Here is a 106,287-nt window from a genome sequence, read left to right as displayed (position 1 = left end):
AAGGCCGTCTGAAAGTTTCAGACGGCCTTTGTATTTTACAGTTTAACCGAATGCTCGCGCGTTTCGTGGAACACGATGTCCGGCCAGCGTTCCTGCGTCAGATTTAAGTTGACGCGGTTAGGCGCAAGGTAGGCGAGGTTGCCGCCTGCGTCTATCGACAGATTGCCTGCGTTGGCTTTTTCAAATTCTGCCAGTTTTTTCTTGTCTTCACACGATACCCAGCGCGCCGACCAGATGGATGCGTTGTCGAACACGGCTTCTACGCCGTATTCGTTGGCGAGGCGCGAGGTAACGACTTCAAACTGCAACACGCCGACCGCGCCCAAAATCAAATCCGCGCCGCTCATCGGTTTGAAGACTTGTACCGCGCCTTCTTCGCCGAGCTGTTGCAAGCCTTTTTGCAGTTGCTTGATTTTCAGCGGGTTTTTGATGCGTACGCTGCGGAAGAGTTCGGGTGCGAAGAAGGGGATGCCGGTGAACGCCAGTTGTTCGCCTTCGGAGAAGCTGTCGCCGATTTGGATGTTGCCGTGGTTCGGGATGCCGATGATGTCGCCGGCGTAGGCTTCTTCCACTAATTCGCGGTCGTGCGACATGAAGGTTACCACGCTGGAGGCGGCGATTTCGCGGTTGATGCGTAGGTGTTTCATCTTCATGCCGCGCTCGAATTTACCGGAGCAGACGCGCAAGAAGGCAATACGGTCGCGGTGTTTCGGGTCCATATTGGCTTGGATTTTAAAGATAAATCCGGAAAACTTCGGCTCGTCCGGCTCGACCATGCGCACGGTCGCATCGCGCGGTTTCGGCGCGGGCGCCCATTCAATCAATGAATTGAGGATTTCCTGAATACCGAAGTTGTTAATCGCCGAGCCGAAGAACACGGGCGTGAGTTCGCCGGCGAGAAATTCGTCGAGATTGAACTCGTTGGAAGCGGCCTGCACCAATTCGATTTCGTCGCGCAACTGTTGGATTTCCAACGGAAAGCGTTGTTCCAATTCGGGATTGTCGATGCCTTTGATGATGTCGAACTCGTGCGGCAGGCGCTCGCCGCCCGCTTCAAAGAGATAGATTTCATCGTTCAGGATGTGGTACACGCCTTTGAAGTTTTTGCCCATGCCGATCGGCCAGGTTACGGGCGCGCAGCGGATTTGCAGGATGTTTTCCGCTTCGTCCAGCAATTCCAAAGAATCGCGCACTTCGCGGTCGTATTTGTTCATGAAGGTAACAATCGGCGTATTGCGCAGGCGGCAGACGTTCAAGAGTTTGATGGTTTGCGCTTCCACGCCTTTTGCCGCGTCAATGACCATCAAGGCGCTGTCGACGGCGGTCAATACGCGGTAGGTATCTTCGGAGAAGTCTTGGTGTCCCGGCGTGTCCAAGAGGTTGACGGTGTGGTCTTTGTAGTCGAACTGCATCACGCTTGATGCCACGGAAATGCCGCGCTGCTTCTCGATTTCCATCCAGTCGGAGGTGGCGAATTTGCCGGTTTTTTTGCCTTTTACCGTACCCGCGCTTTGAATTGCACCTGAAAACAGCAGCAGTTTTTCGGTCAACGTGGTTTTACCCGCGTCAGGGTGGGAGATGATGGCAAACGTGCGGCGGCGGCGCACTTGGTCGAGGATTTCTTGGGACATGGTTTTCTTTGCAAAAAGGTTCAGGCCGTTTTTTCAGACGGCCTGAAGGATATGGGTGTTGGAAAACAGGCTAAAATAAGGGCGTGTGCAACACGCCCTGCAATAGATTGAAAGATGCGGAATTGTACAAAAAAATGCTTGATAATTCAATGTTTGCACCAAAACAAAGGCCGTCTGAAAAGTTTCAGACGGCCTTTGTTTATGAATCGATGATTAAATATCCATCGGTTTCCATTCTGCGCCTTTTACCGGCGGCAGCCATGATTGCGTACCGCTGGAGGTAGAGCTCCACAAGGTGTCGGGGAAGCCGTAATGGTCGGTGCGCGTCGAGTCGAGTTGCGTTTCGATTTCATCTTCGCGGCCTTCACGGATTTGCGTGGCGATGTGCGGATTAATCATCACGGTTTTGCCCAATGCGATAAATTCTGCCCAGCCGGTTTCATAGGCGGCCAAAATTTGGTCGGCGGTAAACAGGTTGCCCACGCCGATAAGCGGCAGTTTGCCGTTGATGCGTTCATGGATGAACTGCATACGGGTTTGGGCGGTATCGCCGCCGCGACGGATTTTTTTATCAAATTCCCACAGGGAAACGTGCAGATATTGCAGCGGTTTTTGTACTAATGCGTCAATCAGTGCGCCGGTTTCAGTCATGGTCAAGCCGTCATCGCCCGGCTCTTCGGGGGAGAAGCGGTAGCCGATAATGAAGTCGTCGCGCTGGTGTTTTTCACGGACGGCAACCACGGCATCGATAATGGCCAGCGGGAAGCGCATTCTGTTTTCCAAGCTGCCGCCCCATTGGTCGTTGCGGCGGTTGCTTTGGGCAGAGTAAAACTGTTGGATTAAATAGCCGTTCGCGCCGTGGATTTCCACGCCGTCAAAACCGGCACGAAGCGCCAAATCGGCGGCTTGCGCATAAGAGGCGATGAGTGCTTCGACTTCTTTTGCGGTCGCTTCGCGCGTGTGTTCGGCTTCGCTGGCGGAAGCGCTGATTTTGTCGAGACCGTCCAAAAGGTCATCAATGGCTTTGGAGCCGCCGTGATGGATTTGCAAAATCGCTTTTGCGCCTTGTTGTTGCAGGATTTGTGCGGTTTCTTTCAGGCTGTCGAGGCAGTGTTCGCCTGTGGCTTCAGGTTGGCCGTGAAAGGCTTTGCCGTCTTTTTGAACCAAAGTGGCGGCAGTGATAAACAAGCCCATATCGCCTGCGCGGTTGCTGAGGAAGGTACGCTCTTGGTCGCTGATCAAACCGTCGGCTTGTGAGCCGTAATGGGTCATGGGGGCGACGACAAGGCGGTTTTTGATGGTTACACCGTTATTGAGGGTGTATGTTTGAAAGAGTGGGGCATATTTTGGATTCATGGAGTTTTACTCTTGATAAGTGAATGGTTGGTATAGAATTGGGCCATTCGGGAATTTATCAAGTACACAGGCCGTCTGAAAAGTTTCAGACGGCCTGTTTATTCTTTAAACCTTAGGATTAAAGATTGGGATTAACAATGATTTTTACTGCGGATTCATTGTTGTGGATCAAGCGCTCGAAGCCTTCGGAAATCAATTCGTCCAGTTTGATGCGTTGGGTGATGAAAGGCTCAAGGTTGATTTTGCCTTCTTCAACCAATTTGATGGTTTCGGCGTGGTCGTTGCAGTAGGCGATGGTGCCGCGCACGTCCAGCTCTTTCATCACAACGCTGTGGACGTTGATGGTGGCGGGGTGGCTCCAAATAGATACGATAACGACTTTTGCAGTCGGACGGCAGGCTTCGACCATGGTGTCCAGTACTTTGTTAACGCTGGTGCATTCGAATGCGACGTCCACGCCCTCGCCGTTGGTCAGTTTTTTCACTTCTTCGACGACATCGACTTCGGATGGGTCAAGGATGTAGTCGGCCACACCGGCTTCGCGTGCTTTGTCTTTACGCGCTTTGCTCAATTCGGTAATGATGACTTTGATGCCTTTGGCTTTCAGTACGGCAGCCAACAGCAAACCGATTGGGCCTGCGCCGCCGACCAATGCGACGTCGCCTTCTTTCGCGCCACTGCGTACATAAGCATGGTGGCCGACAGACAGAGGCTCAATCAAAGCGGCTTGGTCCAATGGGATTTTGTCGGAAATAGGGTGTACCCAACGGCGTTTAACGGCGATTTTTTCAGACAAGCCGCCACCGTAGCCGCCCAAGCCGATGAAGTTCATGTCTTTGGAGAGGTGGTAGTTGCTGCCTTCGCCGGTCGGTACGTCGTCGCGGATGATGTAGGGCTCAACGACAACGTGTTGGCCGACTTTGATGTCGTCCACGCCTTCACCTACGGCATAAACCACGCCGGAGAACTCGTGACCCATAGTTACTGGCGCTGACTCGCCGGAGATTGGGTGCGGATGGCCGCAAGGCGGAATGAAAATCGGGCCTTCCATGAATTCGTGCAGGTCGGTACCGCAGATACCGCACCACGCAACATTGATGCCGACAGTACCCGGAGCGACGGTTGGCTCGGGAATGTCTTCGATGCGGATGTCGCCTTTGTTGTAAAAACGTGCTGCTTTCATTGTAACGCTCCTTTTTTAAAGTGGAGGCCGTCTGAAAAAGACGGTCAATTAGGGAAAGGGTAGCAGTGTGGCGTGTGAAGTGTTTTTATTGATATGTTTTATGTTTGTTATTTTACTACTGATAATATGAAAATGGTTTGTCTTTGCTCAAATTAAAGTTTGTAAATGAAAAAAAGGCCGTCTGAAATGGATAATCTGTTTTCAGACGGCCTGGGGTCAATAGTTTGAATGCGTTATGGTGTAGGATTGTTACTTTTGCCACGCTTCAGATGTTTTTGGTAGGCGATGACGTAGTCGGCCTTGCTTAAGCCCGCCAATACACGAATGTGGGCGGCGGCGGATTTAGACATGGATTCCAAGGTATAGCCGCCTTCCAGTACGGAAACGACACGTCCCTGACAGCTTGCCGTTGCTTGGACGATTTTGTGCGTCAACCAGGCAAAATCGGCTTCATGCAGGTTCAGACGGCCTGTTTCGTCTTGTTTGTGCCCGTCAAAACCGGCCGAAAGCAACACCAACTCGGGGCGGAAGGCCGTGAGCTTGGGCAGCCATTGTTCGCGGATGGTCGTGCGGAAGATACGGCTGCCTGTGCCCGGTTTGAGGGGCGTATGCAGCATATTCTTATTGCCGGCGTATTGTTCCGCCTGAGGGAAGGGGAAGATGTCGGTTTCAAACAGGTTGAAAAACATCACGCGCGGATCGTCTTGGAGAATCTCCGCCGTACCATCGCCGAAGTGGACGTCGAAATCGATGACGGCGATGCGTTGCAAGCGGTATTGGGCAATGGCGTGCATCACGCCGGCGGCAACGTTGTTGATCAGGCAAAATCCGCCGGCGCTGTTGCTGTGGGCATGGTGGCCTGGCGGGCGGATGGCGCAAAAAGCATGCCAGGCCTTTTTGTTCATCACCATATCGACTGCCTTGACGACGGCGCCGGCCGCAAAACGGGCGGCTTGAAGGGAGTCGTGGCAGATGACGGTATCGTCGTCGATACGGTGGATTTTACCGGGGAGCGGCTGGGCGGCCTCCAATTCGTGCAGATAGTTGCGCGAGTGGACCAATGCCAGCTGCGCATCTTTGATTTCCGGTGCTTCGGCGGTTTGCAGGCGACGCCAAATGCCTTCTTGTTTTAAGGCGGTTTGAATGGCGCTGATGCGTTCGGGCCTGTCGGGATGGTTGGGCCCTGGCTGGTGCTGTAGGAATATCGGATGCGAAATCCATACGGTGCGGGCGTTTTTGCCAAACAAACGGCGCAGGCGGGTGCTGATGCGCCAAAGGATTTTTTTGAACATGGAACGGTATGTGTCGGACAAGTCGTAAAGACTGCTAAATATGGTTAATAAATACGGAAATACTTGGAAATTTTTCAGACGGCCTTTAGAATAGCTCAATTTTGCAGTCCAACCAATGTGTTTGATTGCAGTGTGCAGTTTTTTACTTAATCTAAAACTTGAAAGAACGGATATATTATGAATCAAGCAGTGGCTCAATTTGCCCCTTTAGTGCTGATCATGGTGGTGTTTTACTTCCTGATTATGCGTCCTCAACAAAAGAAATTCAAAGCGCACCAAGCGATGTTGGCCGCATTGAAAGTCGGCGATAAAGTCGTTTTGGCGGCAGGTTTCAAAGGCCGCGTGACCAAAGTCGGCGAGCAATTCTACACTGTCGACATCGGTCAAGGTGCGAAAATCGAAGTGGAAGTTGAGCGCAACGCGATTGCCGCGAAAGCCGAATAATCCGTTTTTTTGCAAAAAGCCGCCTCATTTTCCGAGCGCGGCTGTTTGCCTTTATAAATAAAGCAAAGGTTTACCATGAACCGTTATCCTTTATGGAAATACCTGCTGATTGCGTTCACGATTGTGGTTGCGGCTGTTTACTCGCTGCCCAACCTTTTCGGTGAAACGCCTGCCGTACAGGTATCGACCAACCGACAAGCCATCGTGATCAACGATCAAACCCAGTCTAAAGTGGATGCTGCGCTGAAACAGGCAGGTATTCAGACTGATGGTATGTTCATCGTCGACAACTCGCTGAAAGTGCGTTTCAAAGATACCGAAACGCAATTGAAAGCACGCGACGTCATCGAAAATACTTTGGGCGAGGGCTATATTACCGCGCTCAACCTGTTGGCAGACAGCCCTGAGTGGATGGCGAAAATCAAAGCCAATCCGATGTTCCTGGGTCTGGACTTGCGCGGCGGCGTGCATTTCACCATGCAGGTGGACATGAAAGCCGCGATGCAGAAAACGTTTGAACGTTATTCCGGCGACATCCGCCGCGAACTGCGCCGCGAAAAAATCCGTACCGGCACGGTGCATCAGACTGAAAACGGTCTGACCGTGCCTTTGCAAGATGCTGCCGATGTACAAAAAGCCTTGCCTCAGTTGCAAAAATTGTTCCCTGAAGCCACGCTGCTGCCGGACGGTAACAATATCGTGCTGACTTTGTCTGAAGAGGCAATCAATAAAGTACGTTCTGATGCGGTTAAACAAAACATCAATACGTTGCACAACCGTGTGAACGAATTGGGCGTAGCCGAACCGGTTATCCAACAATCCGGCCTTGACCGCATTGTCGTACAGTTGCCGGGCGTGCAAGATACTGCCAAAGCCAAAGACATTATCGGCCGTACCGCGACTTTGGAAGTGCGCATGGTGGAAGACGATCCGATCAAACTGCAAGAAGCTTTGAACGGCAATGTGCCGACCGGTTACGAATTGCTGTCAAGCGGTGGCGATCATCCGGAAACTATTTTGGTCAACAAACAAGTTGAATTGACCGGCGACAACATCAACGATGCGCAACCTAGCTTTGACCAAATGGGCGCGCCTGCCGTGAGCCTGAGCCTAGATAGTGCGGGCGGTAGCATTTTTGGCGAATTGACTTCAGCCAATGTGGGTAAACGTATGGCTATGGTGTTGATCGACCAAGGTAAATCCGAAGTCGTTACCGCGCCTGTCATCCGTGCCGCCATTACCGGCGGCCGCGTGGAGATTTCCGGCAGCATGACGACAGCCGAAGCCAACGATACTTCATTGTTACTGCGCGCCGGTTCGCTGGCCGCACCGATGCAGATTGTTGAAGAACGTACCATCGGCCCGTCTTTGGGTAAAGAAAACATTGAAAAAGGTTTCCACTCTACCTTGTGGGGCTTCGCTGCTGTTGCTGCATTCATGGTGATTTACTACCGCTTGATGGGTTTCTTCTCTACCATTGCCTTGAGTACCAATATCTTGTTTTTGGTGGGTATTTTGTCTGCCATGCAGGCAACGCTGACCTTGCCGGGTATTGCCGCCTTGGCCTTGACCTTGGGTATGGCGATTGACTCCAACGTGTTGATTAATGAACGTATCCGTGAGGAATTGCGTGCCGGTGTCGCACCGCAGCAGGCCATCAACCTCGGTTTCCAACACGCTTGGGCAACCATTGTCGACTCCAACTTGACCTCCCTGATTGCCGGTATCGCTTTGTTGGTATTCGGTTCCGGCCCGGTACGCGGTTTTGCGGTTGTACACTGTATCGGTATTCTGACTTCGATGTATTCATCCGTGGTCGTGTTCCGTGCTTTGGTCAACCTGTGGTACGGCCGTCGTCGCAAATTGCAAAATATTTCCATCGGTTCGGTATGGAAGCCGAAAGCTGAAATGGCAGAAGGCAAGGAGTAAAACATGGAATTATTTAAAATCAAACGCGATATTCCGTTTATGAGCTACGGCAAACTGACGACTTTTATTTCGTTGGTTACGTTTATCGCCGCCGTGTTCTTTTTGGTAACCAAAGGCTTGAATTTCTCCGTCGAATTTACCGGCGGTACGGTAATGGAAGTCCAATATCAGCAGGGCGTTGATGTGAATAAAACACGCGAACGCCTCGATACGCTGAAAATGGGCGATGTACAGGTTCAGGCATTGGGTACGAACAAGCACATCATGATCCGCCTGCCGAACAAAGAAGGCGTAACCTCCGCCCAATTGTCCAACCAAGTAATGGATTTGCTGAAAAAAGACAATCCTGACGTTACCTTGCGCCAAGTCGAATTCATCGGCCCTCAAGTCGGCGAAGAATTGGTCACCAATGGTTTGATGGCATTAGGCTTCGTGGTGGCAGGTATTATTATTTACTTGTCCATGCGTTTTGAGTGGCGTTTTGCAGTATCGGCGATTATTGCGAATATGCACGATATTGTGATTATTCTCGGCTGTTTCGCTTTCTTCCAATGGGAATTTTCATTGACTGTCTTGGCAGGTATTTTGGCAGTTTTGGGTTATTCCGTGAACGAATCCGTGGTGGTGTTTGACCGTATTCGTGAAAACTTCCGCAAACCGCATATGCGCGGCCATACTGTTCCGGAGGTTATCGACAACGCGATTACCGCTACCATGAGCCGTACCATCATTACCCACGGTTCGACCGAGGCAATGGTTGTTTCTATGCTGGTGTTCGGCGGTGCGGCCTTGCATGGCTTCTCTATGGCGCTGACCATCGGTATCGTGTTCGGTATTTACTCTTCCGTATTGGTTGCCAGCCCGCTTTTGCTGATGTTCGGTTTGAGCCGTGAGAACATTGCCAAAGAAGTGAAGAAAAAAGAAGAGGTTGTAGTCTAAACACTGCAATAATTCAGTAAAGGCCGTCTGAAAATTGATTGAATCAGTTTTCAGACGGCCTTTTGTATTTAAATTTCAGAATGTTTTGTTTTAATGAAATCAGAGGGGATAAATGTGAAAGAAAAAGAAAAAATATGGACGATATAATTTTGTGATGAATCAAGTTTATTGTCTGATATGCCCTTAATTGCTTGTCAGTCCCAATATTTTAAAACATAATACTTTTGCCCCCGATGCTGGAGTTTTACTACAAGTACATGATTTGCAAAAAATCTGTCGGGTGTGCAGACCCTGCCAATCAACCTCAAATAAGGAAGGTTAAGAATGAAAGTAACCAGTTTCGGCGAAGTGCTGTGGGACGATTTTCCAAACGGAAAGGTATTGGGTGGCGCCCCCTTGAATGTTGCTGTCCGTTTGCAGTCTTTGGGTATCGATGCTGCCATCATCAGCCGTCGCGGTGATGATGCCGACGGCGAGGAATTGCTGCGCCAGGTCCAAAGCAAAAACGTCAATACTGATTATTTGCAGGTTTGCCAAGAATGCGCGACCAGTTTGGTAAAAGTACACTTGGACAAGTCTGGCAGCGCGTCTTATGAGATTGTTTATCCTTGTGCGTGGGACAGAATTGCGAATAATAATGCGGCAATCAAGCGAGTGGCAGAATCCGATGCGTTCGTTTTCGGCAGCTTGGCAACCCGTGATGAGGTTTCGCGTAAAAGCTTGGATGCTTTATTGAAAGAAGCCAAATTCAAAATTTTTGACGTTAATCTGCGCAAGCCGCATTACGATATTGACCGCTTGTTGGAGACCATGAAACAGTCCGATATGGTCAAACTCAATGACGATGAGTTGTATGAATTGGCCGCGGCTTACGGCTCTCCTTATCACAGTATCGAACAAAATATCAGCTACCTTGTTAAGCTGACGGGTGTCAAAATCTTGTGTGTGACTTTGGGCAGCCATGGCGCGGTTTTGTATAAGGACGGCGAGGTGTACCGCCATTGCGGTTTCCGCGTTAAAGTGGTGGATACTGTCGGCTCTGGCGACAGCTTTCTTGGCGGTTTGACTTACAAGCTGCTCAATAATGCGCCTCCTCAAGAAGCCATTACTTTTGCTTGTGCGTTGGGCGCGTTGGTTGCTTCGCGTCATGGTGCAACGGCGGATATTTCTTTGGAAGAAGTTGAAGCGTTTATGAATCCTGCTTGATATTTTGACAAGAGACGTAAAAAGGCCGTCTGAAAACCATTAAATCAGGTTTTCAGACGGCCTGAGTATTTTCAGGCTTTACCAATAAGTGGTAAAGCATTCCAGGTTGGTATTTTTCGGGCCGCCGCCTTCTTCTGTCGGCGAGCCAATCATCATCAGGCCGATGATTTTGTCTTTGTCGGTACACTCAAATGCTTCGCGCAACAATGGACTGTTGACCCACATGCCCGTAATCCAAACATTGTCGAAGCCCTGGGCTGATGCGGCCAGTTGCAACGCGTAGGCGGCGCATCCGGCGGTCAGCATTTGCTCCCATTCGGGTTTAGGTTTTGCCACTTCACGGTTCGGCGCAAATGTAACGCCGATAATCATAGGCGCCATGTTGCCGACGCGTTCGGCCTTTTTCATGGCATCATCGCCGAAGTTGAGTTCGGTAACGGTCTTGCTCAAAAGCTCGCGGAAACGTTGCAAACCGGCCTCGCTTTGAATAACGGTAAAGCGGTAAGGGCGCATATTGCCGTGATCGGGCACTTGGGTTGCCGCTTGCAGCATTTGTTCCAGTTGCTCGGCATTGGGTGCCGGAACCGTCAGTTTTTTGGAAGAGCGACGTGTGGTCAGGAGATTTAAGGCATCCATGTTTTATTCTTTCTTGTGAACTTGAATGAGAATAATTATATAGCGGAAAGATAAATAAATCAGCAAAAGACTGAGGCCGTCTGAATTCAGGTTTCAGACGGCCTTTGGGTTTTACAGGATACCGTTGTTTTGCATATTTTCAGTAATCAGTGCTTTGCTGATTTCGTCGGCGGTGTAGCTCTTACCGCTTTCAAATACAAAGCTGTCGATATTATTGTTGGCAATATCATGGATGGTCAGGGTGTCGCCTGTATCTTTGATGGTTAAGACCCAATCATCGCCGGTTTTTAACTGTAAATCTTTCAGCGTCAGCCCTTCTTTGAAACGGACTTGGGTATCGCTGCCTCCGTATGGGTTGAAGGTGTCGTTGCCGCTGTTTCTGCCAAACATGATGACGGTGTTGTCGGCACCCGGATCGGTAATGGTGTCGTTGCCGCCGGCCGTATCGACGATGTTGATGCCGCGGCCCAAAGTAATGGTTTCATCACTGCGGTTGCCCCTGTATTCGACAACAGAAGTATAACGCGACAAATCTAAATCGCTGTTGTCGCTATCGGCATGGATGGTGTGGTTGAAGTTGTTGTACACATCCCGGTTGAGTTCTTCAACGGGTTGGCCGGTGTATTGGACGATGTTTTTGTTGCCGATCATGTGCGGGATAGACAGTTTGAAGTGGTTGATCAGTTCGCCCGTGCTGTATGAGGCATTGCCGTCAAACTGAAATTCAGAAATCGCCCCATAAATGCCGCTTTGGTTTTTGATGGTCAAAACATCGTCTGTACCTTTGATGCGGATATGCCAAGTATCGCCATCCAGCAGGGGTGGAGATACAAATTGGTTGCTGTCGGGCAGGTCGGCAATCCCGGTTTTGTCGTAACCTTTTTCAACGGTAATTTCAAGGTCGTCAAGGGTAATGCCGCCGATAAATTTCACGGTGTTGGCGTTGAGCGTGTGCAGGCCGGCCTCGTTGTCGAAACCGAAGTTGTAGTCGAAAATGGTGTCGTGTCCGTAACCTTTTCCGAAAATATAGGTGTCGTTGTGTTCGCCGCCTTCCAGATAATCATTGCCTGCGCCGCCGTCGAGTAAGTCTGCGCCTACATGGGCATAGAGTTTGTCGTTACCATTGCCGCCGTAGAGTTTATCGTCGGAAGCGGGTTCGTTGCCGTAATAGGTTTCGCTGTGTTCGCGCAAGATGTCATCGCCGTCGTGGCCATAGAGGATGTCTCGGCCGTCGTTGCCGCCGTCGATTTCATTGTTGCCTGCATCGCCATGAAAGGTATCGTCGCCGTTTGTACCGACAAATTTGATGGTTTCGGCTTTCAGGGCTTGGAAGGCTTGTTGGAACTGCGCGGCAGTGTAGGTTTGGTCGCTGAACTGGAAACGGTCGATGGAAATGCTGCCATCTGCGCCGATTTGGTTTTGAATCAGGGCTGAACCTTGCTCCGACGTAATTTCCCAGCTTTGGCTGCCGTCGTTGTTATGAATGGTCTTCAGGTTGAGCTTGGCAGTGTTCAGGCCGTCTGAAAACTTGAGGGTATTGATGCCTTGGTTGTCGATAATGGTATCGTTGTCGCCATAGATATAGGTATCGTTTCCGGCGCCGCCTTTCAGAATGTCTTTGCCGTTGCCGCCCACCAAAACATCGTCGCCAGCATCGCCATTGATGGCATCATTGCCGTCGCCGCCATCCAGATAATCGTTGCCGTCGCCGCCGTTGAGGTTGTCGTTGCCGCCCATGCCGTAAACGGTATCATCACCGCGTCCGCTGTTGAGGCGGTTGCGGCCTTCGTTGCCGGTCAGGATGTTATTGCTGTTGTTGCCGGCGGCAAAAATATTGGCCGAGCCGGTCAAGGTAACATTTTCAACGTGGGTGGCGGCAGTATATGAAATGCTGCTGAATACGGTGTCTTCGCCGCCGCCAGCTTGTTCAATCACCACGTCTTTTACATCATCAACGTAGTAAGTGTCATTGCCGTCTCCGCCTTCCATAATGTCGGCACCGGCTTTGCCGTCGATAATATCGTCGCCGGATGTGCCGATCAGATGGTCATTGCCGTCGCTACCATCGATGGTCCGGCCGCTTTCAGTATGACCTGTCAGGGAAAGGTCAAAATATTTGGCAAAGCTGTTTACATTCAGTTTTTGTGTGCCGATGATGAATTGGGAGACTGCCGGCGTTGTGCCGTTTTGCGTGTATTGGTTTTGGATGGTTAAAACGGCATTGCTGTTTTTCACGGCAATCAGCCAGTCTTGACCGCCGGTTTCGTTGTTTCGGACTTCGACGGTTAAATCGTTAAGGCTCAGGTCGGTATGGAAGCGGATGCTGTTGTGGCCTTGGTTGTCGATGATGGTGTCTTGTTCGCTTTGGGCAGAGAAAAGGTAGGTATCGTCGCCTTCGCCACCTTCAAGCACATCGTTGCCTGCTTCGCCGTTGAGGGTGTCATTGCCTGTTTCGCCGAAAAGACGGTCGTTGCCTTCGCCGCCGTTAATGAAATCGTTGCCGCCACCGCCGTAAACGATGTCGTCACCACGCCCGCTGTTGAGGCGGTTGCGGCCTTCATTGCCGATGAGGATGTTGTTGCTGTTGTTGCCTGCGCCGAAGATGTTGGCCGTACCGGTCAAAACAAGGTTTTCAACGTAGTTGGGGAGGGTATAGCTGACGCTGCTGTAAACCGTATCATCGCCGCCGTTTGGGTCTTCAATGATTGTATCGTCGCTGCGGGTGACATAATAAACGTCATCCCCGGGCGTGCCTGTGGTTGTTTGGGCAAGGGAGGGAGGTTGTAATTGCTCTGCATGTCGTAATTCAAATTGCGCATTGCGGATGCGGGTTGCTTTTTCGGTTGTCATGATATTTTCTTTAGATATTGATGAGAGTAACAAGGAAGTAAACGTATCCGGCATATGGCCGGTATTGCTTAATTTGTATTGTGTTTAGGCTATATATACTAGTGCCGAAATTTGATAAAAACAACAAAAACATTAAGATATGACAATAATTAGAGAGCCTTGTCGGGCCGTGTTTGCCGTCCCTTCTTTTACTAAATGGTTTTGCCTTGTTTGATTGTTTTGTGCCTTCTATACCACACATTGATTTCTATAGTTTCAAACTATGAAGAGTGTAAAAATGCCGTCTGAAAAAAGAAGCAGGTTTCGCATTGCAAAACCTGCTTCTGATTTTTCAGACGGCCTGTCTGATTACAGCGTACGGGCAACTTCGACGATGTCGAAACATTCGAGTTGGTCGCCTTCCATAATCTCGTTGTAGCCTTTGATCATCAGACCACATTCGAAGCCCATGCGGACTTCTTTGACGTCGTCTTTGTAGCGTTTCAAAGAAGACAGTTCGCCGGTATGGATGACCACGTTGTTGCGGATGAGGCGGACATGGGAATCGCGTTTGACCACGCCGTCGGTAACCATACAGCCTGCAATATTGCCGACTTTGGAAACAGAGATAACCTGACGGATTTCGACCGTACCGGTGACTTGCTCTTTCTCTTCCGGAGAGAGCATGCCGCTCATGGCGGCTTTCACGTCGTCGATGGCATCGTAAATAATGTTGTAGTAACGGATTTCCACGTTTTCATTTTCAGCCAGTTTGCGTGCGGAAGCATCTGCACGGACGTTAAAGCCGATGATGAATGCGCCGGAAGCGATGGCCAAGTTGACATCCGATTCGGTAATGCCGCCCACGCCGCTGTGCAACACGTTCACTTTCACTTCGTCGGTGGACAGTTTTTTCAGGCTGCCCGCCAAAGCTTCGTAAGAACCTTGTACGTCTGCTTTGATGATGACGGACAAGGATTGGGCTTGGTTTTCGCCCATGTTGTTGAACATGTTTTCCAGTTTCGCGGCCTGTTGTTTGGCCAAGCGCACGTCGCGGTATTTGCCTTGACGGAAGAGGGCGATTTCGCGTGCTTTTTTCTCGTCGGCCAACACCATTGCATCTTCGCCTGCATTCGGTACGTCAGACAAGCCGAGGATTTCGACAGGGATAGACGGTCCGGCTTCATTGATGGCTTTGCCGTTTTCGTCAACCATTGCACGGATTTTACCGAACGCAGTACCGGCCAGCAGCATATCGCCTTTTTTCAGCGTACCGCTTTGCACCAAGAGGGTGGCAACCGCGCCGCGTCCTTTGTCCAGACGGGCTTCGACAATGATGCCTTTGGCAGGTGCATCGACAGGGGCGGTCAGTTCCAATACCTCGGCTTCGAGCAAGACGGCTTCGAGCAAGGCGTCGATATTGATGCCTTTTTTGGCGGAAACGTCGATAAATTGTACATCGCCGCCCCATTCGTCCGGCACGACTTCGTGCGCGGTCAACTCTTGGCGGATACGCTCTGGGTTGGCGGCTTCTTTATCGATTTTGTTGACGGCAACTACTATCGGCACGCCTGCGGCTTTGGCGTGGGCAATCGCCTCGATGGTTTGCGGCATCACACCGTCGTCGGCTGCGACCACGAGAATCACGATATCGGTTGCTTTCGCACCGCGCGCACGCATGGCGGTAAACGCTTCGTGACCCGGAGTATCCAAGAAGGTAATCACGCCGCGTGGGGTTTCAACGTGGTATGCACCGATGTGCTGGGTAATACCGCCCGCTTCGCCTTGTACCACTTTGGCGCGGCGGATGTAGTCCAGCAGGGAAGTTTTACCGTGGTCAACGTGACCCATGACGGTAACCACCGGCGGACGCGGCAATGCTTCGGCTTCCACGGCTTCCACGCCTTCATCCAAGAATGCTTCAGGATCGTCGGCGGCGGCAGGTTTGCCGATGTGGCCGAGTTCTTCCACCACAATCAGGGCGGTGTCTTGGTCAATGGATTGGTTGATGGTGACCATCATGCCCATTTTCATCAGGGCTTTGACCACTTCCACGCCTTTAACGGCCATTTTGTGCGCCAAATCGGCAACGGTAATGGTTTCGGGAACCAAGACTTCGTGTACGACAGGTTCGGTCGGTGCTTGGAAGGCGTGTTGGTTCGGCTCGAGTTTGAGTTTCTTGCCTTTTTTACCGCTGCGTACACGCTCGTCGTCGCCGTTGCGCGCATTGTTGCGGTCGCGACCGCCTTTGCCGCCTTTGCCTTTGGCGTTGCGGCCTTGGTTCTCTTCGTCACGATCGCGGCGGTCGTCTTTTTTATTGCGCGCGTTGTGTTCGGATTTGCCTTCGCCGGCTGAGGCTTTGGTTTTATCGGCAGGTTTGTTGCGTTCGCCTGATTTGGATTTGGCTTCTTTGGCAGATTTTGCTTCTTGCTCGGCCTGTTGTTTCATGGCTTCGCGGCGTGCTTGACGCTCTTGTTTTTCTTTCAACAAAGCTTCTTGATGCGCACGCAGGGCGGCAGCACGACGGGCTTCTTCATCGCGTTGAGCCTGTTCTTCCTCGCTGACGACAGGTTGCGGTACGGCAGGCGCGGCAGGTTTGGCTGCCTTTTTCGCTTCTTTGCCTTTACCGCCTTTGTCTTGTTTGGCTTTGGCAGGTTTTTTGGCTTCGGCCGGTTTTTCAGCTTCAACGGATTTTTCAGACGGCTTGGTGTCTGCTTTGGCTTCTACTTTAGCTTCTGCGGCTTCAACCGGTTTGGCTTCTTCTTTTTTGGCTTCGGCAGGCTTACTTTCTGCTTTTGGTGCGGCTTTGGCTGCTTTCAGTCTGGCTGCTTCGGCCTCTGCTTTGGCGCGGGCTTCGGCTTTTGCGGCTGCTTCTGCTTCAGCTTTGGCTTTTTCTTCGGCAGCTTTTGCGGCTGCTTTTTCTGCTTCGGCTTTTTGGTTTTCAGCCGCTACTTTGGCTTTGGCCTCCGCGGCCAATTCTTCGGAAGAAGGAATGGTAACGGCACGGCTGCGGCGGCGTGTTTCCACTTTTACGCCGTCAACGGTGCTGACTTCGGTTTTTTTGCGGCGGATGCTGATGGTGCCGCTGTTGCTGCCGTTTTTCTTTTGCAGGTAAGCGGTCAGCAATTGTTTGTCGTCAGTGGTCAGGCTGTCATTACCGCTGTTTTTGTTGACGCCGGCTTCTTTCAATTGTTTAAGCAAATCATCGACGGGGCGGTTTAGTTCGGCGGCAAATTGTGCTACGGTTGTATTACTCATTCAGTACCCCCTTAGTTGTTTTCTTCAGTAAACCAGTGTTCGCGTGCAGCCAAAATCACTTTTTTGGCTTCTTCTTCGTCAACACCGGTAATTTCGACCAATTCGTCAACAGACAATTCGGCCAGATCGTCGCGTTGGGTAACGCCTGCTTCGGCAAGCTTGCGCAACATATCGGAATCTACGCCGTCCAGATTGCGCATGTCTTCAGATACTTCGCCCAGTTTTTCTTCTGCCGCGATGGTCATGGTCAGGATCGCGTCGCGTGCGCGGTTGCGCAGGGTTTCAACAATTTCTTCGTCAAAGCCTTCGATGGCGAGCAATTCTGCCGCCGGAACGTAAGCCACTTCTTCCAATGTGGCAAAACCTTCTTCAACCAAAATATCGGCGGTTTCGTCGTCGATGTTCAAGTGGGTAGTGAAGAGGTTGCGGATAACGGCGTCTTCGGCGGCATTACGCTCGTCGGCTTCTTCAACGGTCATGATGTTCAGCTGCCAGCCGGTCAGGATGGAAGCCAAACGGACGTTTTGACCGCCGCGGCCGATGGCCAGCGCCAGTTGATTTTCATCAACGATCACGTCAACGGCGTGTTTGTCTTCGTCAATCACGATGCGGCTTACTTCGGCAGGAGACAGCGCGTTCATCACGAATTGGGCTGGCTCGGGAGACCACAATACGATGTCGATGCGTTCGCCGGACAATTCGTTGCTCACGGCGTTGACACGGGAACCGCGCACGCCAATACAAGTACCTTGCGGGTCGATGCGTTGGTCGTTGGCTTTAACAGCAACTTTGGCGCGTTGGCCGGGGTCGCGTGCTACTTCGCGGATTTCCAACAGGCCGTCTGCAATTTCAGGCACTTCGTTGGCGTAAAGTTTGGCCAAGAAGTCGCCGCTGGTACGGCTCAAAATGACTTGTTTGCGACCGGTATTGCCGATTTCGTCCACACGCAGGAAGAGGGCGCGGATGCGGTCGCCGCTGCGGAAGTTCTCGCGCGGAATCATTTCTTCGCGCGGAATCAGGGCGTCAAGTTTGCCCGCGACGACTTCAACGATAATACCGTGGCGCTCGACGCGTTTTACGGTGCCGGAAACAATGTCTTCTTTAGAAGCGAGGAACTCGTTCAAGTTTTGCTCGCGCTCCGCATCACGGATGCGTTGCAGGATGATTTGTTTGGCGGTTTGCGCGGCTTGGCGGCCGAAGCCTTCGTTTGGCAGCTGCTCTTCGTAGTATTCGCCGATTTGGATGGTGGTGCCGGGGATTTCTTCTTGGATTTCCTCGATGGTTTTTTCTACGTCGGGGTAGGTGTAGTCTTCATCGGCAACAATCAGCCAGCGGCGGAAGGTTTGGTATTCGCCGGTATCGCGGTCGATTTCGACGCGCACGTCCATGTGCTCGCGGTCGGCTTTTTTCTTAGCGGCAGTAGAGAGGGCGAATTCAAGGGCTTTGAATACGACTTCCGTTTCAACGTTTTTTTCACTTGCCAGCGCTTCGGCCAGCTGTAACATTTCGCGACTCATTTTCTAGAATCTCCAAGTAATCGGTTTTTAAAATTTAAATTCGGGGCGCAAACGGGCTTTGTCGATGTTGCTCAATTCGATTTGGGCGGTTTTGCCGTCGAAAGAGACGGTAACGATGTCGTTTTCGCAAGATTCGATGCGGCCGATGAAGTTTTTCTGACCATCAATCGGCAGGCGTGTTTTGATTTTGGCGTTCTGGCCGGCAAAGCGCACGAAATCGGCGGCTTTTTTCAACGGTCGGTCAAGGCCCGGGCTGGAGATTTCCAAGCGTTTGTAGTCGATGTCTTCAACCATAAACACGCGGCTCAGATGGTTGCTGACAGTGGCGCAGTCTTCGACGGTGATGCCGCCTTCTTTATCAATAAAAATGCGCAAATCGCCTTGCGCGGTCAGTTCGAAATCGACCAGCTCGTAGCCCAAGCCGGGCAGGGTTTTATCAAGAATGCTTTGAATATCCATGCTTCTCCAGAAGTACATAAACAAAAAAATGGCCGCGCGGCCATTTTTCGTGTGATTTGAAAAATTGGCCTATTATAACTGTTTTCAAGATAAAAGAAAAGTGTTGATTTGGCGTGGATTTTTTGAAGTGATTGCGTAAATGGAAGGATAGGAGTGAGGCCGTCTGAAAAGGAAATTGTTGACAAGTTTTGATATGGTGTTTCTGAAATTATTTTGGAAAACAAAGAATTGGTATTGCTTTGTTTTCAGACGGCCTTGGATTTCCTGATTTTTCGTGCTTGCACAATGTGCAAGGCGGTTCTACAATTTCTTCATACCCTCCGAATAAGAAAGATGGCCGCTATGTCCGCACACCCGATTTATAATTTTTCCGCAGGTCCTGCCGTATTGCCGGAAGCCGTATTGCGTACCGCGCAACAGGAAATGCTCGACTACAACGGTACGGGTTTTCCCGTGATGGCGATGAGCCACCGTTCGGATATGTTTTTGAGTATTCTGCATCATGCCGAACAAGACTTACGCCAGCTTTTGAATATTCCGTCCAACTATAAAATCCTGTTTTTGCAGGGCGGTGCGACCACGCAATTCAATATGGTGGCCATGAATTTGGCACACGGTTTTGCGACTGCCGACGCGGTGGTAACGGGCAACTGGAGCCGTATTGCCTATGAACAGATGAGCCGTTTGAGCAATGCCGAAATCCGTTTGGCCGCGCATGGCGGCGAGCAATATGCCTATAAAAATCTGCCTGCGGTTGAGGATTGGGATGTCAACCCGAATTCCGCGTTTGTTCATTTTGCGATTAATGAAACCGTAAACGGCTTGCAGTATCAAAACGTCCCCAAACTTTCAGACGGCCTGCCGCCGCTGGTGTGCGATATGTCGAGCGAGATTTTGTCGCGTGAGTTTAATGTATCCGATTACGGCCTGATTTATGCCGGCGCACAAAAAAATATCGGCCCTGCCGGTGCGACCGTGGTCATTATCCGCGAGGATTTGCTGGAGCGTTGTCCGAACGATATTCCCGATGTGTTCAACTACCGTTCGCACATCAACCGCGACGGTATGTACAACACGCCGTCCACCTATGCGATTTATATGTCGGGCTTGGTGTTCCGCTGGCTGCAAACGCAGGGCGGTGTGAAAAAAATTGAAGCGGTCAATCGAATGAAGGCGCAAACCTTGTATGAGGCGATAGACGGCAGCGGCGGTTTTTACATCAACGATATTCATCCTGATGCGCGTTCCAAAATGAACGTGGTCTTCAAAACCGCAAGCGAGGATTTGGACCGCCGTTTTGTGTTGGAAGCCGAGTTGCAGGACTTGTGCCTGCTTAAGGGCTATAAAACCGTCGGCGGTATGCGCGCCAGCATTTACAATGCGATGCCACTTGAAGGTGTGAACGCGTTGGCCGAATTTATGAAAGATTTCCAACGACGTTACGGTTAAGACTTAAGATAAAAAGGCCGTCTGAAACTGGGTTTCAGACGGCCTTTTTATTTGAACAAGCCTTATTCGGTCACTTCTTCAGTAATGCTGTCGCGGTAGATGGTGCTGTCGTAAGTCGGCACGGGAGGCGGCAGCAGGTTGTTGAGTGTCAGTGCGGACGGGTTCAGCGTCGGGTAGCCGCTGAAGGTTACGGAATAACCACCGTTGCCGGTACTGCGGACTTTGGCATGCGCGCCCAACGGGAAAGTGGTTTTGTTGGTGATGTGGCCGAATGGGAAACCGGTCAACACAGGAATCTTGGCGGTGCGCGAAATGTGGTTGACGACGGCGGAGAAGTCGTAGCTGGAATCGTACGCGTCACGGATGGTGCCCATGCGGAAGTCGCCGAAGATGATGGCGCGTTGTTTTTGTAAAACACCTGACAGATAAAGCGTATTGAGCATGCGCTCGATGCGGTAGGGTTGCTCGCTGACATCTTCGATAAAGAGGATGCCGCCTTGAATATCGGGCATGTAAGGCGTACCGGCGAGGGAAGCGAGAACGCTGAGGTTGCCGCCCCATAATGTGCCTTCGACGTTGACATCGGCGCGTTGGATGGTTGGGACATCAACGATGTTGACGTTGTTGGTCGTGCCGCGGATGAACGAATCCATGGTAAAGACGCTGGGGTCTGCTTTGCCGAATTCGCTGTACACCATCGGGCCGGCAAAGCTCATCATATTGCCTTTGGCCAATAGGGCGAGTTGGACGGCGCACACGTCGCTGAAGCCGAAGAACAATGTGCCGCGTTCGCGCATTCTGGCGCCGAGTGAGGCAAAGTCGATTTGCGGCAGGATGCGTGCCGCGCCATAGCCGCCGCGTAGGCCCATCAAAACTTTAGGCGTTTCGACGCGGCCGCCGGCAACGTCTTGGAAGTCGGCGGCGCGTTGGGCGTCACTGCCGGCAAAGCGTTGGTAACGGCGGCTGCCTGCTTGTTGGTTAGTCACGGTAAAGCCTGCATTGTAGAGGCGGGTCAGGCCGGTGGTTACGCGGTTGGGGTCTTCGGCGAAGCCTGACGGCGCAACAACGCGCAGGAGGTTGTCGCCGGAACGTGGCGGATGGGGTTGCTTAGGTTGCACGGTTTGGGCTTTCGCGGTGGTGGAAGTGGTTTTGGTTTGCGGCGTGGTGGTTGTGCCTGTACCACAGGCTTGCAATAACCCTGCGCCTGCCGCGGCAGAGCAGGTGCGCAGGAAATGGCGGCGCGTGGTGGAAGTCATTGAGGTTTTCCTTTCGTTATATGTTCAGACGGCCTGAACTGAGCGTATCGAGCCTTGCAGGCCGTCTGAAAGTTTAAGCGATTAAGTTTTTGATTTGTTGCGGCCAATTTTCGGGCAGGGTCATACCGTGTTCGCGTACGGGCGCGGCCCAAATCGGTGCAGGGAAGTTGGCGTCGTTTTCAAAGCGGGCGATGACGTGCCAATGCAGATGGGGCACAACATTGCCGAGGCTGGCCAGATTGATTTTGGCCGGGCGGAAGACTTGGCGCATTGCGGCTTCAACCTGATACACCATTTCCATGATTTCGTTGCGTTCGGCAGGGGAAAGGTCGGTCATCTCGGAAACATGGTTATTCCAAATCACGCGGCAGAATGCCGGTGCGCCGGCTTCGTTGTGGACGGCGATGACGCGCAGGTTTGGCGTTTGCAGCAAAATATCTTCGTTGTCGGCAGTGCAGATGGGGCAGGTCATGGTTTTTTCTTTCTCAGTCTGAATAGGAATCGGATGATTTCAATCAGGATTTTTAGAACGAGGTAAATGGCAGTCAGAGATATGAATGCGAAAAGCCACGGTTCAGGTATAAACCACCAAAATAAATAGGAGGGCGTGATTAAGTCGGCACATTCTTCGGCATTCTTAACGTGATCGCACAAGCCAAAGCGAAAAAAATCATCGACATCATGAAAGGGCGAATAGGCGAACATAAGCGCGATGGGCGTCACACAAATCAATGCAATGATAGCAATCCAAAAGAATGGTTTGAGATGTTTGAGTGCAGTCATGGGTGAAATGTTATAAAAATTTTGCCGCACCTCGGTTGGCGAGCTCGTCGGCTTTTTCGTTTTCAGGGTGTCCGGCGTGGCCTTTTACCCATGTCCAGCGGACATCGTGTTGTTGAACCAAACTATCCAGCTCTTTCCATAAATCATCGTTTTTAACCGGTTTTTTGGCGGCGGTTTTCCAGCCGTTTTTTTTCCAACCGTGTATCCAGCTTTCCATGCCGTTTTTGACGTATTGCGAGTCGGTGCAGATGACGACTTGGCAGCGGCGCTTTAAGGATTTCAGTCCTTCGATGACTGCGGTCAGCTCCATGCGGTTGTTGGTGGTTTCGGCTTCGCCGCCGAACAGTTCTTTTTCGTGTGTGCCGTAGCGCATAAATACCCCCCAGCCGCCTGCGCCGGGGTTGCCTTTGCATGCGCCGTCTGTGTAGAGGTAAACGGGTTTATCCATGGGCATGTCTTTGTCGAATAAGGCGGTATCATAACATAAGGCCGTCTGAAATATCGGCAAATACGGTTTGCGCGTGTAAAATACCCTGCACTTTATCACTCGTATAGAAAGCAGGCAGATATGGGATTGTTCAGCGGCCTTTTGGGCAATGCTTCGCAAAAAGACGCCGATGCGGTAGAACGCGATTTGGCGAATATCCTGATTGATGGCGAACAGGTAAGAATGGCATTCAGCCTGGTGCGCGATTTGATTGTGTTTACCGAGTATCGGCTGGTGTTGGTGGACAAGCAGGGTTTGACCGGCAAGAAAGTGTCTTACCGTTCGATTCCGTATCGTTCCGTATCGCGCTTTTCGGTGGAAACCTCGGGCCATTTCGATTTGGATGCCGAGCTGAAGATTTGGATTTCTTCTAGCGAGGCACCGACCGAAACCTTGCAGTTTAAAAGCGACAAGAGTGTGATTGCCATTCAGAAAGCCTTGGCAGAAGCTGTGTTGAAACCGTCAAAATAGAAAGGAAACATGATGAACGAACAGCAAGAATTGTTTTGTTACAAACAGATGCCAGTATGGACGGCGGACGAGATTCCCGAAGCCTTGTTGTCCAAACATAATACCGCCGCCGGTACTTGGGGCTGCCTCAATGTCCTCCAAGGCCGTCTGAACTTCAACGAAGTGGACGAAGCGGGCAATATTACGGCTACGCACGAGTTGACGCCTGAAAGCGATGATTGGATTATCCATCCGCAAGCATGGCACTTTATCGCGCCGCAAACGCAAGACACGGAAATCCAACTGTCGTTTTACTGCGAGGCGGCGGACTATTTCAATAAGAAATACGGCATGAGCGCGACACATTCGGCCGTCCGCGCCGCCGAAGGCATTGTGCCCGTCGGCAAGGTTTTGGATATGGGCTGCGGTCAGGGCCGCAATGCGCTGTATCTGGGTTTGAAAGGTTTTGACGTTACCGCTGTCGATAATAATCCCCATGCGGTTCAAAACGTGGAAGAGCTGGCGCGTATTGAAGAGTTGAATGTCCGCGCGTTTGAATACGACCTCAACGCCGCCAATATTCAGGAAAACTTTGATTATATGGTGGCGACCGTGGTGTTTATGTTCCTGATGCCGCGTTACGTTCCTGACGTGATTGCCAATATGAAGGAACACACCAACCCCGGCGGCTACAATCTGATCGTGTCTGCGATGGATACGGAAGATTTCCCTTGCCCGATGCCGTTCCCGTTCAAGTTTGGCGAGGGCGAGCTGCGCGAATACTATAAGGATTGGGAATTGGTGGAATACAAGGAAGAGCTGGGTTCGATGCACGCGAAAGACGAATTCGGCAATCCGATTCAGTTTAAATTCGTTACCATGCTGGCGAAGAAACCGCAATAAAGGTTTTGCCGTCAAAAGGCCGTCTGAATTCAGTTTTCAGACGGCCTTTGCCGTAATCAATCCACAATCCTTTTTCCCAAAATCACGACGTCCGCCAACATGGTTTCCAAATCGCAGACTTGCGGCAGCCGCCCCCATTCTTCAAAACCGAAACGGTGAAACAGGTTCAGGCTCGGATAGTTGTGGCCGAACACAAGCGCGATGACGTTGCGGATGCCTAAGGACGGCGCGCGTTCGAGCATATGGCGCAACAGGATTTTGCCCACGCCTGCTCCGCGCATATCGTGGCGGACATAAACGCTGACTTCCGCGCTGATGTGGTAGGCGTAGCGCGGATGGTAGTCGCTGAAACTGCCCCAGGCCAATACGGTGCCGTCGGCATCGTAAAGGGCGTAGATCGGGCGTTTGTCTGTGTGCGCGGCAAACCACATTTCGCGTTCGGCAACCGTGGTCGGCGACAAATCGGCCGTGGATTGGCGCGTGGCCACGGTGCTGTTGTAAATATCGACGATGGCGGGCAAGTCTTGGCGCAGGGCAGGGCGGATGGTGTATTGCATTTCAGACGGCCTGTTATTGAATCAGTTTGGAGATAGTCTTAAAGGCCGGATGTTTGGCATCGCCGAGTAGTTGGAACAAAATACTTTCGACATTGGAAACGGTAATGCCCTGACGGCTCAGTTGCGCCAAACCATTGTCGCGGTTGGCTGTTGTGCGCGAGGCGGTGCATTCAAAAGGCAGGGATACGGCGTAACCTTGCGCTTTCAAATCCAAGGCCGTCTGAAGCATACAGATATGCGCTTCTGCGCCCACTAAAATAACGTTTTTGATATCATTTTTGCGTAAGATTTCCTGAATTTCGGGTAAAAACGCCGAAAATCGGGTTTTCTCGACAACAGGCGTGCCTTCGGGCAACAGCAGCGATACGGCGGATACAGTGTTGCCCAAACCTTTCGGATATTGTTCGGTTACGGCAAAGGGTACGTCCAAAGCCGTCAAGCCTTGAATCAGCAGGCGGCAGCGTTCCAACATTTCGTCCGCGCCGGAAAGGGCGGGCAGCAGGCGTTCTTGAATATCGACAATCAGACAAAGCGTATTTTTGGGGTTCATGGCTTTTCCTTTCAGACGGCCTTTACAGCAAAATCGTTGAATCAGAATGCAATCATATAACAAGCCGCTGGAAAAGTATTGCAGCTTGCCCTGTTTTAAAGCCCGAAATTCTTTTAAAATACCGCCTGATTTGAATTGATAGAGACCGACAACATGAATTTATACCAAACCGTCGAACGCGAAGCCGCCGCCGCCTTTGCCGCCGCAGGCATCGCCGACAGCCCCGTTGTTTTGCAGCCGACCAAAAACGCCGAACACGGCGATTTCCAAATCAACGGCGTGATGGGTGCAGCGAAAAAAGCCAAACAAAATCTGCGCGAGTTGGCGCAAAAAGTGGCCGAAACATTGGCCGACAACGCCGTGATTGAAAGCGCGGAAGTCGCCGGCCCCGGCTTTATCAACCTGCGCCTGTGTCCCGAATTTCTCGCCCAAAACATTCAGACGGCCTTGAACGACGCGCGTTTCGGCATAGCGAAAACCGACAAACCGCAAACCGTCGTTATCGACTATTCTTCGCCTAATCTAGCCAAAGAAATGCACGTCGGCCACCTGCGTTCCAGCATCATCGGCGACAGCATTTCACGCGTGTTGGAATTTATGGGCAACACCGTCATCCGCCAAAACCACGTCGGCGACTGGGGTACGCAGTTCGGCATGTTGGTCGCTTATTTGGTCGAGCAGCAAAAAGACAATGCCGCATTTGAACTGGCGGATTTGGAGCAGTTTTACCGCGCCGCCAAAGTGCGCTTTGACGAAGACCCTGCCTTCGCCGACACTGCGCGCGAATACGTTGTGAAGCTGCAAGGCGGCGATGAAACCGTGTTGGCATTGTGGAAACAGTTTGTCGATATTTCACTCTCGCACGCCCAAGCCGTTTACGACACGCTGGGTTTGAAACTGCGCCCCGAAGACGTAGCAGGCGAATCGACGTACAACGACAATTTGCAGCCTGTGGTCGATGATTTGGTCAAAAAAGGTCTAGCAGTCGAAGACGACGGCGCGAAAGTCGTGTTTTTGGACGAGTTTAAAAACAAAGAGGGCGAACCTGCCGCATTTATCGTGCAAAAACAAGGTGGTGGCTTCCTTTATGCTTCCACCGACTTGGCATGCCTGCGCTACCGCATAGGCTGTCTGAAAGCCGACCGCCTGCTGTACGTCGTCGATCACCGCCAAGCCCTGCACTTTGAACAACTCTTTACCACTTCCCGCAAAGCAGGCTATCTGCCGGAAGATGTAAAAGCCGAGTTTATCGGTTTCGGCACGATGATGGGCAAAGACGGCAAACCGTTCAAAACGCGCAGTGGCGACACCGTGAAACTGGTTGATCTACTGACTGAAGCTGTTGAACGTGCCACCGCTTTGGTGAAAGAGAAAAATCCTGAATTGGGTGCAGACGAAGCTGGTAAAATCGGTAAAACCGTCGGCATCGGCGCGGTCAAATATGCCGATTTGAGCAAAAACCGCACCAGCGATTATGTGTTCGACTGGGATGCCATGCTCTCGTTTGAAGGCAATACCGCCCCTTACCTGCAATACGCCTATACCCGCGTACAAAGCGTATTCCGCAAAGCAGGCGAATGGGACGCAACCGCGCCAACCGTTTTGACTGAACCTTTGGAAAAACAACTGGCCGCCGAGCTGCTGAAATTCGAAGACGTACTGCAAAGCGTGGCAGATACCGCGTATCCGCACTACCTCGCCGCCTACCTCTATCAAATCGCCACCCTGTTCAGCCGCTTCTACGAAGCCTGCCCGATTCTGAAATCAGAAGGCGCAACCCGCAACAGCCGCCTGCAACTGGCGAAGCTGACCGGCGATACGCTGAAACAAGGCTTGGAATTGTTGGGTATTGATGTATTGGATGTGATGTAAGTTTTTGAATAAAAACGATGAAAGGCCGTCTGAAACGTTGCAGGTTGCAAGGTTTCAGACGGCCTTTTTGATACTTTGAAAAATATTGTGATACCGTTGATTTTGAGCCTAAGCGGTTTTGAATTTGCTCAAGTAATGCGTTCAGACGGCCTTGTCTTTATTTCAAATTGCTTGCCAACAGCCAAGCCTGTGCTTCGGCAGCGTCGCTGAAATATTTGGGATGTTGGTTGGTCAAGAGGCTGGAAAGGCGCGCGCCGAGTTTGATCCAAATGTCGTCGGTAATGACGGCAACGCGGCCGAAGTCGGTTTCGTGTTGGTTGAGGAATTTGATTTGCTCGACCGCCATATCGATGGTGAAGTCTTTCAGCATGGACAAGTCCAACAGGATGTCGGGCAGATGAACTTTTTGTTTTGCGGCCAACAAGGCTTCTTCCAATTGGCGGAAATCGTCCAAAGTGAACTCGTTGTACAGCGCTACGTTTAAGCCGTAAGATTGTTCGCGGATGGAAATCATGGTGTTCTCCTTGTTAAATTATTGCTTCATCAGAAATTTTTTGATTGAGGCCGGAGTAAAACTGCTGAACACGCCGCCTGCAACAATGATAACCATGCCGGCGGCTTCCTGCCAAGTGATTTTATCGCCGAAAAGCAGTACGCCGGACAGGGCGGAGAAAACGACAGCCAGGTAGGAAAGCGAGGCAACGGTAAATTTCTTGCCGACCTTATAGGCGCGGGTCATGGCAAGTTGGGCAATCATGGCGGAGATGCCGATGCCGGCCAGATAGGGCAGGGAAGACACGGTCAGCGGATGCCAGCCGGTAAAGCAATTCCAAATGGCAGACATAATCAGGCCGGTAAGCGACAGATAAAACACCACGCGCCAGCCCGGCTCGCCCAAAAGCGAGAGTTCGCGCACCTTCAAATACGCCCAGCCCGACATGGCGCCGCCTGCTAAGCTGACCAGCGCGGCAAATTCCTGTCCGCCTTGAAAAGATGGGTTGAGCAACAGGATAACGCCGATAAAGCCCATAACCAAAATGGCTTGGGTATAAAGCGTAATTCTTTCTTTTAAAATGAAAAATGAAAAGATGGCAAGCCAGATGGAGGACGTGTAGTTGAGTGTGACGCCTGTTGCCAGCGGCAGATGCATGACGGAATAAATCGTGCACATCATAGCAAGCGTGCCGATGACGCTACGGTTAAGATGGGTTTTCCAATGCGGCGTGGAAAATGTGTTGCCTTGCGCTTTGGCCATGGCGCCTAAGAACAGGGTGGAGACCAGCATGCGCCAAAAGACCAGCTCGCTGCTGGAAAAGCCGAAATGTGTAGAGGCGGCTTTGACGGAGAGGTTCATGACGGTAAAGCTGAGTGCGGCAATAACCACCCATGCCGAGCCGAGCGGATCTTTTCTGACGGTTTCCATTTGATGGGTATGTAAAGCGATTTTCTTAATAAGAAAATATTATACAGGTCAATCAGGCCGTCTGAACAATATCGTTGGGTTTCAGACGGCCTTTTTATTAGAAAATAAGAATTATTATTGAATAATAAAGTGGGTTTTTATAGAATGGAAGCCCTGTTTTTAAGAAAGGCTTGCCATGAAAGTTGCCAATATTGCTGCCGTATTGCTGTCCGCTTTGTTTTCCGTTGCCGTTTCTGCCGCGCCTTTGGGAGAGGTTTCTTCTGAAAACGGTAAGATTTTCAGCGGCGAAAATTACATGGTCGTTAAGAAAGACATGAAAAAAGGGGAGCAGATTAAGCCGCACGATCATCCGGGTTTTAAAACGTTGATTTTTGCCGTTGGAAAAGGAAGCTTTGACGTAACCTTGAATCAGAAGGAAAAACATACGGTCGGCGCAGGCTCGGTGTTGCGGTTTGGCGGCGATGTCGTGATTGAGGCCGTTGCAACAGAAGATGCGGATGTGGCGATTACTTTAATTAAGTAAGCCGATTAATCATCAAAGGCCGTCTGAAAGATAATGTTTCAGACGGCCTTGTTTATTCAGTCAACCGTTGCCATTAAGCGCAAATCAAATAGATGAAGCCGGAGCCGAAGATATCTGCCAAGGCATGAATCAGGAAAAACGGCAGCAGGTTTTTGACTTTGTATTTGTAGAAGAAGTAGTACATCAAGCCGAAAATGACGCCGATAACGGTTGCCCAAAGCATGCCTTGGTAAGTATGGAAGGAGATGCGCACCAAGGTCGAATAGGCCAATGCCTGCCATTTGTATTTGTCTTTCACGCAGGTCAAGAGGCCGAGAAAACAGAATTCCTCATAAAAGCCGTTTAAAAGGCCGTAGAGGATGGCCATCGGCGCAAGGGCGGCGAATTTATCGAAGATGGATAATGGTTTGATGTATTGGAAGATTTCAGTGGTAAAGTAATTGTAGCCGCCGCTTAATGAAGTTACCGCATCGGCGGTTAGGCCCATCAGGATAAAAATCACAGGCGTCCAAAACAACACGCCTAAATTAAAACGAATCGGCAATTGTTTGAAGTCGAAACGGCGGATAATGAGGTAAATCAGAGCAATAGCAAGCAGCGTCAACTGCAGGCTCATGTTTTCCGAATAAGCCACGCCGGTTACCGCAGTATCGCGCGCCTCTTCGGCAACGGCGGCCGTTTCCACTTGCGGCATCAGGCTGGCGATATAAAGTTGGGTGGAGCGGTAGGCAAATTGACCGAACAGGATAGTGGTTACAATCAGCATATCAAACCAGCGCAAATGGCGCAAAGGCTCTTTGGGGCGGATGGCGGCGAGTATGCTCATATTCTCCTCTTTGATCTAATAAATAGCGGTGCGCAATAGTTACATAAATATACAAAAATCGTCAACAATTATCACAATAAAACATGAATTAAAAATCAGGCTGTTTCAGACGGCCTGAAGTGCTCCCAAAATGCCGTATTTTCTAAAGGGTTTATCTTCAAAAGTATGGCATAATCACTTTATTGCAAACCAAGGAATCTTATCGTGAGTATTTCTCTGTCCCAATATCTGCTCTACCTGCAATATATGTTGGCAGGTATCGCCATGACTGTTGTTTTTGCCGCCGTATATCTGCGGATTACACCTGTTGAGGAATTGCGCCTGATTAAAAACGGCAATCTTGCCTGCGCCTTATCATTTGGTGGAGCGTTGGTCGGTTTCTGTCTGACACTGGCTTCAAGTATTGCCCACAGCGTCAGCTTCATCGATTTTATCCTGTGGGCCCTTGCCGCAGCCGTGATTCAGATTTTTGTCTATTTCGCCGCTACCATGATGATTAAAGGCGCTACCGCAGAACTCATCGGCAACAATGTCGCTGTCGGCGCGTTGTTTGGCGCAGTGTCCATTTCGATTGGCATTTTGAACGCTGCTTGCTTGACTTGATGTTGATGGTCGGTTGGATAGCAAAAGATGTGCTGATCCTGACTCCTACCTAGAAAAATTATCGGTAGATTTTTTTGACTGATAAGGTCTTATGTCTGATGGTATTGGCGTTATAGTGAAATTCTGAAAGCATCAAAAAATTCAGACGGCCTGTTATATACAAGGCCGTCTGAAACGTTTTAACTACTTCGTTAAATTAGAATGAGTATTGCAATCTTACACCTGTTTCTCGGGTGCGGTTTTTAGGTTCGATCGCGCCCAATTGAACGAAGCCATAGTCTTCTGTAACAGTGAAGTTTGAATCTTTGACTTTCCAGCCGCGATAGAACGGGGTTAGGGTGATTTTAGAACCGTTAGCGAATTTTTTAGATACTGGTACTTCAACCTCAATACCTTGTCCGCCACCTTGTTTCATTCTGGTTTCTTCTCGATCTGGCTCGTAAGAATACTGGCGGCCCTTAACGGCACGATTGTAGGCAATACGAGGAGAAATCTCAAAGTTTGCAGGAAGGGCAACATTCACACCGGCATTGATTTGCGCATATGTAGTTCGGTTTTTGCGGTCATAATCATCAGGATCGACACGTCGGCTCAAATCTCTCAGAACACGGTGTCCCAAGCCTGCACCGGCAGTCAGGCTAAAGCGATCGTTAATCGGATGTGTATATTCATATAAGGCACGGATATCGTATGCACGACGTGGGGCGTCTTTGAGTGTGGCAGAACCATAACCTGTGGATTCACCAAATCCATTTTGGAAACTTCCTGTGTAATCTGATTTACCACGGGAATAACGGCCTTCCAATTTTGCCGCATGGCGATCGTTGAAACGGTATTTAACCCCCGCATTAATAGACCACAGGTTGCCTTTTTGTTGCATTATTCGGCTACCATCTTGTTCATATTCGCGATAGGTTTCGTTGTAATATTCGCTGCCAACGGTAAACTCAACAGGGCGGGCAGCCTGTGCGCCTACTGCAGCAGACAGTGCCAACACAGCAAGACAAAAATGAGCAGAATTTTTCATGTAAATTCCTTTTAGTTTGGAAAAATCAGTGTGATAATTTAGTACCATTGCATGGCAAAGTTTATAATATTTAATGAATATTAACAATGTCGATGGGTAATATATTTACTTTTATTAATTTCTTTAATGATTTATCGCAAATATTTGTCTTTTTTATGAGACAGTATGGATAAAAAAACCTGGAAAACGTGTAAAACTGAGTCGTAAGAGGTTTAATTTTGAATTTTCAATAAGTTAATATTTCCATAGTTATTATTTAGTTTGCGATAAAAGTATATACAGCCGCCCACTCTATTCACATACATTAAAGACATTTTAAATGTTAATATCGTATAACGTTTTATCTATTTAAAATAAGCGATATAACCGACCAGGCAAATTGACCTGGCTGCCCATAAGTTATCCCTTCTTCTTAAAATAAGGAACTGCGATGTTCAACTTTATCAAGAAACAGTTTATCGACGTCATCCAATGGCCGAATCCTGACGACAGCCTGCTGATGTGGCGTTTCCCGATTGCCGATGAGGAGATCCAAAACGGTGCGAGCCTGACTGTGCGTGAGGCGCAGATGGCGATGTTTGTCGATGAAGGCGTAACCGCCGACGTGTTCGGTCCGGGGCGTTACACGCTTAATACGCAAACGCTGCCGGTGCTGACCAACTTGAAAAACTGGGACAAGCTCTTTGAATCTCCGTTTAAATCGGATGTTTACTTTTTCAATACCAAACAGCAGCTCGCACGAAAATGGGGTACGTCCCAACCTGTTACCGTGCGCGATGCCGAGTTTGGTGCGGTGCAACTGCGTTCGTTCGGTATGTATTCTTACCGCATCAGCGATCCAGCAAAATTCTTCAAAGAAGTCAGCGGTGTGGCGGCGCAATACAGCGGCGTAGATTTGGAAAACCAGCTGCGCAATATTGCAGTCACTCAACTGGCTGCCGCGTTTGGCAGCTCCGGTATTCCGTTTTTGGATATGGCTGCGAACCAAGTTTTGTTGTCGCAAAAAATCGGCGAATTGCTCGGCGCAGAATTTGCCAAGCTGGGTTTGGCGCTGGAAAATTTCACTGTTGAAAGCATTACCTTGCCCGCGTCTATTCAGGCTGCGTTGGATAAGAAAATTTCGATGGGCGTTATCGGCGATTTGGGACGTTACACCCAATATCAAACCGCCGAATCTATCCCGCTTGCGGCACAAAATGAAGGCGGACTTGCCGGAATCGGTGCCGGTTTGGGCGTGGGTGCCGGTATTGGTCAGGCGATGGCGGGTGCCATGTCTGGCATGATGCAGCCGAATGCGCAACAGGCTCAACAAAATGTTCAGCCGGCTGCCGAAGATCCGCAGGCTAAATTGGTGAAACTTAAGTCTTTGCTGGATGGCGGTTTGATTTCGCAAGAAGATTTTGACAAAGCCAAGGCTGAAGTGTTGAAACAGCTGATTGGTTGATCAATTGAAGGCCGTCTGAAAAATATCATTCAAAAGAAGCGTTGAGCTGCTTCTGTGAAGTGAAAAAGTTTTCAGACGGCCTTTCAAATGATTTGATTAAGCCTGTCCGACTTCAAAAACGTTAAGGCCGTCTGAAACATTCCAACCCATTCTGGAAAAGCAAATCCATGTCTCAAACTCCTTTCTTCAAAACCGACTGCCCAAGCTGCGGCGCACCCGTCGAAGCGCATTCTGCTTCTGCCGTGACGCTGGTGTGCGGCTATTGCAACAGCATGCTGGTGCGGCAAGATAACGGTGTTGTCGACTCCGGCCGCGATTCCGCATTGCTGGAAGATTTTAGTCCGCTGCAAATCGGAACCAGCGGCACATTTGTCGCACAACGCTTTACCTTGGTCGGACGGCTTCAGGTGCAATACGACGATGGCGCGTGGAATGAATGGTATGCGCTATTTGACGACGGCAGGGCCGGGTGGCTTTCTGAGGCGGGCGATTTGTATGTGATGACCATGCCGGTCGAAATCGATAATCCGCCGAAATTTGAAGACACGCGAGCCGGATTTAGCGAGCTGACTTTTCAAGATAAGCACTATATTGCCTCCGATGTCCGCAAAATCAGTTTGAAACGTGCCGCCGCGCAGGGCGAATTGCCGTTTGTTTTGAAAGAGGATACAGAAAATCGGGTTTCTGACTGGCGTTGCGAAAACCTTTTCATCACGCTCGATTACAACAATAAAACTCCCGAAGCCTTCTTCGGGCGGATGGTAAACCTAGATGATTTGAAGCTGGAAAACACGCGCCACGAAGATGAAATTAAAGAAAGCGCAGGCCGTCTGAAAGGCAGTATTACTTCAGAAAACTGTCCTAACTGCGGCTCTTCCATTCATTGGGTAAATGGTCTGACTTCCCATCTGAACTGTCAAAGTTGCGGCAGCGAATTGGCAGTCGGCAAAGATAAAGCGGAACTTATTACCGCCAATAATCTGCGTTTGTCCCAAAATACGCTGTTTACTCTGCCTATCGGCTCGACAGGCCGTCTGAAAAAACGCGAATTTTACGTTATGGGAGCGATCAGATACGCCGAAACTGACGCACAGGAAACATTCGATAACCTGTTCAACGGCGCCAACCGCGTGCTCACACCCGAAGGCCAATGGTCGGAATATCTGCTTTACAACCCAACTCAGGGCTTCTTATGGCTGGTTGAAGCTGATGAAGGTTGGAATATTTCCGAAACCTTGAGCGATTGGCCGCGCCTCGACCGCAATCGTCAACCGCAAGGCTATGGCAAACTTTATGACTATGGCGGACGGGTCAGGATTGCCAGCGGAGCGTTTTATTGGCGTGTCCGAAACGGTGATTTGAATTATTACAGCGATTACCGAGACGGACAAAGCCGTAAGCTTGGCGCAGAACTAAACAGTCACGAAATGGCATGGAGCAGAAGTACACCCATTGCTTATCGGGAAATTGCAGATGCATTTAATTTGACCAGCCGCGCTCCGCATTACACTGCAAACATGGCGGCAGACGGTATTGATAAATCATTAAGAATCATAATGACCGCCATCTTGGTTGTCGTCAACCTCCCTGCGCTTCTGACCGGCGACAGCTCTGCCGCACTTACCGTCATCTTTATAGGATGCTGGTTGTTGTGGACCATGGGCAAAAAAGACGAGGACGAGGATTAACATGTCGAGAATCACTTACATCATTTTCAGCACCATCATCATCGTCATCTCCATGATCATCAGCTACGGCTCTTCCGATTCCGATAGCTCGCGTATGCACTCCGGCGGCTATTACGGCGGCAGTGGTTATTCCGGAGGCCATAAATGACCCATGTCCCCGGTAATCATGGCCTATTGGACTTATATGGCTGCGATGAAGCCATCTTAAAAGATGAAGGCCGTCTGAAAACCGCTTTAGCAGCTGCCGCACAGGCTGCAGAAGCCACCATATTGACCGAACATTTCCACACATTCGGTGGCGCAGGCGGCGTAACCGGCGTTTTACTGCTTGCCGAGTCCCACATCAGCATCCACACTTGGCCGGAACACCATTTCGCCGCCATTGACGCATTTATTTGCGGCGGTATGAAATTGGAAAAAGTGAAGGAAATCTTGTGCAGGGAATTGGCGGCAGAAAGGGCTGTTTGGACGGTTGAGCAACGTGGCGAAGGTATACTGGGCGATATACAGCTCTTGGTTGAATAATAAAATCTGTCAGGCCGTCTGAAAGCATATTCAATCCGTTTTCAGACGGCCTTAAACCTTGTGCTGATTAAACTGAAATATTGACGTTATATGGAAAAAACGCTTTTTTTAAAACCGATTGCCCAAGCTGTGGCGCGCCTGTGGAGGCATATTCCGCTACTGCCGTGACGCTGGTGTGTGGTCATTGCTACAGTATGCTGGTAGTTAGAAAAGGAAAGAAAAAAAGCGGGAGCATTGTCTCATATTCGGAGCGGGATTCTGCGCTCTTGGAGGATTTCAGTCCGTTGCAAATCGGTACGAGGGGTGTTTTTGCGCATCGGAATTTTACGTTGATCGGAAGATTGCAGGTGCATTACGATGTCGGCGTATGGAACGAATGGTATGCTTTGTTCGATGATGGTCTGACCGGTTGGCTGTCTGAAGTTGGTGATTTATATGCTATGACCTGTGAGGCTTCAGGCAAGGCAAAAGGGTTGCCGACAACTTTTGAGTCAGTTCGCCTTGGGCAGAGCTCTTTCGAGTTGGACGGTAAAACTTTTGTCGTTTCAGACGCACGCACCATCCATTACTGCAATACTGATGCACAAGGAGAGTTACCGTTTAACCTGACCGCAAAAAAGGCGACAGGTAAGATTTGTGATTTTCGTTGTGGCAAGCTGTTTCTGACCATAGATTTTACAGTATCGCCACTCACTATTTATCTTGGCCGCGTTGTCAGTTTGAATAGCCTGAAGCTGGAAAACTTACGCAGCGATGATGAAATCCAGGCAAGTGCAGGTCATCTGAAAGGAGAAATTCACGCCGAAGCCTGCCCTAATTGTGGTGCATCGGTTCATTGGCCAAGTGGCGTAACTTCTTTTCTTCTTTGTTCCTCTTGCGGCAGCAGTCTGAATACGACGAAAGATACTGTCGAATTGATGAAAGAAAATACGGCACGGCAGGCACAGCAAAACCTGTTTACGCTGGATATTGGCACGATAGGCCGTCTGAACGATACGGAATATCGGGTGATTGGCGCCGTACAATATGCCGAAATCCCTTTCGGCAGTATTACCCGTAACTATGTTGTCAAGGAAGAGCGGTTTGGGAAGTGGACGGAATACCTGCTTTACAATACACAGCAGGGCTTTGCTTGGTTGGTAGAATCGGGAAATAGCTGGCGGTTTTCGGAAACTTTGCAAGCATGGCCGGAGTTTGATGTCAACGGCAACCCTATCGATGAGAAGGTGGTTGATCGTTACGGCGGGCGGGTTGAAACAGCAGCGGGAGCGTTTTATTGGTGTGTCAAAAGCGGGGATGTGATTGACTATACCGAATACCGCTCAGCAACAGATTATTCTGACAATTCCAGATTGTGTGCCGAACAGGGCAAGGATGAAACGGTTTGGAGCAGAAGCAAACCTATTCCTTACAGCCAAATGAGAAAGGCATTCGACCTGCCGCGTGATTCGGTAGGTGCGTTTGGCTTATGGCTGACAAACGAAGAGAGGCGTCCTGAAGATCGTGATGACAGAATCCGTGCTTTTGCTACGTTGATTCTCATCGTTATCAATCTTCCGGCGTGGTTGTCTCCGGATTTGTTGAGCTTTGAAGGCATTGGGGTTAGTTTGTTTGCATTGGTGTGGATATGGATAGCGGAGAGATTTAAAGATGATGACGATTACGAAGAAGAGAGGGGTGTTATGATACTTGGCTTCTTCTTTATGATTTTTATTGCTACCTTATTCAACTATGTTAGCGTAGATGAAGGTGATTCGTCTTATTCGGGCAGCGGCTACAGTGGTTATTCTGGTGGACATAAATAGTACGAGGTGCACTCAAACTAAAGCAACCGCTATCTCATTTTTTTTTCAGATGATCTTTTTATAAAACATGCTAACCCGCCGTCAATTTCTCAGCTATACCGCCGCGCTTGGCGCTGCGTCCACTTTCTCTTGGCAGACTTACCAATACCTCAACCGCAAACCGCCGGTTTCTATTAACCGTGTCGGCTTGCCGTTGGGGCATTTGTTGCGTGACGGGGAATTGCTCAGCCCGCCGACCAGTTGTTATGAATGCAATACGTTGATACTCGGCGGCGGTGCGGCGGGTTTGGGGGCGTTGTGGTATTTGGCGAAGCATAATCACCGCGATGTATTGTTGGCAGAAGGATTTGAACGCAATGGCAACAATGCTGCCTATACGTCTTCAGACGGCCTGAAAGCGCCGAGCGGTGCGCATTATTTGGCTTTGCCGTCGAAAGAAAGCGTGTATGTGCGCGAGATGTTGGCGGATTTCGGTATTTTGCAGTCGGACGGCAGCTTTAGGGAAACCGATTTGGTCTATGCGCCCGAGTCGCGCCTCTTGTATCAGGATAAATGGGTGGAACATTTATTGCCGAAAGAAGATGCGGATTCTAAACGGTTTTTTGATTTAATCGGCCGTCTGAAACAGGCTTACGGCAATGACGGTAAGAAAATTTTTGCCATTCCGATTGCGTTGTCATCGGTAGATGAAACATGGCGAAAACTTGATAGCTTGACGTTCAAACAATGGCTTGCGCAAGAGGGCTACACCTCACCCGAGCTTTTGTGGTATCTCGATTATTGTTGCCGCGACGATTACGGACAAGGCATCGGGCAAGTATCCGCCTTTGCCGGACTGCATTATTTTGCCGCCCGCAACAGCGCGGAAACCGTCCTCACTTGGCCCGAAGGTTTGGCACATCTTTCTGAAAACCTGCGCCGTCATGCCGGTTTGCAGGAAGGTTGGCAATGGCCGTCTGAAAACCGCATCCGCCTCGACAAACCCGCTTCCATCAACGCTTCCGCCGTCAAAATCAAACCGCTTTCAGACGGCTGGATTGAAGTGTGGCTGCGTGATAATGCAAAAGGAGAAACCGTTGCCGTCACCGCGCAACACCTTATCTCCGCCATGCCGCTGATGGTTGCCGCCCGCATTATTGAATCTCCCGAACAATTTGGTCTGGACATTCCTGAATACGCGCCATGGCTGATTTCCAATTTTGAACTGCACAGTTTCCCGAAAGAAAAAAACAACAGCGAACTTGCGTGGGACAATGTGGTTTACGGCAGCCAAGGGTTGGGCTATGTTGTTGCGACCAACCAGCTTATCCGGGTTGCCCGTCCCGAACGCACGATTTTTACCGCCTACGCCGCGCTCAACCACGATGCGCCGCAAGCCGTCCGCCGCCAACTGCTTGAAGCAAGCGATGAAGAGCTGCTCCGGCTTGCCGCACAAGATTTGCTTACCGCTTACGGCGAAGGCTTTTGGCGGCATGTTTCCCATGTTGACATTACCGTTCGCGGACATGGCATGAGCGTGCCGAAACCCGGCTATTTAAGCGATAAGGCTTTATTAAAAATCAGAAATCGAAATACTGGATTATTGTTTGCACACAGTGACTTAAGCGGCTATTCGGTATTTGAAGAGGCTTTGTATTGGGGCGTGGAGGCGGCACGGAAAGTGTTGGAACAGGGATAATTAAAATGAGGCGGATATTTGGCTAAATTTCTGTTTACATTCAAATTTCAATTTTAAAAGGAAACTATATGAAATATTTGAGTTTTTCTCTGATTTTTGCCTTAGGGTTAGGGAGCGCGGCATTTGCCTCTGCTGAAAAAATGCTGCCTCTGAACGAAACAGGCTGCATTGACCAACCCTTACAGGTTAAACGTGGCCAAGTGTATGGCTTTAATAGCTCGGCAGATGCCGGTTTAGTGCTTTCATTCGCGCCTGTCAGTCCCGGTGTCGTTGTAAAAGACCCGAAAGGCAAACGGATTGCTTTGGAAGTGGGGGCTGATGGTGATACGCCTGAAAACCGCTTCAGCTTTGCCGAAATCGATCAGAAAGGACATTACACTATCCGCTTCCCGAGGGCAGGTAAGATTGAATCTTTGTGTGTCAATGCCGCCAGTTAGGATAAATATCAAGCTGAATAATGCTTGATTCAGTATGCTTGCAGTAAAGAAAAGGCCGTCTGAAATCATATTCAGACGGCCTTTACTCTTTTAACCTATAACCTGATTAGGCTTTGGGTTTCAAAGCGGCAGCTTCGCGAGCCAGACGGGTGATGGTGTTCCAGTCTTTGTTTTTGATGGCTTCTTTCGGGGTCAGCCATGAGCCACCGACGCACAAGACATTAGGCAGTGCCAAGTATTCGGGTGCAGTTGCCAGGCTGATGCCGCCGGTCGGGCAGAAGCGCACGTCGGCGTAAGGGCCGTAGAGGGCTTTGAGCATGGCTTTGCCGCCAACGACTTCGGCAGGGAAGAGTTTGAGGGTGTCGATGCCGTGTTCCAAAGCCAGTTGGACTTCGCCCGGAGTGGCAACGCCGGGAATCAGGGGGATGCCGCTGTTGTGGCTGGCTTTGGCGAGGGATTCATGCAAACCCGGGCTGATGGCAAAAACCGCGCCTGCGTCTTCGATGGCTTTGAGCTGTTCGGGATTGGTTACCGTACCTGCGCCGACGATGGCATTGGGCACTTCTTTGGCAATCAGGCGGATGGCGTCGAGGCCGACGGGGGTGCGCAGGGTGATTTCGAGGGTAGGGATGCCGCCTTCGACAAGGGCGTGGGACAAATCGACGGCGGTGCTTAAGTCGTCAATCGCCATCACAGGCACAACTGCGCCGGCGGTCAGGATTTCGCGTGGGGTCAGTTTGGACATTTCGGTTCTCCAAGTGGGATAGGGGCATTTTTGTTGAGGTCAAACGGGAAGGGGCTAAGTTTTCAGACGGCCTTTTTGAAAAATGGGGGAGAAGTTGCTTATTCGCGGGCAAAGCCCACGCTGCGTCTGATCCGTTTAAACAGCTTCAATAATTTTTCAGACGACCTTCTGTTTTAAAAGGCCGTCTGAAACGGACATCAGGCAAATTCGCCGCCGAAGCTCATGGCACCGGTTTCTGCGCTGCTGGTCATGCTGCGGAAGTTGGCGAAGAGTTCGCGGCCGCAGCCTTGTTGGTTCGCGCTCAAGTCGATGTGTTCGACTTCGCGCGCGTTCCATTCGGCTTCGTCAATCAGGACGTTGAGTTCGCCGGTAACGGAGTCGAAGCGGATCAGGTCGCCGGTACGGATTTTGGCGATGTTACCACCCATCAGGGCTTCGGGCGTCATGTGGATGGACGCAGGCACTTTGCCGGATGCGCCGGACATGCGGCCGTCGGTCAGCAGCGCCACTTTGAAGCCGCGGTCTTGCAGGATGCCCAAAGGCGGAGTCAATTTGTGCAATTCGGGCATACCGTTGGCGCGCGGGCCTTGGTAGCGGACAACACACACAAAATCGCGTTCCAACTCGCCGCGTTCAAATGCAGCCAAAACTTCGCGTTGGTCGTTGAACACGATGGCGGGCGCTTCGATGATGCGGCAGCCTTCGCGCACGGCAGATACTTTAATCACGCCGCGACCGATGTTGCCTTTCATCAGGCGCAGGCCGCCGTCCGGGGAGAACGGGTTGTCGGCTTTGCGCAGGATGTCGTCGTTGCCGCTGGTTTCGGGGGCTTCGCGCCATTCGAGTTTGCCGTCGATGAGGAAAGGCTCTTTGGTGTAGTGGCGCATGCCGTGTCCGACGACGGTATCGACATCGTCGTGCAACAGGCCTGCGTCCAGCAATTCGCGGATAACGAAAGGCAGGCCGCCAGCAGCGGTAAAGTGGTTCACGTCGGCTTTGCCGTTGGGGTACACGCGGATGAGCAGCGGGATGATGGAGGAAATTTCGTCAAAGTCGTCCCAGTTCAAGATCACGCCTGCGGCACGCGCCATGGCGACGAGGTGCATGGTGTGGTTGGTCGAGCCGCCGGTCGCCATCAGGCCGATCAGGGCGTTGATGAAGGATTTTTCGGTCAACATTTCGCCCAATGGTTTGATGGTACCGTTTTTAATGCCGCGCGCGAGGTGTCCGGCAGCGTAGCGGGTCAGGGCTTCGCGCAGGTCGGTGTAAGGGTGGACGAAGGCGGCGGCAGGCAGGTGTACGCCCATCATTTCCATCATCATTTGGTTGGAGTTGGCGGTGCCGTAGAAGGTACAAGTACCCGGGCTGTGGTAAGAGCCCATTTCGCTTTCAAGCAGGGCATCGCGGCCGACTTTGCCTTCGGCAAAAAGTTGGCGGGTACGGGCTTTTTCCTTATTGCCGATACCGCTGGACATCGGGCCTGCAGGGACGAAGATGCCTGGGATATGGCCGAAGGACAATGCACCGATCATTAAGCCGGGAACGATTTTGTCGCATACGCCCATAAACAGGCCGCCGTCAAACATTTGGTGCGACAGACCGATGGCGGTACTCATGGCAATCACGTCGCGGGAAAACAGCGACAATTCCATGCCGGCGTAGCCTTGCGTGATGCCGTCGCACATGGCGGGCGTGCCGCCGGCAACTTGGGCGGTCGCACCGTTTTTCTGTGCTTCGTCTTTGATTTGGTCAGGGAAGTCTTTAAACGGCTGGTGTGCGGAAACCATGTCGTTATAGGCGGTGATGATGCCTAAGTTAGGGACGGTTTCCTGAAGCATTTCGATTTTGATGCTCTTAGGCATGGAGGCGTAGCCGTGTGCCAAGTTGCTGCAGCCGAGCTGGTTGCGCTCTAAGCGTCCCATCTGTTTGGCGCTGCGGATTTTCGCCAGATATTTTTCACGCGTCGGGCGGCTGCGCTCGATGATGCGCTCGGTAATTTCGGCGAGTTTCGGGTGAATAGGAGTGGGGTTCATGTGCGGTCTCCTGGCTAAACGATATGATAGGGATTTTGTTTGCGCGTTTCTGATTTTTGTATTGGGTATGTTTCAGACGGCCTTGAGCTGTGGGAACAAATAATAAGGGCCGTCTGAATATTTGAAGATTTCTCTTCGAAGCGTCCGCATATTATAGTACAAAATCTGTAATTTTGTTACAAAATAATTTGCTAAATGTAAGAAATTTGATTTAAATCGAGGTATGGTCAATTCGTAAAACGATGGGCTGCAAAAGTCATCAAACTTTTATGTTAAATCAAACAATTTGTAAAAATGAGAATGGACAAAATGTGTAGCCATGTGTAGTATTGCTACTCATTAGCCCGCTTGTTTGAAATTTTGGTGCAGGCGATTGGTTTTTTACTGCTTATTGCTTAAAGGCTTTTGATTCTAATCGATTTTTATGGATGACGACAGTCCAAAAGTTTTGAAGCAAGCTTCCTCAACGAGAGATGAAACAATGAGTACACAGACAAATTTTGATTTGGTGTTGTTTGGCGCGACCGGCGATTTGGCAATGCGTAAACTTTTGCCTTGCCTGTATCAGGCGCATGTAGCCGGTTTGCTTCATCCCGAAGGTCGTATTTTGGGCGTAAGCCGCAGCGAATTGGATACCGCCGGCTTTTTGGCCAAAGTGGAAACGAATTCTAAAATCCATGTCAAACAAAACTTCTCAGAAGAAGCGTGGGCATCGTTTATCCAACGTCTCGAGTATTTGAAAGTCGATGTGACAAAGAAAGACGACTTTATTGCTTTGGGCGACTTGGTAAAAGCGCGCAAGAATACTGAAAATGTCGTGATCTACCTCTCAACTGCACCGAAATTCTTTGCGCAAGCCTGTGAAAACCTTGCCGAAATCGGTTTGAATGCCGATAACGTGCGCGTGGTTCTGGAAAAACCGCTGGGTACAGACCTGGCTTCTTCCCGGCAAATCAATACAGATGTGGCCCGTTATTTCAAAGAAGAACAAATCTACCGTATCGACCATTATTTGGGCAAAGAAAGTCTGCAAAACCTGCTGGCCCTGCGTTTTGCCAATGTGATGTTCGAGCCTTTGTGGAACAACAAATACATTGAAAGCGTACAGCTGACCATTGCCGAGCAGTTGGGCGTGGAAGAGCGCGGCGAGTTCTACGATATTACCGGCGCATTGCGCGATATGGTGCAAAACCACTTGATGCAAATGCTTTGTATGACCGCCATGGAAGCGCCCGCCAGCTTGGATGCCGATGCCGTGCGTGATGAAAAAGTGAAAGTCATCAAGGCTTTGAAACCGCTGACCATCGAATCCGTCAATGAAAATGTTATTCGCGGCCAATATGTTGCGTCAAACGGCATGAACGGCTATCTGGAAGAAGTCGATGTGCCGAAAGACAGTTTCACTGAAACTTATGTCGCCATCAAAGCCGAAATCGAAAACGAACGTTGGAAAGGCGTACCTTTCTACCTGCGTACCGGCAAACGCATGGCAGGCAAAGTAGCGGAAATCGTGTTGAACTTCCGTCCGCTGCAAAACCATATTTTCGACAACAGCCAAGCCGCGCCGAATCGTTTGGTTATTGAGCTACAACCGACCGAATCCGTCCGCCTTTACACGCAAGTGAAAACCCCGGGTGCAGGCAATAAAGTGGAAGTAACGTCTTTGGGTGTGGATTTGGGCAAAGCCGTAGAAGGCCGTCGCGCCGAGGCTTATGAGCGTCTGCTGCTGGATGTGATTAACGGCAAACTCGCTTTGTTCAACCGCCGCGACGAACTCGAAGCCGCTTGGGAATATGTAATGCCGATTTTAGAAAACTGGGCGAACAATACAACGCCTCCGCATGCTTATGAAGCCCATTCTTGGGGTCCTGAAGCCGCGCGCGCGCTGTTGGCGCGCGACGGCAACAAGTGGCACGAAGAGCAATAATATTTCTTTCAGACGGCCTTGTTTTCCAACAAAAGGCCGTCTGAAACCATGAAAGGACGAAACATGTTTGTTTGGCATGAACAAGAAAACGCTGCAACTGCCGCGCAAGCTTTGGCCGATGCCGTTGCCGCCGCATTGCAAACCGCATTGAATGAGAAAGGCCATGCGGTTTTGGCCGTTTCCGGCGGTCGTTCGCCGATTGCGTTTTTCGAGGCTTTGTCGCAAAAAGATTTAAATTGGCAAAACATCGGCATTACTTTGGTGGACGAGCGTATTGTCCCGACCACGCATGCCGACAGCAATACGGGCCTGGTGCGCGAATATCTGCTCAAAAATAACGCGACCATTGCCACATGGATTCCTGTTATTGAAGACGGAAAATCTGAAACTGAATTACAACCTGAAGTTGTCGTTGCTTACGCATTGAAACATTACAAGCAACCTGACGTGCTGGTGTTGGGCATGGGTTCAGACGGACATACGGCGTCGTTGTTCCCTCAAGCGCCTCAATTACAGGTACAGGCTGCAATCAATGAAGCCGATGACCCGACATTGATTCATACCACGCCGGTTACCGCGCCGCATGAGCGCGTAAGCATGACTTTGGGTGCGATTGCCAAAACGCCGAATGTGTTTTTGGCCATTCAAGGCGCAGAGAAAAAAGCAGTATTTGATAAAGCTGCCGCAAGGGCCGATACCGAATATCCGACCAGCCTGATTCTCAATCATCAAGGAATTAACTGCCATGTCTACTATGCACACTGAAGCTTATCCCCGCCTGGTCGCCGACATCGGCGGTACGAATGCCCGTTTTGCGCTTGAAACTGCCCCGCAAGTGATTGAGAAGGCTGAAGTTCTACCATGCAAAGATTACGATACCGTCGTTGATGCCGCTAAAACTTATTTGGAACGCGCAGGCAGCCCGAAAGTTTTGCACGCCGCCTTTGCGATTGCCAATCCGATTTTGGGCGACTGGGTGCAAATGACCAACCACCACTGGGCGTTTTCCATCGAGACCACCCGTCAGGCTTTGGGTTTGGAAACCTTGATTCTGTTGAACGACTTTACCGCCCAAGCTTTGGCAGTGACCAAAACCGAAAAGAAAGACCTGGTACAAATCGGCGGGCAAAAGCCCATCGAATTTGCGCCTAAAGCCGTTATCGGCCCGGGTACAGGTTTGGGTGTCAGCGGTTTGGTGCACAGTGCCGCCGGTTGGGTGGCTTTGTCAGGCGAGGGCGGCCATACCAGCTTTCCGCCGTTTGACGATATGGAAGTGTTGATTTGGCAATACGCTAAAAACAAATACGGCCATGTTTCCGCCGAGCGTTTCTTGAGCGGCGCAGGTTTGAGCCTGATTTACGAAGCATTGGCCAAACGCGACAACATCAAGCAATACCGTCTGAAGCCGTCTGAAATTACCGATAAGGCATTGAGTGGGACTTCTCCGCTTTGCCGCCAGACTTTGGATATTTTCTGCGCCATGCTGGGTACGGTTGCTTCCAATTTGGCTTTGTCATTGGGTGCGCGCGGCGGCGTGTATTTGTGCGGCGGCATTATCCCGCGCGTGTTGGATTACTTTAAAACGTCCCCGTTCCGCAGCCGCTTTGAAAATAAAGGCCGCTTTGAGGCTTATCTTGCCGCTATTCCCGTGTATGTCGTATTGAGCGAGTTTCCGGGCATCGTCGGCGCAGCGGCAGCATTAGACAATCATTTAAATAACGTTTAAACACACAAACGGCGGTGCAGGGCAGGGGTGGAGAAACCCTTGTCCTGAACGTCAAAAAATCAAAGGGTAGAGTATATGTTAAGCAAAATCAGCGAATCATTGTCCAACCTCTCCGGCGCAGAACGCAAAGTTGCCGAATCTGCGCTGGCCGAGCCGAAATGGTTCGTTCATGCCGCTGTGGCGGAAATTGCCGAGCGTGCGTCCGTCAGTCAGCCGACAGTAATCCGTTTCTGCCGCAGCCTGGGTTACAAAGGATTGCCTGAGTTCAAACTTGCTTTGTCTGCCAGCATCGGCCACGAAGGCATGCCTTACGTTCATGAAGAATTAAACGCCGATGACAACATGGGCAGCGTGGTTGAAAAAGTATTGGGCAATGCCGCAGCCTCCCTATTGGGCGAGCGCCGCTTCCTGAAAGAATCCGAGCTGGAAAACGCGATTGCCATTCTGATGCACGCGCGACGCGTTGAGTTTTATGGCGTCGGCAACTCCGGTATCGTAGCTCAAGACGCGCAACACAAATTTTTCCGCTTCGGCATGTCCACTGTTGCTTATGTCGATACGCATACCCAGCTGATGGCGGCTTCCGTATTGACCGAACAGGATGTGCTGGTGGCGATTTCCAATACCGGCTCGTCTATCGAATTGCTGGACGCGGCCAGTATCGCCAAAGAAAACGGCGCATCCGTTATCGCGCTGACCCGCAATGATTCGCCGTTGGCCCAAATGGCCGACTGCGTATTGAGCATTGCCACTCAGGAAAATGCCGAGCTTTATACGCCTATGGTGTCCCGCCTTCTGCAATTGGCCGTTATCGACATTCTTGCCATCGGCTTGGCCTTACGCTTGGGCGATACCGCCAGCACGCAACTGCAAAAAAGTAAAAAAAGCATACACAACAAACACATCGAATACGATAAAGATTGATTCTTCACTGACATTTTCAGACGGCCTCGCCTCATATTCAGGCCGTCTGAAACCTCAAAAAACGGAAACCATCCCGTTCCCGTTTCAGACGACCTCACGGCCGTTTTCTCAACAAAACTGTCCACTATCCAGGAGAGCATCCGATGAAACACCTTCACGATTTACCGGCTTGGTCAAAATTATGGATACATTTTGACGAAACCAAAGAACAACACATGCGCGAAATGTTCGAGCAAGATCCCGAACGTGCCGAGCGTTACTGGCTGCAAGTCGGCGGCCTGACGCTGGATTATTCCAAAAACCGCATCAACGACGAAACCATGGCACTGTTGTTCGAGCTGGCGCGTGAAGCAGGCGTGCCGGAGCGGATGCAACAAATGTTCCATGGCGAAAAAATTAATACAACAGAAAACCGCGCCGTTCTCCACATTGCCCTGCGTAACCGCACCAATGCCCCCATTGTCGTAGACGGCGAAGATGTGATGCCTAAAGTCAACCATGTCCTGCAACGCATGGGCGAATTTGCACACGAAGTCCGCAGCGGCAGCTGGTTGGGCTATACCAACCAAGTCATCACCGACGTCGTCAACATCGGTATCGGCGGCTCCGACCTCGGTCCGCTGATGATGTGTACCGCGCTCAAACAATTCGGCCATCCGCGTTTGAACATGCACTTCGTCTCCAACGTGGACGGCTCCCAACTGCGCGACGTATTGTCCAAAGTTCACCCCGAGACAACCCTCTTCATCATCGCCTCCAAAACCTTCACCACCCAAGAAACCCTGACCAACGCCCTGACCGCGCGTAAATGGTTCTTGGATCATGCAGGCGATGAAAGCGCGGTGGCCAAACACTTCGTTGCCGTATCGACCAACCAAAAAGCCGTTGCTGAATTCGGTATCGATACCGCCAATATGTTTGAATTTTGGGACTGGGTCGGCGGCCGTTACAGCCTGTGGTCGGCCATCGGCCTGCCGATTATGCTGTATCTCGGCGAAGAGAACTTCATCGAAATGCTCAACGGCGCGCACCTGATGGACCAACACTTCATCAATACGCCGCTAGAGCGCAACATGCCCGTCATCCTCGCCCTCATCGGCATCTGGTACATCAACTACTACGGCGGCGGCAGCCACGTCATCGCCCCTTACGACCAACATCTCCACCGCCTGCCCAAATTCATCCAGCAGCTCGACATGGAGAGCAACGGCAAACAAGTGACCCTTGACGGCAAACCGGTCGGCTACGAAACTTCCCCGATTATTTGGGGCGAAACCGGTATCAACGGCCAGCACGCATTCTTCCAGCTGCTGCACCAAGGTACGCACATCACGCCGATTGACCTCATCGCCTCGCTTGAAAAACGCAGCAATTTGCAAGGCCATCACGAAATCCTGTTGGCCAACGTTTTTGCCCAAGCCGAAGCCTTTATGCGCGGCAAAACCCCAGACGAAGTCCGCGCCGAACTCAAAGCCCAAGGCATGGAAGCAGAGCGCATCGAAGAGCTGGTTCCGCACAAAACCTTCTCAGGCAACCGCCCGACCAACCTCATCCTCATGGATAAAATCAACCCGCGCAATATGGGTAGCCTGATTGCCATGTACGAACACAAAACCTTCGTCCAAGGCATTATTTGGGGCATCAACAGCTTTGACCAATGGGGCGTAGAACTCGGCAAACAATTGGCCAAAACCATTCTTGCCGAATTGAACGGCGAGACTGAAGTGCAAAAACACGACAGCTCGACTACACGTCTGATTAATCTTTATTTGAACGCCAACAAATAAAGCATTTAGTTAAATGCCAAGGCCGTCTGAAACTTTCAGACGGCCTTTTGTTTTATTCCGGATCATCCGTAAACGCATTTTCCCGAAATATCGGTACAAATGTGAAAAGATACAGTACGAATACGGCGGCGGTCAGAATCGCAGGGACGGTGATGAAGAATATCGGGTTCACGTTCATCAAGAAAGCGCGCGAGACGGCGGCCATAAAGAGCAGGGGAACGGCAATGCGGCAGAGTTTGGGGTAGTCGAGTTTGGTAAAGCCGCTGTGCCATAATCCGGCGGTCAGCCACACCATCATCACGCCGCCCATCATGCCGCCGAGGGTAATCAGGTGTAATGGGGCGGAGGCAGGCAGGTTTTGCAGTTTCGCCGCACCTGTCCACAGATAGCCTGCGGCGGCAAAGAGCTGGAGCAGGTAATAAGTGCGGACGTAGTGTTTGCGCAGGAGTTCGTGATGGTGCAGTTCGCGCAGCTTGGCAAGCAGGATGAAGCCGACAGCGAGCGCGGTAAAACCGGCGGTTTGCGCAGGCAGCCAAAGTTCGGCAGCGGCGTGCAGCAGTAAAAAAGTAATAGCGATGTTTTTATAAACGATATTTGGAATAAAAACAGGGTCTTTCAGACGGCATTCTTTCAGGGCTTCTGCGCCTAAAAGAATACTGACGCGGACGGATACAAACATGACCGCCGCCATGTTCAGATGTACTTGCGCGCGTAGTAAGTTCAAATCGCCAGTTGCGGCGTAGGCCGTCTGAAAAATAGTAAACGCGGCAAGCAGTATTAAGAGGGCGAAGTTATCAGTGTTGCGGTCGAGCCAAATCAGCCAGGCGCAAAACAGCAGCAATACCAGCCAATAGGCGGCAACGAAAAACGAGGCAGTTTGCGGCGAAAAGGGCAGTATGGCGGATGCGGCGAGCAGTAATGCCGCCATCAAAGTGGCGACAGGTTTCAGACGGCCTTGATAGCCCGTCCATTCGAGCATGGCTGCAGTCAGGAAGCCGCCGTATGCCGCAGGAAGCATGAGTTCTAAGAAGATTTGGCGGTGCAAAATGACGGCACCGGGGCTGATGAAAAACACCAACGCGCCGAGTATGGCAAGCACCGCCGCACCGACGAAAAACGGCCGCATGGGGTGGGTGAAAAACTTATTCATGGTTTGGCTTGATTCTGCATGAAGATGCTTTCGGATATGGATTTATTGGGTGGACAGGGTCGTATCTTTTGCCAAAGAGGCAAGCCTGCGGCTTGCTTGCCCTCTCCCTAGCCCTCTCCCACGGGGAGAGGGGATTAAGCTGCCAAACCCGAACATTTTCAGGTTTACCTGCCATCTAATTCCCAATCCTGCGCCCTCTAATTTTCAGCAACCTGATTCCCTCTCCCCGTGGGAGAGGGTTAGGGAGAGGGCAACGAACCGCAAGGTTCGTCAGATACTCAAATGCCCGTATCATTCATATCATTGATATTATTGTTTGAATTGTATTATTTTCAATAATAATAAATAACCCTAAACCAATATAAATAGCAGCCATTATCCAACGACTAAACTTCTCTACAATTTCACCAACACCTGAAATATTAGCCAATCTTTGTGCTGTATATACTAAAACAAAAATCAATATTAAAAATACAAGAAGAGTAACTAATAAGTCGACAAGATCTAAAGTCACAAAGTAAGGAACAAAAAGTCCAATATTATCTGCACCACAACTAGCAACTGTAACCAAAGCAACAATACCGACTAATTTTGACAACCCTTTTTCATCCAATTCTTTTTTAGCTCTTTTTTCGCCCTCACAATCGTCGTAAATAGCAACTTTAATACCTAAGTAAATCGGTATTAAACCTAATAAACCCAACACCCATTTTTCCGGAACATAATGCAAAACAAAAGCTAGAAATAAACTAACTAATATTAAAATTACAGAACCTAAATATTGTCCGATATAAATATCTCGATATTCTTTTCTAGTATTTGCTCTAGCAAAAAATATTAATAGTATTACCAACAAATCTACTGCTGTAGCAATATATAAAATAGCAGCAGTAATCACAGTCGAAAACATAAAGCACCTCATAATGAATCCCCTGCCCCCTTGGCACCACGGCTTTTTCAAAAACCGAATCGCGTTCGGATAACAGATTCGTATCTTTCGCTAAAGAGGCAAGCCTGCGGCTTGCTTACCCTCTCCCTAGCCATCTCCCACGGGGAGAGGGAATTGGGCTGTCGAGCCTGAACATTTTCAGGTTTACCTGACATCTGATTCCCAATTCTACGGCTCTCTGATTTTGAGAAACCTGATCCCCTTTCCCCGTGGGAGAGGGTTAGTGAGAGGGCAACGAACCGCAAAGTTTGTCAGAAATTTAAATTCCTATCACTCATAATAATGAATCCCCTGAAACTCTCTTGCCACCACGGCTTCTTCAAAAGCCGAATCGCGTTCGGACAGCGGCGTAGGCAGGGTCATCACGTTTTGTACGTTCATGCCCTTAGTGGAAAGCAGCATGATTTCATGGCTCAGGCGCGCGGCTTCGAAGCGGTCGTGCGTTACCAGCATACACGCCATGCCCTGCCGCTCGATTTTTTCCACCAGTATGGCGACCAAAATATCGCGCAAATCGCGGTCCAAACCGACAAACGGCTCGTCCAGCAAGGCAAGGTCGCAGCCGCACAGCAGCAGGCGCAAAAATGCTACCCGTTTCGCCATGCCGCCGGACAATTCGGTCGGATATTTGTTCAAATCGCCCGCAGTCAGCCCGACTTTCGCCGCCAGCGCGATGATTTCGCCTTCATCGGGTTTGTCCATAAAAATAGCGATATTCTGCATCGCGGTCAAGTTTCCCGGCAGGCGGTTTTCCTGAAACAGAAAACCCGTTTTGCGGAAAGTATTGCGTATCGTGCCCGATTTTGGCGTTTCCAAGCCCGCAATCAGCCGCAAAACCGTCGTCTTGCCGCAGCCGCTCGGCCCAAACAAAGCCTTCACTTCGCCATGTTGCAGGTTCAAACTGAAATCGCGCACGATGGGATCGCGGAGAATTTCAAAACGCACGTTTTCAAGACAGAGCATCATCTCCTCCACGGCATAAACAAAATTTCCAAAGGCTTGGTAATCAGGTATTCAAACAGCGACACAAACACGATAACCAACACCACATAAGCCATCACTGTCGAAGTCTCCAACATCGCCCTCGCGTCCGCAATCCGCGCACCCACGCCTTCGCTCGCGCCCAAGAGTTCCGCCATAATTACCACCTTCACCCCCATCGCCACCGCCACGCCGATGCTGGAAATCACATAGCCCGTCAGATGCGGGATATACAGATAACGGATTTTTTTCAGACGGCCTAATTTGTAAGCGTCAAACAATTCCTCATGCTGCTTGTTCACGCTCGCCATCCCGACCGCCGCACTCGCAAACGTCAGCGGCGCAACCAACACAATGATGGTAAACAACACGCTCGGATTGCCGAAACCGAACCAAAACAGAGCCATCACCACCCAAATAATCGGTGGCATCGCCAACAAAATCGTAATCACAGGCTTGAGCAACGCCATCGCCGTCTTAAAACTGCCTGCCACCAGCCCCGCCGCCAATCCCGCCACCAGTGCAACCGAAATGCCCACCACCGACCGCCACAGCGAAATCCCGATTTCGTTTTCCTGAAAATGTTTCAATAAATCCAAAGACTTTTGAAACACCTCCACCGGCGCAGGCAGCATAAACTCACCGAACACGGCGCTGCCCCACGCCCACAACGCCACCACCACCATCGCCACACTCAGACCGGCAAAGCCGCTCCAAAGGTAGTCAATGATGTAAAACACCGCAGGCTGCGGTTTGCGGATTTTGTCGGTTTTAATCATGGTTTGTTTTTTTGGTAGTTATGTTTTGGAGAGAGTAGGCCGTCTGAAAAGTTTGGTGGACAATCGGACAAACACCATAAGTTCTTTTCAGACGAATTTCTTACGCTCCTGCTCCTTATGCAGATAACGGTGATATAGAGCGTGTTTTGCAGTTTACTTACAGTTAAACTAATTCATTTATACCTATAGATTTTAAATATTGATATGTTCCATCATAAAATTCTTTTTGACGTGTGTTATCATTTTCACTGCCTTCTGGAATCCAGATTACCATGCCCTGCCTCGCTCTAGTCAATAAAACTCTATAAGCATTCTTGGTAAACTGTTTATCGTCTTCTTTGTTGATATTTTGCCATTTGCACCCTTTAAAGGATTGGTATTGCCACTGGTTATCTTGATAATAAAAATTTTCTCCCCAAGCCAGACATACCCAATCAAGTTCGAGTCCTTGAACGTCAAACTCTGTCGCTACATCTTCTAAAAAATAAGAGGAACGCACATCATATTTGGGATTTAAAAACCAATTGGCTACGTTAATTTCACTTTTGACATGTACTCCCAATGCTTTCAGACGGCGTGCCCCAGATGAAGCCACCAAGCCATAACGCTCACTTCCTTTGGCTTGTGCCTTCACCCATGCTTTAGCCTTTTGCAAATCTCTTGTAAGTACAATAGGATAATTGCTTTGAATTTCTTTCCAAAGTGACTTAGCTTGCTCATCCATATCTAATAATGCGTGTACCCATGCCGAAACTTTTTCTGACCGAAACGAACGCACTGAAGTAGCCAGATGTAAATGGTTTTGCTCAACGCCTGTCGTAGATAACCAGTTTTTTATTGCAGTATCTTGTAAATAATTGTCTTGATTGACAATTAAATTAGAATAATGCACCTGCCAATCAGGGTAAGAAACTTGCAAAGCTTGCATCCAGGCAATAAGACCCGCCTCTCCCGTGTTGATTTCTTGTCCTCCTCCAATCAAGCAAACGATCACACACCAATCTTGATGGCGATTCATTACCTCAATCAAAAATTCTGGTTCAGACTGATTAAAATCTGGCCGTCCACGCTTCTGGCTCATAAATTTACGGGTTTGATGTTGATTCCATGCACGTTGCGCCTCATCAAATACCACAACTTTTTCAGTTGGTGCCTGTGAATTTTTCAAATATTCATCTCTAAAGTGATGAATATTTTGAATGAATGCTTTGGTTTCTTTTAGTGCAGTTTCTTTTTTGATTTTATTTTTAATGGCCCTATTTCTTGCCAAAGCTTCTTGTAAAACTTGTACCAACGGGCCATTTCCTGATAAGAAAACAGCATGCTCATCTTCTGCTACTTTTAAACGCTGATTAGCAATATTGAGTCCAGCCAATGTCTTCCCTGCACCTGGAACACCAGTAACAAAACAAATAGCTTTTTTATTCCCTTGTTTAGCTTGCTCAATAATGTTGCTAATACAACCAGCAGTATCAGACAAATTTTTTGCTCCAGCATCTGAGCGCGTAATTTCTACAACATCATGATTTTGATAAAGTGCTTGTGCCGCTTCAATAATGGTAGGTGTTGGTTTGTATGAAGATTGCTCCCAAGCTGCAACATCCATCAGACTATTTGAATCATAAGGCTTGAAAAACTCATGCAAATTATGCGCGTTTAATAAAATTGCATGATCTAGATTTTGTATGGTCTGAAAATTATTTTCAAAAATTGGCGCTTTCTCTGCAATCAATATAGGAATTAAATTTGCATAATGACTACCTTCATGAAAATTTCGTAAATCAAGCGCATAGTCAATTACTTGGTCAATGGCATGCTTATCATATTGTTCACTGCCAATTTTAAACTCTAGCAAAAAAATCTTATCTCCAAGAATTACAATATTATCAACACGCTTCCCCATTCTTGGAATTGAAAATTCAAAATAAATATAACCAGTTAGTTCTGCTAATTGTGACTTTAAAATGGTAATTTGCCGTTCCCATGCATTTTGTTGCGATTTTTCTAGTGTTTGATAACCATGATTTTTAGCTAATGTACCCAAAATATTTAAATCATTTTCCTGGATGAAATCAGTAATACTTTTACCATAATAAGCTCTTAACATAATTTATCTACCTAATATTAATATTAATTGTGTTTCTTATAAAAATAGTTCCTCAATATAATTCTTTGACCTATCCCGTTTTCCCAACGACTCCGGCTGGCAGATCTCTACCAGCAAACAAGCTTTGCTGCATTTGCTGTATCCGGGCGGCGGGGTTTGTCCGCTTTCCAATAAGTTGCGGACAGCAGCGATGGTGGCGAGTGTTTGGACGCGCAGGCCGTCTGAAAAATAGAAGATTGAATATTTATAACTATTCTACACTTTCAGACGGCCTTTGCCCCTTAAGCCAAAAAGAAGCCGTTATCGGGCATTTTGCCGCCCAAGAGCTTGGGATTAAACTGCATCAGGATTTCGTAAAACTTCAAAATCTCGTTCTTCACTTCGCTGCCTTTGGTTACCGTTAGCCGCGCGCCGTCCAAGCCCATGACTAGGGCGGGTTCTGGGGCGGGGAGGTAGTTTTTGCCGATTTTCGCCGCGCTTTGTCGGTTGGCCAATATCCAGTTGAGCGCGTTTTTCAAATCCTGATGGAAGAGGTCGAACTGCGCCTTGTGTGCGTGGAAATATTCTTCGTTGGCGATGATGCCCGCCATCGGAATCAGCGGTTTGGTGTCAAATGCCTGTCCCCATGCTTTTACCAAATCAAAACCGCGCACGACGTTTACACCCATGGTTTTGCCTTTAAGCAGGCTGGCGGTTGCCATCGGTTCGGGCAGGATGGCGGCGTGGTAGTCCTTGCTCAAAAACAGTCCGACTGCTTCGGGCGGCGTGGCGGTGTAAGTGATGCCGACTTTGTGCGCGTCGATTTTCAGTTTTTTCAACAAGGCTTGAAGCACGATGTCGGGCATATCGTTTTTAAACGGTACAAGGATTTTTTTGCCGACCAAATCCTGCGGCGAGGCAATCGCGCTGCCTTTGCACATCAGCTGCGTGATGCCGTTAGTCAAAATATTGACCATGCCGACTTTCTGCCCTTGGTTGCGTAGGTTTACGCCGACATTGCTCGGGCTCATCATTACTTTAAATTGTCCGCTTGCCACGCCTGCACGCAGTTGGTCGGGCGAACGCCAGATTTTCAGCGACACATCCGCCTGCTTCGCCAGCTTGCCTTGCAACGCCGCTACGGCAATGGTAACGCTAGGCATTGCCGGTGCGCCGTACACGGTAAATTGTTCTTTACCGGCTGCCAACAATGAAGGCGAAACGCCTGCCGCTGCCAGCGCGGCGGTCATTTTTAAGAAATCACGTCTTTTCATATCCATTTTTTATCTCCTAATTCTTAATAAGCCAGTGTAGGCATTTTTCAGGCGGCCTGATTTTAAAAAGCCGCATGCAAACTCAACCAATATGTCCTGCCCGGAGCATACACCACGCTTGGCGACAGGGCGAGGACATGGTCGCCGCTGATGTGTTCGGCGTATTTTTTGTTGAACACGTTGTTCACGCCCAAGCGTAAGCCGTATTTGTCTTTGAAGTTTACGCCTGCGTACACGTCGGCAACAGTAAAGCCTTTGGCGGCTTCGCGTTTGTCTATGCCCAAACCGCTTGCGGCATCAAAATCGCCGCGCGTTTGTTTGGCGACAAAGCGTGTTGCGGCGCCGATGTTGTAGCTGCCGTGGGCAAAGTAGTTTTTGTAGTCGGCTTGGACGGTTGCTTCAAACGGACGGATTTGATAGAGCGGTCTGCCGTCGGTTTCGTTGTGTCCGTAGTTGTAGGCGGCTTTGATGCCTGCCGCCCAATGCGGATTGAAGTTGTAACGCGCGTAGGCCTGCGCGGTAAACAATCGTGCGTCCACGTTGCGTGTGATGATGCCGCCGCCTTTGGAAGCTGTGCCGCTTTGTCCGCGTGCGCGGTCAAAAATAATCAAGTCTTTGACTTTGTCCGCCACAAGCGTGCCGCCTACGTTCCAGCCTGCGCCTGCGAGCGAGTTCATATAGCCGTTGTAGTAGTCGTTGCGGCTGTCGGCGGTGAGCTTAATGCGGTTGTGTTTTTCGGTTTTCAGCAGGGGATTGCCTGCGATGGCGGCGGCTGGGGTTTGGTTCATCAACGCGCCGTTCATGCGGTTTTGCACGATGGCGGCAAGCGAGTTGAAGCGTTCGGTGTTGTCGCCGATGCGTTCTAAGTGAGCAAGGGAAACGCTGTATTTTTGCGTTTCAGACGGCGTGAAATCGTATTTGAGTTCGCCGGAGAAGGCATGACGGCGCACTTTGCCGTTGAAGTCGTAGCCGTAATGGGTTTTCCAGATTTGTTGCGATGAAGCGAAGGCGAGATTACGGTTCATCGGATGGGCGGGCTGCGCCGTATTTTTGCGTACGTCTGCTTCGTTGATTTCGTAGCTTAAGCCCAAGCCCAGTTTGTGTTGGTCGTTGAACTTGTAAGACAGGGTATCGGCGATGCGCCAGCGGTCGAGGTGTACATCGGCGAAACGGTAGCCGTTGAGGAAGTCGCGCATGGCGGTGTGGGCGTTGCGCTCGCCGTTTTGGCTGTCGTTGCGGTAGCTGACGGCGGCGGTGTTGTGAAATTTGCCGAAATCCGCGTCGTGTTTGAGCGAGAAGTCGTACACTTTGCGGTCAAGCTCTACGAATACTTGCTGCGGCGTGTTGTTTGGACGCAGGGAGTAATTGTCGGCATGGCGTTTGAGTTTGATGACGCCTGCTTCCGCGCTGACCGTATTGCTCAAATCGGCATTGCCCCAACGTGCGTTGAGTTTGGCGATATGGCGTTCGGTGTCCAATGCATCGTTGACGAACTGCGGTTGGCGGTCGTTGTTGATGTCATCGTGTAGGTAGGTGAGGCGGTATTCCTGGTTTTCAGACGGCACGAAACCGAGTACCAAAGCTTGATTGAAACGGTTGTATTTCCAATCGGTCTGATTGCCGTCGCCGTCTTTATAGCCGTTGGCCTTGGTGTGATTGAGGTTGGCTACGCCGTACACCTTTGCCCCGCGCGCTTGCGCGGTAACGGAATTGTAAAAGCTTTTGCCGTAGAAGCCGCTGTTTGCCTTCAACGGACGGAAGGCTTGGTCTATGTTTTCGGTAACAAAGTAATGATCGCTGCGGTCGGTGCGGTCGAATTGGTTTTCGGGAAAATAGCCTTGTGCGGCGGTCGGTGCAATCGGTTTGGGAGGGGAAAAGGTTTTGACAGGCTGGATTTCATCAGGGTCTGCCAAGGTTTCGGCAAAGCCGTTTGCGGCAGCAAAACTGCTCATTAACAGGTAAACCAAATGTTTTCGTTTCATCTTCATCTCCTGATAATCATTTTTATTCATTATGCTCTTGGAGAGAAACAAAGTAAAGAAACGATAAGGTATTTATTGTCGATAAACACCTAGCGCAAAATACAAATCGGCAAGGAGGAAAATTTTTAGAAGAGGGGAGTGGCGGCGCAGGTTGTATTTGCTCCGAAATCGGGTTTTATCTTCTATTAATATTTCAGGTTGATAAAGCAAAAGGCCGTCTGAAAACCTCTCTCTTTTCAGACGGCCTTTTGCTGGGTATAATAAATTTTCGAATCATTATTATTTCTGTTTAAATGTAGGAGAAACGCATGAGTACCCGTACCGAACACGACACCATGGGCAATGTCGAAGTCCCGTCCGAAGCCTATTGGGGCGCGCAGACCCAGCGCAGCCGCAACAATTTCAAAATCGGCGGCGAAACCCTGCCGCAGCCTCTGATTTATGCTTTGGCTCTGGTGAAAAAAGCCGCCGCCGCCACCAATGTTTCCCTCGGCAGGATTAAGCCTGAGCAGGCGGATTTGATTACGCAGGCGGCGGACGACGTGTTGAACGGCAAGCTCGACGGGCAGTTCCCCTTAGTGGTTTGGCAGACCGGCTCCGGTACGCAGTCCAATATGAACATGAACGAAGTACTGGCAAACCGCGCCAACGAAATCGCCGGTACGGGTTTGGCGGCGTACCAGCCCGTCCATCCCAACGACCATGTGAACCACGCGCAATCGACCAATGACGCGTTCCCGACCGCCATCCACGTCGCCGCCGCGATTGAAATCAACCGCCACCTTATTCCGGCAGTAAAAGCCCTGCGCGACACATTGGACAAAAAAGCCAAAGAATTTGCCCCCATCGTCAAAATTGGCCGCACCCATTTGCAGGACGCGACGCCGCTGACTTTGGGACAAGAGTTTTCCGGCTACGTTTCCCAACTCGACCACGGCTTAGGCCGTCTGAACGACGCGCTCAAAGGTTTATACGAACTCGCTTTGGGCGGCACAGCGGTCGGCACGGGTTTGAACAGCCATCCCGAATACGCCGAAAAAGCCGCCGCCAAACTCGCCGAACTGTCCGGCCTGCCGTTTGTCAGTGCGCCGAATAAGTTTGAAGCCTTGGGCGGACGCGATGCCGCCGTTGCCGCTTCGGGCGCACTGAAAACGCTGGCGGCAAGCCTGAACAAAATCGCCAACGACATCCGCTGGCTGGCAAGCGGTCCGCGCTGCGGTTTGGGCGAAATCAAAATCCCCGAAAACGAGCCGGGTTCGTCCATCATGCCGGGCAAAGTCAACCCGACCCAATGCGAAGCAATGACCATGGTGTGCTGCCAAGTGTTCGGCAACGACGTTACCATCGGCATGGCGGGCGCGTCGGGTAATTTCGAGCTGAACGTCTATATGCCCGTTATCGCTTACAATCTCTTGCAATCCATCCGCCTGTTGGGTGATGCGTGCAACAGCTTCAACGAAAACTGCGCCGTCGGCATCGAACCCGTACCGGAAAAAATCGACTATTTCCTGCACCATTCACTGATGTTAGTTACTGCGTTAAACCGCAAAATCGGCTACGAAAACGCCGCGAAAGTCGCCAAAACCGCCTACAAAAACAACAAATCGTTACGCGAAACCGCCATCGAATTGGGCTTGTTGACAGGCGAAGAGTTTGATGAATTGGTCGTTCCTGCCGATATGGTTCATCCGCGTTAAGCTTTAATAATGAAACATGCCGTCTGAAAATGCGTTCAGACGGCATGTTTTTATGCTGCGCTTGTCTTTTCTTCGAATAGGGCAAAAATCATTGGTGTCAGATTGATGACCATTAGAAACATTATTGAGCTCAAAAATGTACGCCAGGCGTAGTGCCACGCTTCCGTTCTGTCTGCTTGGGGGAGGAGCGATGCAGTATAGCGGTTGTGTAGGGTTTTTGCGGTGTCATTGTGTTCTAAATAGTCCAACGAAAGTACCAATAATTTGCCCGTGTCCTTGTGTTGTAAGAATTTGGCATGCTCAACCCAGATGCCCGGCTTGGCGTGTTCGCATAAAGATTCAATGCCGACGCAAGAGGCCAAGCTGTTTTGGTTGTTTTGCAAAATTGACAACTCGTTTTTTTCAGCCTGCATGGTGGCGGCGGAGGTTTGATGAAGGTATGCGCTCATGCCGTTGCGCTCTATTGCTTGGAAATCATGGAGCTGGCTGAATCCGCCATTTTCCCAGGCGACGAATACGGCGTAGCAGCCGCTGAATAGGCAGATTATGACCAATTTCAAGACAATGTTTTTCATCCTTGCTCCTTTGTTTGAATGGGCGGCAAAGTCAGGAGGCGTGTTTTCTCGTTTGAAGGTAAGTTTAGGTTTTATCTGTTTTTATTGTGAGATTGAGTGTAACACAGGTAATCACAAGGCCGTCTGAAAATTTTCAGACGGCCTTTTATTATGTGTTTAGATGGGTTTAAGCCAACAATTCACGCCAGCGTTTGACTTGGAAACGGACTTGTTCAGGCGCGGTGCCGCCCAAGTGGTTGCGCGCGTTTAAGCTGCCTTCGGGTGTCAGCACGCTGTAAACATCATCGGCAATCAAACCGCTGAAACCTTGCAGGACTTCAAGCGGCAATTCGCTCAAATCAACACCTGCTTCATCGGCATGGCGCACGGCTTGGGCAACGACTTCGTGGCTGTCACGGAAAGGCATGCCTTTTTTCACCAAGTAATCCGCCAAGTCGGTAGCCGTTGCAAAACCCTGCATTACGGCAGCGCGCATGTTGTCGGGTTTGACGGTCACGCCGCGCATCATGTCGGCGTAAATGCGCAGGGTGTCGATAAGCGTGTCGGCAGTGTCAAACAAAGGCTCTTTGTCTTCCTGATTGTCTTTGTTGTATGCCAAAGGTTGCGATTTCATCAGGGTAACCAGGCCGATCAGGTGGCCAATCACGCGACCGGATTTACCGCGCACGAGTTCGGGTACATCGGGGTTTTTCTTTTGCGGCATGATAGACGAGCCGGTGCAGAAACGATCGGCAATGTCGATAAAGCCGAAACGCGGGCTCATCCACAAAATCAATTCTTCGGAAAGACGGCTCAGGTGAACCATAATCAGGGAAGCGGCAGCCGTGAACTCAATGGCAAAATCGCGGTCAGATACGGCATCGAGCGAGTTTTGGCAGATTTGTTCAAAGCCCAACAGCTCGGCGGTAATTTCGCGTTGAATCGGGTAGGTCGTACCAGCCAGTGCGGCGGCACCGAGCGGCATACGGTTGACGCGTTTGCGGCAGTCGGCCATGCGCTCGAAATCGCGGCCGAGCATTTCAACGTAGGCGAGCATGTGATGCCCGAAGCTGACCGGCTGGGCAACTTGCAGATGGGTAAAGCCGGGCATGACAGTTTCGGCGTTTTGATCCGCCAAATCGACTAAGGCCGTCTGAAGGTTTTGAATCAGGCTTTGAATAACGGTAATTTGATCGCGCAGCCAGAGGCGGATGTCGGTAGCGACTTGGTCGTTGCGGCTGCGGCCGGTGTGCAGGCGTTTGCCGGCGTCGCCGATTTTGTCGGTGAGGCGGCGTTCGATGTTCATGTGGACATCTTCCAAATCCAGCGACCAAGAAATAGTTCCTTCCTTGATTTCTGCTATAATCTCGGCCATGCCCTGACGGATGGCCGAGAGGTCGTCTTCGCTCAAAACGCCCGACTGTGTCAGCATTTGCGCGTGTGCCAGCGAGCCTTGGATGTCCCATTCTGCCAGCCGTTTGTCAAAATCAATCGAGCCGGTATATTTTTTGACCAGCTCGGAAACAGGTTCGTTAAAACGGCCTGACCAGGTTTTGTCCTTGCTCATATCAGCATCCTTAAAATATAAATAAAAAAACAGGGTCTACGTCTTCAATATAGCAGACCCGTCTATACATTATGAAAGAAAACGGTTGAAATCATGTCTATTATACGTCAAATAAACCAGAATTTCGCAGTGCCGGATTTGCGCAATTCTGCAACTCTGGTGCGCCTGCTTATTGTTTTGTTAATCAGTTTGTTTATCTTTCCGTTGATGACGGTATCGGGCGTGCCTTATCCGGAACAGATTTTCCAACATTTTTCATGGGCTTGCCCCGTCATCCTCTTAATTTTACTTAAGGTCTATTTTTTACAGGCATTTGCGCCGTCCCTGCTTCGCTCGCAGTACAGCGTCGTAATTTCCTACGTCTCCAACCTGCTGATTTTTTTGTTTGTCGATGTAGTGATTTTGAAGACGGAGATGTGGCCGCTGATTCAACACTTCTTCTTGCTGACCTTTTTTTGTTTCAGTTTCATGTACATCGAAGCAGCCCGCCGCAACAGCCTTGTGCCTTCTATTTCCGAAGCCAGGCTGAGCGCGTTGACGGCGCGTATCCGTCCGCATTTCTTGTTTAACAGCCTGAATGCCGCCATCAGCTTAATCCGTCTACGTCCGTATGACGCAGAAACTTTGTTGGAGAATTTGGCCAACTTGTTCCGCGCACAACTGCGCGACGGTAGTCAAAACAGTACCTTGGGGCAGGAAATCGAGTGGGCGCAGGAATATATTGCTATCGAACAAATTCGCATGGGACATATGCGCGTACAGGTTATGTGGCAACACCATGCACCCGACGATGCAGAAACGCCGCATCTGCTGCTGCAACCGCTTTTGGAAAATGCCGTATTCCATGGTGTCGAATCTATCCACCGTCCAGGGATAATTACGGTATTAACAAAATTGGAAAAATCATCTATTTTCATCAGTATCGAAAATCCGTGCGGAACGGAACCTAACGAAAATACTAAGCCGCATAAAGGCAATTCTATGGCCTTGCGCAATCTGAAAGAGCGCCTGACTTTGATGTATGACACCGACGCGAAAATCAGAAACATCCAATCAGACGGCCTGTTCCGCGTTGAAATCATATTGCCGTACCGTAAAAAATCAGCCGAAGTTTCCCGTCTGTTTGGCTAAAACGCATAGAAGAGGGCGGCTTTAGACAGGTTAGACTATTAATACATTAAACAAAATAGTTTAAATTTATTACATTCAGTAACATAACTGTTTCCATTTTTTGAAAACTGGTCTATGATACTTAAAAGGATTGTTTACAATCCTTAATTGCAAATCATTTGCAATTGCCCAGAAGAAAAAAACAGAAAAAGGAACAAAGAGATGTTAGAAGCCTATCGTAAAGCCGCCGCCGAGCGCGCCGCCCTTGGTATTCCCGCCCTTCCTCTGACTGCTCAGCAGACTGCTGATTTGGTTGAGCTGTTGAAAAATCCACCTGCCGGTGAAGGTGAATTCTTGGTTGAGCTGTTGGCTCACCGCGTACCACCCGGTGTGGACGATGCCGCCAAAGTTAAAGCCTCATTTTTGGCTGCCGTTGCCGAAGGCAGCGCATCCAGTCCGCTGATTTCCCCTGAGTATGCTACCGAGCTGTTGGGTACCATGCTTGGCGGTTACAACATTCATGCACTCATCGAACTCTTGGACAACGACAAACTTGCACCTATCGCTGCAAATGGTCTGAAACACACTCTGTTGATGTTTGACTCTTTCCACAATGTTCAAGAAAAAGCCGAAAAAGGCAATAAATACGCGCAAGAAGTATTGCAATCTTGGGCAGATGCCGAATGGTTCACTTCTCGCGCCAAAGTTCCAGAAAAAATCACTGTTACCGTCTTCAAAGTCGACGGTGAAACCAATACAGACGACCTCTCTCCTGCACCTGATGCATGGAGTCGTCCTGATATCCCTCTGCACGCGCTGGCGATGTTGAAAAACCCGCGCGACGGCATCAATCCCGACAAACCGGGCGAAGTCGGTCCGATTAAATTGTTGGAAGAACTCAAAGCCAAAGGCCATCCTGTTGCTTACGTTGGCGATGTGGTCGGTACCGGTTCTTCACGTAAATCTGCTACCAACTCCGTCATTTGGCATACAGGCGAAGATATTCCGTTCGTACCGAACAAACGTTTCGGCGGCGTATGCCTGGGTGGCAAAATTGCGCCTATTTTCTTCAATACTCAAGAAGACTCCGGCGCATTGCCGATTGAAGTCGATGTATCTGCTCTGAAAATGGGCGATGTCGTCGATATCCTGCCTTATGAAGGCAAAATCGTGAAAAACGGCGAAACCGTTGCCGAGTTCAGTCTGAAATCCCAAGTATTGCTGGACGAAGTGCAAGCCGGTGGCCGTATCAACCTGATTATCGGTCGCGGCCTGACCGCCAAAGCACGCGAAGCCCTGAAACTGCCTGCTTCTACCGAATTCCGTCTGCCTCAAGCACCTGCTGAAAGCAAAGCCGGTTTCACATTGGCTCAAAAAATGGTTGGCCGCGCTTGCGGTCTGCCCGAAGGGCAAGGCGTGCGTCCGGGCACTTACTGCGAACCACGCATGACTACTGTCGGCTCGCAAGATACTACCGGTCCGATGACTCGCGATGAATTGAAAGACCTGGCTTGCTTGGGCTTCTCCGCAGATATGGTAATGCAGTCTTTCTGTCACACCGCGGCTTATCCAAAACCTGTCGATGTCAGAACTCATAAAGAATTGCCTGCCTTCATCTCTACCCGTGGCGGTGTATCTCTGCGTCCGGGCGACGGCGTGATCCACTCATGGCTCAACCGCCTGCTGCTGCCCGATACCGTCGGCACCGGCGGCGACAGCCACACCCGTTTCCCTATCGGTATTTCCTTCCCTGCCGGCTCCGGCTTGGTTGCCTTTGCAGCAGCTACCGGCGTGATGCCGCTTGATATGCCTGAGTCCGTACTGGTACGCTTCAGCGGCAAACTGCAACCGGGCGTAACCTTGCGCGATTTGGTGAACGCCATTCCGCTTTACGCGATTAAACAAGGCTTGCTGACCGTTGCCAAAGCCGGTAAGAAAAACATCTTCTCCGGCCGTATCCTCGAAATCGAAGGCCTGCCTGATTTGAAAGTGGAACAAGCCTTTGAATTGACCGACGCATCCGCCGAACGATCCGCCGCAGGCTGTACCGTGAAACTCAACAAAGAGCCGATTATCGAGTACATGAAATCCAACGTCGTGTTGATGAAAAACATGATTGCCGACGGCTATCAAGACCCGCGCACTTTGGAACGCCGCATCAAAGCCATGGAAAAATGGCTGGCGAATCCGGAGCTGCTTGAAGCGGATAAAGACGCCGAATACGCCGCTGTGATTGAAATCAACATGGACGACATCAAAGAGCCGATTATCGCCTGCCCGAACGACCCGGACGACGTATGCTTCATGTCCGAACGTTCCGGCACCAAAATCGACGAAGTGTTCATCGGTTCGTGCATGACCAACATCGGCCACTTCCGCGCTGCCTCCAAACTCTTGGAAGGTAAAGCGGACATCCCCGTACGCCTGTGGGTAGCGCCGCCGACCAAAATGGACGCGAAAGAGTTGTCCGACGAAGGCCACTACGGCGTACTCGGCCGCGCCGGCGCGCGTATGGAAATGCCGGGTTGCTCATTGTGTATGGGTAACCAAGCACAAGTACACGAAGGCGCGACTGTAATGTCCACTTCTACCCGTAACTTCCCGAACCGCTTGGGTAAAAACACCTTCGTTTACCTCGGCTCGGCTGAGTTGGCGGCAATCTGCTCCAAACTGGGTAAAATCCCGACCGTTGAAGAATACCAAGCCAATATCGGTATCATCAACGAGCAGGGCGACCAAATCTACCGCTACATGAACTTCAACGAAATCGACAGCTACAACGAAGTAGCCGAAACCGTGAATGTTTAAGGTAACAAGCTAAACCGATTTTCAGACGGCCTAAAATAATAAAGGCCGTCTGAAACGGAAAAATAAAGGGCGTGTTTATCACGTCCTTTTTATTTTCAGCTTAATAAAAGGCCGTCTGAAAGATAAGTTTCAGACGGCCTTTGCTTAGGATAAATAATCAGAAAACCGATTAATCAGCGTTGTTTACTTTACGCCAAAACCAGGTTGAAGCAGGGCGCAAGGCTGACGCTCGTGACGGCTGCGGCGTGTTCTGCCGGCAATTTTGCCGCAGACAATACCCGGATCGTTTTTCTCTTCTACTTTTTTCGAGTTTTTGTCTGACTTATTCGCATATTCGTTGCGTTTGTTTCTATCATCACGGCGAGAGCGGCTATCGTTGTGCTGAACCGGTTGCGCTTCGGCTTCATCTTGATTGTCGTTGCCCCACCAATGCGGCTCAAAGCCTTCGATGCGTTCCACATTCAAATCGCTGCCGGTTAGTTCTTTAATAGATTCAAACATTTTCTGTTCGGTTTTATCCATTAAGGAAATGGCAACGCCGTCAGCACCGGCTCGGCCGGTGCGTCCGATGCGGTGGACGTAGTCTTCAGGTTGGGTTGGCAGCTCGTAGTTGATGACGAAAGGCAACTCGGCAATATCCAGGCCGCGTGCGGCAACGTCAGTGGCAACCAAAACGCGTAATGTACCTTCTTTAAAGGCATTGAGGGTTTCCAGTCGGCTTTGTTGGGATTTGTCACCGTGGATGGATTGGGCGGCAATGTTGCGGCGGACGAGGTCGCGGGTAACTTGATCGACGCTTTGTTTGGTTTTGCAGAATACAATGACTTGATTCATATGCAAATCAACAATCAGACGTTCGAGTAGGTTGCGTTTTTTAAGTGCATCAACGGCAATGATGTGTTGCTCGACATTGGCGTTGGTTGTGTTTTGTGCAGCCACTTCAACCATTTCCGGCGTGTGCATAAAATCTTGCGCAAGCTTGCGGATAGGAGGTGAGAAAGTGGCGGAGAAAAGCAGGGTTTGTCGCTGTTTGGGCAACATCTGCATGATTTTGCGGATATCGTCGATGAAACCCATATCAAGCATACGGTCGGCTTCATCGAGTACGACGATTTCAACTTTATTTAAATTGATGTTTTTTTGTTTGACGTGGTCAAGTAGTCGGCCAACCGTAGCAACAACGATTTCGCAACCGGCGCGCAAGTCGGCAGTTTGTTTGTCCATATTGACACCGCCGAAGAGGACGGTGTGGCGCAAAGGAAGATTTTTAATGTATGCCTGTACGTTTTGATCGATTTGATCGGCCAGTTCGCGGGTTGGGGTCAATACCAACATACGGACAGGGTGCATGGCAGGGGAGGTGCTAGATGTGGCGTAGCGTTTCAGACGTTCGAGGCTGGGCAGCATAAAGGCGGCGGTTTTACCTGTGCCGGTTTGTGCTGCGGCCAAAAGGTCGTGTCCTGCCAAGGATTTAGGAATCGCTGCGGCTTGGATGGGCGTCGGGTTTTCATAACCCTGATCGGTCAGGGCAGAGACTAATTCGCTGCCTAAACCGAGTGAAGAGAAAGGATTCATGATGGTGGCTTTCTGTTCAGACGGCCTTTTGAATGATAGGCCGTCTGAAAAATCTGATTCTGAAATGGACAAACCGCAGTATGATCTTGATTCTGCGGTTTGAAAAAATGGGGTACGGAAAATCCGTCAAGTAGTCCATTATGCCATAAAAAGAGGGACTCCCCAAATGATGGTTGCAGCTAAAATCGTCTAAGTTTTGATATTTTTACAGTTCAAAAGCAGAAAAATTTACGGGCCTGCAAGGTTTTGAGTTTATTGAGGATTAAGCATTTGTCTTAACGTCAATAGAATTAATTTATCAAAAACTTACAGGCTGAAATGAAACTAAATTGTACTCATGTACTCAATATTGAGGTGCAGAGCTTGTTTTGTAGCCTGTATCTCCCGTTTAACGGTAAACCATAAAATCAAAATTTAGGAATATACAATTATGAAAACTTTATTGATCGCTCTTGCAACCGGTAGCCTGATGTTGGCAGCTTGTTCTTCTTCCAAACCTGCTGAAGAAGCGGCAGCGCCACGCGTCACTGTTGAAGAAGCAATGACCCAATGCCAACAGGCATCTGGTGAAAATGCTGACCGCGCTGTGTTTGATGCCTGCATGAAAGACAAAGGCTATCAACGTACCGCTGAATCAGCTGCTTCCGAGCCTGCTGCCTCTGAACCGGTAGCAGCGCCTGAGGCTGTTGCTCCTGAAGCTGCCGCATCCGAGCCTGCTGCTAAAGCTGCTCCTGCAAAAAAAGCTGCTAAAAAAGCAAAAAAATAAGCTTCATAAAATTCAAGGAAGTCACTCTCATCAATACTCCGGATGAAGACAGACTTAGAGCAACTTGAAAACAAAGGCCGTCTGAATATGTTTCAGATGGCCTTTGTTTTTCATGTATAAGGCCATCATTAGAAAATATGGTTTTGGTTTTATTAAGAAAATAAAAAAGACGTGTAATGGGTACACGTCTTTTTCGAAGAATAAACCTTATTGCTTGTATTCGCTGCCGTCTTCACGGAAAAGTTTTGGCTGATCGCCTTTTTCCACCACTTCTTTATTGATGACGACTTTGGCTACGTCTTTTAAATCTGGCAGGGCGTACATGGTGTCCAAGAGGCAGCGTTCGACGATAGAGCGCAGGCCGCGCGCACCGGTTTTGCGTTCCATTGCCAGTTTGGCGATGCTGCGCAAAGCGTCTTCTTCAAACTCAAGGCCGACATCTTCCATTTCAAACAAGGTTTGATATTGTTTGACCAAGGCGTTTTTCGGTTCGGTCAAAATGTTGACCAAAGCGTCTTCATCCAATTCCGCCAATGTGGCAATGACAGGCAGACGGCCGATTAGCTCGGGAATCAAACCGAATTTAATCAAATCTTCAGGCTCAACGGTTTCAAACAGGGCTGAAATATCGGCGTTTTCATCTTTGCTGTGTACCGCCGCACCAAAGCCGATACCGCCTTTTTCAGTGCGTTGGCGGATGACTTTTTCCAAGCCGGCAAATGCGCCGCCGCAGATAAAGAGGATGTTGGTGGTATCAACATTGATGAATTCTTGGTTCGGATGTTTGCGGCCGCCTTGAGGAGGGACGCTGGCCACCGTACCTTCAATCAGTTTCAGCAAGGCTTGTTGCACGCCTTCGCCGGATACGTCGCGTGTGATGGACGGATTGTCGCTTTTGCGTGAGATTTTATCGATTTCATCGATATAGACGATGCCGCGCTGGGCTTTCTCAACGTCAAAATCACATTTGCCCAAAAGTTTGGTGATGATTTGTTCGACGTCTTCACCGACATAACCGGCTTCGGTCAAAGTTGTGGCATCTGCCATGACAAAAGGTACATCCAGTTTGCGCGCCAAAGATTGCGCCAACAGGGTTTTACCTGAGCCGGTCGGGCCGATCAGCAGGATATTGGATTTTGACAGTTCAACCTTGCCGTCTGCTTTTGGATGGCGCAGGCGTTTGTAGTGGTTGTAAACCGATACCGCCAAAGCTTTTTTTGCGTGTTCCTGGCCGATAACGTGGTCGTTGAGGTTGGCAACGATTTCGGCAGGGGTAGGCAGTTTTTTCTCGGCGTTTTCTTCTTTTACTTTGGCAAATTCGTTTTCAATCTCGCCGGACTCGTTGTCTTGCAGCATCAGGCCGCAAGTTTCCACGCATTCGTTGCAGATGAAGGCGTGTTCGCCTTCAATCAGATTTTTAACGTCGTTTTCAGACTTTCCGCAGAATGAACAGGTGCGTTTTTCTTCAGACATAATAATTTCTTCGTATGGTTGTATGGAGGCTGTGTTGTAAAGGGGGAACAGATATTTCGGGCGTATTGCCGGATTGAGGGAATGCCTCTGACAAAGGTGCCTAAGTATAATGACTATCTTGTGTTTTTTCAAATCAGAGCAGGCATTGTGCCGTATCGTCTGAGAAACAGATGAGGGCGTGGGATTTGAATATCTCGCAAACAAACGCAAAGTTTTCTCAACTCGCTTTACAATTGCCGAAAAATTTAACAGAATGTTGAATTAAATGTATTTTTTTGAATTGGCAGATATGAAATTCTATAAAACTTTAGGAATGGTATGGACAGGTGTGGCATTGGCCTTTGCTTCTGCGCCTGCCGTTGCCGATGATATGGATGTATTGGGACAATTTTTGGAGCAAAATTTCCCAGTTCAAAATGACCCGATGGAAGCTTTTGCGTTGAGCCATGCCGACCAAGTCGAAGCTCAGGCTGCTTTGGCCGGTCCTCTGCTTTCTTCGCAATCTGCTTTGATTTTCAATAATAAAACCGGTGAAGTGCTGTATCAGAAAAATCCAGACCGCGTCATGCCGATTGCCTCTATTTCCAAATTGATGAGCGCAATGGTGGTTTTGGATGCGCATCTCGATATGAACGAGCCTATCACGATTACCGAGGCTGAAATCGACCGTTTGAAAGGTACGGGCAGCCGCTTGAGCATCGGTACGACGCTGACGCGCGGCGAGTTGTTGCATTTGAGCCTGATGAGCAGTGAAAACCGTGCCACTCATGCATTGGGCCGTACCTATCCGGGCGGTATGAGTGCGTTTGTTGCGGCCATGAATGCCAAAGCGCAAAGCCTGGGTATGACCAGCAGCCGTTTCTATGAGCCTACCGGTCTGAATTTCCAAAATGTTTCCACTGCACGCGATTTGAACCGTATGGTTGCGGCAGCCAGCAAATATCCGCTGATCCGTAAAAATTCGACTTCAAATTACGGCTCGGTGTTGACGGCAAACGGCCGCCAAAATTACAAAAACTCCAACGCCTTGGTGCGTGAGGGCAGCTGGAATATCGAATTGCAGAAAACCGGCTATATCCGCGAGGCGGGACGTTCTATGGTGGTTAAGGCGAATGTACAGAATCAGCCGATTACCATCGTATTGCTCAACTCTCCGTCTTCTACAACCCGCGTAAACGATGCGCGTAAGATTGAGTCTTGGATGTTGCAGCGCCGCTCTTAAATATTACGCTTAAAGGCCGTCTGAAACCGTTCAGACGGCCTTTTGTGTCAAATGTATTAAATTTGGTTACAATGTCGTTACATTAATTTTAAAACACAGAGAGAAAACATGTTGAAAAAATGGAATAAAAAATATTGGGCCGGCATGGGCGTGATTTTGGCGTTGACCGGCTGTACTTCCGTAGCGGATATGGTTGGCTACGATACCGCGACTTTAAATGAAGACGCGGCTAAAAGTTACTCACAAGTCATTCAAAAAGCGCGTGGTCAAAAAGCCTTGGATGTTTCATCGCCAACTGCTCAACGCGTTCAACGCGTGTTTGCGCGTCTGCGTCCTCATGCTGAGCGTGCCAACAAAACCGGTGTGCCTTTCAATTGGCAGATGAACGTTATCCGCAGCAATGAAATGAACGCTTGGGCGATGCCGGGCGGTAAAATGGCTGTGTACACCGGTATCGTAGAAAAATTGAAGCTGACGGATGATGAAATTGCCGCCGTTGTCGGCCATGAAATGACCCATGCTTTGTTGGAACACAGCAAAAAAGCTTTGGGCGGACAAGTATTGACCGGCTTGGGTGGTTCGATTTTGGCCAGCTCAACCGGTGTGGATGGCGATTTGGTCGGCTTGGGTGCAGATTTGTTGGCAACCAAACCGTTCTCGCGCCATCAGGAAAGCGAAGCGGATGCCGGCGGTGTGCGTTTGATGGCTGAAGCAGGCTACAACCCTGAGGCTGCGGTAAGCGTGTGGGAAAAAATGAATAAAGTACAGGGCGGCAGCTCATTGTCTATTTTGTCGACCCACCCGACCAATCAGGCGCGTATCAATGCAATCCGCAAAATGTTGCCTGAAGTAATGCCGATTTATCAGAAAAACAAACGTTAATTCGACGTATTGATGATTTTGCCGGTTTGAACGGATGATTCAAACCGGCAAAGTTTTAGGTTTCAGTCTGACAGTTTGGCAAATTTATCCCAATTTGCCTGAACGTAGGCTGCTGCGGTTTCCAAGTCTTCGTCGGCAACGTCATAATAATCGCCGTCAAGCTCTTCAAAATCGGGAAAAGCTTTGCGGATTTCGTCGAAATCCCTTTGTTCGTCTGCCATTTTTTCAATGGCTGCGCCGTGTTTTTCGTACAGGGCTTTGGCTTTGTCTAAGATTTTCGGTATAGGCTTGATGCGCCAGCGGCGCAGGCTGTCGGCAACCGGGTTGCAGAAGATGTATTCTCCGTATCCTGAAGCGATAAGCTGGACAAAGCCGCCTTCTTGAATCTGGCTGTCGAGATAGCAGAGCGCGGTCAATGTATGCTGTTCGTCGTTGAGACCGGACATTTCCTCGTCGCCTGCCTGTTCGGTGTGGTCCAAATAGACTGCGCTAAGTGTATAAAGAAATGAAGCGGAATCGGAAGTATCGAAATCTTGAATGCTAAGCAGGGTGGTCATCATCATCAAAGGCCGTCTGAAAAAAGTGATTATATAATGTTTTCAGTCTGAACCTAGCGGCCGTTTTGCTTTACAATATCGGAAGATAAGAAAACATAGTGAGGAACCAAACCATGAGTACACAATCTGAAAAAAACGTTGTAGTCATCAAGCCGCAGGATTTGCCGCTGCATTGCTCCGGCCCTAATCATGAAACATGGAACGGCCATCCGCGTGTGTTCTTGCCGATTCAGTCCAACAGCGAGATTGAATGCCCGTATTGCAGCACTTATTACCGTCTTGATGGCGAGATTCCGCATCATCATTACTAATCTATGCCTATGTTGAACAAAATCATCTGCGCTTTGTGCCTGAGTTTGTGCGCTGCGTGCGGCTCGTATAAGGCCGTGCGCCCTGATGCGCCGTTACCGGTCATTGCACAGGCGCAGACGTATTCTGTCCGTTATCAATCCGCACAAGGTCGGACGATTACTGCAATTTATATCAACAGCCACAGCCCGATGATGGTTGAGCTGCGTGAAGGCAATACGGTTGAGAAACTGGTGCAAGTCCGCTTGCGCAGTCAGGGCGTCGAGTACGCCAATCCAAGCTCGCGTTGGCAGATTGGCGACGGGTTTGCCGTACTGATTCGCGGTGGTAAAGAAGTTGTATTTAAAGAGATTGTGGAATAGGGCGGTTTAGCCTTTAGCCAAATATTTGATTAAAGGTTTGGGCAAGCCATAATCTGCCAAATGTTCCGATGATATCCAAAGGCCGTCTGAAAGATGTTCAGACGGCCTTTGTTGCGTCTGAAAAGGGGTAATCATCAATAAGCGGTGGGTCAGGCGGTGGGTAAACGTGGTTTGTTCTTCAAGGCCGTCTGAAACAATGCCGAAGCGTTCGGCGTAAGCATACAAATCGTCTAATTTTTCAAAACAGGGTACGCAATACAGACCGCCCCAAATGCCTTTGGCAGGGCGTTTTTCAAGCAATAATGCGCCGTCTTGGTTACGAATAATCAGCCAGTAAAGCGGCAGGGTATGTACTTTAAGGGCGGTTTTTTTGCGCGGCAGCTCGTCAATGCGGTTTTGTTTTTTTGCTTCGCAGATGTCTGCCATCGGGCATTGATGGCACAAAGGTTTTGTCCGTTTGCAGACGGTTGCGCCCAAGTCCATCAGCCCTTGTGTATAGGCAGGCATATCGGCATTTTCAGACGGCAGCAGGCTTTCGGCAAGCGTCCAAAGTGAGTTTTCAAATTTTTTGTCTTGCGGATTGCCGTCTTGGGCAAAGACACGGCAGAGAACGCGTTTGACGTTGCCGTCCAAGATGGTTTCTCGTCGGTTGAAAGCAAAGGCAGAAATGGCAGCGGCGGTACTTCTACCTACGCCGCAGAGCGTTTCCAAGTCTTTGGGCTCGGATGGAAAGACACTGCCGAATTGTCCGACAACTTGTTGCGCGGCTTTGTGCAGATTGCGTGCGCGGCTGTAATAGCCCAAGCCTGCCCATAAAGATAAAACCTCGTCTTGCGGCGCGGCGGCAAGTGATTGTACGGTTGGGAATTTGGCTAAGAAACGCGGATAGTAGTCCAATACGGTAGCAACCTGCGTTTGCTGGAGCATGATTTCTGAAAGCCAGATGGAATAAGGGTCTTTGACCTGCCAAGGCAAGTCGTGACGGCCATGTTGCCGTTGCCAATCAATGAGTCGGCGTGCGAATGATGTGGGTGTGTTCATTAATATTTACCTTTTAATTATTTATTTTTAAAACAATAATTTATATTATAACATTATAAATAATAATCAGAATTGACTTATCTGGTGGAGGGGTATATAAATATAGTTAACGTGGATTTACGCAGTATTGTTAAAGTTTATTAACCACTCAAGGAGATTCACATGAAAGCAATGGTTTATCACGGCGCAAACGACATCCGTTTTGAAGAAAAGCCCCGCCCTCAAATTATTGATCCGACCGATGCAGTCGTCAAAATCGTTAAAACCACGATTTGCGGTACTGACTTGGGTATTTGGAAAGGCAAAAACCCCGAAGTCGCCGACGGACGTATTCTCGGCCATGAGGGCATCGGTATTGTAGAAGAAGTCGGCGATGCTGTAAAAAACATCAAAGTCGGTGATAAAGTCATTATTTCATGTGTCAGCAAATGCTGTACTTGCGACAACTGTAAAATTCAACTTTATTCACACTGCCGCAACGGTGGTTGGATCTTGGGTTATATGATTGACGGTACTCAGGCCGAATACGTCCGTACGCCTTATGCCGACAACAGCTTGGTTCCGCTGCCTGACAACGTCAACGAAGAAGTTGCCCTGTTGTTGAGCGATGCCTTGCCGACCGCCCACGAAATCGGCGTGCAATATGGCGATGTGAAACCCGGCGATACCGTATTCATCGCCGGTGCTGGCCCTGTCGGTATGTCTGCGTTGCTGACCGCGCAACTATATAGCCCTGCCGCCATCATCGTTTGCGATATGGATGAAAACCGCTTGAAACTGGCGAAAGAATTGGGCGCGACCCATACCATCAACCCTGCTTCCGGCGATGTGAGCAAACAAGTTGCCTCTATCGTCGGCGAAGATGGCGTAGATTGCGCCATCGAAGCGGTCGGTATCCCTGCAACTTGGAATATGTGCCAAGACATTGTGAAACCCGGCGGCCATATTGCTGTGGTTGGTGTGCATGGTCAATCCGTTGATTTCAAACTGGAAAAACTGTGGATTAAAAACCTTGCCATCACAACAGGCCTGGTTAACGCGAATACCACCGAAATGCTGATGAAAGCCATTTCCAGCAGCTCAGTGGATTACACCAAAATGCTGACCCACCGTTTCAAATTCAGCGAATTGGAAAAAGCCTACGACGTGTTCAAACACGCTGCTGAAAACCAAGCCATGAAAGTGGTTTTGGAAGCGGATTGATTTAAAAATCGCTTAATATGCTGTTAATTAAAGGCCGTCTGAACATTCAGACGGCCTTTTTGTATGGTTTTATTTTTTCTTCTTCAACCAAACACCGCTTTCGATATGGTGGGTAAATGGGAATTGGTCGAACAGGGCGGCGCGTTCGATGGTATGGGTTTGACAGAGCGTGTCGAGGTTGGCGCGCAGGGTCTCAGGATTGCAGGAAATATAGAGGACGTTGTCGAATCGGGCAACCAATTTGAGCGTCTCATCATCAACACCGGCGCGCGGAGGATCAACAAAAATAGTTGAAAAATCATAGTTTTTCAAGTCGATGCCTTGTTCTTGCAGGCGGCGGAATTCACGGTTTTGCGTGTAGGCCTCGGTAAATTCTTCCGCAGACAGGCGGGCGATTTTGAGATTGGTAATTTGGTTGGCTTCAATATTCCATTGGGCGGCGTTGACGGAAGTTTTGGAAACTTCGGTTGCCAGCACTTGATTGAAATGTTGCGAAAGCGGCAGGGTAAAATTGCCGTTGCCGCAATATAGTTCAAGCAGGTCTTTGCATAAGTTTTTTGCGGCATCACACGCCCAAGTCAGCATTTTTTGGCACACTTGGGCATTGGGTTGGGTAAAGCTGCCTTCGATTTGACGGTAGCGGAAGGTTTTGCCGTTGACTGTCAATGCTTCGGTTACGAAATCTTGGCTCAATACGATTTTTTGTCCGCGGCTGCGGCCGATGATGTGGATGCCCAAATTGTGCGCCAGCTCTTGCGCGGCTTGTTGCCATGCTTCGTTCAGCTTCTTGTGGTAAATCATGGTCACCAGCATTTCGCCGCTTAAAGTGGATAAAAATTCGACGGCGTACCAGCGGTTTTTCAGCTCGGGATGATTGGATGCGGCTTCAATCAGTTTCGGCATCAAGGCATTGATGGATTCGGATGCGGCTGGAAATTGGTCGCAACGGATCAGGCTTGCCCCGCTTGCCTTTTGCCCGCGTTCAAACATGGCGTAAAACATTTCGCCGCCTTCATGCCAGATGCGGAACTCGGCACGCATCCTGTAATGCTGTTCCGGAGATTCAAAGACTTCGATTTCAGGGAAATCCAGTCCTTGGAAAAGTTGCTGAAGATATTGCTTTTTGTCGGCTAGTTGTTGCTGGTAGGCAGTCATTGGGGCAGTCTTTCGGAAAATAATGGCGAATTATAATATAGTTGGCGCAAAGATACGAAAGGCCGTCTGAAACATCGGTTTCAGACGGCCTTTGATTTTAACGCATCAGCTTGTCAATCAGCCTTGCATTTGTTTGGCTTGAACGGCAGTCAGGGCGATGGTGAAGACGATGTCTTCAATCAATGCGCCGCGTGACAAGTCGTTAACCGGTTTGCGCAAACCTTGCAACAACGGGCCTACGCTCAGGACGTTGGCGCTGCGTTGTACGGCTTTGTAAGTACAGTTGCCGGTATTGAGGTCTGGGAAAATCAGGACAGTTGCCTGACCAGCGACAGCGCTGCCCGGAGCTTTGGATTGGCCGATAGATGGAACGGTAGCCGCATCGTATTGCAACGGACCTTCGATGGCCAAATCAGGGCGTTTTTCATTAGCCAGTTTGGTTGCTTCGATTACTGCATCGACATCAGGGCCGCTGCCTGAGTTGATGGTGGAGTAGGAAATCATGGCCACTTTGGGATCGATACCGAAGGCTTTGGCACTGTCGGCAGATTGAATGGCGATGTCGGCCAGTTGTTCAGGCGTTGGGTTCGGGTTAACCGCGCAGTCGCCGAAAGCCAAAACTTGGTTAGGCAGCAACATGAAGAATACGCTGGATACGAGGCTTGCACCTGGAGCGGTTTTAATCAGTTGCAGGGCAGGGCGGATGGTGTTGGCAGTAGTGTGGACTGCGCCGGAAACCAAACCGTCAACGTCGTTTTGAGCCATCATCATGGTACCGAGTACGACGGTGTCTTGCAGCTGTTTGCGTGCATCTTCAGGAGTCAGGCCTTTGGATTTACGCAATTCGCACATCGGCTCAACGTATTGTTCAACCAAAGTAGCAGGATCAATGATTTCCAAAGAATCAGGCAGGGAAATGCCGCGTTCTTTAGCAACGGCCTCAACTTCTTCGCGGGTCGCCAACAGTACGCAACGGGCGATGCCTTTTTCGTGACAGATAGCGGCGGCGGCGACGGTGCGTGGTTCTGCGCCTTCAGGCAGAACGATGCGCATATCGGCTTTGCGTGCGAAATCGATCAGGTTGTAACGGAATTGGGCTGGAGACAGGCGTTTAGCTTCGCGTTTGGCCAAAGCGGATACGTCTTGCAGTTTGTCGCTGGAGCCGAAGAAAGTCAGGCCGGTTTGCTCGGCAACTTGTGCGCCTAAAGCAGCGGCTGCGCCGTCAATGATAAAGCCTTCCAATAAGCCTGGGGAGTTGGTGTAGAACTGTTTGGCGAGGTTTAATTGTTGGGTGACGGCGGCTGCGTCGGTGTTGTCGGATTTCAGCGCCAATACAACGCCTGCGTCCAAAGACAGTGCCAATTCAACGTTTTTGCCTGCCAAGAACAATTTGTCTGCATCAGGAGTAATGCCTTCGATAACGAGATTATCTGCGTTCAATGCTGCAACTTTACCGACAAGTGCGTCAAACCAGTCATCGCTCTTGCCTTGAGCCAACAGGGCTTCTGTAGTGGAGTCAACGGCTTGGAAAACTTGCGCATTCAATGCCGCTGCAAATGCTTTTGCCGCAGCATCGGCGCTCAGGCCGGTAGATACCGGTGCGATCAGGATTTTTGCCATTTTGTGTCCTCTCTTTCGTTAATTGTAGAAGGGTGTTGCTGGGGCGCAGCTGGTGCTGCATTTTAACACTTCAGGATTGAAGTTTCTTTAATATATTCACGGTCATATTGACATATGTCATCAGGCCGTCTGAAAAGTATAAACGCAATGGACCAAATCCATCAATCCCCCATTGCCGCCAAAAGCTCGGCTTGATGCTCGGCAATCAGGGCATTGGTGATTTCTTCCAAATCTCCGTCCATTACAAAATCCAGTTTGTGCAGGGTAAGGTTGATGCGGTGGTCGGTCACGCGGCCTTGTGGGTAGTTGTAGGTGCGGATGCGTTCGCTGCGGTCGCCGCTGCCGATTAGGGATTTGCGTTCGGCGGCTTCTTTGGCTTGGGCTTCGCGTTTTTGTGCGTCGTTTAAGCGGGCAGCGAGGACTTTCATCGCCTGCGCTTTGTTGGCGTGTTGGCTGCGGCCGTCTTGGCATTCGACTACCATGCCTGTCGGTAAGTGGGTAATGCGGACGGCGGAGTCGGTTTTGTTGATGTGCTGACCGCCTGCGCCGGATGCGCGGAAGGTGTCGATGCGCAGATCAACCGGATTCAACTCGATGTCTTCCAGTTCGTCCGCTTCGGGCATGACGGCGACGGTGCAGGCGGAGGTGTGGATACGGCCTTGGCTTTCGGTGGCGGGAACGCGCTGCACGCGGTGGCCGCCGGATTCAAATTTTAGACGGCTGTACGCACCCAAACCGACGATGCGAGCGATGACTTCTTTATAGCCGCCCAACTCGCTTTCGTTGGCGGAAACGATTTCGACCTGCCAGCGGTTGCGCTCGGCGTAGCGGCTATACATGCGCAGCAAATCGCCTGCAAACAGTGCGGCTTCATCGCCGCCCGTTCCGGCGCGCACCTCGATGAAGATGTTTTTGTCGTCGTCGGCATCTTTGGGCAGCAGCAGTTTTTGCAATTCGGTATCGAGCGTGTCGATTTTGGCTTTCGCCGCTTCGATTTCTTCGGCGGCAAAGTCTTTCATTTCAGGGTCGGACAGCATTTCTTCGGCATCCGCCAAGTCGCTTTGAGCCAGCTGATAGTTTTGGAAGACTTCGACGACGGGGGTCAATTCGGCGTGTTCGCGCGTGAGTTTGCGGTAGTTGTCCATATCGGACGTGGCTTCGGGCTGTCCGAGCAAATGCGTGACTTCTTCCAGTCGGTCGCTGAGTTGTTGTAGTTTTTCTAAAATAGACGGCTTCATAAATTTTCCAAAATACGGATGCCGTCGAGTGGTCTGCAACGGCGAAATAAGGCGTTATTATAATGGGTTTGAATGAAAATTCAAAAAGATATGATGGATTGGAAAGGCCGTCTGAAACCTGTTTTGAAGTTTCAGACGGCCTTTTTTCATATGGATTTATTTAGGCGCAGCCAAAATGCCTGTTTGGTTCAGTAGGAACAAAACGGTAAAGCCGGTCAAATAAATCAAACCGATAATGGCGAGGAAGTTCATGCCCATGGTCAGTTTGTGGCGTTTGTCGCCTTTGACGAGGCGGTAGTTCAACCAAGCGAACACAGGGGCGGCAACGAAAGCGGTAATCATGGCGAATTTGAGCAGCTCGGCCATTGCGCTGTTGAACCAGAAAATTACGGCCAAGCCTGAGCCTGCGACCCAAATGTTCCAAGCAAACAATTCGGCATTGCCGGTTTTGTCTTTGCCGCGCAGCAGGCGTACCGGTTCGGCAATTGCACGGGCGTAGCCGTCCACTACAGTAATCGTCGTGCCGTACATACAGGCAAAGGCGATAAATGCCACCAGCGGACGCGACCAGTCGCCGATGGTCACAGCGTACATATTAATCAGTTGGCCGACATATTTGCCGCCCGCCATTTGCACTTCTTCGCCGTTGCCGTATTGGACATATGCACCCAAGGCGAGGAAGACGACTGCCAAAATCGCGCTGGTGATGTAGCCGACGTTGAAGTCGAAAATACCGTCGCGGTAGCTGGAAGGGTTGATGCGTTGTTTTTCGGTAACCCACAAAGAGTTGATGGCGGAAATTTCAATCGGTGCAGGCATCCAGCCCATCAACGCGATGAGGAAGCCCAAGCCTGCCAGTGTCCATGGGGTAGGCTCGATAAAGTCGGGTTTCATCTGCATGCCGCGAGACATAGCCACGGCGGCTGCGGCGACGGTGGCGATGGTCAGGCTGACGATGATGATTTTGGAAACGTTGTCCAATGCTTTATAGCGGCCGCTTGCCAAAATCAGCAGGCAGGAAACCATAATCATGACGGATACCATGCCGGCATCGAAAGTCAGCGACGGGATTGCCATTTTGACGATGGCGGCGGTAACGATGGCGACTGCACCGGCATTAATCGTTGCCGATGCAATACACAAAATCAAAAATACCCACAAATAAACGCGGCTTTTCTCGGCATAGCCCTCAATCAGGCTTTTGCCCGTATCCAGCGTGTAATGTGCGCTGAAGCGGAAAAACGGGTATTTGAACAGGTTGGTCAGAATAATAATCAGTGCAAGCTGCCAGCCGTAAAGTGCGCCTGCCTGCGTGGAGGCAATCAGGTGCGAGCCGCCGACTGCCGCCGAAGCCATCATGATACCCGGGCCCAGAGCATTGATTTTGCTCTTCCAGGTGGAAGCGTGTGTATGTTGTTCAGCCATAATTAGTTTCCGCCTTTTTCAGACGGCCTTATTATCAAAAAAAAGCATATTTTAACGTAAATAAAAAGTTTGCCCAATAATATGTGTAATACTTTTTATCAATCAAAAGGAAAATACGGTGTTAAAAAGCCGAGATAACGGAGTGAACGATATTTTGTGCCAAAAACATTTTTTCAGACGGCCTTGTATCGCTTTTTATTCATGAACATGGGGTAGGGAGGGCTGAGTGTGTCCGTTTGGAAACGGAACGGCCGAGCGAGGCTTTTTGATGCCTTGAGGTCGGCATATTAAGGGGAAGTATGGAGCAGGGAATCCACGTTTTGCTCGGTTGCTTCAGCCAGTTGTGCCAGCGGTACGCCGCGCAGTTCTGCGGCAATTTCGGCGATACGGCGGATGTTGGCCGGGGTATTGGTTTCGTGGCCGAACATAAAGGGGCTGTCGGTTTCGAGAACAAAATCCGTGTCATCTAAGGCTTGTAAGGCGGAACGGACTTTTTTGGCATTGGGATTAAGCAGCAGCGAGCCTATGCCGATTTTGAAACCGAGTTTCACCAAAATCCGCGCTTCTTCTACGCTGCCGGAGAAAGCGTGGACAATACCGCCTTGTGTGAAACCGGCGGTTTTAACGGCGGCGGCAATGGCGGCGGTGGCTTTCAGATTATGGATGATGACGCGGAGGTTGAGGTGTTGGGCGAGGATGAGTTGGCGGATAAAGACGTCGGTCTGCGTGTCGCGTTGCGCTTGGGTTTGCTCTTTGCCATAAAAATCCAAGCCGATTTCGCCAACCCATGCTTGCGGATGCCGGATTAATTCTTTCTCTAACTCTTGGAATACCGCTTCGTTGAGGCCGTCTGAAAACCATGGATGAATGCCCAAAGCAATATGGATGTTTTCAGACGGCCTTTCCAACTGCGCAACGGAATGCCAATCCTTGGGGGATGTAGCCGGTACGATAAAACGCGCTACGCCGGCGGCTTGCGCTTCGGCAAGCACGGCAGGCAGCGTGTCGGCAAGTTTGGGGTCGGCAAGATGGCAGTGGGTGTCGGTAAAATTCATACTAAATGGCGGTTTACAGCAGATTTAATTGTCTCAATTCTTGTTGCACCTTATCCGCATTCCAGTCATGAGATACGGCAAGGGTCATCAGCGCGGTGGCCGTTTCAAGATTGCATTTGCCGCCGTTGATGATGCCTGCCTGACGCAAAGCATTACCTTGGGCATAGACGGCGGCAGCGCAACCTTGCGGCACTTGGCTGATGTTGAGCAGCAACTTGCCTTGTTGCGTAAAGGCTTGAACGGCTCGTACAAACGCATCGTTGCTTGGCGCATTGCCGTGGCCGTAGCTTTGCAGAATCAGGGCTTGAGTGGAAATATGGGGCAGGCCGTCTGAAAGTTCTTGCGCGGCATAACCGGGAATCAGCGTGCGGACGGAAACTTTGGCTTCAGGATTTGGAAGACGCGGTTTGAGGCCGTCTGAATGTTGGGTCAGGGCGGTACGGATATTGTGCCAACCTTTGTTTTCCTCCCATTCGGCGAGCGCGCCAAAATGCAGGTTGTCAAAACCTGCGGCGGTCTCGGTGCTGACTTTGCTGCTGCCGACGGCTGGGAAGAGCTTGCCGTCAAAGGCAATCGCCACTTGTTTGAGTTTGAGCGAGAAAGCGGAAACGGCGGTGGCAAGGTTGCGCGGCGCATCGCTGTTGGCGGCATCGTAAGGCCATTGCGAGCCGGTTAGGATAACGGGTTTGTCCAAACCTTGCAGCGAAAGGGCGAAGAGGTTGGCGGTGTACGCCATGGTATCCGTACCGTGCAGCACCAAAATGCCGTCATAGTCAGGCAGTTTGGCGATAATAAGCTCCAACCAGTCGTGTTGGTTTTGCAGCGTTACTGCGGAAGAATCGATGAGCGGCTGGCAAACGTGCCATTCGAAATCAAGGCCGTCTGAAAAGGGGGCAAGGGCTTTATCGACGAGAGCGGTGTCGGGACGTAGGCCGGCGCTGCTTTGGGTCATGCCGATGGTGCCGCCGGTGTAGAGGACGAAGATTTTTTGTTTCATGGTGTTTCTGATGAATGATTGAGGCCGTCTGAAAGTGGGGAAGTGTTTCAGACGGCCTGGAATGGTTTATTGATTGGCTTGTTTTTTGGCTTTTGCAGCGCGTTTTTCGTGTAATTTTTCACGGAAGAAGGTATAGCGGCGGTGTTTTCTCCACCAAATCCAACCGACAATGACTGCGCCGATGCCCAGTACCGCAAAGATACCGGATTGCAGGCTGTGCATTTTTTCCATCAACCAGTCGGTGTTGCGTGCTCCGTATTCGCCCAGATAAATCCAAACCGGAACGGAAATCAGCGCGGCCAAGCCGTCCATCAGGATAAAGCGCAGGTAGGAAACCTTACGGCTGATGCCGGCGGTCACGAAAACAGCGGTACGCAGGCCGGGCAGGAATCGGGCGACGAATAAAACCCAGTTGCCGTATTTGTCGAATTTTTCCTGTACTTGGGCATAGCGTTTGGGCGTCATCACGCGCGCAATGGGTTTGAACTTGAGGATTTTCTGCCCCCACACGCGTCCGGCAACAAACATAAATCCGTCACCCGCCAATACGCCGAGCATACCGACGACAACCATCCAATGCGAATTGGTATAACCCAATCCGGAAATCACGCCGCCGGTTACCAGTGTCAAATCTTCAGGAATCGGCACGCCGAAGCCGCAAATAACCAAAACGAAAAACACGGCCGCATAGCCGTATTCAACGAAAAAAGATTCTAAAAATGCAAACATGGCCGCCGTCCCACGATAGATATTGATTGATGACTGGATTAAGTTGGAATTTTACCAAAGATAAGGCCGTCTGAAAGCAATCACAAGCAGATATTGTTTAAATTTGACGGTAGTTTGCAAAAAATCTCGAAATTCGGACGTGGAAAGTTGGGATTTGAACAGATTTGGCAGGTACAATAGCCGCTGGTTTATCTTTCAAACCCGAAATGGCAGTCTGTTTTCAGACGGCCTGTTCAGGAAAATGAAATCATGAAATACAGAGATTTGCGAGAATTTATCGCCGGATTGGAAGCTGATGGCAAACTCAAGCGCATTCAGCATCCGGTGTCGCCGCATTTGGAAATGACCGAAATCGCCGACCGCGTGCTGCGTGCTGAGGGGCCGGCGTTGTTGTTTGAAAACCCTATTAAGCCTGACGGTACGCGCTACGATTATCCTGTCTTGGCGAATCTGTTTGGCACGCCCGAACGCGTGGCGTTGGGCATGGGTGCGGACAGTGTGTCCAAGTTGCGCGAAATCGGGCAGACGCTGGCGTATCTGAAAGAACCCGAACCGCCCAAAGGTATCAAAGACGCATTGTCCAAACTGCCGCTGCTGAAAGACATTTGGAGCATGGCGCCGAACGTGGTGAAAAACGCGCCGTGTCAGGAAATTGTGTGGGAAGGTGAAGACGTTGATTTGTATAAACTTCCGATTCAGCATTGCTGGCCGGAAGACGTTGCACCACTGGTAACGTGGGGCTTGACTGTCACGCGCGGTCCGCACAAAAAACGCCAAAATCTCGGCATTTACCGCCAACAATTAATTGGCAAAAATAAGCTGATTATGCGCTGGCTGTCGCATCGCGGCGGCGCGTTGGATTATCAGGAGTTCCGCAAACTTAATCCCGATACGCCGTATCCCGTCGCCGTCGTTCTCGGCTGTGACCCTGCCACCATTTTGGGCGCGGTAACGCCCGTTCCCGATACTTTGAGCGAATACCAGTTTGCCGGACTGCTGCGCGGTTCGCGGACGGAACTGGTGAAATGTATCGGCAACGATTTGCAAGTGCCTGCCCGTGCTGAAATCGTATTGGAAGGCGTGATTCATCCGAACGAAACCGCGTTGGAAGGCCCATACGGTGACCACACGGGCTATTACAACGAGCAGGATCATTTCCCCGTGTTTACGGTCGAACGCATCACCATGCGTGAAAACCCGATTTACCATTCGACCTACACAGGCAAACCGCCCGATGAGCCCGCCGTTTTGGGCGTGGCATTGAACGAAGTGTTCGTACCGCTTTTGCAAAAGCAGTTCCCTGAAATCACTGATTTCTACCTGCCGCCCGAAGGCTGCTCCTACCGCATGGCGGTGGTCAGCATGAAAAAACAATACGCCGGACACGCCAAGCGTGTGATGATGGGCTGCTGGTCGTTCCTGCGACAGTTTATGTACACCAAATTCATCATCGTGGTTGATGACGATGTGAACGTGCGCGACTGGAAAGAAGTCATCTGGGCGGTCACCACGCGCATGGACCCTGTGCGCGACACCGTGTTGGTGGAAAACACGCCCATCGACTACCTCGACTTCGCCAGCCCCGTCAGCGGACTCGGCGGCAAAATGGGTTTGGATGCGACCAACAAATGGCCGGGCGAAACCGACCGCGAATGGGGTCGTGTGATCAAAAAAGACCCTGCCGTTACGGCTAAAATCGATGAGATTTGGGAGAGTTTGGGTTTGTAGATGTCGGATTTATTGGAATTTCTACTTCAAATCTTGATGGAAATGATCGGGTCTATGTTTGAGGGTACGATAGAAATATTGAGGCTCGATTGGAGAAAAAGAAAACTCTCCAAAAAAGGCTTGATAATGTTGGTCATATGGTTTGCCATCATTGTTGCACTGATTGTGTATATGGTCATTCCTAAGTAAACATCTTATTCTGACAAGGTATCTGTTAAAAGGCCGTCTGAAACGTTTTGGGTTTCAGACGGCCTTTGATTTGAGAACTTAGCGTGGTTTGAGCCACTTCCATTGTTCTTGTATGGTTTCTTGCAGGGCTTTTTGTTTTTCTGCAGGCGTGTTCATGCCATTGGTCAAGCGGCTGTAGTCGAGGGTAATGGAAGGGTTTTGTACGGTTCCGCCGATTTTGAGGGGAATCGGTTTGTTTTTGGGTTGCAGTACGTTGCTGATAAGCAGGTTTTCGGACAGCTTTTGGGTATTCAAATCGGTATAGCCGCTGCTGACAACGTGCAGGCTGTCGGAAAACAGTTCGGTGTTGATGTGATGGCTGATGCCTTTCTCGATTTCACTATTGAGGATGAAATGATGGAAAGGGGTTTTGAGGTTGCTGTTGTCGATTTTTTCCGAAGAGATGCCGTTTTTCAGAATGCTGTCCATATCGATGCCGTGCCATGCGCCGTTGGTAATATCGAGGAGCAGGCTGCCGTTTAGGGCTTGTATCATTTGGGCGCGGTCGTTGCCGGAAGTTTGAATGTCGATAACGGCGTCGCCGCTGCCACTGAAGCTGTGGAAGCCGAACAAGTCTTGCAGCAGCGGCTGAATTTGTATGCCTTTTGCGTTTTGTTGGAGGTGGTAGGAAGCGGGTTGGGTGGCCGCAATACTCAGTCCGCCTTCTGTTTTGCCACCATAAAGCCCGGCTTTGAAACGGTGCAGGGCGATATGTTCTTTATCTGCGGTAAGCAGGGATTCGACGTTTTCAAGTTGCAGGCTGGCAGTTTGAATGGTGCCGATTTGGAGGTTGGCCTCAATGTCGGGCAGCCAGGATTTGGCCAGCAGGGAAGGAAGACTGAGTGACGGCTGGGTTTTCAGGTCTTCTAAGTAAGGTGTTAGATTGAGTTTTTGTAAGGCGATACCGGCGTAAAGGTGCGGACGAGGTTGGGCATCGCGTTGGTATTTAAAGGCCAAGGCAAGGGCTTGTCTGTCAAATGCGCCTTTCAGACGGCCTTCCCATGTATTGAGGCTGAAATTGGCCTGGCCTTCGAGGGTGCTGATGAATCGGGGGCGGGGAAGGCGGTTGATGGTGTCTTGCAGGGTGCTGAGGTGCAGTTTGGGCGCATCGATGCCTTTGCCTTTTTGCCAAACCAACGGGCTGGAAAAGGTAAAGTTGGTTTGGAGGCGGTCGTTTTTATGGCTGCCTTTGAGTTCAAAATTGGCGGCGGTCAAAACGGTTGCGTAGAGGTTGGTTTTGTCCAGTTTGAATGAACCGTCCCATTGGTTGTTTTCACTGCCGGCAGTTAATGCACCGTTGAGTGTGTTGAGGTGCAAATAGCCGTTTTTGAATTGCAAGAGGGGCGAACGTGCATTGATATGCAAGTTTTGATAGTCGCTTTCGGCTTGCAGATTGAAATCGCGGAAAAGGGCGGTTCGGTTTTGCCAATTAAGGCTGCCTGCGATTTGGGCACCCAGCTTGTTTTTGAGTAATACGGTTTGCAGGTTTAATTTGAGGGCGGGAATGCTCCAGCCGGCATCATCTTGTACAAGATGGCCGGCGCCTTGCCAACTGATGGGGTTGCCTATGTTTTGCAGTGTGCCGCTGATATCGAATGGACGGCCGTCTGAATCGGCTCTGCGCAGGGAAAATTGCAGATCGCTTAAGGCAATATCCTGCTCTTTATTGTGATAGCGGATGCTGCCGCTATTGATAATGACGCGGTTGAGCTGGAAGCTTTCTTTTGATGCATGGTTTTGTTGCAGGCAGGCAGGCAGGTGGTTCTTGGGGCCCAATGTCAGCGACGGATTGGAAAGAATCCATTTTTCAAGAATGGGGGCGTCTGACCATAGGCTGCTCCAGCCAAAGCCCATTTTGGATTCGGCAATGTTCAGCGTCGGCGTGTCTGGTTCGGAAGATGAAAGGCTGAGGTCTTTTAAAATAAGCGTAGGGCGCGGCAGCCATTTTCTGCTGATATTGGCGTTGTATTTGACTTGGCAGCCATGGGCAGAAAAGTTTTTCTGTATGAATGCGTCGATGTTTTCTGTATTGAATATGCGGAACATTAAGGCACTCAATACCGCCGCGAGGCATAAAAGCACGGCAATGCTGAAAACCAGGGTTTTCAGCCAAAATTTTCCTGAGTGCAACATGGAATGAACAGACAATTCAGATTCTCGCTTTGATGGGAGCTTTAAGGAGTGATTGGAAGTTTAAGCCTTGCTGCTTAAGCGTGTGGAAGTATAACACAGAGCGGGGGCCTGTGTTTCAGACGGCATCGGTATGTTAATAAAAAACACCGCCCGAAGGCGGTGTTGATTTAAGCATAAATTATTTACGCAGACCCAGGCGGGTAATCAGTGTACGGTAAGTATCAGGCTGAGTACGACGCAGGTAAGACAACAGGCGACGACGTTGGCTAACCATTTTCAACAGGCCGCGACGGCTGTGGTGGTCTTTAGGGTTGGCTTTGAAGTGAGGAGTCAGGTCGTTGATGCGGAAAGTCAACAGAGCGACTTGTACTTCAGAAGAGCCGGTATCGCCTTCTTTGCGTTGGAAATCTTTAACAATTTGTGCTTTTTGTTCTACGGTCAATGCCATGATGGATAACTCCGAAAATAAAAGAACCTTTTCAGGTTCGGACAAGTTTGCCAAGCCGAACGACCTAAGCAAACTCCTAAGTGCCTTTTTATAAAGACGGGCGGATTATGCCACAATTTGTCTTTGTGCGCCATATCTTTTCAGACGGCCAAAAAAAGCGGCGATACCTTTCAGTACCGCCAAAGCTGCTTTGGTGATAAAAACTAAACTTTATTTGCTTGCGCAACGGAAGCCCAAGTTATTTAAAACATATTTGGACTGCAGACTGGTGCGGATGCCGTAGCGTAAGAATGCCGCATAGTTGGACGGATCGCTTGAACCCACGGATGCGCCGCTACAGAACATTTGCGTATTGGACGAGCTGGCAGAGAGTTGGCTGCTGTTGAAGTCTTCAGTCCATTCCCAGATCAGGCCGTGCATATCGTATACGCCCCAATAGTTGGGTTTGTTTTTACCGATGTCGCGCAGACCGTTGCGACCGCCGTCTGCATACCAATCCAAGATGGTGCGGTTATAGCCAGGCTCGGCAGAGCCGTCTTTTTGAGTGGCAGAAGCCAAGCCTGCAAATTCCCACTCGTCAATAGTCGGCAGGCGTTTACCTTTGGAAACGCAGTAAGCATTCGCGGCGAACCATGAAACATTAGTTACCGGATGTTTGAGTTCGCTGGCTTTAGGAGCAAAACTGTTGCTGCCGTTCTTTACCCAATGTTTCAGGTAAGCTTTTTCAGCATGTCTGGAACTGATTTTGCCTTTTTGCCATTGCGGATGCGTGTTCACAAATTCGGCAAACTCAGCATTAGTCACCGGATATTTGTCAAGCTGGAAGGGTTTGACTTTAATAAGGGAAGTTTCTTTTTTGAGATAGAGAGGACGGTAGCTGCCTCCTTCGATTTTTACCATTTCGGCAGCAAATGTATTGCCGCAGATTAAGGCACTGCCTAAGAGGAGGAGTTGTATGAGTTTCATGGTACGCCCTTATTATCGATTGAAACAGAAAATTTATTTTTCAGATAGCCTAATCATAACAAGGCCGTCTGAAAAATCAATCTGTCTGATTTGAACAGGAAGATTAATCGTGATGGAAGCCACTGCGGCTCTAAAGAGTAGGGCAGCAGTGGCTTGGCGTATTAAAAACCGAGAGATTATTTAGCGGCTTCAGAAGCACCAGACGCAGCTGCTGGAGCAGAAGTGGCAGCACCGGCAGGTTGGTAAACGGTGTCGCTCAGTTTTTTGGTCATGATTTCAGGGTTTTCATCACCCTCAACTTTCAATTGACCCAAAGCACCTTTGTTGAACGCACGGAAGATAGAGTGGTCAACCAAAGTGTAGCTGCCTGGAACGTCGACTTTGAATTCGATCATGGCGGCGCCACCGGCAGGAATCACAGTGCTTTGTACGTTTTCGTTAATCAGTTTACCACCTTCAACATATACTTTGTCGAAGATTTCGCCGATAACGTGGAAAGAAGATACCAAGTTAGGACCACCGTTACCAACGTACAAACGAACAGTTTCACCAGTTTTAGCTTTCAGAGCGTTGTCGCCTGCGATAGAGCCTACGTGACCGTTGAATACAACGTATTCAGGTTGTTCAGCAATCGCTTTATCCATATCGAAAGGTTGCAAGCCTTGAGCACCTTTTTTACCTTTAGTATAGAAGTCGCCTTGTACGATGTAGAACTCTTTGTCCACTTTAGGCAGACCTTCTTTAGGTTCAACCAAGATCAAACCGTACATACCGTTGGCGATGTGCATACCTACAGGAGCAACGGCACAGTGGTAGATGTACAAGCCAGCTTGCAGTGCTTTGAAGCTGAAGGTAGAAGTGTGGCCAGGAGCAGTAAAGCTAGCTTCTGCACCACCGCCTGGACCGGTTGCAGCGTGGAAGTCAACGTTATGAGGAACGGTAGAAGAAGGGTGGTTAGAGAATTCAACTTCAACAGTATCGCCTTCACGTACACGGATCATTTGGCCCGGAACGTCGCCGTTGAATGTCCAGTAGTGGTACTCAACACCGTCTTCCATGGTCATGGTTTTTTCAACGGTTTCCATTTTAACGCGTACTTTAGCCGGATGATCGCGATCAGTTGGAGGTGGAACTTCCGGAGCGTGAGTTACGATGGCATCGATTACAGGCAGTTCTGAAGAAGGAGTTTCTGCAGCAGCTTGTGGGTTGGAAGCGGCAGGAGCTTCAGCAGAAGCGGTAGCAGCTGGAGTTTCAGCAGGTTTAGCAGCTTGCTCGCCACATGCGGCCAGTGCAAATACAGAAGCGATAAGTGCAGCTAAGGTTTGGCGTTTCATGTTTAAAGTTTCCTTATAGTAAGAAAAGTTAAGAATCCTGATAGGATGGTTCGAAGTTTTGTATGATTATGTAGGCGCTTGTTTGGACATATTTTGATATAAATCAAATTGTTCAGGGAATATGAATCTTTTACTACCTAAATACTCCTTTAGAAGTATAAAAAAATACATCGAAAAGTTTATTTTTGTGTGAAAATGTTAGCGAAAACTTAACACAAAATACGATAAAGGAGGGTTTGTATAGGCAAATGGGAATCAATATCATATAAGTTGATGGTTTTAAAGGAATATTATTGACAAAATATTTCTTTACTTTTAAAACCGTGATACAATCTTTAACATTCATATTTGATGAATTAATACCCAACCACTTTTTACCAAAATCAAGGAGTACTCAAAATGGGACAGTACAAGAAGCTTTGGTACTTGCTGTTTGCCGTACTGGCAGTATGCTTTACCATTCTTGGTTATATGGGTAGCGAGGTCTATAAAAAGGCTCCGCCATACCCTGAACAAGTCGTTTCTGCATCCGGCAAAGTCCTGATGACCAAAGACGATATTTTGGCAGGTCAATCTGCATGGCAAACTACCGGCGGTATGGAAGTTGGCTCTGTATTGGGTCACGGTGCATACCAAGCTCCGGACTGGACTGCCGACTGGCTGCACCGCGAGCTGGTTGCATGGTTGGATCTGACTGCGCAAGAAACTTACGGCAAAAAATTTGACGAAGTTTCTCCTGAGGAACAAGCTGTTCTGAAAACCCGTTTGGCTGACGAATACCGCAACCAAAGCCGTATTAAGGAAGACGGTTCTGTCGTTATCAGCGATACCCGCGTGAAAGCGATCGAAAGCATTCTGCCTTACTACCACGGTGTGTACAGCGACGATCCTAAGTTCCAAACCACTCGCGAACACTTTGCAATGAAAAACAACACATTGCCAAGCCAAGAAGCGCGTGAAAAACTGTTCAACTTCTTCTTCTGGACTTCTTGGTCTGCTTCGACCAACCGTCCTGACGAGAACTTCACTTACACCAACAACTGGCCGCACGAGCCTTTGATCAACAACGTACCGACTACTGAAAACTACATGTGGTCCTTCACCAGCGTGGTATTGTTGCTGATGGGTATCGGCTTGCTGATGTGGGGTTACTCTTTCTTGACCAAACACGAAGAGGTTGAAGTACCTACTGAGGATCCTATTTCCAAAGTACAACTGACTCCTTCTCAAAAAGCGTTGGGCAAATATGTATTCCTGACTGTTGCGCTGTTTGTCGTACAAGTACTGTTGGGTGGTTTGACTGCTCACTATACTGTCGAAGGTCAAGGCTTCTACGGTATCGATACCGCACTGGGCTTTGAAATGGCCGACTGGTTCCCATATGCGTTGACCCGTACTTGGCACATCCAATCCGCTATTTTCTGGATTGCAACCGGCTTCCTGACAGCAGGTCTGTTCTTGGCTCCGATTGTGAACGGCGGTAAAGATCCTAAATTCCAACGTGCCGGTGTGAACTTCCTGTACATCGCCCTGTTCATCGTAGTCGGCGGTTCTTATGCAGGTAACTTCTTTGCTTTGACCCACATCATTCCGCCTGAGCTGAACTTCTGGTTCGGTCACCAAGGTTACGAATACTTGGATCTGGGTCGCTTCTGGCAACTGTTGCTGATGGTCGGCTTGCTGTTGTGGCTGTTCCTGATGCTGCGTTGTACTATCTCTGCCTTTAAAGAAAAAGGTACAGACAAAAACCTGTTGGCTATCTTCGTAGCTTCTATGGTCGGTGTGGGTGTGTTCTATGCTCCTGGCCTGTTCTACGGTGAAAAATCTCCAATTGCTGTGATGGAATACTGGCGTTGGTGGGTGGTTCACCTGTGGGTAGAAGGCTTCTTCGAAGTGTTCGCTACTGCAGCCTTCGCATTCATCTTCTACAACATGGGCTTTGTTCGCCGTAGTACTGCTACTGCTTCTACTCTGGCCGCCGCCGCCATCTTCATGTTGGGCGGTATCCCAGGTACATTGCACCACTTGTACTTCTCCGGCTCTACCTCTGCTTCTATGGCAATCGGTGCATGTTTCTCCGCTTTGGAAGTTGTGCCTTTGGTTCTGCTGGGTCGTGAAGCTTACGAACACTGGTCTTACCAACACCTGTCCGACTGGGCAAAACGTCTGCGTTGGCCTCTGATGTGCTTCGTAGCAGTTGCCTTCTGGAACATGATCGGTGCCGGCGTATTCGGCTTCCTGATTAACCCGCCGATTTCCCTGTTCTACATCCAAGGTCTGAACACTACTGCAGTTCACGCTCACGCAGCTCTGTTCGGTGTGTATGGTTTCTTGGCTCTGGGCTTCGTATTGCTGGTTGCACGCTACCTGAAACCTAATGCTCAATTTGACGACAAACTGATGACTTGGGGCTTCTGGCTGCTGAACGGCGGTCTGGTGGGTATGATTGCCATCAGCCTGTTGCCGGTCGGCGTGATTCAAGCTTACGCTTCTATCACTCACGGTCTGTGGTATGCGCGTAGCGAAGAGTTCCTGCAAATGGAAATCCTGGATACCCTGCGTTGGGTTCGTACCGCTGCTGACTTGATCTTCATCGGTGGTGCTGTCTGCGTTGCTATCCAAGCTACCAAAATCGTATTCAGCCGCGATAAATAATCTTAAGCTGAATTAAATCGAAGGCCGTCTGAAAAGTTTTCAGACGGCCTTTCTGTTATAATTTCAACATTCTTAAATTGACAAGACAAAACATTATGTTCAACCAAGCTGCTCAAGAGCTGACCACTGTTCGCGATTTATTGCGTTTCGCCGTCAGCCGTTTTAATGATGCCGGACTGTTTTTCGGACACGGAAGTGATAATGCCCATGACGAGGCAGCCTATCTGATTTTGCACACTTTGAACCTGCCTTTGGATATGTTGGAGCCTTATTTGGATGCCAAATTGTTGCAAAGTGAGAAGGAGGAAGTGTTGTCCATTATCGAACGTCGCGCAGTTGAGCATATTCCTGCCGCGTATCTGACGCATCAGGCATGGCAGGGCGAGTTTGATTTTTATGTCGATGAGCGTGTTATTGTGCCTCGTTCTTTCATTTATGAATTGCTTGGCGACGGTATCCGTCCTTGGATTGAACATGATGAGTTGGTGCACCGAGCTTTGGATTTGTGTACCGGTAGTGGCTGTTTGGCTATTCAAATGGCGCACCACTATCCCGATGCACAAATCGATGCCGTTGATTTGAGCTTGGATGCGCTGGAAGTGGCCGCGATCAATATTGAAGATTATGGCTTGGAAGACCGCATCAGCTTGGTGCATACCGATTTGTTTGAAGGTTTGGATGAAACCTACGACTTAATCGTTTCCAATCCGCCTTATGTTGATGCAGAATCTGTGGAAGCGTTGCCTGATGAATACCTGCATGAGCCGGAATTGGCTTTGGGTAGCGGAGAAGATGGTTTGGATGCTACACGCCAAATCATTTTGCAGGCTGCGAAATATTTGAATCCGAAAGGTGTATTGCTGGTTGAAATCGGCCACAACCGCGAAGTATTGGAGGCGGCTTATCCGGAATTGCCGTTTACTTGGTTGGAAACCAGCGGTGGCGACGGGTTTGTATTCTTATTGACCCGTGAGCAATTGTTGGGTGAAGAATAAATTGTTTTAATGTAATTGAAATAGAGGCCGTCTGAAAAAAATCAGACGGCCTCTATTTTGTAATGTCTTTAATGTCTTAAGAAAATACAAACGCCTATGATATGTCGGTTGTGAAATCCAAGCAGGGTTTGAAACTATGGCTTATAATATTTGTCATAGATTTAAATGCCGGTAGATTTTTATTACTGACTTTTTGTAGAACATATACTGCCAAACCCAATATTATGAATAATTGTTTAAAATCAGGCCTGTTGGCTGCTGTTTTATTCAGTACGCCCGTTGTCGCTTTTGCCCAGCAATATACCGTTTATTTCAATCAAAACGGTAAACTGACGGCAACCATGCCTTCGGTTGCTTATGTCCGCCAATACAAAATTGCGGCAGGCAAGGCGCAGGTTCAGGATTTTTACTATCCATCAATGAAAAAATATTCTGATCCGTACGAGATACCTGCTGGTCAGATTAAGGTTTTTGTGCCTGCTCTGGACAATGGCACGCTGACCCTGTGGCATTTTAATGGGCAGAAAAAGATGGTTGGCAGCTATCGCAACGGCAAGCCGCACGGCGAGTGGATTAACTGGTATCCAAACGGCAAAAAATCTGCGGTCATGCCTTATCAAAACGGCTTGAGTGAGGGCGTAGGCTCTCGTTATTACCGCAACGGCGTCAAAGAAAGCGAAATCCAATTCAAGCACGATAAGGCCAACGGTCATTGGAAACAATGGTATTCAGACGGCAGCCCGAAAACTGAAATGATGATGAGCAATGATAAACCGACGGAGATTATCAGTTGGGATGAAAATGGCCGCATTGTGTCTGAATTGAGTATTCGCAACGGCAAACGCAGCGGCATTATTTTGGATTGGTATGATGATGGTGCGAAGAAATCCGAGTTGGTTTATAAAGACGACCAGTTGGTGAAAAAAACCTTTTGGGATACAGATGGATACGTTCTCGAATAATTTTGACAATAAAAAACCGCAGGCTGATCGGCTTGCGGTTTTTTGTGTGTTACATACAGCCTTTGTTTTGGCACAGGGTAAATAACGGCGCGCCGCTTTCGCGGATTTTTTTGCCACCGTCCAAGTCGGTAAACTCCAAAATAGCAGCTGTTTCGATTACTTCGCCGCCCAGTTTGCGGATCAGCTCGACACCTGCCAGCATGGTGCCGCCAGTCGCCACCAAATCATCTACCAATAAAACGCGTGCGCCCGGCTTGATGGCATCGGTATGGATTTCTACCGTTGCTTCGCCATATTCCAAAGCGTAACTTTGAGAGACCGTATCAAACGGCAGTTTGCCTTTTTTACGAATGGGAACGAAGCCGACATTCAGTTGATAGGCCAAAGCCGCACCAATGATGAAACCGCGCGCGTCCAAGCCTGCCACAACGTCAACTTTTTGCCCCATATAGCGGTAAACCAGCAAATCAACCAGCAGGCGGAAATATTCTGCGCTTTGCAAAACGGGAGTAATGTCATGAAACAAAATCCCTTTTTGCGGCCAGTTTTCAATTTTACGGATTTTGTCCGCCAAAGCTTCTACGCCCATTACTTCAGGATGAATCAACATTTCGACATTCCGAAATCAAAAAGTTTTTAACACGACATTGTAGCGATCATATGCAAACTTGCCAAATTAATCGATACAATAGCCAAATTTTGCAACAGGCCGTCTGAAATTCCGAGAAACATTGTGTTGTGTTATAATTTACAGATTCATACCATCGGCTGAATTACCATGCAAAATCACAAAAAAGGCAATATTTTCATCATTTCCGCCGCTTCGGGCACAGGCAAAACGACTTTGGTGTCGCGCCTGTTGAAAAATCATGACGATATCCGTGTTTCCGTTTCTCACACCACGCGCCAGCCGCGCGAAGGAGAGGTGCATGGTGTGCATTACCACTTTGTCCCCAAAGACGAATTTGAATCACTGATTGAGCAAAGAGCCTTTTTGGAACACGCCAATGTGTTCGGTAACTATTACGGCACCAGCATCGCCGGCGTAAATTCGTTGAGCGAAGAGGGCTATGATGTGATTTTGGAAATCGATGTGCAAGGTGCGGCGCAAGTGCGTAAATCGTTGCCTGAAGCCAGCAGTATTTTCATACTGCCGCCTTCCTTTGAGGTATTGGCGCAACGTTTGATCGGCCGTGGTACGGATAGCGAAGAAGTCATTCAAACACGCCTGTCCAAAGCCCGTCACGAGATTGAACAATCTGTTTTGTTTGATTACGTCGTCGTGAATGACGATTTGGATCGTGCCGAAGCCGATTTGTTCCACATCATTAAAGCAGGCCGTCTGAAAAAATCCGCCCAGCAGGGATTTATCTCAAACCTGTTGGAAAATTCGTAAAAAACAGCGAAAATAACCGTTTATTTGAAACATAGAAAGAAAGCAAGCAAACATGGCCCGTATTACTACTGAAGACTGTACAGGTAAAATCCCTAACCACTTCGACCTCACCCTCGTTGCCGCCCGTCGCGCACGCCAACTGGAAAACGGTAACACGCCTTTGGTTGACGATATCCGCAACAACAAACCAACCGTAACCGCCCTGCGCGAAATCGCAGCCGGACAAATCGGAACCGAGCTTTTGACACGCAACAAATAAAGCAACCGGCAAACCGATAAAACCGCCGTGCGGACTGTATCGGTGCAATATAACAACCGATACAGTCTGACGGCTAAAAAAAATAGCCATAAAAGGCCGTCTGAAAATGCCAGCCCCACTGCCTACCGCTCCTTATGACCCGTTGACAGCAGAAGCGCGCGATCTTCTGTTTCGCACCGCATCCTATCTCAATGAGAATGAACAGGCCGAGCTTGAAAAAGCCATTGCCTACGCTTTTCATGCCCATGACGGACAAACCCGTAAGAGCGGCGAACCCTACATTACCCATCCCCTTGCCGTTGCCACGCAGCTTGCGATTTGGCACATGGATGTTCAGGGCCTTTGCGCAGGCGTTATGCACGATGTGTTGGAAGATACGGGCGTAACCAAAGTCGAAATGGCGGCGGAATTCGGCGATACCATTGCCGAAATGGTAGACGGCCTCTCCAAACTGGAAAAACTCAAATTTGAAGATCATGCCGAGCATCAGGCGGAAAGTTTCCGCAAACTGATCCTCGCCATGACTAAAGACGTGCGCGTCATCGTCGTCAAACTGGCCGACCGATTGCACAATATGCGCACGCTCGGCTCTATGCGTCCGGACAAGCGCCGCCGCATCGCCAAAGAAACCCTCGAAATTTATGCTCAAATCGCCAACCGCATCGGTCTGAATAACGCGTATCAAGAGCTTCAAGACTTATCGTTCCAAAACCTTCACCCAAGCCGCTACGAAACCCTGAAAAAAGCAATGGACAACAGCCGCAAAAACCGTCGCGATGTTGTCGGCAAAGTGCTGCGTGCATTCAGTCAGCGTTTGGTCGGTGTCAATATTGAAGCCAAAATCAAAGGCCGCGAGAAAAACCTATACAGCATTCATCAAAAAATGCTGGCTAAAAAACTGCGTTTTGCCGAAGTAATGGATATTTACTGCTTTCGGGTCATCGTCAACAGCATTCCTGCCTGTTATGCCGCATTGGGTGCATTGCATAATTTATACCAACCCAAGCCCGGCCGTTTCAAAGACTATATTGCCATCCCGAAAAGCAACGGTTATCAAAGCCTGCACACGACCTTGGTCGGCCCTTACGGTTTGCCGATCGAAGTGCAAATCCGTACGCGTGAAATGGATGCCGTAGCCGAGGGCGGTATTGCCGGCCATTGGATTTACAAATCCGGTGAAAACACTCCGGATCAGGCCGTCCTCCATATGAACCGATGGATGAAAAATATTCTTGACCTGCAAGCCAGCAGCTCAAATGCTATCGAGTTTCTGGAGCATGTCAAAGTCGATTTGTTCCCCAACGAAGTCTATATCGTTACCCCGAAAGGCGATATCCTTACCTTGCCGAAAGGTGCGACGCCGATCGACTTTGCCTATGCCGTTCACACCAATATCGGTCATAAAACTGTTGCTGCGCGTATCAATAACGTCATGATGCCGTTGCGTACCAAGCTGAAAACTGGCGATACGGTAGAAATTATTACTTCCGAGCATGCCAAGCCTAATGTGGCATGGTTGAATTTTGCCGTTTCCAGTCGTGCGCGCAGCGCCATCCGCCAATACATTAAAAATCTGAATCGTCACGATGCCGTTGTTTTGGGTGAAAACCTGCTGCAAAAAGCTTTATCCAGCCTGCTGCCTAAAGATGTTTTGCTTTCAGACGACCTCAAAGAAAAATACCTTGCCGATTTGAATACCAAACAAACCTCGTTTGAAGAGGTTCTCTACAATGTCGGTATGGGGCATACTTTGCCGGTACACGTTGCCATGCACATTGCCGAGTTGGCAGGCCAACATTTCGGCAGTGAGGTTAAACTCAGCCCGATTAAAGTCAACGATCAAGAGACCGGCCGGATTCATTTTGCCGAATGTTGCCATCCGATCCCCGGCGATCCGATTCGCGCCTTATTGGTCAAAGACAAGGGCATGATTATTCACCGTGATACCTGCCAAACTTTGGTTAAAGCCGATCCGGAAGAGCAGTTGGATGCCGGTTGGGACAGTATGCGTAATCAAACGTATCGCACCATCCTCAACGTCAAATCCGAAGATGCCCATGGCTTGTTGGCTTCAATGGCGCAAGCGATTTCCAACTCGGGTGCGGATATCGAATCTGTCGATACGCCGACCAAAGCGCAAGCAGGAACGGAAGGCTTTGTGGAATTTAAATTCACAATTAAAGTCAAGGACTTGGATCAGGTTAATCAGATTGTTCATGAGATGCATGCCAATCCGAATATCCGCAAAGTAATCCGAGGATAATCTGTAATAAGTATGCTAAGAAAAGGCCGTCTGAAAGTATGTTCAGACGGCCTTTTGAGTATGTACAAAAAACTTCTTTCGGTTTGTTTTGAAGAAAAATAATGCTTCAGGTTGGATTTAACTCAACCAAAAACGGAAAACCAAGAAGAAAACCAAGGCCAAAACGCCGGCCCAAACCAGCAACATGAATCCGGCCACTGCCTGACCTAAGCGGTAAACAGGGTTTTTGCGTTCGTCTTCGAGTAGGGGATTGGATGTATCGTGTGGTTTGTCGGACATGATGAAGCTCTGATTGGATTATTGAATGAAAGCGTAAGGGTACGCCGATAGCCGTAAAGATTCAAGTGGGAATGATTATTGATAGAAGTCTTCGTCTTCATTCCACGCGGTTTTTAAGGCCGTCTGAATGGTGTCGGCACCAAAGCCGCGATAGGCAAGGAAACGCGCCTGTTTTTGTTTTTCTTTCAAATCTTGGGCTTCTTGCTTGAATTTTTTACGCAAGACGGAAATAGCGGTTTGAAGCTCGTCCTCCCTATCAGGTAGGAACTCCCGACAGTCGTCTGCATCGATGCCTTGTTGTGCCAAGGCTTGCTTGAGACGGAGCGTGCCGTAACGATTGCTTTTGCTGTGAATATAGGCTTCTGCATAACGCTGGTCGGATTGCCAATTTCGTTTGGCGAATTCATCCAAAACCTTTTCCAATTCTTCTTCGCTTTCAGCGTGCGGGGCCAGTTTGCGTTTCAAACCGACGCGGCTGACTTCTTGACGGGAAAGAATATCTAAGGCGCGGGCACGTAAGGTTTTAGGGGGTCTCATGGGATATGGCGGAGGTGAGGTAACTACATTGAATTACATTTTCAGACGGCCTGATTGGGAAAAATAGCCGAAAAGGCCGTCTGAAAATAAAGCCGAATTATTCTTCGTCTTTATTTTTTTGCGGTTGCAGATTTTCGTAGATTTCAGGCAGGGTGCGAATCAACAAATCAGGTTTGGTCGCTTTGTCTTGAGAGAGCAAAGTCATGTCGCCGTATCCGAAGGTTACGCCGATGCTGAAGCAACCGGCCGCTTTGGCGGCAAGAATATCATTTTTAGAGTCGCCCACCATCAGCATATTGGCAACATCGATGCCCAATACTTCGGCCGCATGCTGAAGCGGCAATGGGTTGGGTTTTTTCTCTGTCAGGCTGTCGCCGCCGAGAACCAGGCTGAAATAGCCGTCGAGATTGAGCTGTTTCAGCAGCTCGGCAGCCAGCACTTCATTTTTGTTGGTAATGACAACCAGCGGGATGCCCAAGGATTTGAGCAGGCCGAGGCCGGCTTCGGTTTCAGGATAGGGGCGGGTAAAGTCGCTCAAGTGCTCGTGATAATATTTCATAAAGAACACAAAGCCTTTTTCCCAGATTTCAGGATCGGCTTCTTTTTCACGATCATGGGTGATGACACGATGAACCAATTTGCCGATGCCGTCGCCGACATAACTTTCAACCGTTTGAGTGGGTAAAACAGGCAAACCCAGGTATTCGCACATGGCTTGGGCGGCGGCGGTCAAATCCGGGATGGAATCGCATAAAGTGCCGTCCAAATCAAAAGCAACGGCTTGAACGTGTTCTAAAGTAGCAGCGGTCATTAAATAGCTTTCTGTCATATCATTTAGGGCGTTATTTTAGCATTATTTCCCCGATTTGCCGATGTTTTGCTGATTTTTCAATGGCTGCTTGTTTAAATTGTTAACAATTTTCGCAGGCGTAGGATTGGTTGTTTGTCGGGAAGGGTGGAAGTGATTTTGTCAACAAAAAGGGAGCTTGGGTAGGTATTGAAAAACAAAGAGTTTGTATCGTTTTTGGAAAGGGTTTGAGAAATATTGGGGCTGGGCCGTCTGAAAATTTTGAGTCAAGGCGTCTATATTTTCAGACGGCCTCAAACTAAATTCATATATAAATGAATGGATTTGCTTTTTATTGACTACATGCTATTACATTTTCTCCCGTTTTTGTATATAGTAACAAGTATGGCTCTCGTCTAATCATGTGTATGAAAAGGAAAAATACATGTCCGCATCTGCTGTTAAAGAAACACTGAATCCGTTTGAAATTGCACAAAAACAAGTAAAAATTGCCTGCGATCGCCTGAATGCCGACCCGGCAGTATTTGAAATCTTGAAAAAGCCGCAACGTGTTTTGGAAGTGAACTTCCCTGTCAAACTCGACAACGGTACAGTAGAAAATTTCACCGGTTACCGTTCCCAACACAATAACGCCGTCGGCCCTTACAAAGGCGGTGTGCGCTTCCATCCCAATGTGAATCTGGACGAAGTCAAAGCCCTGTCTATTTGGATGACCATCAAATGCTGCGTAGCCGGTATTCCTTACGGCGGCGGCAAAGGCGGCATCACTTTGGATCCGCGCAATTATTCCGAAGCAGAATTGGAACGCATCGCCCGCGCTTATTCCGAAGCCATTTCTCCGCTGATCGGCGAGAAAATCGACATTCCCGCCCCCGATGTGAACACCAACGGCAAAATCATGTCTTGGATGGTTGATGCCTATGAAAACGTGGTAAAACATTCCGCACCGGGCGTATTTACCGGCAAACCGGTTGAGTTCGGCGGCTCTTTGGCGCGTACCGAAGCCACCGGTTACGGCGTAAACTTCGCCGCCGTCCAAGCTTTGGAAAAACTGGGCAAAGACGTGAAAGGTGCCACTTACGCCATTCAAGGTTTTGGTAATGTGGGCTACCACACCGGTTACTATGCACACAAATCCGGTGCGAAAGTCGTTGCCGTATCTACTGTTGACGTTGCCATCTACAACGAAAACGGCTTGGATATGGAAGCGCTGTTCAAAGAATACCAAGAAAAAGGCTTTATCACCAATGAAGCCGGTTACGGTAAAGAAATCAGCAATGCCGAACTTTTGGCTTTGGATGTGGACGTACTCGCCCCTTGTGCATTGGAAAACCAATTGACTTCCGAAAATGCAGGCAAAGTCCGCGCGAAAATCGTGGTTGAAGGCGCAAACGGCCCGACTACTCCTGAAGCCGACGTTATCCTGCGTCAAAACGGCGTATTGGTTGTTCCTGATATTTTGGCAAACTGCGGCGGTGTGGTTGTATCTTATTTCGAATGGGTACAAAACCTGCAAGGCTACTACTGGGAGTTTGACGAAGTTCAAGAGAAAGAAACCGTTGTCCTGCGCCGTGCGTTCCGCGATATTTGGAACTTGGCTCAAGAATACGATGTTGACCTGCGTACCGCTTCTTACATGATGAGTATCCGCCGTGTTGAAAAAGCAATGAAACTGCGCGGTTGGTATTAATCGGTTGACCGATAGCTAAGACAAGGCCGTCTGAAACCTGTTTTCAGACGGCCTTGATGTTTTTAATAAGAGCCTTTACAAATTTTAATCCACCTTGATTCCATTTCAATCAAACTCAGCTATAATCCCCTTTTTTGACCTTTCCGGAAAAGACATAATCATGAACAAAACTTTCAAATTCAGCGCATTGGCTTTGTCTGCTCTGTTGGCGATGACTGCTTGCAACCAACAAAAAGACACTGCCGCCAAAGATGCTCCTGCTGCTTCCGCAGCTTCAAATGCGACTGCAGATGCTTCCGCCATCGGTTCTACTGCCCAACAAGCCAGCTACGCAATGGGTGTGGACATCGGCCGTTCATTGAAACAAATGAAAGACCAAGGCACAGAAATCGATTTGAAAGTCTTCACCGAAGCCATGGAAGCCATGTTTGAAGGCAAAGAAGTCAAAATGACTGAAGCCCAAGCTCAGGAAGTGATGATGAAATTCCTGCAAGAGCAACAAGAAAAAGCGGCTGCCAAACGTGCTGAAGATGCCAAAGCAAACTTGGAAAAAGGCGAAGCGTTCTTGAAAGAAAACGCGACTAAAGAAGGCGTGAAAACCAGCGCTTCCGGTCTGCAATACAAAATCACCAAAGAAGGCGAAGGTAAAAAACCGACTAAAGACGACATGGTTACCGTTGAATACGAAGGCCGTCTGATTGATGGTACCGTATTTGACAGCAGCAAAGCCAACGGCGGCCCAGTCAGCTTCCCTGTAAGCCAAGTCATTCCAGGTTGGACTGAAGGTATCCAACTCTTGAAAGAAGGCGGCGAAGCAACATTCTACATCCCGGCTAAATTGGCTTACCGCGAAGTGGGCGCCGGCGATAAAATCGGCCCGAACGCCACTTTGGTATTTGACGTGAAACTGGTTAAAGTCGGCGCACCTGACGCTGCCGCACAACAACCAGTACAAGTTGATGTACAAAAAGTTCAATAATCCGAATCAAGGCTTACGCCCTTAAACAACGGATAAAAGGCCGTCTGAAAAAATTCCGTTTCAGACGGCCTTTGTTCCAAACTAACAAGGAATTATGATGAAAAATATCGTCATCCTTATTTCCGGACGCGGCAGCAATATGCAGGCGATTGTGAATGCCGATATTCCCAATGCCAACATTGCAGCCGTATTGAGCAACAACGAGACCGCAGCCGGATTGGCATGGGCGGCAGAGCGCGGTATAGCCACCGACAGTTTGAACCATAAAAACTTCGACTCGCGTCTGGCATTTGATCAGGCCATGATGGAGAAAATCGATGCCTATCAGCCGGATTTGGTGGTATTGGCGGGCTTCATGCGCATTTTGACCCCGGAATTCTGCGCCCATTATGAAAACCGCCTGATCAACATCCATCCGTCCATCCTGCCTTCCTTTACCGGTTTGCATACCCATGAACGCGCATTGGAAGCAGGTTGCCGAGTGGCAGGCTGCACCATCCATTTCGTGACGCCCGAGCTGGATTGCGGTCCGATTATTTCGCAAGGCATTGTGCCGATTTTGGACGGCGATACCGCCGCCGACGTTGCCGCACGCGTGCTGACGGTTGAACACCAGCTGTTTCCGCAAGCCGTTGCCGACTTTGTTGCAGGCCGTCTGAAAATCGAAGGCAATCGCGTTTTGAATGCACAACGCAATGCCGCCGGTCAAAGCCTGTTGGCTTAATTAAAACACCATACACACAAGGAAAACATCATGAATCCGATTAAAACAACCCTGCTGACACTTTCCCTGCTCACTGCCTCCATTGGCGCACAAGCCGCTGAATTGCCGCAATCTGCCGTTTTGCAATACTCAGGCAGCTACGGTATTCCTGCGACCATGACCTTCACACGCAGCGGCAACCAATACAAAATCGTCTCTACCATCAAAGTACCGCTTTACAATATCCGCTTTGAATCCGGCGGCAGCATTAACGGCACGACCTTGAATCCGTCTTACTACAAAGATGTACGCGGCGGCAAAGTGTATGCCGAGGCCAAATTCTCCGGCGGCAACATCACTTACGGCAAAGCAGGTGATTTGAAAACCGAAAAATCCGGCCCGGCCATGGACTTGTTCACTTTGGCATGGCAACTGGCCGCCAATGACGTACGCCTGCCGTCAGGTTTGAAAATTACCAACGGTAAAAAACTGTACACCGTCGGCAGCATGAACAAAATCGGCAGCGAAAGCTATAAACTGAACGGCGGTACAACGCCTGTAAGCAAATATCGCGTCCGCCGCGGCGACGATACCGTTACTTACTCGTTTGCTTCCGATATCGACAATATCCCTGCGCAAATCAGCTATACCGATGACGGTAAAACCTACAACCTGAAACTGACTTCCGTCAAAATCAACGGTAAAGTAGTGAAACCGTAATCTTTATTTGCTCAAACAAGAAGGCCGTCTGAAAAGTTTTCAGACGGCCTTTTATCTTTACAGCAACACAATATCGTATTGTTCCTGCGTGTAGGCAGTTTCGACAGCCAGCGAAATCGGTTTGCCGATAAAGTCTATCAACATCGCCAACGATTGCGATTCTTCGTCTAGGAACAAGTCGATGACATTCGGAGCGGCCAAGATGCGGAAGGCTTGAACATCGTAGCGGCGCGCTTCGCGGACGATTTCGCGTTGGATTTCGTAGCACACGGTTTGCGGCGTTTTCAGACGGCCCCGGCCTTGGCAGGAAGGGCAGGGTTCGCAGAGGATTTGGCTTAAGTTTTCACGCGAGCGTTTGCGCGTCAGCTCGACCAAACCCAAACTGGTGAAACCGTTGAGGGTAACGCGGGTACGGTCGAAGGCGAGGGCTTTGGCAAGCTCTTGCAGGACGGCTTCGCGGTGGGCTTCCTGCGCCATATCGATGAAGTCGATGATGATGATGCCGCCGAGATTGCGCAGGCGAAGTTCGCGGGCGATGGTGTGGCAGGCTTCGAGGTTGGTGCGGAAGATGGTTTCATCAAAATTGCGTGCGCCGACGAAGCCGCCGGTGTTGACGTCGATGGTGGTCATGGCTTCGGTGGACTCGATGATGAGGTAGCTGCCGAAGTTGAGGTTGACGCGCGGTTGCAGGGCGCGGGCGATTTCCTGCTCGATGTTGTGGGTTTCAAATAGGGGGCGTTCGCCTTTGAACAGCTCGATTCTGCCCAATGCGCCTTGAACATATTGTTCGGCAAACTGGGTCATGCGTCGGTGGTTTTCGGTGGAATCGACCAGGATTTTGTGCGTATCAAGGCTGAACATATCGCGCAATACGCGCAGGCTCAAAGGCAAATCTTGATAGAGCAGGGTTTCAGGCGGCTGGATTTTCGCCTGTTTTTGAATGTGTTCCCACACTTTGGTCAGATAGTTGATGTCTGATTGCAGTTGGTCATCGGAGGCGTTTTCAGCGTTGGTGCGGATGATGTAGCCGTGGCAGGCGTTTTCGGGCAGCAGGTTGTTGAGGCGCTCCCTCAGACTGTTGCGTTCGGCATCGTCTTCAATGCGTTGGGAAATGCCGATGTGGTCTTCTTGCGGAAGATGAACGAGGAAACGGCCGGCCAGTGAGATTTGGGTGGATAGGCGCGCGCCCTTGGTATTGATGGGGTCTTTGATGACCTGAACCAAGACAGACTGGCCTTCAAAGAGCATGTGTTCGATGCGTTGGGTTTCGTCCGGATTGCGGCGTTGTTCGAGGACGTCGACGATATGCAAAAACGCGGCGCGTTCCAAGCCGATATCGATGAACGCGCTTTGCATGCCGGGAAGGACGCGTTTGACGACGCCCAAATAAATATTGCCGACCAAGCTATGGCCGCTGTTGCGCTCGATGTGCAGCTCGCAGATATTGTTCTCTTCCAAAACAGCCACACGCGTTTCTTGCGGCGTGATGTTGACGAGGACGGTTTCGGGCGGACGCACGGCGTCCTTGGGGATGGGAATTCCTGAAAGCATGGGGATACCTGATTTTGAATAGAAAAACTTTTGCGAAGTGTTCTTCTTCAAAAAAACAAATGGCAAAAGTCATTCATCGAAAGCGCTTATCATACTTTAATTATGGGTTTTCCGCATCTGCGCAGATGTTTACAGTCAAGAGGCCGTCTGAATGTTTTTTACAACCGTACAGCGGGAACACTTGTAAAATAACGCTTATGCCCATATAGTCATGAACATTGGTATTTTGGAAGAAATCATGCAAACCGTTACTGTTTATACCGGTCCATATTGCCCGTACTGCACCATGGCGAAAAGGCTGTTGCAGGCGGTGGGTGTGAAAGAAATCAACGAAATCCGCATCGACGGCAATCCGGAAGTTTTTGCCGAAATGCAGCAGCTTTCCGGCCAGCGCAGCGTGCCGCAGATTTTTATCGGCGACACCCATGTCGGTGGCTTTACCGATTTGTACCGCTTGCAGCAGGAAGGCAAGTTGGACGAATTACTGAATCCTTAACCCTTAACTTAGGAAAATAAAATGAGCGAAGAATTGCAACCCGTATTCAGCGTTGAGCGTCTGTATGTAAAAGACTTGTCTTTGGAAGTGCCTCATGCACCACAAATCTTCTTGGAACAAGGCGAGCCTGAAGTCGATATGCGTGTTTCTACCGGCAACACCAAACTGGAAGACGGCTTCTACAGCGTTGACGTTACCGTTACCGTGACTGCCAAACTGAACGAAGAGCGCACCATGTTCTTGAACGAAGTTACCCAAAGCGGCATCTTCCGTCTGGAAAACATTCCTGAAGAAGACGTACAATTGCTGCTGGGCGTTGCTTGTCCGAACATCCTGTTCCCTTACGCACGCGAAGCCATTTCCAACAGCGTAACCCGCGCCGGCTTCCCACCTGTATTGCTCGCTCCGATCAACTTCGAAGCCATCTACCAACAACAACAGGAAGCTAACGCTTAATCGCGTTATACCTAAATTGAGGCCGTCTGAAACATTGCGTTCAGACGG

94 protein-coding genes and 1 pseudogene are annotated in these 106,287 nt (G+C 49.7%); 44 read left to right on the top strand and 51 right to left on the bottom strand.

Annotated elements, in window-relative coordinates; all coding sequences use genetic code 11:
* Positions 1–35: 35 nt before the first annotated feature.
* The 4 genes from HMPREF2551_RS09105 to HMPREF2551_RS09090 all read right to left on the bottom strand — a co-directional run bounded on the left by HMPREF2551_RS09105 (position 36) and on the right by HMPREF2551_RS09090 (position 5,462).
* Positions 36–1,631 carry a peptide chain release factor 3 gene (locus tag HMPREF2551_RS09105; RefSeq protein WP_070838582.1) on the bottom strand — a complete coding sequence of 532 codons (1,596 nt, stop codon included), beginning with the start codon at positions 1,629–1,631 and terminating at the stop codon, positions 36–38.
* A 213-nt stretch (positions 1,632–1,844) separates the two neighbouring features.
* Positions 1,845–2,987, bottom strand: coding sequence for an NADH-dependent flavin oxidoreductase (locus tag HMPREF2551_RS09100; RefSeq protein WP_070838580.1), 1,143 nt, complete (start codon positions 2,985–2,987; stop codon positions 1,845–1,847).
* 118 nt (positions 2,988–3,105) lie between these two features.
* Positions 3,106–4,170 (bottom strand): 2,3-butanediol dehydrogenase, encoded by a 1,065-nt coding sequence (locus HMPREF2551_RS09095; RefSeq protein WP_070838578.1) that lies wholly within the window; start codon positions 4,168–4,170, stop codon positions 3,106–3,108.
* A 233-nt stretch (positions 4,171–4,403) separates the two neighbouring features.
* Complete coding sequence (locus HMPREF2551_RS09090) at positions 4,404–5,462, bottom strand: histone deacetylase family protein (RefSeq protein ID WP_070823211.1); 1,059 nt, start codon at positions 5,460–5,462, stop codon at positions 4,404–4,406.
* Positions 5,463–5,639: 177 nt separating this feature from the next.
* On the opposite strand from HMPREF2551_RS09090, the gene yajC reads away from it, so the two are divergent.
* From yajC to HMPREF2551_RS09070, 4 genes are all read left to right on the top strand, one after another.
* On the top strand, positions 5,640–5,906 hold the full coding sequence (gene yajC, locus HMPREF2551_RS09085; RefSeq protein ID WP_003675720.1) for a preprotein translocase subunit YajC: 267 nt from the start codon (positions 5,640–5,642) through the stop codon (positions 5,904–5,906).
* 75 nt (positions 5,907–5,981) lie between these two features.
* Positions 5,982–7,835, top strand: coding sequence for a protein translocase subunit SecD (gene secD, locus HMPREF2551_RS09080; protein WP_003745673.1), 1,854 nt, complete (start codon positions 5,982–5,984; stop codon positions 7,833–7,835).
* A gap of 3 nt (positions 7,836–7,838) precedes the next feature.
* Positions 7,839–8,774 (top strand): protein translocase subunit SecF, encoded by a 936-nt coding sequence (secF, locus tag HMPREF2551_RS09075; RefSeq protein ID WP_003686183.1) that lies wholly within the window; start codon positions 7,839–7,841, stop codon positions 8,772–8,774.
* A gap of 324 nt (positions 8,775–9,098) precedes the next feature.
* Positions 9,099–9,980, top strand: coding sequence for a carbohydrate kinase family protein (locus HMPREF2551_RS09070; protein ID WP_070838576.1), 882 nt, complete (start codon positions 9,099–9,101; stop codon positions 9,978–9,980).
* A gap of 78 nt (positions 9,981–10,058) precedes the next feature.
* Here the strand turns inward: HMPREF2551_RS09070 and HMPREF2551_RS09065 are convergent, their stop codons facing one another.
* From HMPREF2551_RS09065 to rimP, 5 genes are all read right to left on the bottom strand, one after another.
* Positions 10,059–10,616, bottom strand: a complete 558-nt coding sequence (locus HMPREF2551_RS09065) for a nitroreductase family protein (RefSeq protein ID WP_070838574.1) — start codon at positions 10,614–10,616, stop codon at positions 10,059–10,061.
* Between the two features lie 111 nt (positions 10,617–10,727).
* Positions 10,728–13,466, bottom strand: coding sequence for a calcium-binding protein (locus HMPREF2551_RS09060; protein WP_070838572.1), 2,739 nt, complete (start codon positions 13,464–13,466; stop codon positions 10,728–10,730).
* A 348-nt stretch (positions 13,467–13,814) separates the two neighbouring features.
* Positions 13,815–16,703 (bottom strand): translation initiation factor IF-2, encoded by a 2,889-nt coding sequence (gene infB / locus HMPREF2551_RS09055; protein ID WP_070838570.1) that lies wholly within the window; start codon positions 16,701–16,703, stop codon positions 13,815–13,817.
* Between the two features lie 11 nt (positions 16,704–16,714).
* Complete coding sequence (gene nusA, locus HMPREF2551_RS09050) at positions 16,715–18,220, bottom strand: transcription termination factor NusA (RefSeq protein ID WP_036493524.1); 1,506 nt, start codon at positions 18,218–18,220, stop codon at positions 16,715–16,717.
* 27 nt (positions 18,221–18,247) lie between these two features.
* Positions 18,248–18,679, bottom strand: coding sequence for a ribosome maturation factor RimP (rimP, locus tag HMPREF2551_RS09045; RefSeq protein WP_003745685.1), 432 nt, complete (start codon positions 18,677–18,679; stop codon positions 18,248–18,250).
* 342 nt (positions 18,680–19,021) lie between these two features.
* On the opposite strand from rimP, the gene serC reads away from it, so the two are divergent.
* A complete protein-coding gene (gene serC, locus HMPREF2551_RS09040; protein WP_070838568.1) occupies positions 19,022–20,128 on the top strand; it encodes a phosphoserine transaminase in 1,107 nt (368 codons plus the stop codon).
* Between the two features lie 62 nt (positions 20,129–20,190).
* On the opposite strand, the gene HMPREF2551_RS09035 is transcribed toward serC, so the two are convergent.
* The 4 genes from HMPREF2551_RS09035 to rnhA all read right to left on the bottom strand — a co-directional run bounded on the left by HMPREF2551_RS09035 (position 20,191) and on the right by rnhA (position 22,615).
* Positions 20,191–21,384 carry an LD-carboxypeptidase gene (locus HMPREF2551_RS09035; protein WP_070838566.1) on the bottom strand — a complete coding sequence of 398 codons (1,194 nt, stop codon included), beginning with the start codon at positions 21,382–21,384 and terminating at the stop codon, positions 20,191–20,193.
* Positions 21,385–21,457: 73 nt separating this feature from the next.
* Positions 21,458–21,856: an HIT family protein gene (locus HMPREF2551_RS09030; RefSeq protein WP_036491586.1), complete on the bottom strand. Its 399-nt coding sequence runs from the start codon at positions 21,854–21,856 to the stop codon at positions 21,458–21,460.
* Positions 21,853–22,167, bottom strand: a complete 315-nt coding sequence (locus HMPREF2551_RS09025) for a hypothetical protein (RefSeq protein ID WP_070838564.1) — start codon at positions 22,165–22,167, stop codon at positions 21,853–21,855. Before HMPREF2551_RS09025 ends, HMPREF2551_RS09030 begins: the two co-directional genes overlap by 4 nt.
* A 10-nt stretch (positions 22,168–22,177) precedes the next feature.
* Positions 22,178–22,615, bottom strand: a complete 438-nt coding sequence (rnhA, locus tag HMPREF2551_RS09020; RefSeq protein ID WP_049323866.1) for a ribonuclease HI — start codon at positions 22,613–22,615, stop codon at positions 22,178–22,180.
* A 120-nt stretch (positions 22,616–22,735) separates the two neighbouring features.
* Between rnhA and HMPREF2551_RS09015 the strand changes: the two genes are divergently transcribed.
* Both HMPREF2551_RS09015 and tehB read left to right on the top strand, forming a co-directional pair.
* Positions 22,736–23,125, top strand: coding sequence for a PH domain-containing protein (locus HMPREF2551_RS09015; RefSeq protein ID WP_036491598.1), 390 nt, complete (start codon positions 22,736–22,738; stop codon positions 23,123–23,125).
* Positions 23,126–23,137: 12 nt separating this feature from the next.
* The gene (gene tehB, locus HMPREF2551_RS09010; protein WP_070838562.1) at positions 23,138–24,007 is read left to right on the top strand and encodes an SAM-dependent methyltransferase TehB; all 870 of its coding nucleotides are present in this window, start codon (positions 23,138–23,140) and stop codon (positions 24,005–24,007) included.
* Between the two features lie 56 nt (positions 24,008–24,063).
* Here tehB and HMPREF2551_RS09005 read toward each other — a convergent pair whose 3' ends face one another.
* Entirely contained in the window at positions 24,064–24,564 is a 501-nt protein-coding gene (locus HMPREF2551_RS09005) for a GNAT family N-acetyltransferase (RefSeq protein WP_070838560.1), read from the bottom strand.
* A 13-nt stretch (positions 24,565–24,577) separates the two neighbouring features.
* On the bottom strand, positions 24,578–25,114 hold the full coding sequence (locus tag HMPREF2551_RS09000) for an isochorismatase family protein (RefSeq protein ID WP_063075965.1): 537 nt from the start codon (positions 25,112–25,114) through the stop codon (positions 24,578–24,580).
* Between the two features lie 153 nt (positions 25,115–25,267).
* Here HMPREF2551_RS09000 and argS point away from each other — a divergent pair, with 153 nt between their 5' ends.
* The gene (gene argS, locus HMPREF2551_RS08995) at positions 25,268–26,986 is read left to right on the top strand and encodes an arginine--tRNA ligase (protein WP_070838558.1); all 1,719 of its coding nucleotides are present in this window, start codon (positions 25,268–25,270) and stop codon (positions 26,984–26,986) included.
* A gap of 157 nt (positions 26,987–27,143) precedes the next feature.
* Here the strand turns inward: argS and HMPREF2551_RS08990 are convergent, their stop codons facing one another.
* The gene (locus HMPREF2551_RS08990) at positions 27,144–27,500 is read right to left on the bottom strand and encodes a SpoIIAA family protein (protein WP_003678720.1); all 357 of its coding nucleotides are present in this window, start codon (positions 27,498–27,500) and stop codon (positions 27,144–27,146) included.
* An 18-nt stretch (positions 27,501–27,518) separates the two neighbouring features.
* Positions 27,519–28,409, bottom strand: coding sequence for a DMT family transporter (locus HMPREF2551_RS08985; RefSeq protein ID WP_070838556.1), 891 nt, complete (start codon positions 28,407–28,409; stop codon positions 27,519–27,521).
* 175 nt (positions 28,410–28,584) lie between these two features.
* On the opposite strand from HMPREF2551_RS08985, the gene HMPREF2551_RS08980 reads away from it, so the two are divergent.
* Complete coding sequence (locus HMPREF2551_RS08980) at positions 28,585–28,932, top strand: cupin domain-containing protein (RefSeq protein ID WP_036491610.1); 348 nt, start codon at positions 28,585–28,587, stop codon at positions 28,930–28,932.
* Positions 28,933–29,005: 73 nt separating this feature from the next.
* Here the strand turns inward: HMPREF2551_RS08980 and HMPREF2551_RS08975 are convergent, their stop codons facing one another.
* A complete protein-coding gene (locus HMPREF2551_RS08975) occupies positions 29,006–29,758 on the bottom strand; it encodes a CPBP family glutamic-type intramembrane protease (RefSeq protein WP_070838554.1) in 753 nt (250 codons plus the stop codon).
* 204 nt (positions 29,759–29,962) lie between these two features.
* Here HMPREF2551_RS08975 and HMPREF2551_RS08970 point away from each other — a divergent pair, with 204 nt between their 5' ends.
* Entirely contained in the window at positions 29,963–30,361 is a 399-nt protein-coding gene (locus HMPREF2551_RS08970) for a DUF350 domain-containing protein (protein WP_039861961.1), read from the top strand.
* 196 nt (positions 30,362–30,557) lie between these two features.
* Here the strand turns inward: HMPREF2551_RS08970 and HMPREF2551_RS08965 are convergent, their stop codons facing one another.
* Entirely contained in the window at positions 30,558–31,388 is an 831-nt protein-coding gene (locus HMPREF2551_RS08965) for an outer membrane beta-barrel protein (protein WP_070823170.1), read from the bottom strand.
* A 430-nt stretch (positions 31,389–31,818) separates the two neighbouring features.
* Here HMPREF2551_RS08965 and HMPREF2551_RS08960 point away from each other — a divergent pair, with 430 nt between their 5' ends.
* The 7 genes from HMPREF2551_RS08960 to HMPREF2551_RS08935 all read left to right on the top strand — a co-directional run bounded on the left by HMPREF2551_RS08960 (position 31,819) and on the right by HMPREF2551_RS08935 (position 38,965).
* Complete coding sequence (locus tag HMPREF2551_RS08960) at positions 31,819–32,832, top strand: SPFH domain-containing protein (RefSeq protein ID WP_070838552.1); 1,014 nt, start codon at positions 31,819–31,821, stop codon at positions 32,830–32,832.
* A 167-nt stretch (positions 32,833–32,999) separates the two neighbouring features.
* Entirely contained in the window at positions 33,000–34,520 is a 1,521-nt protein-coding gene (locus tag HMPREF2551_RS08955) for a DUF4178 domain-containing protein (protein ID WP_283122422.1), read from the top strand.
* Between the two features lies 1 nt (position 34,521).
* A complete protein-coding gene (locus HMPREF2551_RS10620) occupies positions 34,522–34,668 on the top strand; it encodes a hypothetical protein (RefSeq protein WP_168167199.1) in 147 nt (48 codons plus the stop codon).
* On the top strand, positions 34,665–35,045 hold the full coding sequence (gene speD, locus HMPREF2551_RS08950) for an adenosylmethionine decarboxylase (RefSeq protein WP_070838550.1): 381 nt from the start codon (positions 34,665–34,667) through the stop codon (positions 35,043–35,045). Before HMPREF2551_RS10620 ends, speD begins: the two co-directional genes overlap by 4 nt.
* Before the next feature lie 194 nt (positions 35,046–35,239).
* Positions 35,240–36,850 carry a DUF4178 domain-containing protein gene (locus tag HMPREF2551_RS08945; RefSeq protein WP_083323132.1) on the top strand — a complete coding sequence of 537 codons (1,611 nt, stop codon included), beginning with the start codon at positions 35,240–35,242 and terminating at the stop codon, positions 36,848–36,850.
* A gap of 67 nt (positions 36,851–36,917) precedes the next feature.
* Positions 36,918–38,528, top strand: a complete 1,611-nt coding sequence (locus HMPREF2551_RS08940) for an NAD(P)-binding protein (RefSeq protein WP_070838546.1) — start codon at positions 36,918–36,920, stop codon at positions 38,526–38,528.
* A gap of 68 nt (positions 38,529–38,596) precedes the next feature.
* Positions 38,597–38,965, top strand: coding sequence for a hypothetical protein (locus HMPREF2551_RS08935; protein WP_070838544.1), 369 nt, complete (start codon positions 38,597–38,599; stop codon positions 38,963–38,965).
* 106 nt (positions 38,966–39,071) lie between these two features.
* Here HMPREF2551_RS08935 and HMPREF2551_RS08930 read toward each other — a convergent pair whose 3' ends face one another.
* Both HMPREF2551_RS08930 and edd read right to left on the bottom strand, forming a co-directional pair.
* Complete coding sequence (locus HMPREF2551_RS08930) at positions 39,072–39,710, bottom strand: bifunctional 4-hydroxy-2-oxoglutarate aldolase/2-dehydro-3-deoxy-phosphogluconate aldolase (RefSeq protein WP_070838542.1); 639 nt, start codon at positions 39,708–39,710, stop codon at positions 39,072–39,074.
* 197 nt (positions 39,711–39,907) lie between these two features.
* The gene (gene edd / locus HMPREF2551_RS08925; protein WP_003745735.1) at positions 39,908–41,743 is read right to left on the bottom strand and encodes a phosphogluconate dehydratase; all 1,836 of its coding nucleotides are present in this window, start codon (positions 41,741–41,743) and stop codon (positions 39,908–39,910) included.
* A 481-nt stretch (positions 41,744–42,224) separates the two neighbouring features.
* Between edd and zwf the strand changes: the two genes are divergently transcribed.
* The 5 genes from zwf (at position 42,225) to pgi (ending at position 48,107) form a co-directional block, all read left to right on the top strand.
* Positions 42,225–43,670, top strand: a complete 1,446-nt coding sequence (zwf, locus tag HMPREF2551_RS08920; protein ID WP_070838540.1) for a glucose-6-phosphate dehydrogenase — start codon at positions 42,225–42,227, stop codon at positions 43,668–43,670.
* Positions 43,671–43,733: 63 nt separating this feature from the next.
* Positions 43,734–44,435 carry a 6-phosphogluconolactonase gene (gene pgl, locus HMPREF2551_RS08915; RefSeq protein WP_070838538.1) on the top strand — a complete coding sequence of 234 codons (702 nt, stop codon included), beginning with the start codon at positions 43,734–43,736 and terminating at the stop codon, positions 44,433–44,435.
* A complete protein-coding gene (locus HMPREF2551_RS08910; protein WP_003745741.1) occupies positions 44,416–45,396 on the top strand; it encodes a glucokinase in 981 nt (326 codons plus the stop codon). Before pgl ends, HMPREF2551_RS08910 begins: the two co-directional genes overlap by 20 nt.
* Before the next feature lie 75 nt (positions 45,397–45,471).
* The gene (hexR, locus tag HMPREF2551_RS08905) at positions 45,472–46,320 is read left to right on the top strand and encodes a DNA-binding transcriptional regulator HexR (protein ID WP_003745745.1); all 849 of its coding nucleotides are present in this window, start codon (positions 45,472–45,474) and stop codon (positions 46,318–46,320) included.
* A 143-nt stretch (positions 46,321–46,463) separates the two neighbouring features.
* The gene (gene pgi, locus HMPREF2551_RS08900; protein ID WP_070838536.1) at positions 46,464–48,107 is read left to right on the top strand and encodes a glucose-6-phosphate isomerase; all 1,644 of its coding nucleotides are present in this window, start codon (positions 46,464–46,466) and stop codon (positions 48,105–48,107) included.
* Positions 48,108–48,159: 52 nt separating this feature from the next.
* Here pgi and HMPREF2551_RS08895 read toward each other — a convergent pair whose 3' ends face one another.
* From HMPREF2551_RS08895 to HMPREF2551_RS08865, 8 genes and pseudogenes are all read right to left on the bottom strand, one after another.
* Positions 48,160–49,257: an NnrS family protein gene (locus tag HMPREF2551_RS08895; protein WP_070838534.1), complete on the bottom strand. Its 1,098-nt coding sequence runs from the start codon at positions 49,255–49,257 to the stop codon at positions 48,160–48,162.
* Positions 49,258–49,552: 295 nt separating this feature from the next.
* A complete protein-coding gene (locus HMPREF2551_RS08890) occupies positions 49,553–50,167 on the bottom strand; it encodes a CadD family cadmium resistance transporter (RefSeq protein ID WP_070838690.1) in 615 nt (204 codons plus the stop codon).
* A 309-nt stretch (positions 50,168–50,476) separates the two neighbouring features.
* Complete coding sequence (locus HMPREF2551_RS08885; protein ID WP_210400289.1) at positions 50,477–51,169, bottom strand: ATP-binding cassette domain-containing protein; 693 nt, start codon at positions 51,167–51,169, stop codon at positions 50,477–50,479.
* Positions 51,169–51,966 carry an ABC transporter permease gene (locus HMPREF2551_RS08880; RefSeq protein WP_049230919.1) on the bottom strand — a complete coding sequence of 266 codons (798 nt, stop codon included), beginning with the start codon at positions 51,964–51,966 and terminating at the stop codon, positions 51,169–51,171. The genes HMPREF2551_RS08885 and HMPREF2551_RS08880 overlap by 1 nt, the downstream gene beginning before the upstream one ends.
* Positions 51,967–52,129: 163 nt before the next feature.
* Complete coding sequence (locus tag HMPREF2551_RS08875; protein WP_070838529.1) at positions 52,130–54,073, bottom strand: DUF2075 domain-containing protein; 1,944 nt, start codon at positions 54,071–54,073, stop codon at positions 52,130–52,132.
* 36 nt (positions 54,074–54,109) lie between these two features.
* Positions 54,110–54,301, bottom strand: a pseudogene (locus tag HMPREF2551_RS10760) (CRISPR-associated protein Cas4); the annotation flags it as partial.
* Between the two features lie 53 nt (positions 54,302–54,354).
* On the bottom strand, positions 54,355–55,332 hold the full coding sequence (locus HMPREF2551_RS08870) for an ABC transporter substrate-binding protein (RefSeq protein WP_070838527.1): 978 nt from the start codon (positions 55,330–55,332) through the stop codon (positions 54,355–54,357).
* Between the two features lie 56 nt (positions 55,333–55,388).
* Positions 55,389–57,308 carry a TonB-dependent receptor gene (locus HMPREF2551_RS08865; protein WP_070838525.1) on the bottom strand — a complete coding sequence of 640 codons (1,920 nt, stop codon included), beginning with the start codon at positions 57,306–57,308 and terminating at the stop codon, positions 55,389–55,391.
* A 308-nt stretch (positions 57,309–57,616) separates the two neighbouring features.
* Between HMPREF2551_RS08865 and fumC the strand changes: the two genes are divergently transcribed.
* Positions 57,617–59,005, top strand: coding sequence for a class II fumarate hydratase (gene fumC, locus HMPREF2551_RS08860; RefSeq protein ID WP_070838523.1), 1,389 nt, complete (start codon positions 57,617–57,619; stop codon positions 59,003–59,005).
* A 50-nt stretch (positions 59,006–59,055) separates the two neighbouring features.
* Here fumC and HMPREF2551_RS08855 read toward each other — a convergent pair whose 3' ends face one another.
* Entirely contained in the window at positions 59,056–59,580 is a 525-nt protein-coding gene (locus HMPREF2551_RS08855; protein WP_070838521.1) for a hypothetical protein, read from the bottom strand.
* A 166-nt stretch (positions 59,581–59,746) separates the two neighbouring features.
* A complete protein-coding gene (argH, locus tag HMPREF2551_RS08850; protein WP_070838518.1) occupies positions 59,747–61,126 on the bottom strand; it encodes an argininosuccinate lyase in 1,380 nt (459 codons plus the stop codon).
* A 93-nt stretch (positions 61,127–61,219) separates the two neighbouring features.
* Between argH and HMPREF2551_RS08845 the strand changes: the two genes are divergently transcribed.
* Positions 61,220–62,257 carry a sensor histidine kinase gene (locus HMPREF2551_RS08845; RefSeq protein ID WP_070838515.1) on the top strand — a complete coding sequence of 346 codons (1,038 nt, stop codon included), beginning with the start codon at positions 61,220–61,222 and terminating at the stop codon, positions 62,255–62,257.
* Positions 62,258–62,458: 201 nt separating this feature from the next.
* A complete protein-coding gene (gene acnB, locus HMPREF2551_RS08840; RefSeq protein WP_070838513.1) occupies positions 62,459–65,044 on the top strand; it encodes a bifunctional aconitate hydratase 2/2-methylisocitrate dehydratase in 2,586 nt (861 codons plus the stop codon).
* Positions 65,045–65,227: 183 nt separating this feature from the next.
* Here the strand turns inward: acnB and HMPREF2551_RS08835 are convergent, their stop codons facing one another.
* Entirely contained in the window at positions 65,228–66,622 is a 1,395-nt protein-coding gene (locus tag HMPREF2551_RS08835) for a DEAD/DEAH box helicase (RefSeq protein ID WP_143128530.1), read from the bottom strand.
* Between the two features lie 427 nt (positions 66,623–67,049).
* Here HMPREF2551_RS08835 and HMPREF2551_RS08830 point away from each other — a divergent pair, with 427 nt between their 5' ends.
* Complete coding sequence (locus tag HMPREF2551_RS08830; RefSeq protein ID WP_036491675.1) at positions 67,050–67,385, top strand: hypothetical protein; 336 nt, start codon at positions 67,050–67,052, stop codon at positions 67,383–67,385.
* A gap of 207 nt (positions 67,386–67,592) precedes the next feature.
* Here the strand turns inward: HMPREF2551_RS08830 and clpX are convergent, their stop codons facing one another.
* Positions 67,593–68,858, bottom strand: coding sequence for an ATP-dependent Clp protease ATP-binding subunit ClpX (clpX, locus tag HMPREF2551_RS08825; RefSeq protein WP_070838509.1), 1,266 nt, complete (start codon positions 68,856–68,858; stop codon positions 67,593–67,595).
* Between the two features lie 289 nt (positions 68,859–69,147).
* On the opposite strand from clpX, the gene HMPREF2551_RS08820 reads away from it, so the two are divergent.
* Positions 69,148–70,080 carry a serine hydrolase gene (locus tag HMPREF2551_RS08820; protein ID WP_188211458.1) on the top strand — a complete coding sequence of 311 codons (933 nt, stop codon included), beginning with the start codon at positions 69,148–69,150 and terminating at the stop codon, positions 70,078–70,080.
* Between the two features lie 108 nt (positions 70,081–70,188).
* A complete protein-coding gene (locus tag HMPREF2551_RS08815) occupies positions 70,189–70,962 on the top strand; it encodes a M48 family metallopeptidase (protein WP_070823319.1) in 774 nt (257 codons plus the stop codon).
* A 62-nt stretch (positions 70,963–71,024) separates the two neighbouring features.
* Here HMPREF2551_RS08815 and HMPREF2551_RS08810 read toward each other — a convergent pair whose 3' ends face one another.
* A complete protein-coding gene (locus tag HMPREF2551_RS08810; protein WP_083323130.1) occupies positions 71,025–71,525 on the bottom strand; it encodes a DMP19 family protein in 501 nt (166 codons plus the stop codon).
* A gap of 107 nt (positions 71,526–71,632) precedes the next feature.
* On the opposite strand from HMPREF2551_RS08810, the gene HMPREF2551_RS08805 reads away from it, so the two are divergent.
* Together HMPREF2551_RS08805 and HMPREF2551_RS08800 are read left to right on the top strand one after the other, a co-directional pair.
* The gene (locus HMPREF2551_RS08805; protein ID WP_036491686.1) at positions 71,633–71,830 is read left to right on the top strand and encodes a zinc-finger domain-containing protein; all 198 of its coding nucleotides are present in this window, start codon (positions 71,633–71,635) and stop codon (positions 71,828–71,830) included.
* A gap of 3 nt (positions 71,831–71,833) precedes the next feature.
* Positions 71,834–72,190, top strand: coding sequence for a hypothetical protein (locus tag HMPREF2551_RS08800; RefSeq protein WP_049348955.1), 357 nt, complete (start codon positions 71,834–71,836; stop codon positions 72,188–72,190).
* 6 nt (positions 72,191–72,196) lie between these two features.
* Here HMPREF2551_RS08800 and mutY read toward each other — a convergent pair whose 3' ends face one another.
* Positions 72,197–73,231 (bottom strand): A/G-specific adenine glycosylase, encoded by a 1,035-nt coding sequence (mutY, locus tag HMPREF2551_RS08795; RefSeq protein WP_070838507.1) that lies wholly within the window; start codon positions 73,229–73,231, stop codon positions 72,197–72,199.
* 162 nt (positions 73,232–73,393) lie between these two features.
* On the opposite strand from mutY, the gene HMPREF2551_RS08790 reads away from it, so the two are divergent.
* Positions 73,394–74,434, top strand: a complete 1,041-nt coding sequence (locus HMPREF2551_RS08790) for a zinc-dependent alcohol dehydrogenase family protein (RefSeq protein WP_070607949.1) — start codon at positions 73,394–73,396, stop codon at positions 74,432–74,434.
* A 69-nt stretch (positions 74,435–74,503) separates the two neighbouring features.
* On the opposite strand, the gene trmA is transcribed toward HMPREF2551_RS08790, so the two are convergent.
* From trmA to HMPREF2551_RS08755, 7 genes are all read right to left on the bottom strand, one after another.
* Positions 74,504–75,589 carry a tRNA (uridine(54)-C5)-methyltransferase TrmA gene (trmA, locus tag HMPREF2551_RS08785; protein ID WP_070838505.1) on the bottom strand — a complete coding sequence of 362 codons (1,086 nt, stop codon included), beginning with the start codon at positions 75,587–75,589 and terminating at the stop codon, positions 74,504–74,506.
* Positions 75,590–75,706: 117 nt separating this feature from the next.
* Positions 75,707–77,209 (bottom strand): phosphate acetyltransferase, encoded by a 1,503-nt coding sequence (gene pta / locus HMPREF2551_RS08780; protein ID WP_070838503.1) that lies wholly within the window; start codon positions 77,207–77,209, stop codon positions 75,707–75,709.
* Between the two features lie 161 nt (positions 77,210–77,370).
* Complete coding sequence (gene prfA, locus HMPREF2551_RS08775; protein WP_070838501.1) at positions 77,371–78,447, bottom strand: peptide chain release factor 1; 1,077 nt, start codon at positions 78,445–78,447, stop codon at positions 77,371–77,373.
* A gap of 156 nt (positions 78,448–78,603) precedes the next feature.
* Entirely contained in the window at positions 78,604–79,872 is a 1,269-nt protein-coding gene (locus HMPREF2551_RS08770) for an Nramp family divalent metal transporter (protein ID WP_070695340.1), read from the bottom strand.
* A 287-nt stretch (positions 79,873–80,159) separates the two neighbouring features.
* Positions 80,160–80,927, bottom strand: a complete 768-nt coding sequence (locus HMPREF2551_RS08765; protein ID WP_070838498.1) for a TatD family hydrolase — start codon at positions 80,925–80,927, stop codon at positions 80,160–80,162.
* A 13-nt stretch (positions 80,928–80,940) separates the two neighbouring features.
* Positions 80,941–81,924 (bottom strand): asparaginase, encoded by a 984-nt coding sequence (locus HMPREF2551_RS08760; protein WP_070838496.1) that lies wholly within the window; start codon positions 81,922–81,924, stop codon positions 80,941–80,943.
* Positions 81,925–81,990: 66 nt separating this feature from the next.
* Positions 81,991–82,653: a DedA family protein gene (locus tag HMPREF2551_RS08755; RefSeq protein WP_070838494.1), complete on the bottom strand. Its 663-nt coding sequence runs from the start codon at positions 82,651–82,653 to the stop codon at positions 81,991–81,993.
* Between the two features lie 249 nt (positions 82,654–82,902).
* Between HMPREF2551_RS08755 and ubiD the strand changes: the two genes are divergently transcribed.
* Positions 82,903–84,381 carry a 4-hydroxy-3-polyprenylbenzoate decarboxylase gene (gene ubiD / locus HMPREF2551_RS08750; RefSeq protein ID WP_070838492.1) on the top strand — a complete coding sequence of 493 codons (1,479 nt, stop codon included), beginning with the start codon at positions 82,903–82,905 and terminating at the stop codon, positions 84,379–84,381.
* 267 nt (positions 84,382–84,648) lie between these two features.
* Here the strand turns inward: ubiD and HMPREF2551_RS08740 are convergent, their stop codons facing one another.
* The 4 genes from HMPREF2551_RS08740 to nirK form a co-directional block, all read right to left on the bottom strand.
* Positions 84,649–86,742, bottom strand: coding sequence for an AsmA family protein (locus tag HMPREF2551_RS08740; RefSeq protein WP_070838488.1), 2,094 nt, complete (start codon positions 86,740–86,742; stop codon positions 84,649–84,651).
* 178 nt (positions 86,743–86,920) lie between these two features.
* Positions 86,921–87,190, bottom strand: coding sequence for a 30S ribosomal protein S15 (gene rpsO / locus HMPREF2551_RS08735; protein ID WP_003679932.1), 270 nt, complete (start codon positions 87,188–87,190; stop codon positions 86,921–86,923).
* A gap of 210 nt (positions 87,191–87,400) precedes the next feature.
* Complete coding sequence (locus HMPREF2551_RS08730) at positions 87,401–88,156, bottom strand: formylglycine-generating enzyme family protein (RefSeq protein WP_070838486.1); 756 nt, start codon at positions 88,154–88,156, stop codon at positions 87,401–87,403.
* Between the two features lie 176 nt (positions 88,157–88,332).
* On the bottom strand, positions 88,333–89,490 hold the full coding sequence (gene nirK, locus HMPREF2551_RS08725) for a copper-containing nitrite reductase (RefSeq protein ID WP_070749063.1): 1,158 nt from the start codon (positions 89,488–89,490) through the stop codon (positions 88,333–88,335).
* A 399-nt stretch (positions 89,491–89,889) separates the two neighbouring features.
* On the opposite strand from nirK, the gene HMPREF2551_RS08720 reads away from it, so the two are divergent.
* The 3 genes from HMPREF2551_RS08720 to HMPREF2551_RS08710 all read left to right on the top strand — a co-directional run bounded on the left by HMPREF2551_RS08720 (position 89,890) and on the right by HMPREF2551_RS08710 (position 94,102).
* On the top strand, positions 89,890–92,145 hold the full coding sequence (locus tag HMPREF2551_RS08720; protein WP_004519391.1) for a nitric-oxide reductase large subunit: 2,256 nt from the start codon (positions 89,890–89,892) through the stop codon (positions 92,143–92,145).
* Positions 92,146–92,240: 95 nt separating this feature from the next.
* The gene (gene prmB, locus HMPREF2551_RS08715) at positions 92,241–93,140 is read left to right on the top strand and encodes a 50S ribosomal protein L3 N(5)-glutamine methyltransferase (protein ID WP_004519392.1); all 900 of its coding nucleotides are present in this window, start codon (positions 92,241–92,243) and stop codon (positions 93,138–93,140) included.
* A gap of 224 nt (positions 93,141–93,364) precedes the next feature.
* A complete protein-coding gene (locus HMPREF2551_RS08710) occupies positions 93,365–94,102 on the top strand; it encodes a toxin-antitoxin system YwqK family antitoxin (protein ID WP_049335445.1) in 738 nt (245 codons plus the stop codon).
* Between the two features lie 49 nt (positions 94,103–94,151).
* Here the strand turns inward: HMPREF2551_RS08710 and HMPREF2551_RS08705 are convergent, their stop codons facing one another.
* Complete coding sequence (locus tag HMPREF2551_RS08705; protein WP_003745823.1) at positions 94,152–94,712, bottom strand: adenine phosphoribosyltransferase; 561 nt, start codon at positions 94,710–94,712, stop codon at positions 94,152–94,154.
* Between the two features lie 168 nt (positions 94,713–94,880).
* Between HMPREF2551_RS08705 and gmk the strand changes: the two genes are divergently transcribed.
* The 3 genes from gmk (at position 94,881) to HMPREF2551_RS08690 (ending at position 98,020) form a co-directional block, all read left to right on the top strand.
* On the top strand, positions 94,881–95,498 hold the full coding sequence (gene gmk, locus HMPREF2551_RS08700; RefSeq protein WP_003745825.1) for a guanylate kinase: 618 nt from the start codon (positions 94,881–94,883) through the stop codon (positions 95,496–95,498).
* Between the two features lie 52 nt (positions 95,499–95,550).
* A complete protein-coding gene (rpoZ, locus tag HMPREF2551_RS08695) occupies positions 95,551–95,757 on the top strand; it encodes a DNA-directed RNA polymerase subunit omega (protein WP_003682294.1) in 207 nt (68 codons plus the stop codon).
* A 106-nt stretch (positions 95,758–95,863) separates the two neighbouring features.
* Complete coding sequence (locus tag HMPREF2551_RS08690; protein WP_070838483.1) at positions 95,864–98,020, top strand: RelA/SpoT family protein; 2,157 nt, start codon at positions 95,864–95,866, stop codon at positions 98,018–98,020.
* A 117-nt stretch (positions 98,021–98,137) separates the two neighbouring features.
* On the opposite strand, the gene HMPREF2551_RS10545 is transcribed toward HMPREF2551_RS08690, so the two are convergent.
* The 3 genes from HMPREF2551_RS10545 to HMPREF2551_RS08680 form a co-directional block, all read right to left on the bottom strand.
* Positions 98,138–98,299 carry a hypothetical protein gene (locus tag HMPREF2551_RS10545; RefSeq protein ID WP_107858107.1) on the bottom strand — a complete coding sequence of 54 codons (162 nt, stop codon included), beginning with the start codon at positions 98,297–98,299 and terminating at the stop codon, positions 98,138–98,140.
* A 75-nt stretch (positions 98,300–98,374) separates the two neighbouring features.
* Entirely contained in the window at positions 98,375–98,836 is a 462-nt protein-coding gene (recX, locus tag HMPREF2551_RS08685; RefSeq protein WP_070838481.1) for a recombination regulator RecX, read from the bottom strand.
* Positions 98,837–98,933: 97 nt separating this feature from the next.
* Complete coding sequence (locus HMPREF2551_RS08680; protein WP_070838479.1) at positions 98,934–99,647, bottom strand: phosphoglycolate phosphatase; 714 nt, start codon at positions 99,645–99,647, stop codon at positions 98,934–98,936.
* Positions 99,648–100,068: 421 nt separating this feature from the next.
* Here HMPREF2551_RS08680 and HMPREF2551_RS08675 point away from each other — a divergent pair, with 421 nt between their 5' ends.
* From HMPREF2551_RS08675 to HMPREF2551_RS08660, 4 genes are all read left to right on the top strand, one after another.
* Complete coding sequence (locus tag HMPREF2551_RS08675; RefSeq protein WP_003745834.1) at positions 100,069–101,334, top strand: Glu/Leu/Phe/Val family dehydrogenase; 1,266 nt, start codon at positions 100,069–100,071, stop codon at positions 101,332–101,334.
* Positions 101,335–101,494: 160 nt separating this feature from the next.
* Positions 101,495–102,313 (top strand): FKBP-type peptidyl-prolyl cis-trans isomerase, encoded by an 819-nt coding sequence (locus HMPREF2551_RS08670; protein ID WP_003745836.1) that lies wholly within the window; start codon positions 101,495–101,497, stop codon positions 102,311–102,313.
* 97 nt (positions 102,314–102,410) lie between these two features.
* Positions 102,411–103,037, top strand: a complete 627-nt coding sequence (gene purN / locus HMPREF2551_RS08665) for a phosphoribosylglycinamide formyltransferase (RefSeq protein ID WP_070838477.1) — start codon at positions 102,411–102,413, stop codon at positions 103,035–103,037.
* A 30-nt stretch (positions 103,038–103,067) separates the two neighbouring features.
* On the top strand, positions 103,068–103,736 hold the full coding sequence (locus tag HMPREF2551_RS08660) for a DUF3108 domain-containing protein (protein WP_070461397.1): 669 nt from the start codon (positions 103,068–103,070) through the stop codon (positions 103,734–103,736).
* A gap of 57 nt (positions 103,737–103,793) precedes the next feature.
* On the opposite strand, the gene rng is transcribed toward HMPREF2551_RS08660, so the two are convergent.
* Positions 103,794–105,287 carry a ribonuclease G gene (rng, locus tag HMPREF2551_RS08655; RefSeq protein ID WP_070838475.1) on the bottom strand — a complete coding sequence of 498 codons (1,494 nt, stop codon included), beginning with the start codon at positions 105,285–105,287 and terminating at the stop codon, positions 103,794–103,796.
* Positions 105,288–105,525: 238 nt separating this feature from the next.
* Here rng and grxC point away from each other — a divergent pair, with 238 nt between their 5' ends.
* Together grxC and secB are read left to right on the top strand one after the other, a co-directional pair.
* A complete protein-coding gene (grxC, locus tag HMPREF2551_RS08650) occupies positions 105,526–105,783 on the top strand; it encodes a glutaredoxin 3 (RefSeq protein ID WP_003684090.1) in 258 nt (85 codons plus the stop codon).
* A gap of 21 nt (positions 105,784–105,804) precedes the next feature.
* Positions 105,805–106,239: a protein-export chaperone SecB gene (gene secB, locus HMPREF2551_RS08645; protein WP_003745844.1), complete on the top strand. Its 435-nt coding sequence runs from the start codon at positions 105,805–105,807 to the stop codon at positions 106,237–106,239.
* Positions 106,240–106,287 lie beyond the last annotated feature (48 nt).

It is taken from the genome of Neisseria sp. HMSC066H01 (assembly GCF_001837375.1).
Taxonomy (GTDB): domain Bacteria; phylum Pseudomonadota; class Gammaproteobacteria; order Burkholderiales; family Neisseriaceae; genus Neisseria.
The sequence above is the reverse complement of the archived record's forward strand: the minus strand, read 5'-3'. Positions and strand labels throughout refer to the sequence as shown.

Excerpts from the sequence above, each read along its gene's own strand:
- ubiD (WP_070838492.1), top strand. The coding sequence starts at position 82,903 with ATGAAATACAGAGATTTGCGAGAATTTATCGCCGGATTGGAAGCTGAT.
- mutY (WP_070838507.1), bottom strand. The coding sequence starts at position 73,231 with ATGAACACACCCACATCATTCGCACGCCGACTCATTGATTGGCAACGG.
- HMPREF2551_RS08910 (WP_003745741.1), top strand. The coding sequence starts at position 44,416 with ATGTCTACTATGCACACTGAAGCTTATCCCCGCCTGGTCGCCGACATC.
- HMPREF2551_RS09095 (WP_070838578.1), bottom strand. The coding sequence starts at position 4,170 with ATGAAAGCAGCACGTTTTTACAACAAAGGCGACATCCGCATCGAAGAC.
- secF (WP_003686183.1), top strand. The coding sequence starts at position 7,839 with ATGGAATTATTTAAAATCAAACGCGATATTCCGTTTATGAGCTACGGC.
- HMPREF2551_RS09100 (WP_070838580.1), bottom strand. The coding sequence starts at position 2,987 with ATGAATCCAAAATATGCCCCACTCTTTCAAACATACACCCTCAATAAC.
- HMPREF2551_RS09065 (WP_070838574.1), bottom strand. The coding sequence starts at position 10,616 with ATGGATGCCTTAAATCTCCTGACCACACGTCGCTCTTCCAAAAAACTG.
- zwf (WP_070838540.1), top strand. The coding sequence starts at position 42,225 with ATGAGTACACAGACAAATTTTGATTTGGTGTTGTTTGGCGCGACCGGC.
- rpsO (WP_003679932.1), bottom strand. The coding sequence starts at position 87,190 with ATGGCATTGACCGTAGAACAAAAAGCACAAATTGTTAAAGATTTCCAA.
- HMPREF2551_RS10620 (WP_168167199.1), top strand. The coding sequence starts at position 34,522 with ATGTCGAGAATCACTTACATCATTTTCAGCACCATCATCATCGTCATC.
- HMPREF2551_RS09030 (WP_036491586.1), bottom strand. The coding sequence starts at position 21,856 with ATGACCTGCCCCATCTGCACTGCCGACAACGAAGATATTTTGCTGCAA.
- prfA (WP_070838501.1), bottom strand. The coding sequence starts at position 78,447 with ATGAAGCCGTCTATTTTAGAAAAACTACAACAACTCAGCGACCGACTG.
- rimP (WP_003745685.1), bottom strand. The coding sequence starts at position 18,679 with ATGGATATTCAAAGCATTCTTGATAAAACCCTGCCCGGCTTGGGCTAC.
- HMPREF2551_RS09015 (WP_036491598.1), top strand. The coding sequence starts at position 22,736 with ATGGGATTGTTCAGCGGCCTTTTGGGCAATGCTTCGCAAAAAGACGCC.
- gmk (WP_003745825.1), top strand. The coding sequence starts at position 94,881 with ATGCAAAATCACAAAAAAGGCAATATTTTCATCATTTCCGCCGCTTCG.
- rnhA (WP_049323866.1), bottom strand. The coding sequence starts at position 22,615 with ATGGATAAACCCGTTTACCTCTACACAGACGGCGCATGCAAAGGCAAC.
- recX (WP_070838481.1), bottom strand. The coding sequence starts at position 98,836 with ATGAGACCCCCTAAAACCTTACGTGCCCGCGCCTTAGATATTCTTTCC.
- HMPREF2551_RS09060 (WP_070838572.1), bottom strand. The coding sequence starts at position 13,466 with ATGACAACCGAAAAAGCAACCCGCATCCGCAATGCGCAATTTGAATTA.
- HMPREF2551_RS08895 (WP_070838534.1), bottom strand. The coding sequence starts at position 49,257 with ATGAATAAGTTTTTCACCCACCCCATGCGGCCGTTTTTCGTCGGTGCG.
- secB (WP_003745844.1), top strand. The coding sequence starts at position 105,805 with ATGAGCGAAGAATTGCAACCCGTATTCAGCGTTGAGCGTCTGTATGTA.
- HMPREF2551_RS08880 (WP_049230919.1), bottom strand. The coding sequence starts at position 51,966 with ATGATTAAAACCGACAAAATCCGCAAACCGCAGCCTGCGGTGTTTTAC.
- HMPREF2551_RS08690 (WP_070838483.1), top strand. The coding sequence starts at position 95,864 with ATGCCAGCCCCACTGCCTACCGCTCCTTATGACCCGTTGACAGCAGAA.
- HMPREF2551_RS09000 (WP_063075965.1), bottom strand. The coding sequence starts at position 25,114 with ATGAACCCCAAAAATACGCTTTGTCTGATTGTCGATATTCAAGAACGC.
- HMPREF2551_RS08875 (WP_070838529.1), bottom strand. The coding sequence starts at position 54,073 with ATGTTAAGAGCTTATTATGGTAAAAGTATTACTGATTTCATCCAGGAA.
- HMPREF2551_RS09025 (WP_070838564.1), bottom strand. The coding sequence starts at position 22,167 with ATGACTGCACTCAAACATCTCAAACCATTCTTTTGGATTGCTATCATT.
- HMPREF2551_RS08710 (WP_049335445.1), top strand. The coding sequence starts at position 93,365 with ATGAATAATTGTTTAAAATCAGGCCTGTTGGCTGCTGTTTTATTCAGT.
- HMPREF2551_RS08940 (WP_070838546.1), top strand. The coding sequence starts at position 36,918 with ATGCTAACCCGCCGTCAATTTCTCAGCTATACCGCCGCGCTTGGCGCT.
- HMPREF2551_RS08730 (WP_070838486.1), bottom strand. The coding sequence starts at position 88,156 with ATGAAACTCATACAACTCCTCCTCTTAGGCAGTGCCTTAATCTGCGGC.
- HMPREF2551_RS09005 (WP_070838560.1), bottom strand. The coding sequence starts at position 24,564 with ATGCAATACACCATCCGCCCTGCCCTGCGCCAAGACTTGCCCGCCATC.
- HMPREF2551_RS09035 (WP_070838566.1), bottom strand. The coding sequence starts at position 21,384 with ATGACTTCCACCACGCGCCGCCATTTCCTGCGCACCTGCTCTGCCGCG.
- clpX (WP_070838509.1), bottom strand. The coding sequence starts at position 68,858 with ATGTCTGAAGAAAAACGCACCTGTTCATTCTGCGGAAAGTCTGAAAAC.
- infB (WP_070838570.1), bottom strand. The coding sequence starts at position 16,703 with ATGAGTAATACAACCGTAGCACAATTTGCCGCCGAACTAAACCGCCCC.
- HMPREF2551_RS08975 (WP_070838554.1), bottom strand. The coding sequence starts at position 29,758 with ATGAGCATACTCGCCGCCATCCGCCCCAAAGAGCCTTTGCGCCATTTG.
- HMPREF2551_RS08845 (WP_070838515.1), top strand. The coding sequence starts at position 61,220 with ATGTCTATTATACGTCAAATAAACCAGAATTTCGCAGTGCCGGATTTG.
- HMPREF2551_RS08805 (WP_036491686.1), top strand. The coding sequence starts at position 71,633 with ATGAGTACACAATCTGAAAAAAACGTTGTAGTCATCAAGCCGCAGGAT.
- HMPREF2551_RS08855 (WP_070838521.1), bottom strand. The coding sequence starts at position 59,580 with ATGAAAAACATTGTCTTGAAATTGGTCATAATCTGCCTATTCAGCGGC.
- HMPREF2551_RS08870 (WP_070838527.1), bottom strand. The coding sequence starts at position 55,332 with ATGGATATGAAAAGACGTGATTTCTTAAAAATGACCGCCGCGCTGGCA.
- HMPREF2551_RS08660 (WP_070461397.1), top strand. The coding sequence starts at position 103,068 with ATGAATCCGATTAAAACAACCCTGCTGACACTTTCCCTGCTCACTGCC.
- serC (WP_070838568.1), top strand. The coding sequence starts at position 19,022 with ATGTCCGCACACCCGATTTATAATTTTTCCGCAGGTCCTGCCGTATTG.
- grxC (WP_003684090.1), top strand. The coding sequence starts at position 105,526 with ATGCAAACCGTTACTGTTTATACCGGTCCATATTGCCCGTACTGCACC.
- HMPREF2551_RS08965 (WP_070823170.1), bottom strand. The coding sequence starts at position 31,388 with ATGAAAAATTCTGCTCATTTTTGTCTTGCTGTGTTGGCACTGTCTGCT.
- HMPREF2551_RS08960 (WP_070838552.1), top strand. The coding sequence starts at position 31,819 with ATGTTCAACTTTATCAAGAAACAGTTTATCGACGTCATCCAATGGCCG.
- argH (WP_070838518.1), bottom strand. The coding sequence starts at position 61,126 with ATGAGCAAGGACAAAACCTGGTCAGGCCGTTTTAACGAACCTGTTTCC.
- HMPREF2551_RS08760 (WP_070838496.1), bottom strand. The coding sequence starts at position 81,924 with ATGAAACAAAAAATCTTCGTCCTCTACACCGGCGGCACCATCGGCATG.
- HMPREF2551_RS08800 (WP_049348955.1), top strand. The coding sequence starts at position 71,834 with ATGCCTATGTTGAACAAAATCATCTGCGCTTTGTGCCTGAGTTTGTGC.
- HMPREF2551_RS08670 (WP_003745836.1), top strand. The coding sequence starts at position 101,495 with ATGAACAAAACTTTCAAATTCAGCGCATTGGCTTTGTCTGCTCTGTTG.
- HMPREF2551_RS08820 (WP_188211458.1), top strand. The coding sequence starts at position 69,148 with ATGAAATTCTATAAAACTTTAGGAATGGTATGGACAGGTGTGGCATTG.
- fumC (WP_070838523.1), top strand. The coding sequence starts at position 57,617 with ATGAGTACCCGTACCGAACACGACACCATGGGCAATGTCGAAGTCCCG.
- HMPREF2551_RS08935 (WP_070838544.1), top strand. The coding sequence starts at position 38,597 with ATGAAATATTTGAGTTTTTCTCTGATTTTTGCCTTAGGGTTAGGGAGC.
- purN (WP_070838477.1), top strand. The coding sequence starts at position 102,411 with ATGAAAAATATCGTCATCCTTATTTCCGGACGCGGCAGCAATATGCAG.
- HMPREF2551_RS08680 (WP_070838479.1), bottom strand. The coding sequence starts at position 99,647 with ATGACCGCTGCTACTTTAGAACACGTTCAAGCCGTTGCTTTTGATTTG.
- nirK (WP_070749063.1), bottom strand. The coding sequence starts at position 89,490 with ATGAAACGCCAAACCTTAGCTGCACTTATCGCTTCTGTATTTGCACTG.
- nusA (WP_036493524.1), bottom strand. The coding sequence starts at position 18,220 with ATGAGTCGCGAAATGTTACAGCTGGCCGAAGCGCTGGCAAGTGAAAAA.
- HMPREF2551_RS08765 (WP_070838498.1), bottom strand. The coding sequence starts at position 80,927 with ATGAATTTTACCGACACCCACTGCCATCTTGCCGACCCCAAACTTGCC.
- HMPREF2551_RS08810 (WP_083323130.1), bottom strand. The coding sequence starts at position 71,525 with ATGATGATGACCACCCTGCTTAGCATTCAAGATTTCGATACTTCCGAT.
- HMPREF2551_RS08770 (WP_070695340.1), bottom strand. The coding sequence starts at position 79,872 with ATGGCTGAACAACATACACACGCTTCCACCTGGAAGAGCAAAATCAAT.
- HMPREF2551_RS09070 (WP_070838576.1), top strand. The coding sequence starts at position 9,099 with ATGAAAGTAACCAGTTTCGGCGAAGTGCTGTGGGACGATTTTCCAAAC.
- acnB (WP_070838513.1), top strand. The coding sequence starts at position 62,459 with ATGTTAGAAGCCTATCGTAAAGCCGCCGCCGAGCGCGCCGCCCTTGGT.
- trmA (WP_070838505.1), bottom strand. The coding sequence starts at position 75,589 with ATGACTGCCTACCAGCAACAACTAGCCGACAAAAAGCAATATCTTCAG.
- HMPREF2551_RS08945 (WP_083323132.1), top strand. The coding sequence starts at position 35,240 with ATGCTGGTAGTTAGAAAAGGAAAGAAAAAAAGCGGGAGCATTGTCTCA.
- HMPREF2551_RS08830 (WP_036491675.1), top strand. The coding sequence starts at position 67,050 with ATGAAAACTTTATTGATCGCTCTTGCAACCGGTAGCCTGATGTTGGCA.
- yajC (WP_003675720.1), top strand. The coding sequence starts at position 5,640 with ATGAATCAAGCAGTGGCTCAATTTGCCCCTTTAGTGCTGATCATGGTG.
- HMPREF2551_RS08675 (WP_003745834.1), top strand. The coding sequence starts at position 100,069 with ATGTCCGCATCTGCTGTTAAAGAAACACTGAATCCGTTTGAAATTGCA.
- HMPREF2551_RS08990 (WP_003678720.1), bottom strand. The coding sequence starts at position 27,500 with ATGATTTCCATCCGCGAACAATCTTACGGCTTAAACGTAGCGCTGTAC.
- HMPREF2551_RS08865 (WP_070838525.1), bottom strand. The coding sequence starts at position 57,308 with ATGAAACGAAAACATTTGGTTTACCTGTTAATGAGCAGTTTTGCTGCC.
- HMPREF2551_RS08980 (WP_036491610.1), top strand. The coding sequence starts at position 28,585 with ATGAAAGTTGCCAATATTGCTGCCGTATTGCTGTCCGCTTTGTTTTCC.
- HMPREF2551_RS08985 (WP_070838556.1), bottom strand. The coding sequence starts at position 28,409 with ATGGAAACCGTCAGAAAAGATCCGCTCGGCTCGGCATGGGTGGTTATT.
- speD (WP_070838550.1), top strand. The coding sequence starts at position 34,665 with ATGACCCATGTCCCCGGTAATCATGGCCTATTGGACTTATATGGCTGC.
- HMPREF2551_RS08815 (WP_070823319.1), top strand. The coding sequence starts at position 70,189 with ATGTTGAAAAAATGGAATAAAAAATATTGGGCCGGCATGGGCGTGATT.
- HMPREF2551_RS08755 (WP_070838494.1), bottom strand. The coding sequence starts at position 82,653 with ATGTTTGCATTTTTAGAATCTTTTTTCGTTGAATACGGCTATGCGGCC.
- HMPREF2551_RS10545 (WP_107858107.1), bottom strand. The coding sequence starts at position 98,299 with ATGTCCGACAAACCACACGATACATCCAATCCCCTACTCGAAGACGAA.
- HMPREF2551_RS09105 (WP_070838582.1), bottom strand. The coding sequence starts at position 1,631 with ATGTCCCAAGAAATCCTCGACCAAGTGCGCCGCCGCCGCACGTTTGCC.
- rpoZ (WP_003682294.1), top strand. The coding sequence starts at position 95,551 with ATGGCCCGTATTACTACTGAAGACTGTACAGGTAAAATCCCTAACCAC.
- HMPREF2551_RS08705 (WP_003745823.1), bottom strand. The coding sequence starts at position 94,712 with ATGTTGATTCATCCTGAAGTAATGGGCGTAGAAGCTTTGGCGGACAAA.
- HMPREF2551_RS08740 (WP_070838488.1), bottom strand. The coding sequence starts at position 86,742 with ATGTTGCACTCAGGAAAATTTTGGCTGAAAACCCTGGTTTTCAGCATT.
- pta (WP_070838503.1), bottom strand. The coding sequence starts at position 77,209 with ATGGCAAAAATCCTGATCGCACCGGTATCTACCGGCCTGAGCGCCGAT.
- prmB (WP_004519392.1), top strand. The coding sequence starts at position 92,241 with ATGTTCAACCAAGCTGCTCAAGAGCTGACCACTGTTCGCGATTTATTG.
- HMPREF2551_RS08890 (WP_070838690.1), bottom strand. The coding sequence starts at position 50,167 with ATGTTTTCGACTGTGATTACTGCTGCTATTTTATATATTGCTACAGCA.
- tehB (WP_070838562.1), top strand. The coding sequence starts at position 23,138 with ATGAACGAACAGCAAGAATTGTTTTGTTACAAACAGATGCCAGTATGG.
- HMPREF2551_RS08930 (WP_070838542.1), bottom strand. The coding sequence starts at position 39,710 with ATGTCCAAACTGACCCCACGCGAAATCCTGACCGCCGGCGCAGTTGTG.
- HMPREF2551_RS08720 (WP_004519391.1), top strand. The coding sequence starts at position 89,890 with ATGGGACAGTACAAGAAGCTTTGGTACTTGCTGTTTGCCGTACTGGCA.
- edd (WP_003745735.1), bottom strand. The coding sequence starts at position 41,743 with ATGAACCCCACTCCTATTCACCCGAAACTCGCCGAAATTACCGAGCGC.
- pgi (WP_070838536.1), top strand. The coding sequence starts at position 46,464 with ATGAAACACCTTCACGATTTACCGGCTTGGTCAAAATTATGGATACAT.
- rng (WP_070838475.1), bottom strand. The coding sequence starts at position 105,287 with ATGCTTTCAGGAATTCCCATCCCCAAGGACGCCGTGCGTCCGCCCGAA.
- hexR (WP_003745745.1), top strand. The coding sequence starts at position 45,472 with ATGTTAAGCAAAATCAGCGAATCATTGTCCAACCTCTCCGGCGCAGAA.
- HMPREF2551_RS08955 (WP_283122422.1), top strand. The coding sequence starts at position 33,000 with ATGTCTCAAACTCCTTTCTTCAAAACCGACTGCCCAAGCTGCGGCGCA.
- argS (WP_070838558.1), top strand. The coding sequence starts at position 25,268 with ATGAATTTATACCAAACCGTCGAACGCGAAGCCGCCGCCGCCTTTGCC.
- pgl (WP_070838538.1), top strand. The coding sequence starts at position 43,734 with ATGTTTGTTTGGCATGAACAAGAAAACGCTGCAACTGCCGCGCAAGCT.
- HMPREF2551_RS08885 (WP_210400289.1), bottom strand. The coding sequence starts at position 51,169 with ATGCTCTGTCTTGAAAACGTGCGTTTTGAAATTCTCCGCGATCCCATC.
- secD (WP_003745673.1), top strand. The coding sequence starts at position 5,982 with ATGAACCGTTATCCTTTATGGAAATACCTGCTGATTGCGTTCACGATT.
- HMPREF2551_RS09090 (WP_070823211.1), bottom strand. The coding sequence starts at position 5,462 with ATGTTCAAAAAAATCCTTTGGCGCATCAGCACCCGCCTGCGCCGTTTG.
- HMPREF2551_RS08790 (WP_070607949.1), top strand. The coding sequence starts at position 73,394 with ATGAAAGCAATGGTTTATCACGGCGCAAACGACATCCGTTTTGAAGAA.